At 73.1% G+C, this 115,343-nt stretch carries 93 protein-coding genes and 1 pseudogene (2 of these 94 only partly in view); 37 read left to right on the top strand and 57 right to left on the bottom strand.

Features of this window, described 5'->3' with window-relative positions:
- Positions 1–312, top strand: the end of a protein-coding gene (locus AB0O36_RS05355) for a sigma-70 family RNA polymerase sigma factor (protein WP_365104314.1). Its footprint begins 669 nt before the window's first position; the window shows 312 of its 981 coding nt (coding positions 670–981); the start codon falls outside the window, past its left edge; its stop codon occupies positions 310–312.
- A 309-nt stretch (positions 313–621) separates the two neighbouring features.
- Here the strand turns inward: AB0O36_RS05355 and AB0O36_RS05350 are convergent, their stop codons facing one another.
- The 12 genes and pseudogenes from AB0O36_RS05350 to AB0O36_RS05295 form a co-directional block, all read right to left on the bottom strand.
- Positions 622–1,215 (bottom strand): Uma2 family endonuclease, encoded by a 594-nt coding sequence (locus AB0O36_RS05350; protein WP_365104311.1) that lies wholly within the window; start codon positions 1,213–1,215, stop codon positions 622–624.
- A gap of 96 nt (positions 1,216–1,311) precedes the next feature.
- Positions 1,312–2,589 (bottom strand): thymidine phosphorylase, encoded by a 1,278-nt coding sequence (locus AB0O36_RS05345; protein WP_365104309.1) that lies wholly within the window; start codon positions 2,587–2,589, stop codon positions 1,312–1,314.
- A gap of 113 nt (positions 2,590–2,702) precedes the next feature.
- Positions 2,703–3,110: a cytidine deaminase gene (locus tag AB0O36_RS05340; protein ID WP_365104308.1), complete on the bottom strand. Its 408-nt coding sequence runs from the start codon at positions 3,108–3,110 to the stop codon at positions 2,703–2,705.
- Positions 3,107–4,366, bottom strand: a complete 1,260-nt coding sequence (locus AB0O36_RS05335; protein WP_365104305.1) for an ABC transporter permease — start codon at positions 4,364–4,366, stop codon at positions 3,107–3,109. The genes AB0O36_RS05340 and AB0O36_RS05335 overlap by 4 nt, the downstream gene beginning before the upstream one ends.
- Entirely contained in the window at positions 4,363–5,478 is a 1,116-nt protein-coding gene (locus AB0O36_RS05330) for an ABC transporter permease (RefSeq protein WP_365104302.1), read from the bottom strand. Before AB0O36_RS05330 ends, AB0O36_RS05335 begins: the two co-directional genes overlap by 4 nt.
- Positions 5,475–7,100 carry an ABC transporter ATP-binding protein gene (locus tag AB0O36_RS05325; RefSeq protein ID WP_365104683.1) on the bottom strand — a complete coding sequence of 542 codons (1,626 nt, stop codon included), beginning with the start codon at positions 7,098–7,100 and terminating at the stop codon, positions 5,475–5,477. Before AB0O36_RS05325 ends, AB0O36_RS05330 begins: the two co-directional genes overlap by 4 nt.
- 216 nt (positions 7,101–7,316) lie before the next feature.
- The gene (locus AB0O36_RS05320; RefSeq protein WP_365104300.1) at positions 7,317–8,369 is read right to left on the bottom strand and encodes a BMP family ABC transporter substrate-binding protein; all 1,053 of its coding nucleotides are present in this window, start codon (positions 8,367–8,369) and stop codon (positions 7,317–7,319) included.
- 243 nt (positions 8,370–8,612) lie between these two features.
- A complete protein-coding gene (locus tag AB0O36_RS05315; RefSeq protein WP_365104681.1) occupies positions 8,613–9,857 on the bottom strand; it encodes an amidohydrolase in 1,245 nt (414 codons plus the stop codon).
- 137 nt (positions 9,858–9,994) lie between these two features.
- Complete coding sequence (locus AB0O36_RS05310; protein ID WP_365104297.1) at positions 9,995–11,152, bottom strand: hypothetical protein; 1,158 nt, start codon at positions 11,150–11,152, stop codon at positions 9,995–9,997.
- A gap of 223 nt (positions 11,153–11,375) precedes the next feature.
- The gene (locus AB0O36_RS05305; RefSeq protein ID WP_365104294.1) at positions 11,376–12,284 is read right to left on the bottom strand and encodes an N-acetylneuraminate synthase family protein; all 909 of its coding nucleotides are present in this window, start codon (positions 12,282–12,284) and stop codon (positions 11,376–11,378) included.
- 50 nt (positions 12,285–12,334) lie between these two features.
- Positions 12,335–13,060 (bottom strand): annotated as a pseudogene (locus AB0O36_RS05300) (acylneuraminate cytidylyltransferase family protein); the annotation flags it as partial.
- Positions 13,057–14,346, bottom strand: a complete 1,290-nt coding sequence (locus tag AB0O36_RS05295) for a DUF6716 putative glycosyltransferase (protein WP_365104678.1) — start codon at positions 14,344–14,346, stop codon at positions 13,057–13,059. The gene AB0O36_RS05295 and the pseudogene AB0O36_RS05300, both read right to left, overlap by 4 nt.
- Before the next feature lie 233 nt (positions 14,347–14,579).
- Between AB0O36_RS05295 and AB0O36_RS05290 the strand changes: the two genes are divergently transcribed.
- The 3 genes from AB0O36_RS05290 to AB0O36_RS05280 all read left to right on the top strand — a co-directional run bounded on the left by AB0O36_RS05290 (position 14,580) and on the right by AB0O36_RS05280 (position 18,057).
- Positions 14,580–15,554, top strand: coding sequence for a glycosyltransferase family 2 protein (locus AB0O36_RS05290; protein WP_365104291.1), 975 nt, complete (start codon positions 14,580–14,582; stop codon positions 15,552–15,554).
- Positions 15,554–16,918: a polysialyltransferase family glycosyltransferase gene (locus AB0O36_RS05285; RefSeq protein ID WP_365104288.1), complete on the top strand. Its 1,365-nt coding sequence runs from the start codon at positions 15,554–15,556 to the stop codon at positions 16,916–16,918. Before AB0O36_RS05290 ends, AB0O36_RS05285 begins: the two co-directional genes overlap by 1 nt.
- Before the next feature lie 62 nt (positions 16,919–16,980).
- Positions 16,981–18,057, top strand: coding sequence for an acyltransferase (locus AB0O36_RS05280; RefSeq protein ID WP_365104674.1), 1,077 nt, complete (start codon positions 16,981–16,983; stop codon positions 18,055–18,057).
- Here AB0O36_RS05280 and leuE read toward each other — a convergent pair.
- The gene (leuE, locus tag AB0O36_RS05275) at positions 18,050–18,736 is read right to left on the bottom strand and encodes a leucine efflux protein LeuE (protein WP_365104286.1); all 687 of its coding nucleotides are present in this window, start codon (positions 18,734–18,736) and stop codon (positions 18,050–18,052) included. The genes AB0O36_RS05280 and leuE overlap by 8 nt on opposite strands.
- Before the next feature lie 45 nt (positions 18,737–18,781).
- The gene (locus AB0O36_RS05270) at positions 18,782–20,377 is read right to left on the bottom strand and encodes a methylmalonyl-CoA mutase family protein (RefSeq protein ID WP_365104283.1); all 1,596 of its coding nucleotides are present in this window, start codon (positions 20,375–20,377) and stop codon (positions 18,782–18,784) included.
- 169 nt (positions 20,378–20,546) lie between these two features.
- Here AB0O36_RS05270 and AB0O36_RS05265 point away from each other — a divergent pair, with 169 nt between their 5' ends.
- Positions 20,547–21,458 (top strand): L,D-transpeptidase family protein, encoded by a 912-nt coding sequence (locus tag AB0O36_RS05265; RefSeq protein ID WP_365104280.1) that lies wholly within the window; start codon positions 20,547–20,549, stop codon positions 21,456–21,458.
- 193 nt (positions 21,459–21,651) lie between these two features.
- On the opposite strand, the gene AB0O36_RS05260 is transcribed toward AB0O36_RS05265, so the two are convergent.
- Both AB0O36_RS05260 and AB0O36_RS05255 read right to left on the bottom strand, forming a co-directional pair.
- Positions 21,652–22,821: a hypothetical protein gene (locus tag AB0O36_RS05260; RefSeq protein ID WP_365104278.1), complete on the bottom strand. Its 1,170-nt coding sequence runs from the start codon at positions 22,819–22,821 to the stop codon at positions 21,652–21,654.
- A complete protein-coding gene (locus AB0O36_RS05255) occupies positions 22,821–23,549 on the bottom strand; it encodes an RNA polymerase sigma factor (RefSeq protein ID WP_365104672.1) in 729 nt (242 codons plus the stop codon). Before AB0O36_RS05255 ends, AB0O36_RS05260 begins: the two co-directional genes overlap by 1 nt.
- Positions 23,550–23,953: 404 nt before the next feature.
- Here AB0O36_RS05255 and AB0O36_RS05250 point away from each other — a divergent pair, with 404 nt between their 5' ends.
- The 12 genes from AB0O36_RS05250 (at position 23,954) to AB0O36_RS05195 (ending at position 33,112) form a co-directional block, all read left to right on the top strand.
- Positions 23,954–24,547: a 2-oxo-4-hydroxy-4-carboxy-5-ureidoimidazoline decarboxylase gene (locus tag AB0O36_RS05250; RefSeq protein WP_365104669.1), complete on the top strand. Its 594-nt coding sequence runs from the start codon at positions 23,954–23,956 to the stop codon at positions 24,545–24,547.
- 133 nt (positions 24,548–24,680) lie between these two features.
- Complete coding sequence (gene sdhC, locus AB0O36_RS05245; protein WP_365104275.1) at positions 24,681–25,061, top strand: succinate dehydrogenase, cytochrome b556 subunit; 381 nt, start codon at positions 24,681–24,683, stop codon at positions 25,059–25,061.
- Between the two features lie 5 nt (positions 25,062–25,066).
- A complete protein-coding gene (locus AB0O36_RS05240; protein WP_365104273.1) occupies positions 25,067–25,543 on the top strand; it encodes a succinate dehydrogenase hydrophobic membrane anchor subunit in 477 nt (158 codons plus the stop codon).
- A gap of 26 nt (positions 25,544–25,569) precedes the next feature.
- On the top strand, positions 25,570–27,324 hold the full coding sequence (gene sdhA, locus AB0O36_RS05235; RefSeq protein ID WP_365104270.1) for a succinate dehydrogenase flavoprotein subunit: 1,755 nt from the start codon (positions 25,570–25,572) through the stop codon (positions 27,322–27,324).
- Positions 27,324–28,082, top strand: a complete 759-nt coding sequence (locus AB0O36_RS05230) for a succinate dehydrogenase iron-sulfur subunit (protein WP_365104267.1) — start codon at positions 27,324–27,326, stop codon at positions 28,080–28,082. Before sdhA ends, AB0O36_RS05230 begins: the two co-directional genes overlap by 1 nt.
- A gap of 157 nt (positions 28,083–28,239) precedes the next feature.
- Positions 28,240–28,854 carry a Uma2 family endonuclease gene (locus AB0O36_RS05225; protein WP_365104265.1) on the top strand — a complete coding sequence of 205 codons (615 nt, stop codon included), beginning with the start codon at positions 28,240–28,242 and terminating at the stop codon, positions 28,852–28,854.
- A gap of 95 nt (positions 28,855–28,949) precedes the next feature.
- Positions 28,950–30,059: a serine hydrolase domain-containing protein gene (locus AB0O36_RS05220; RefSeq protein ID WP_365104262.1), complete on the top strand. Its 1,110-nt coding sequence runs from the start codon at positions 28,950–28,952 to the stop codon at positions 30,057–30,059.
- Positions 30,060–30,080: 21 nt separating this feature from the next.
- Positions 30,081–30,647, top strand: coding sequence for a hypothetical protein (locus AB0O36_RS05215; RefSeq protein WP_365104259.1), 567 nt, complete (start codon positions 30,081–30,083; stop codon positions 30,645–30,647).
- A gap of 62 nt (positions 30,648–30,709) precedes the next feature.
- Positions 30,710–31,462, top strand: a complete 753-nt coding sequence (locus tag AB0O36_RS05210; protein ID WP_365104257.1) for an alpha/beta hydrolase — start codon at positions 30,710–30,712, stop codon at positions 31,460–31,462.
- A gap of 124 nt (positions 31,463–31,586) precedes the next feature.
- A complete protein-coding gene (locus AB0O36_RS05205) occupies positions 31,587–31,991 on the top strand; it encodes a hypothetical protein (protein ID WP_365104254.1) in 405 nt (134 codons plus the stop codon).
- A gap of 3 nt (positions 31,992–31,994) precedes the next feature.
- A complete protein-coding gene (locus tag AB0O36_RS05200; protein ID WP_365104251.1) occupies positions 31,995–32,399 on the top strand; it encodes a DCC1-like thiol-disulfide oxidoreductase family protein in 405 nt (134 codons plus the stop codon).
- A gap of 11 nt (positions 32,400–32,410) precedes the next feature.
- Positions 32,411–33,112, top strand: a complete 702-nt coding sequence (locus AB0O36_RS05195; protein WP_365104249.1) for a TetR family transcriptional regulator — start codon at positions 32,411–32,413, stop codon at positions 33,110–33,112.
- A gap of 30 nt (positions 33,113–33,142) precedes the next feature.
- Here the strand turns inward: AB0O36_RS05195 and AB0O36_RS05190 are convergent, their stop codons facing one another.
- On the bottom strand, positions 33,143–34,471 hold the full coding sequence (locus tag AB0O36_RS05190; RefSeq protein ID WP_365104247.1) for a metallophosphoesterase: 1,329 nt from the start codon (positions 34,469–34,471) through the stop codon (positions 33,143–33,145).
- Positions 34,471–34,764, bottom strand: a complete 294-nt coding sequence (locus AB0O36_RS05185) for a hypothetical protein (RefSeq protein ID WP_365104244.1) — start codon at positions 34,762–34,764, stop codon at positions 34,471–34,473. The genes AB0O36_RS05190 and AB0O36_RS05185 overlap by 1 nt, the downstream gene beginning before the upstream one ends.
- Before the next feature lie 130 nt (positions 34,765–34,894).
- Between AB0O36_RS05185 and AB0O36_RS05180 the strand changes: the two genes are divergently transcribed.
- Complete coding sequence (locus AB0O36_RS05180; protein WP_365104667.1) at positions 34,895–36,145, top strand: D-alanyl-D-alanine carboxypeptidase; 1,251 nt, start codon at positions 34,895–34,897, stop codon at positions 36,143–36,145.
- On the opposite strand, the gene AB0O36_RS05175 is transcribed toward AB0O36_RS05180, so the two are convergent.
- The 4 genes from AB0O36_RS05175 to glyA form a co-directional block, all read right to left on the bottom strand.
- A complete protein-coding gene (locus AB0O36_RS05175) occupies positions 36,096–37,025 on the bottom strand; it encodes a YihY/virulence factor BrkB family protein (protein ID WP_365104241.1) in 930 nt (309 codons plus the stop codon). The two genes, AB0O36_RS05180 and AB0O36_RS05175, sit on opposite strands and share 50 nt — an antisense overlap.
- Before the next feature lie 154 nt (positions 37,026–37,179).
- A complete protein-coding gene (locus tag AB0O36_RS05170) occupies positions 37,180–37,767 on the bottom strand; it encodes a 2'-5' RNA ligase family protein (protein ID WP_365104239.1) in 588 nt (195 codons plus the stop codon).
- 179 nt (positions 37,768–37,946) lie between these two features.
- Positions 37,947–38,960, bottom strand: a complete 1,014-nt coding sequence (gene trpS, locus AB0O36_RS05165) for a tryptophan--tRNA ligase (protein ID WP_365104236.1) — start codon at positions 38,958–38,960, stop codon at positions 37,947–37,949.
- A 137-nt stretch (positions 38,961–39,097) separates the two neighbouring features.
- The gene (gene glyA / locus AB0O36_RS05160) at positions 39,098–40,375 is read right to left on the bottom strand and encodes a serine hydroxymethyltransferase (protein ID WP_365104233.1); all 1,278 of its coding nucleotides are present in this window, start codon (positions 40,373–40,375) and stop codon (positions 39,098–39,100) included.
- A 246-nt stretch (positions 40,376–40,621) separates the two neighbouring features.
- Between glyA and rocD the strand changes: the two genes are divergently transcribed.
- Positions 40,622–41,827 (top strand): ornithine--oxo-acid transaminase, encoded by a 1,206-nt coding sequence (gene rocD, locus AB0O36_RS05155; protein WP_365104230.1) that lies wholly within the window; start codon positions 40,622–40,624, stop codon positions 41,825–41,827.
- A 106-nt stretch (positions 41,828–41,933) separates the two neighbouring features.
- Here rocD and AB0O36_RS05150 read toward each other — a convergent pair whose 3' ends face one another.
- Positions 41,934–43,130 carry a glutathionylspermidine synthase family protein gene (locus AB0O36_RS05150; protein ID WP_365104227.1) on the bottom strand — a complete coding sequence of 399 codons (1,197 nt, stop codon included), beginning with the start codon at positions 43,128–43,130 and terminating at the stop codon, positions 41,934–41,936.
- A gap of 49 nt (positions 43,131–43,179) precedes the next feature.
- Entirely contained in the window at positions 43,180–43,503 is a 324-nt protein-coding gene (locus AB0O36_RS05145) for a hypothetical protein (RefSeq protein WP_365104224.1), read from the bottom strand.
- 126 nt (positions 43,504–43,629) lie between these two features.
- Here AB0O36_RS05145 and AB0O36_RS05140 point away from each other — a divergent pair, with 126 nt between their 5' ends.
- Positions 43,630–44,499 carry a hypothetical protein gene (locus AB0O36_RS05140; RefSeq protein WP_365104665.1) on the top strand — a complete coding sequence of 290 codons (870 nt, stop codon included), beginning with the start codon at positions 43,630–43,632 and terminating at the stop codon, positions 44,497–44,499.
- Positions 44,500–44,560: 61 nt separating this feature from the next.
- Here AB0O36_RS05140 and AB0O36_RS05135 read toward each other — a convergent pair whose 3' ends face one another.
- On the bottom strand, positions 44,561–46,015 hold the full coding sequence (locus AB0O36_RS05135; protein ID WP_365104222.1) for a PLP-dependent aminotransferase family protein: 1,455 nt from the start codon (positions 46,013–46,015) through the stop codon (positions 44,561–44,563).
- Positions 46,016–46,061: 46 nt separating this feature from the next.
- Between AB0O36_RS05135 and AB0O36_RS05130 the strand changes: the two genes are divergently transcribed.
- Positions 46,062–46,586: a carboxymuconolactone decarboxylase family protein gene (locus AB0O36_RS05130; protein WP_365104220.1), complete on the top strand. Its 525-nt coding sequence runs from the start codon at positions 46,062–46,064 to the stop codon at positions 46,584–46,586.
- Positions 46,587–46,627: 41 nt separating this feature from the next.
- Here AB0O36_RS05130 and AB0O36_RS05125 read toward each other — a convergent pair whose 3' ends face one another.
- The 6 genes from AB0O36_RS05125 to AB0O36_RS05100 all read right to left on the bottom strand — a co-directional run bounded on the left by AB0O36_RS05125 (position 46,628) and on the right by AB0O36_RS05100 (position 52,663).
- Positions 46,628–47,791 (bottom strand): hypothetical protein, encoded by a 1,164-nt coding sequence (locus AB0O36_RS05125; protein WP_365104217.1) that lies wholly within the window; start codon positions 47,789–47,791, stop codon positions 46,628–46,630.
- A 3-nt stretch (positions 47,792–47,794) separates the two neighbouring features.
- A complete protein-coding gene (locus AB0O36_RS05120) occupies positions 47,795–48,202 on the bottom strand; it encodes a hypothetical protein (protein ID WP_365104214.1) in 408 nt (135 codons plus the stop codon).
- Between the two features lie 28 nt (positions 48,203–48,230).
- Complete coding sequence (locus AB0O36_RS05115; protein WP_365104211.1) at positions 48,231–50,039, bottom strand: hypothetical protein; 1,809 nt, start codon at positions 50,037–50,039, stop codon at positions 48,231–48,233.
- A 142-nt stretch (positions 50,040–50,181) separates the two neighbouring features.
- A complete protein-coding gene (locus AB0O36_RS05110; protein WP_365104209.1) occupies positions 50,182–51,171 on the bottom strand; it encodes a malate dehydrogenase in 990 nt (329 codons plus the stop codon).
- 210 nt (positions 51,172–51,381) lie between these two features.
- Entirely contained in the window at positions 51,382–51,786 is a 405-nt protein-coding gene (locus AB0O36_RS05105) for a DUF3017 domain-containing protein (RefSeq protein WP_365104207.1), read from the bottom strand.
- A 16-nt stretch (positions 51,787–51,802) separates the two neighbouring features.
- Complete coding sequence (locus AB0O36_RS05100; protein WP_365104204.1) at positions 51,803–52,663, bottom strand: bifunctional methylenetetrahydrofolate dehydrogenase/methenyltetrahydrofolate cyclohydrolase; 861 nt, start codon at positions 52,661–52,663, stop codon at positions 51,803–51,805.
- A 272-nt stretch (positions 52,664–52,935) separates the two neighbouring features.
- Between AB0O36_RS05100 and AB0O36_RS05095 the strand changes: the two genes are divergently transcribed.
- The gene (locus tag AB0O36_RS05095; protein ID WP_365104202.1) at positions 52,936–53,583 is read left to right on the top strand and encodes a hypothetical protein; all 648 of its coding nucleotides are present in this window, start codon (positions 52,936–52,938) and stop codon (positions 53,581–53,583) included.
- An 83-nt stretch (positions 53,584–53,666) separates the two neighbouring features.
- Here AB0O36_RS05095 and purH read toward each other — a convergent pair whose 3' ends face one another.
- Both purH and purN read right to left on the bottom strand, forming a co-directional pair.
- The gene (purH, locus tag AB0O36_RS05090; RefSeq protein ID WP_365104200.1) at positions 53,667–55,232 is read right to left on the bottom strand and encodes a bifunctional phosphoribosylaminoimidazolecarboxamide formyltransferase/IMP cyclohydrolase; all 1,566 of its coding nucleotides are present in this window, start codon (positions 55,230–55,232) and stop codon (positions 53,667–53,669) included.
- Positions 55,229–55,852, bottom strand: a complete 624-nt coding sequence (purN, locus tag AB0O36_RS05085; protein ID WP_365104198.1) for a phosphoribosylglycinamide formyltransferase — start codon at positions 55,850–55,852, stop codon at positions 55,229–55,231. Before purN ends, purH begins: the two co-directional genes overlap by 4 nt.
- Before the next feature lie 268 nt (positions 55,853–56,120).
- On the opposite strand from purN, the gene AB0O36_RS05080 reads away from it, so the two are divergent.
- Positions 56,121–56,759: a hypothetical protein gene (locus AB0O36_RS05080; protein WP_365104197.1), complete on the top strand. Its 639-nt coding sequence runs from the start codon at positions 56,121–56,123 to the stop codon at positions 56,757–56,759.
- Positions 56,760–57,432: 673 nt separating this feature from the next.
- Here the strand turns inward: AB0O36_RS05080 and AB0O36_RS05075 are convergent.
- Entirely contained in the window at positions 57,433–59,634 is a 2,202-nt protein-coding gene (locus tag AB0O36_RS05075; protein ID WP_365104194.1) for a DUF6350 family protein, read from the bottom strand.
- 110 nt (positions 59,635–59,744) lie between these two features.
- Here AB0O36_RS05075 and AB0O36_RS05070 point away from each other — a divergent pair, with 110 nt between their 5' ends.
- The gene (locus tag AB0O36_RS05070) at positions 59,745–61,361 is read left to right on the top strand and encodes a helix-turn-helix domain-containing protein (RefSeq protein ID WP_365104191.1); all 1,617 of its coding nucleotides are present in this window, start codon (positions 59,745–59,747) and stop codon (positions 61,359–61,361) included.
- Positions 61,362–61,485: 124 nt separating this feature from the next.
- Here the strand turns inward: AB0O36_RS05070 and sucD are convergent, their stop codons facing one another.
- The 5 genes from sucD to AB0O36_RS05045 all read right to left on the bottom strand — a co-directional run bounded on the left by sucD (position 61,486) and on the right by AB0O36_RS05045 (position 68,864).
- Positions 61,486–62,370: a succinate--CoA ligase subunit alpha gene (gene sucD, locus AB0O36_RS05065; RefSeq protein WP_030031032.1), complete on the bottom strand. Its 885-nt coding sequence runs from the start codon at positions 62,368–62,370 to the stop codon at positions 61,486–61,488.
- 23 nt (positions 62,371–62,393) lie between these two features.
- On the bottom strand, positions 62,394–63,575 hold the full coding sequence (gene sucC, locus AB0O36_RS05060; RefSeq protein ID WP_365104189.1) for an ADP-forming succinate--CoA ligase subunit beta: 1,182 nt from the start codon (positions 63,573–63,575) through the stop codon (positions 62,394–62,396).
- Between the two features lie 212 nt (positions 63,576–63,787).
- Positions 63,788–64,933: a VWA domain-containing protein gene (locus AB0O36_RS05055; protein WP_365104663.1), complete on the bottom strand. Its 1,146-nt coding sequence runs from the start codon at positions 64,931–64,933 to the stop codon at positions 63,788–63,790.
- A 362-nt stretch (positions 64,934–65,295) separates the two neighbouring features.
- Complete coding sequence (locus AB0O36_RS05050; RefSeq protein ID WP_365104187.1) at positions 65,296–67,761, bottom strand: DUF5682 family protein; 2,466 nt, start codon at positions 67,759–67,761, stop codon at positions 65,296–65,298.
- Positions 67,758–68,864 carry an AAA family ATPase gene (locus tag AB0O36_RS05045; RefSeq protein WP_365104184.1) on the bottom strand — a complete coding sequence of 369 codons (1,107 nt, stop codon included), beginning with the start codon at positions 68,862–68,864 and terminating at the stop codon, positions 67,758–67,760. The genes AB0O36_RS05050 and AB0O36_RS05045 overlap by 4 nt, the downstream gene beginning before the upstream one ends.
- Before the next feature lie 134 nt (positions 68,865–68,998).
- Between AB0O36_RS05045 and AB0O36_RS05040 the strand changes: the two genes are divergently transcribed.
- Both AB0O36_RS05040 and AB0O36_RS05035 read left to right on the top strand, forming a co-directional pair.
- The gene (locus tag AB0O36_RS05040) at positions 68,999–70,342 is read left to right on the top strand and encodes an SWIM zinc finger family protein (RefSeq protein WP_365104182.1); all 1,344 of its coding nucleotides are present in this window, start codon (positions 68,999–69,001) and stop codon (positions 70,340–70,342) included.
- A 61-nt stretch (positions 70,343–70,403) separates the two neighbouring features.
- Positions 70,404–71,969 carry a DUF5691 domain-containing protein gene (locus AB0O36_RS05035; RefSeq protein ID WP_365104179.1) on the top strand — a complete coding sequence of 522 codons (1,566 nt, stop codon included), beginning with the start codon at positions 70,404–70,406 and terminating at the stop codon, positions 71,967–71,969.
- A 242-nt stretch (positions 71,970–72,211) separates the two neighbouring features.
- Here AB0O36_RS05035 and AB0O36_RS05030 read toward each other — a convergent pair whose 3' ends face one another.
- Both AB0O36_RS05030 and AB0O36_RS05025 read right to left on the bottom strand, forming a co-directional pair.
- The gene (locus AB0O36_RS05030; protein ID WP_365104177.1) at positions 72,212–76,153 is read right to left on the bottom strand and encodes an amino acid adenylation domain-containing protein; all 3,942 of its coding nucleotides are present in this window, start codon (positions 76,151–76,153) and stop codon (positions 72,212–72,214) included.
- A 206-nt stretch (positions 76,154–76,359) separates the two neighbouring features.
- Positions 76,360–76,761, bottom strand: coding sequence for a cobalamin B12-binding domain-containing protein (locus AB0O36_RS05025; protein WP_365104174.1), 402 nt, complete (start codon positions 76,759–76,761; stop codon positions 76,360–76,362).
- Between the two features lie 197 nt (positions 76,762–76,958).
- Between AB0O36_RS05025 and AB0O36_RS05020 the strand changes: the two genes are divergently transcribed.
- Positions 76,959–77,759 (top strand): alpha/beta fold hydrolase, encoded by an 801-nt coding sequence (locus tag AB0O36_RS05020; protein ID WP_365104171.1) that lies wholly within the window; start codon positions 76,959–76,961, stop codon positions 77,757–77,759.
- Positions 77,760–77,980: 221 nt separating this feature from the next.
- Positions 77,981–79,669 (top strand): peptidoglycan DD-metalloendopeptidase family protein, encoded by a 1,689-nt coding sequence (locus AB0O36_RS05015; protein WP_365104169.1) that lies wholly within the window; start codon positions 77,981–77,983, stop codon positions 79,667–79,669.
- 160 nt (positions 79,670–79,829) lie between these two features.
- Here AB0O36_RS05015 and pcrA read toward each other — a convergent pair whose 3' ends face one another.
- Both pcrA and AB0O36_RS05005 read right to left on the bottom strand, forming a co-directional pair.
- Entirely contained in the window at positions 79,830–82,397 is a 2,568-nt protein-coding gene (gene pcrA / locus AB0O36_RS05010) for a DNA helicase PcrA (RefSeq protein ID WP_365104166.1), read from the bottom strand.
- Between the two features lie 12 nt (positions 82,398–82,409).
- Complete coding sequence (locus tag AB0O36_RS05005; RefSeq protein WP_365104164.1) at positions 82,410–82,757, bottom strand: helix-turn-helix domain-containing protein; 348 nt, start codon at positions 82,755–82,757, stop codon at positions 82,410–82,412.
- A 145-nt stretch (positions 82,758–82,902) separates the two neighbouring features.
- Here AB0O36_RS05005 and AB0O36_RS05000 point away from each other — a divergent pair, with 145 nt between their 5' ends.
- From AB0O36_RS05000 to AB0O36_RS04990, 3 genes are all read left to right on the top strand, one after another.
- Positions 82,903–83,823: an alpha/beta hydrolase gene (locus AB0O36_RS05000; protein ID WP_365104163.1), complete on the top strand. Its 921-nt coding sequence runs from the start codon at positions 82,903–82,905 to the stop codon at positions 83,821–83,823.
- A 23-nt stretch (positions 83,824–83,846) separates the two neighbouring features.
- The gene (locus tag AB0O36_RS04995) at positions 83,847–84,200 is read left to right on the top strand and encodes a hypothetical protein (RefSeq protein ID WP_365104160.1); all 354 of its coding nucleotides are present in this window, start codon (positions 83,847–83,849) and stop codon (positions 84,198–84,200) included.
- Positions 84,201–84,320: 120 nt separating this feature from the next.
- Positions 84,321–85,397, top strand: a complete 1,077-nt coding sequence (locus AB0O36_RS04990) for an NlpC/P60 family protein (protein ID WP_365104158.1) — start codon at positions 84,321–84,323, stop codon at positions 85,395–85,397.
- Between the two features lie 43 nt (positions 85,398–85,440).
- Here the strand turns inward: AB0O36_RS04990 and AB0O36_RS04985 are convergent, their stop codons facing one another.
- Positions 85,441–86,124, bottom strand: a complete 684-nt coding sequence (locus tag AB0O36_RS04985) for a response regulator transcription factor (protein WP_365104155.1) — start codon at positions 86,122–86,124, stop codon at positions 85,441–85,443.
- A 13-nt stretch (positions 86,125–86,137) separates the two neighbouring features.
- Positions 86,138–87,436, bottom strand: coding sequence for a PspC domain-containing protein (locus tag AB0O36_RS04980; RefSeq protein WP_365104153.1), 1,299 nt, complete (start codon positions 87,434–87,436; stop codon positions 86,138–86,140).
- Positions 87,437–87,579: 143 nt separating this feature from the next.
- On the opposite strand from AB0O36_RS04980, the gene AB0O36_RS04975 reads away from it, so the two are divergent.
- Positions 87,580–88,896 carry a PspC domain-containing protein gene (locus tag AB0O36_RS04975; RefSeq protein ID WP_365104150.1) on the top strand — a complete coding sequence of 439 codons (1,317 nt, stop codon included), beginning with the start codon at positions 87,580–87,582 and terminating at the stop codon, positions 88,894–88,896.
- Positions 88,883–89,107, top strand: coding sequence for a hypothetical protein (locus AB0O36_RS04970; protein WP_365104147.1), 225 nt, complete (start codon positions 88,883–88,885; stop codon positions 89,105–89,107). The genes AB0O36_RS04975 and AB0O36_RS04970 overlap by 14 nt, the downstream gene beginning before the upstream one ends.
- On the opposite strand, the gene AB0O36_RS04965 is transcribed toward AB0O36_RS04970, so the two are convergent.
- The 4 genes from AB0O36_RS04965 to guaA form a co-directional block, all read right to left on the bottom strand.
- Positions 89,053–89,532, bottom strand: coding sequence for a DoxX family protein (locus AB0O36_RS04965; protein ID WP_365104145.1), 480 nt, complete (start codon positions 89,530–89,532; stop codon positions 89,053–89,055). The genes AB0O36_RS04970 and AB0O36_RS04965 overlap by 55 nt on opposite strands.
- A 24-nt stretch (positions 89,533–89,556) precedes the next feature.
- Complete coding sequence (locus tag AB0O36_RS04960; protein ID WP_365104143.1) at positions 89,557–90,822, bottom strand: hypothetical protein; 1,266 nt, start codon at positions 90,820–90,822, stop codon at positions 89,557–89,559.
- Positions 90,823–90,924: 102 nt separating this feature from the next.
- Positions 90,925–91,833: a class II aldolase/adducin family protein gene (locus AB0O36_RS04955; RefSeq protein ID WP_365104660.1), complete on the bottom strand. Its 909-nt coding sequence runs from the start codon at positions 91,831–91,833 to the stop codon at positions 90,925–90,927.
- A 106-nt stretch (positions 91,834–91,939) separates the two neighbouring features.
- Positions 91,940–93,520, bottom strand: coding sequence for a glutamine-hydrolyzing GMP synthase (gene guaA, locus AB0O36_RS04950; protein ID WP_365104140.1), 1,581 nt, complete (start codon positions 93,518–93,520; stop codon positions 91,940–91,942).
- Positions 93,521–93,702: 182 nt separating this feature from the next.
- On the opposite strand from guaA, the gene AB0O36_RS04945 reads away from it, so the two are divergent.
- Positions 93,703–94,122, top strand: coding sequence for a chorismate mutase (locus tag AB0O36_RS04945; protein WP_365104658.1), 420 nt, complete (start codon positions 93,703–93,705; stop codon positions 94,120–94,122).
- A 443-nt stretch (positions 94,123–94,565) separates the two neighbouring features.
- Positions 94,566–96,230 carry a hypothetical protein gene (locus AB0O36_RS04940; protein WP_365104137.1) on the top strand — a complete coding sequence of 555 codons (1,665 nt, stop codon included), beginning with the start codon at positions 94,566–94,568 and terminating at the stop codon, positions 96,228–96,230.
- A gap of 60 nt (positions 96,231–96,290) precedes the next feature.
- Here the strand turns inward: AB0O36_RS04940 and AB0O36_RS04935 are convergent, their stop codons facing one another.
- The 6 genes from AB0O36_RS04935 to AB0O36_RS04910 all read right to left on the bottom strand — a co-directional run bounded on the left by AB0O36_RS04935 (position 96,291) and on the right by AB0O36_RS04910 (position 110,804).
- Positions 96,291–98,042 (bottom strand): GMC family oxidoreductase, encoded by a 1,752-nt coding sequence (locus AB0O36_RS04935; protein ID WP_365104655.1) that lies wholly within the window; start codon positions 98,040–98,042, stop codon positions 96,291–96,293.
- Positions 98,043–98,191: 149 nt separating this feature from the next.
- Entirely contained in the window at positions 98,192–99,823 is a 1,632-nt protein-coding gene (locus tag AB0O36_RS04930; protein WP_365104134.1) for a succinic semialdehyde dehydrogenase, read from the bottom strand.
- A 122-nt stretch (positions 99,824–99,945) separates the two neighbouring features.
- Complete coding sequence (locus tag AB0O36_RS04925; RefSeq protein ID WP_365104131.1) at positions 99,946–101,961, bottom strand: serine/threonine-protein kinase; 2,016 nt, start codon at positions 101,959–101,961, stop codon at positions 99,946–99,948.
- Between the two features lie 138 nt (positions 101,962–102,099).
- Complete coding sequence (locus AB0O36_RS04920; protein WP_365104128.1) at positions 102,100–105,792, bottom strand: hypothetical protein; 3,693 nt, start codon at positions 105,790–105,792, stop codon at positions 102,100–102,102.
- Positions 105,793–105,971: 179 nt separating this feature from the next.
- Entirely contained in the window at positions 105,972–108,896 is a 2,925-nt protein-coding gene (locus tag AB0O36_RS04915; RefSeq protein ID WP_365104125.1) for a serine/threonine-protein kinase, read from the bottom strand.
- A 201-nt stretch (positions 108,897–109,097) separates the two neighbouring features.
- Entirely contained in the window at positions 109,098–110,804 is a 1,707-nt protein-coding gene (locus tag AB0O36_RS04910; RefSeq protein ID WP_365104122.1) for a glycerol-3-phosphate dehydrogenase/oxidase, read from the bottom strand.
- A gap of 230 nt (positions 110,805–111,034) precedes the next feature.
- Between AB0O36_RS04910 and AB0O36_RS04905 the strand changes: the two genes are divergently transcribed.
- Together AB0O36_RS04905 and AB0O36_RS04900 are read left to right on the top strand one after the other, a co-directional pair.
- Positions 111,035–112,264, top strand: coding sequence for a nucleotide sugar dehydrogenase (locus tag AB0O36_RS04905; protein WP_365104119.1), 1,230 nt, complete (start codon positions 111,035–111,037; stop codon positions 112,262–112,264).
- 159 nt (positions 112,265–112,423) lie between these two features.
- The gene (locus AB0O36_RS04900) at positions 112,424–112,888 is read left to right on the top strand and encodes a hypothetical protein (RefSeq protein ID WP_365104116.1); all 465 of its coding nucleotides are present in this window, start codon (positions 112,424–112,426) and stop codon (positions 112,886–112,888) included.
- 85 nt (positions 112,889–112,973) lie between these two features.
- On the opposite strand, the gene AB0O36_RS04895 is transcribed toward AB0O36_RS04900, so the two are convergent.
- Both AB0O36_RS04895 and guaB read right to left on the bottom strand, forming a co-directional pair.
- Positions 112,974–114,098, bottom strand: a complete 1,125-nt coding sequence (locus tag AB0O36_RS04895; protein ID WP_365104113.1) for a GuaB3 family IMP dehydrogenase-related protein — start codon at positions 114,096–114,098, stop codon at positions 112,974–112,976.
- A 159-nt stretch (positions 114,099–114,257) separates the two neighbouring features.
- Positions 114,258–115,343 carry the 3' portion of an IMP dehydrogenase gene (gene guaB, locus AB0O36_RS04890; protein ID WP_365104110.1) on the bottom strand. The gene runs 426 nt beyond the window's last position, so the window shows 1,086 of its 1,512 coding nt (coding positions 427–1,512); its start codon lies beyond the right edge, outside the window — the gene reads right to left on this strand; its stop codon occupies positions 114,258–114,260.

Below are 115,343 nucleotides of genomic sequence, written 5' to 3'. Positions count from 1 at the left end.
CTGACCGCGCTGCTGCACGAGGACGCGGTGCTGTCCATGCCGCCCTTCGACCTGTGGCTCCGGGGCATTCCCGACATCGCGGCCTGGCACCTCAACCAGGGCATCGGCTGCAAGGGTTCGCGGCTCATCCCCACTACCGCGAACGGCATGCCGGCCTTCGGGCAGTACCGGATCGCGGAGGACGGCAACGGGCACACGCCGTGGGCGCTGCAGGTGCTGGAGATCTCAGACGGGCGGATCGTCGGGCTCAACGCCTTCCTGGACACGGCGCGGTGGTTCCCGCTGTTCGGCCTCCCGGAGCGGCTGGCCTAGCGGCTCCCCGAGCCCTACGAGGTCCAGCAGGCCGTGCAGGGCGGGCGAGGCCCGCACCCGGAACGACACGCCCAGGCCGCGCGCGGTCAGCGCGGCCCGGGCGAGTGCGTTCACCGTCCGGAGCGTGGGCGTGGTGAGGGCGGTGGCATCGCACACCACCTCACCCGGCCCGTCCCGGCAGATCGCCCTCACACGCGCGCACAGCTCGACGGGGTCGGCTTCGGGCCCCTCCAGGGGCAGGGTTTTGATCTCCACACGGGTGATGACCCTGGGGAGGGCCGAAATTCATCGGTTGACGCCCCTCGGCCGTCACGTCGGGAAATCGGACGTGCTCAGATCGAGATCGAAGGGCGCGGGCAGGTGGAACGTCTCGCCGAACTTCCCTGACTGCAAGACCCTGTAGACGTCCTCTTTCGGCTCGCCATAGAGCGTGATCGTGGGCCCACCAGGGGCGAAGCCGTCGACAAGCAGGTACAACGGTACGCCGGCACGGGCGTAGCCGGCAGGCTTGACCAGGCGGTCGTGCCGGAGGCTGGAATGCGAGGTGATCTCGACGACGAGCTCCGCCGCTGCCGCCGGAACGAAGTTCTCTCCCTTCGCATCGAGCACGACGGCACGGGGAATGACCACCACGTCGGGGATGTACATGCCGCTTCTGGACGGAATGGCCATCGCCAGCGTCTGGAAGACGGCCCACTCGTCCGGCACCTCGGCGGCCAAGGCACGGTTGAGATCGGCAGCGATGAGGTTGTGCCTGTTCGCGGGTGCCGGCGTCACGGTGATAAGCCCCTGGATGATCTCCACCCGGCAGCCCTCCGGCCAGTCCATCTCCTCCCAGAGACTGACCAGCCGATCCCAGTCGTCCCCGCCCGCGGGCAGGTGCTCGACTGCGAGTGCGCTCATGGTGTGCTCCTCAATCGGTTCGGCACCGATCCCAGCATGCCGAACGGGACCGGCGGGGGTCCACCGGTCCCGTTCACCCGAATGGGAAACCGCAGGTCAGGCGATGCGGTCCAGCACGATCGGCGCAGCCGAGAAGTCGGTGCCCGCCGCGGCGACGTCGTACGTGCCCTCCAGGGAGGCCAGGGCGTACTCGAACTTCTCCGGGGTGTCCGTGTGCAGCGTCATCAGCGGCTGGCCGGCCGTGACGGAGTCGCCCGGCTTGGCGTGCAGCTCGATGCCCGCGCCCGCCTGCACCGGGTCCTCCTTGCGCGCGCGGCCCGCGCCCAGGCGCCAGGCGGCGACGCCGACCCCGTACGCGTCCAGCCGGGTCAGCACGCCCGAGGCCGGAGCGGTGACCACGTGCTGCTCGCGCGCGACCGGGAGCTTCGCGTCCGGGTCGCCGCCCTGGGCCGCGATCATCCGGCGCCAGACGTCCATCGCGGAGCCGTCCGCCAGCGCCTTGGCCGGGTCGGCGTCCTTGATGCCGGCCGCGTCGAGCATCTCGCGGGCCAGCGCCAGGGTGAGCTCGACGACGTCCGCCGGGCCGCCGCCCGCCAGGACCTCGACCGACTCGCGGACTTCGAGGGCGTTGCCGGCCGTCAGGCCGAGCGGTGTGGACATGTCCGTCAGCAGGGCGACGGTCTTGACGCCGCTGTCCGTGCCGAGGCCGACCATGGTGCGGGCCAGCTCGCGGGCGTCCTCGATGTTCTTCATGAAGGCGCCGGAGCCGACCTTCACGTCCAGGACCAGGGAGCCGGTGCCCTCGGCGATCTTCTTGGACATGATCGAGGAGGCGATCAGCGGAATGGCCTCCACCGTGCCCGTCACGTCACGCAGCGCGTAGAGCTTCTTGTCGGCCGGGGCCAGGCCGTCGCCGGCGGCGCAGATCACCGCGCCGGTGGTGTCCAGGACGTTCAGCATCTCCTCGTTGGAGAGCAGCGCGCGCCAGCCCGGGATGGACTCCAGCTTGTCCAGCGTGCCGCCGGTGTGGCCCAGGCCCCGGCCGGACAGCTGCGGCACCGCCGCGCCGCAGGCGGCGACCAGCGGGGCCAGGGGCAGGGTGATCTTGTCGCCGACGCCGCCGGTGGAGTGCTTGTCCGCGGTCGGGCGGGAGAGGGAGGAGAAGTCCATGCGCTCGCCGGACGCGATCATCGCGGCGGTCCAGCGGGCGATCTCGGTGCGGTTCATGCCGTTCAGCAGGATGGCCATCGCCAGGGCGGACATCTGCTCGTCGGCCACGACACCGCGGGTGTACGCGTCGATGACCCAGTCGATCTGCTCGGGGCTCAGCTCACCGCGGTCACGCTTGGTGCGGATGACGGAAATGACGTCCATGGCAGTTCCAGTTCCTTCCGGACATGTTCGTACGAGCGCGACTCTACGCGCGTTGAGGGGGAGACGGGTACGGCCCCCGCACCGGACGGGGTGCGGGGGCCGTGGCAGAGGCCCTAACGGAGATGGTCCGGGCCGAACGCCTGGGGCAGCATCGCGGAGAGCGGCAGGACGCCCTCCGGAGTGTCCACCTGGAGCTCGGCGCCGCCGAACTCGAACAGCAGCTGGCGGCAGCGCCCGCACGGGACCAGGAGCTCGCCCTTGCCGTCGACGCAGGTGAAGTGCGTCAGCCGGCCGCCGCCGGACGCCTGCAGGGCCGAGACCAGGCCGCACTCGGCGCACAGGCCGAGGCCGTAGCTGGCGTTCTCGACGTTGCATCCGGTGACCACCCGGCCGTCGTCGACCAGGGCGGCGACTCCGACCGGGAAGCCCGAGTACGGGGCGTAGGCCCGGGACATGGCGTCCCGGGCGGACGCCCGCAGGGCCTCCCAGTCGGGGGTGTGCGCGTCCGTCACCGGCGTCACTTGCCCTGGCCCTTGCGGTACGGCATGCCGTCCGCCTTGGGCATCCGCAGGCGCTGCGCCGACAGGGCGAGCACCAGCAGGGTGGTGACGTACGGGGCGGCGTCCACGAACTGGCTCGGGATCTCGTCGGTGACCGCGTACAGCAGGAACAGCAGGGCCGCGAAGACGCCGGTGACGATCGCCTTGGTGGTCTGCTTCTTGTACAGCTGCCAGGCGGCGACCAGGACCAGCAGGATCGCGATCAGCAGCACCACGGCGAGCACGTTCTCGGCGCCGCCGCGCAGCTTGAGGCTGTCGGTGAAGCCGAACAGGCCGGCGCCGAGCGCCATGCCGCCGGGCATCCAGTTGCCGAAGATCATCGCGGCGAGACCGATGTAGCCGCGGCCGCCGGTCTGGCCCTCCTGGTAGATGCCGGTGGAGACGATCGCCAGGAAGGCGCCGCCGAGGCCGGCCAGGCCGCCGGAGACGACCACGGCGATGTACTTGTACTTGTAGACGTTGACGCCGAGGCTCTCGGCGGCGATCGGGTTCTCACCGCAGGAGCGCAGGCGCAGACCGAAGGAGGTCCGCCACAGCACCCACCAGGTGGCGGGGATCAGCAGCAGCGCGACCACGGTCAGCAGCGACAGGTCGGTCAGCACACCGCCGACGATCCCGGCGATGTCCGAGACCAGGAACCAGTGCTTGTCCTGGAGGTCGGCCAGCGAATCGGCGCCGGGCACGGTGAAGCTGGTGATCGGCTCGATGCGCGGGGACTGCTTGGAGGAGCCGCCCGGGGCGTCGGCGAAGGTGAACTCCGACAGGTACTGGGTGAAGCCCAGCGCCAGGATGTTCACGGCCACACCGGAGACGATGTGGTTGACGTTGAAGGTCACGGTCATGACCGCGTGCAGCAGGCCGCCGAGCGCGCCGCCGACGATGCCGAGCACGACACCGGTCCACGGACCCCACTGGTAGCCGGCCCAGGCACCGAACCAGGTGCCGAGGATCATCATGCCTTCGAGACCGATGTTGACCACGCCCGCGCGCTCGGCCCAGAGGCCGCCGAGGCCGGCCAGGCCGATCGGGACGGCGAGCTGGAGCGTGCCGGAGATCTGTCCGACCGAGGTGAGGTCGTCGGCGCCGGAGATCGTGCGGACCAGCGAGACCAGCAGGAGGCCGCCGGCGATGATCAGCAGGATCCAGGGCAGGGTCAGCTTGCGGCGGCCGCCCGGGGCGGGTGCCGCTTTCTTCGCGGAAACGGTTCCGGCGCTCACGCCGCGACCTCCTTGTCGGTCTTGATGGCGTGGCCGGCGGCCAGCTCCTCGCCGACCTTCTGCTGCTGCCGGCGGGTGCCGTAGCGGCCGACGAGCTCGTAGGAGACGACCACCGCGATCACGATCAGGCCCTTCATGATCGTGCCGATCTCCTTGGCGTAGCCGGCCGTGTCCAGGCCGGCCGACGCCTTGTCGATGAACGCGATCAGCAGGGCGGCGAAGAACATGCCGACGGGGCTGTTGCGGCCCAGCAGGGCGATGGTGATGCCGGTGAAGCCGACACCGACCGGGAAGTTCAGGCTGTACGTGTGGCTCTCGCCGAGCAGGACCGGCATGCCGACCAGACCCGCGATCGCGCCGGAGATCAGCATCGCGGTGATGATCATCCGCTTGGAGTCCACGCCCGAGGCGGTGGCGGCGGACTCGCTGGCGCCGCTGGCGCGCAGGTCGAAGCCGAACCGGGTGCGGTTGAGCACGAACCAGTAGACGATGCCGAGGGCGAAGGCCACGAAGGTGAAGCCGTAGATCTCGCCCGAGTCGCCCATGTTGAGGGCCGGGAACCAGCCGGACTCGGCGATCTCACCGGTGTTCAGGTCGTTGGAGCCGGGCGGCTGCACGCCGAGGTTCTTCGGCAGGATCAGCCAGGCGATGATGCTGGTCGCGATGGCGTTCAGCATGATCGTGGAGACGACCTCGCTGACGCCGCGCTTGGCCTTGAGGACACCGGCGATGCCGGACCAGGCGGCACCCACCAGCATGGCCACGACCATGATCAGCAGGATGTGCAGCGGGCCGGGCAGGGTCACCGCGGCACCGACGACGGCGGAGACCATCGCGGCGAACCGGTACTGGCCGTCGACGCCGATGTTGAAGAGGTTCATGCGGAAGCCGATCGCCACCGCGAGGGCCGCCAGGTAGTACGTGCCGGCCTGGTTCACGATGAGGATCTGGATGTCCTCGTACGTGCCGTTCTCGATCATCAGGCGCAGCGGCTCGACCGGGTCCACGCCCGTCGCGGCCAGCACGACCATCGTCAGCAGGAACGCGCTGACCAGTGCCAGCGCCGGCCCGGCGATGCCGAGGATCAGCCGGTCCTTGTCGAATTTCTTCATCGGGCCTCGTCCTCCGTCGTGTCACCGTCGGCAGCGGCGGAGTTGGTGTCGTCGGCTTCCAGGTGTCCCGAGGCGGCGCCGGTCATGGCGGTGCCCAGCTCCTCCGGGGTGATGGTCGCCGGGTCGGCGTCCGCGACCAGGCGGCCGCGGTAGATGACGCGCAGGGTGTCGGACAGGCCGATCAGCTCGTCCAGGTCGGCGGAGATCAGCAGCACGGCCAGGCCCTCGCGGCGGGCCTCGCGGATCGCGTCCCAGATCTGCGCCTGCGCGCCGACGTCCACACCGCGGGTGGGGTGGGCGGCGATCAGGAACTTGGGGTTGTGGCTCATCTCGCGGCCGACGATCAGCTTCTGCTGGTTGCCGCCGGAGAGCGAGGCCGCGGTGACCTCGATGCCGGGGGTGCGGACGTCGTACTCGCGCACGATCCGCTCGGTGTCCTTGCGGGCGGCCTTCGGGTCGAGGATGCCGCGCTTGGAGTTGGGGGCCTCGGTGACGTGGCCGAGGATGCGGTTCTCCCACAGCGGGGACTCCAGCAGCAGGCCGTGCCGGTGCCGGTCCTCGGGGATGTAGCCGATGCCGCCCTCACGGCGCTTGCGCACCGGGGTCTTGGTGATGTCCAGGCCGTCGAGCGTGATCACACCCGTGTCGGGGGCGTTCATGCCCATCAGGGCCTCGATGAGCTCGGTCTGGCCGTTGCCCTCGACGCCGGCGATGCCCAGGACCTCGCCCTTGTGGATGGTGAAGCTGACGTTGTCGAGCAGGAGCCGGCCGGCGGGCACGTGCTCGTGCACCTCTTCCGAGTCGAGCTCGGTGTTCGGCGCCATCGCCTCGGGCATCGTGATGGGCGCCTTGTCGGCCAGCGTGAGGTGCTTGACCTGGAGCATCGGCGTGGTGGTGACCGTGGACTCGCGGGTCTCCGGGGAGGGCAGCTCCGCGCCGACCATCAGCTCGGCGAGCTGCTTGGTGGTGGCGGTCTTCGGGTCGGCGGTGCCGACCGTGGTGCCGCGGCGGATGACGGTGATGTCGTCGGCGACCTTGAGGATCTCGCCCAGCTTGTGCGAGATGAAGATGACGGTCAGGCCCTCGGCCTTGAGCTCGCGGAGGTTGTCGAAGAGCGCGTCGACCTCCTGCGGCACGAGCACGGCGGTCGGCTCGTCGAGGATGAGGATCTGCGCGCCGCGGTAGAGGACCTTGAGGATCTCCACGCGCTGCCGGTCGGCGACACCGAGGTCCTCGACCAGCGCGTCCGGGCGCACGCCGAGGCCGTACGCGTCCGAGATCTCCATGATCTTCTTGCGGGCCTTGGCACCGATGCCGTACAGCTTCTCGCCGCCGAGGACGACGTTCTCCAGGACGGTGAGGTTGTCGGCCAGCATGAAGTGCTGGTGGACCATGCCGATCCCGCGGGCGATCGCCTCGCCGGGGCTGTTGAAGGAGACCTGCTCCCCGTTGATCGCGATGGTGCCCTCGTCCGGCTTCTGCATGCCGTAGAGGATCTTCATCAGGGTCGACTTGCCGGCACCGTTCTCGCCGATCAGGGCATGCACGGTGCCCTTGCGGACGGTGATGGCGATGTCCTTGTTGGCGACGACGCCGGGGAAGCGCTTGGTGATGCCGTGCAGTTCTACGGCGAGGGGCGGGCTGGACGCGTTGATGACGCACTCTCCTTGGCCGGAAGGAGTCGAGGGCAGGGGACAGGGCGGTGGGTGACGCTATCGCGTCCCTGTGCGCTCTACGCGCGTAGCACTGTCAGAAATGAAAAGTCGGCGGCAAAAGCCGTTCGGGGCCCGGAGGGCTGCTGCGAGGGCAGCCCTCCGGACCCCTGTCGAGACGCTTCCTTACGGAGCGGTCTTGACGGTGATCTTCTTGGCGATGATGTCGGCCTTCGCCTTCTCGACGGCGGCGACCAGGTCCGTCATCTTCTTGTACTCCGGGTTGGAGTCGGCCAGGCCGACGCCGTCCTTGTCCAGGCCGTAGCGGATCTCACCGGTCTGCGGCTTGCCGTCCTTGACGGACTTGATCAGGTTGTAGACCGAGTCCGAGACGTCCTTGGTGACCGAGGTCAGGATCTTGTCCTTGAACTTGGCCAGACCCGCCTGGTTGTACTGGTCGGAGTCGACACCGATGGCCCACGCGCCCTTGTTGGCGGCGGCCTCGATGGCGCCCGAGCCGGCCAGACCGGCGGCCGCGTAGATCACGTCCGCGCCGGCGTCCAGCTGGCCCTGCGCGGCGGCCTTGCCCAGGTCGGGCTTGGCGAAACCGGAGAAGTCCGGCGGCTGGCTCAGGTACTTGGTGAGTACCTTGGCGCTGGGGTTGGTGTCCTTGACGCCCTGGACGAAGCCCGCCTCGAACTTCTTGATCAGCGGAACCTCGACACCGCCGATGAAGCCGACCGTGCCGGTCTTGGACGCCTTGGCGGCGGCGACGCCGGCCAGGTAGGAGCCCTGCTCCTCGTTGAAGACCAGGTTCGCGATGTTCTTGTCGGTCACCGAGGTGTCGTCGATGAGGCCGAACGTGGTGTTCGGGAACTTCGGCGCGACCTTCTTTATCGCGGGGGCGTACGAGAAGCCGACGCCGATGACCGGGTTCGAGCCGTTGCGGGCGAGCTCGGTGAGGCGCTGGACCTTGTCGGCCTCGGACTCACCCTCGGTCGGCTCCGCCTCCTTGCCCTTGACCTGCAGGTCCTTCTCGGCCTTCTGCAGACCGGCATAGGCGGCGTCGTTGAACGACTGGTCGCCGCGGCCACCGATGTCGTAGGCGATGGCGGTGGTGGCTTCCTTGGAGTCGGAGGACGAGGTGTCCCCGGACTTCTTGCCACCACACGCGGTGGCGGAGAGCGCGAGAGCCGCGGACGCGATGCCCACGGTTGCGATGCGGGTGATCCGGCGCAAGGGGAGGCTCCTTCAAAACCTGACCTGAAAGCGCCTGAGAACCGGCGCTGGTTTCGCCGCGATCGTAACGCGCGTAGATGTCAGTTAAAGGCCCGTTCATGAGTCGTTATCGGATCGTCGCGAACCGGACAGTGACCGACTGGTAACCGGTCAGGCGCCCAGCCCTTGTGTACCAAGGGCTGGACGGGTCCGACGCGCGGCGCGCCGATGTTGTAACGGGTCTTGCCCGGATCGGCCGCGGGCCTACCGGACCGACCCTGCCCGGTGGCCGTCGATCAGTGCGGCGGCGGTGAAGAACTCCACTCCGACGGCGATCGCGGACTCGTCCACGTCGAAGTCGCCTCGGTGCAGATCGCGCTTGACGGGGTCGCCGGGGACCCGGACGCCGAGCCGGGCCATGGCGCCCGGGACGTGCTCCAGGTACCAGGAGAAGTCCTCGCCGCCCAGGCTCTGCTCGGTGTCCTCGACCGACTCGGCGCCGCGCCGGGCGGTCATCGCCTCCCGGAGCAGTTCGGTGACCACCGGGTCGTTGACCACCGGGGGCACCCCGCGGACGTGGTTGATCTCGAACTTGGCCCCGTGCATGGTCGCGACCTCGTCGATGGCCGCGTGGATCTGGTCCGGCGCCTCGTGCCAGGCGTTCAGGTCCAGGCAGCGCACGGTGCCGGACAGCTCGGCGTGCATCGGGATCACATTGCAGGCGTGCCCGGCCTCGATCCGGCCCCAGGTGACGGACATGCCCGAGCGGGCGTCCATCCGGCGGGCCAGCAGCGCGGGCACGTCGACGGCCACCCGGGCGGCCGCGGTGACCAGGTCGGTGGTCAGGTGCGGTCGGGCGGTGTGGCCGCCGGCCCCGTCGAGGCTGACCTCCAGCCGGTCGCAGGCCGAGGTGATCGGGCCGGTCCGCAGGCCGATCCTCCCGGCGTCCACCCGGGGATCGCAGTGCACCGCGATGATCTTGCCTACGCCGTCCAGGACGCCGGACTCGATCGCCTCGGTGGCACCGCCCGGCAGCACCTCCTCGGCGGGCTGGAAGACCAGCCGCACCGGCCGCGGCAGCAGTCCCTGCCGGGCCAGCTCGGCCAGGACCAGGCCGGCGCCGAGCACCGTGGCGGTGTGCACGTCGTGTCCGCAGGCGTGCGCCCGGTCGGGGACGGTCGACCGGTAGGGGGCGTGGGTCTTGGCGTCGGGGATGGGCAGGGCGTCGATGTCCGCACGGAGGGCCAGCATGGGGCGTTCCCCGTCCCAGGTGCCCACGTCACAGAGCAGGCCGGTGCCGGAGCGCAGTACGCGCGGCCGGAGGCCGGCTTTCTCCAGTCGGGCCTTGATCGCGGCGGTGGTCCGGAACTCCTGGTGGCCGAGCTCGGGGTGCATGTGCAAGTCCCGGCGGAATGCGATCAGTTCGGCACGCAGGCGATCCGGTACCTTGCCGGGCAGCTCGGGCTGGGCGGGCTTTCCTGGCAGGGCGGTCTGGGACTCGCGGGACATCAACTGGTTCACCTGTTGAAGAGTAGGCGTACATCACCGCCAACTGGGTGGAGATCAGGAAAAGTTCAACCCGTTCGGGGAAGAAATCCCGTCCTCCGGACGCATGACCGCCTGCACCCGGGGGTAAACTCCGCCGCTCATCCGGCCGCGGGGGCGGTTTCCGCGGGGAGTCGGTGCACGTCCCTGGCGGTGTCGGTGACCCCGGCGAGGAAGGTCCGGGCCCGGGGCGAGGCCGCGGCGGTCAGCCAGGCCGGGTCGATGTCGCAGACGGCCACGCGGACGCCCGTACCGGCCAGGGCGTAGGGCAGCGTGTGGACGACCGTGGACGGGAAGCTGAGGACCGTCCTGCCCACCGGGCCGCGCCGGGCGATCAGCTCCAGCGGCAGGTCGGGGCGCACGATCTCCAGCCCGGTCGCCTCGCTCAGTGCGCGGAGCTTCTCCGGGGACTCGCGGCGGTGCGCGAAGTAGCGGGTCGCGCCGTGCTCCCGGGTGAGCCGGGAGACCGCCTCCAGGTAGCGGCCGGCGTCGACCACGCCGGTCTCCACCAGGGAGGTCCCAACCAGGTCGGTGCCCTTGGTGAGCCGGGGCGGGCCGAACCGGGAGCGGGTCCAGCCGAAGTCGTTGACCCGCAGTTCCATGCCGGGCAGCGGGGTGACCGGCATGGAGCTGAAGACCTCCACCCGGCGTCCGGCGGCCGGGGTGAGCCGGCGCCGGGCGTTGCCGGAGACCGGCGCGTACGCCAGCTCCTTGAGCCGGCCGAGGGCTCCGCCACCGGTGCGGTGCCAGCGGCGGAGCCGTTCGCCGCGGCCGGCCTGGGCGAGGAACTCCATGGTGGCGGTGCCGTCGTCGACGACCACCAGTTCCCTGGCGCGGGCCGGGACGAGCAGCAGCTGGACGAAGCGGGAGAAGGGGTCGCCGACGACGATCCGCTCGGCCCTGCGGACCCGGCCGGCGAGTGCGGCCAGCGCCTTGAAGGGCGCGCCTGCGCCGCCGCGGGCCTCCTGCCAGTGCACGGTGTGGCCTTCGTCCCGGGCGATGCCGGTGACCCGGCGGAGCTGGCCGCGGGACATGGGGTCGGTGGGGGGCAGCACGATGATGTGGAGGCCGGCGGGGGTGCCGGGCGGGGCGGGGGCGGCTCCGCCGCGGGTCGGCTGGGGCGGGATGCTGTCCAGCAGCGGCTTGGGCCCGGACTGCTGCCCCGACTGCTGTCCGGCCTGCTGGTGGGCCCACTCCAGGACGTTGAGGAGCTGGACCGGGCTCTCGACGAAGGCGAGGGTGGTGGCGGGGGTGTTCACGACGACTCCTCTTCGGGGGTGCGGAGCCGCTGCGCGGGCCGGTCCCCTCCCCGCCCCTTCCCGAAACCGGGGCCTCGCCCCGGACCCCTCCGCCCTGTGCGGGGCGGGCCCGTTGCTACCGGGCTGCGGGCCGGTGGGGGCTGGTCGCGCAGTTCCCCGCGCCCCTGACGGGGGCGCGGGTCCTGCGGCGAGGTGGGAGCGGCCCGCGCGGCGGACCGGCGGGTCAGACCGCCGCGGCGGTGCCCTGGACGCGGCGCAGCTTCTTCATGGGGCCGAGCTCGGACTCGTAGACCTTCTTGACGCCGTCTCCGAGGGCGGTCTCGATGGTGCGGATGTCGCGGACCAGGCGCTGCAGCCCGCCCGGCTCGACGGAGGCGGCCTGGTCCGAGCCCCACATGGCGCGGTCGAGGGTGATGTGGCGCTCGACGAACACGGCGCCGAGGGCGACGGCGGCCAGGGTGGTCTGCAGGCCGGTCTCGTGGCCGCTGTAGCCGATGGGGACGTTGGGGTACTCCGCCTGGAGGGTGTTGATCACCCGCAGGTTGAGCTCCTCGGCCTTGGCCGGGTACGTGGAGGTGGCGTGGCAGAGCAGGATGTTCGGGCTGCCGAGCACCTCGACGGCGTGCCGGATCTGGGCCGGGGTGGACATGCCGGTGGAGAGGATCACGGTGCGGCCGGTGGCGCGCAGGGCGCGCAGCAGCTCGTCGTCCGTCAGGGAGGCGGAGGCGACCTTGTGGCAGGGGACGTCGAACTTCTCCAGGAAGGCGACGGCCTCGGTGTCCCACGGGGAGGCGAACCAGTCGATGCCGCGCTCCTTGCAGTGCTCGTCGATGGCGCGGTACTCGTCCTCGCCGAACTCCACGCGGTGGCGGTAGTCGATGTAGGTCATCCGGCCCCAGGGGGTGTCGCGCTCGATGTCCCACTGGTCGCGCGGGGTGCAGATCTCCGGGGTGCGCTTCTGGAACTTGACCGCGTCGCAGCCCGCCTCGGCGGCCGCGTCGATCAGGGCGATGGCGTTGGCCAGGTCGCCGTTGTGGTTGATGCCGATCTCACCGACGACGTAGACCGGGTGGCCGGGTCCGGCGGTGCGGGAGCCGAGCGGGCGCAGGCGGGAGTTCTGGGTGTCGTTCATGCGGGATCGGGTCCTTCGGTCGGTACGGGTGCGTGTACGGGTGCGCTCGGGTCGAGCAGCGGGGCCAGCGCCCTGGCGCGGGCCAGGTCGTGGGGGTCGTCGATCTCCAGCACACGGGCGGGATCGGTGGGGACGGGCAGGGTGTGCCCGAAGAAGCGGTGCCGGGCGCGGCGGAATCCGGCCGCGTCCATGGCGTAGGCGGCGCCGGTCTCCAGGAGGTCCTGGGGGCGGTCCTGGCGGCGGGGGCGGACGGCCTTGTCGTGGTTGACCCCGTGGCCGCCGTCGCCGGCGGCGGCCCGCCAGAGGAAGCCGTGGAAGGGGGCGACGGTCAGGGCCGAGTCGGCCGGGCCGGTGGCGACGGCGGCCGCGACCGACTCGACGTCGTCAGGGTGCAGGAACGGGCTGGTGCACTGGACCAGCAGGACCACGCGGACCTCGGTGGAGTGCAGTTCCTCGAACCGGTCCAGGGCGTGCAGCAGCGCCGATTCGCTGGTCGCGGTGTCGCCGGAGAGGGCCGCGGGGCGGCGGACGACCTCGGCGCCGGCGGCCCGGGCGGCTTCGGCGATCTCGTGGGAGTCGGTGGAGACCAGCACGTCGGTGACGGTGGGCGCGGCCAGGCAGGCGCGGACGGCGCGGGTGACCAGCGGGACGCCGGCGACCTCGGCGAGGTTCTTGCCGGGGACGCCCTTGGAGCCGCCGCGGGCCGGGACGACGGCCAGCACGCGCGGGGCGGCCGGGCCGGCGGGGGCCGCGCCGGCGGGGGCCGGGGCGGTCACAGCTCCCCCAGCCTGCGGATGACGGGGGCGACGCGCTGGACCCCGTGCCGGTAGGTGCCGCGGGCCGCGTCGCGGAGGTGGGAGCGCAGGTAGCGGCGCAGCCGGGACTTCCCCCGGAGCGGTTTGGCGGCGCCCGGCAGGACGGTGCCGTCGGGGGCCAGGTGGTGGCGGGCGAGGATGCCGGGCAGGTAGCCGGGCGCGGTGACGGCCGTGTAGTAAGGGGCCGGTGGCGGGAGCTCGGGGCGGGCGAGCAGCTCGGTGATGCGGGCGCGGGCGGCCTCGTGGGGGGCGTCGGAGGTGACGCCCTGGGCGGCGAGCCAGTCGGGGTCGCCGGCCGGGCGGAGTCCGGCGTCGAGCTGGTCCCAGGAGGCCAGGCAGCCGGAGCCGAGGAAGTGGTGGTTGCCGAGGGTCTCGCGGACGCCGAGGTCGGTGAGGACTGCGGTGGGGATGCCCCGGGCGAGGGATTCCAGCGCGGCCGTGGAGGAGACGGTGACCAGCAGGTCGGTGCGGTCCAGGACCTCGCCCATGTTCCCGTAGACCAGGCGGAGGTTGGGCGGCAGCGGGTCCGGCATCCGGTCGGCGAGCCGCTGGTAGGGGACCTCCTCCAGGTGAGTGGTGTGCTCCCCGGGCTTGCTGCGCAGCTTGACGAGCACCTCGCGGTCGGGGTGCAGGCGGGCGTGCCCGGCGGCGCGGCGCAGCAGGTAGCCGCGGTCGGCGGCGCTCTCGGGCACCGAGGGCTGGGCGGCGAAGACCACGGTGTGCGCGTGGCCGGCGGGTTCCTCGTACGGCGCCCCGTCGAGGAAGGGCAGGGCGGTCTCGGTGACGGCGGAGGCGTCGGCTCCCGCTCCCTCGTACACGGCGCGGAACCGGGCGGCGTCGTGGCGGGAGTTGGCGAGGACGAGGTCGGCGCCGTGGCGCAGCAGCAGGCCGTCGGCGAGCTTCTCGTAGACGACTCCGACGTAGCCGGTGACGAGGACGGGGCGGCGGGCCGGCCGGGGCCACAGGGCGCGGATGCCGTGCAGGGCGGCCTGGACGGCGCCGCCGACCAGGGCGAGCACCACCATGTCGTAGGACCCGCGGCGGAGTTCGGCGAGGAACTCGGGCAGGGTCACCTCGTCCAGCCGGTCGGCCCGAACGCCCACCTCGCCGAGCTGGCGCGCGGTGGGCGTGGCCCGGCCGCGCAGCAGGAAACCGGTCAGGTTTCCGTCCTCGGCCGCGCATTCGGGAGCGATGCGGTGCGCGGTGAGTGCGCCCCATTTCCATCGCGTATCGGAATCGGCGAGCACTGCGACCCGCTTGCTTACTGGCACGGGCCAGAAGCTATGCCGGAATTCCGGTGATCGGCCCAACGAGCGCACAACAGAGGGTTAACAACCCGTCGACGAAATGAGAATCCGCCGGTTGGTGAGACGGAAGGCGGCCGTGGTGGTGGCGGGTTAACGGCGGAGCCACACGGCGTTCACGTAAAATCTTCGCATGGGCCACGGTGAATGCCGCCCCAAGGCCTAATGTCTGCCGAGTGGTCAAGCTCTCTGTTGTCGTGCCGTTCTACAACGTGCAGACATACGCACCGGATGCCCTGAAAAGCCTCGAACTGAACGCGCGGGACGACTTCGAGTTCCTCCTCGTCGACGACTGCTCGACGGACGGGACGCCCGGGCTGCTGGAGCGCGCCGCGCGCGAGCTCCCGGGCGCGGTGCACCTCAGACACGAGCAGAACGGCGGCCTGGCCACCGCGCGGAACACCGGGCTGGACGCGGCGCGCGGCGAGTACCTCGCCTTCATGGACGGCGACGACTGGCTGGCACCGGGCCACCTGGCCCGGACACTGGCCGCCATCGAGGCCCTGAACTGCGATTTCGTCCGCAATGACCATGTGCAGGTGGCCGGGAAGGCGCGCACCGTGCAGCGCATCCCGTACGGCCCGCAGGGCGTCCCGGCCGATCCCCGGACGGGCATCCTGCCGGCCGAGCGGCCCACCTCGGTGGACTATCCCTACGCCTGGGCCGGGATGTACCACCGGCGGCTGCTGGACCGGGGGCTGCTGCACTTCACCGACGGGCTGCGGACCGCCGAGGACCGGCCGTGGATCTGGCGGCTGCACCGGGGGGCGGAGTCCTTCGCGGCGGTCGGGCTGCCCGGCATCTTCTACCGGCGCGGAGTTTCGACCTCGCTCACGCAGATCGGCGACGTGCGGCAGCTCGATTTCATCCGCGCATTCGATCAGGTGATCACCGACACGGCGGCGGACCGGGATGCGGCAAAGCTGCTCCCGAAAGCCGTTCGCACATATTGCGCAATCATTGCGCACCACATCGGATCCATTGAAAGGTTCGAGCCCGACGTGGCCAAAAAGCTCCGTTCGATGAGTGCGGCCGCGCTCGGAAGAATGCCGCAGGACGTACTCGACACCGCCCTGGACTCCATGGACGCGGAGCGGTCGGTGGTGCTGCGGCGGCTCCGCCGCCGGTCCGGCGAGGGAGCGGCCGCCTGATGGAACTCCGCACCACGCAGATCTTCCTGGCCTCCACCCTGTACGGGATGGCCACGCTCGCCGCCGGGATCGACGCCGGCAGCTTCGGCCCGGCCGACCGCCGGATCCTGCTGACCAGCAACAACGCGGTCATCCCGGAGATCACCCCGGGGCTGGAGGCGATGCCCGGCTTCGCCGCGCTGCGCACCCGCTTCGACGACCACCTCGACTGGAACGCCACCGTCGAGCCGTACCACCCGAGCACCTGGACCCCGCGCCCCGAGGACGTCCCGCTGTGGGAACGACAGTTGCGCGCGCTGTGGGGGCTGGGCGAGGACCGGATCGAGCTGGTCGTGGAGTCCATCCAGGTCTCCCCCGCGCAGGCGGTCTGCCAGCTGTTCCCCGGGGCCTCGGTCGAGGTGTACGCGGACGGCCTGATGAGCTACGGACCCACCCGGCACAAGCTGGACGCGCAGCTGGGCATGCGGATCCGCCGGGTGCTGCACCTGGACCTGGCCCCCGGTCTGAAGCCGCTGCTGCTCACCGAGTTCGGGGTGCCGGCGGAGCTGGTGCCCGCCGCCGCCTTCCTGAAGGTGCTCGCCGAACTCGGCACGGAGGGCCCCGCGCAGACCGGGGTCCCGGAGGGCCCGGCGCTGCTGCTCGGCCAGTACCTCTCCGCCCTCGAACTCCTCACCCCCGAGGAGGAGGAAGAGCTGCACGTCACCATGGTGCGCGGCGCCCACGCGCTGGGCCACACCGAGATCGTCTTCAAGCCGCACCCGAGCGCTCCCGCCCGCCACTCCCGGTCCGTCGAGGAAGAAGCCGAACGGCTCGGCGCCCGGCTGACCGTGCTGACCGAGCCGGTTCTCGCGGAGGTCGTCTACCAGCGGCTGCGCCCGGCGCTGGTGGTCGGCTGCTTCTCCACCGGGCTGCTCACGGCCGCCACCCTGTACGGGATCCCGGTGGCCCGTACCGGCACCGGCCGGCTGCTGGACCGGGTCGCCCCGTACCAGAACAGCAACCGGGTGCCGCTGACGGTGGTGGACGCGCTGCTGCCGGACCTGGAGGACGCCGGGGCCGTGCGCTCCCAGGCCGCGCCCGGCCCGGAGCGGGTGCACGAGGCGCTCGACGGGCTGCTGGTCGCCGTCGGGTACGCCATGCAGTCCCAGGTGCTCTCCGCCCGCCGGGCGGAGGCCGAGCAGTACCTCGCCACCCGCCTCGACGAGCACACCTGGCGGTACTTCAAGCGGCGCCGGCTGACCACCCTCGGCCTGCCCGGAGGGATCCCCGCACAGCTCTCCTTCCTCCCCAGGAGCCCGGCCCTGCGCCGGGCCGTACGCCGGATCCGCCGGCTGCAGAAGTCCACGATGGGCCGGTCCAGGTGAGCGTCACCGCGCCGGTGCCCGGGCCCCGCACCGGCGCCGCCCCCGCCACGGCGGAGGAACGGGTGTCCGCGGGGGCCGGCCGGCACCGGCGCCTCCACGCACTGGACGGACTGCGGCTGCTGGCCGCGCTGATGGTCGCCCTCTACCACTTCGGCGGGCGCGACGGGGACGTCGCGAAGGCGTGGGGGGACTCGCCGCGCGACCTGTTCCCCGATGCCGCGCCCTGGTTCGCGTACGGCCCGCTCGGGGTCCAGTTCTTCTTCGTCATCAGCGGCTTCGTCATCTCGATGAGCGCCTGGGGCCGGCCGCTGCGGTCTTTCCTGGCCTCCCGGGTGGCCCGGCTCTACCCCGCGTACTGGGTGGCCCTGGTCCTGGTCACCGCCGTGTTCGCGCTGCCGGGGGTGGCGTGGAGGACGGTCTCGCCGACCGACTTCCTCACCAACCTGACCATGCTCCAGCAGCCGGTGGGCGCCGAGCGGGTGCTCGGGGTGTGCTGGACGCTGTGGGCCGAGATGCGCTTCTACGTGCTCTTCGCGCTCTTCGTGATCCTGCCGGGCGGGGGCCGCCGGCGGACCCTGGTGTTCTGCGCGGTCTGGACGGTGGCGGCGGTGATCGCCGACGCCTCGGGGTCCGAGCTGCTCGACCTCGTCCTGATGCCGCAGTACGCGCCGTTCTTCATCGGCGGCATGGGCCTCTACCTGGTGTACCGCGACCGCCGGGACGTGCTCGGCTGGGGCGTCGCCGTGCTCGGCTGGGCCCTGGGCCAGCACTACGCGGTGGCCGGCCTGTGGCACGCCCCGAACCCGAAGTTCTTCTCGTACCGCGAACCCACGGTGATCATCGCGGTGGTCACCCTGGGGTTCCTGCTGGTCGCGCTGGTGGCGGCCGGCCTGTTCGACCGGCTGGACCTGCCCTGGCTGACCGTGGCCGGAGCCCTGACCTACCCCTTCTACCTGGTCCACGAGCACCTGGGCTGGGTGGTCATCCACACCCTGCACCGCCGGCTGGACCTCCCGCCCCCGGTCGCGTTCACGGCGGCCCTGGTCCTCATGCTGGTCCTGGCCTGGCTGGTCCACCGCCTGGTGGAGCGCCCGCTGACGCCATGGCTGCGCCGGGCCCTGGAGCGGAAGGTCAGCTGACCGCCAGCTTCGCGGCGAAGCCGAGGAAGAGGACCCCGGCGGCGGAGGTGGCTCCCGCGGAGAGCCGCTTGCGCCGCCGGAAGGCGGCCGACAGGCGGGTGCCGCCGAATATCAGCGTGCTCAGGTAGAGGAAGCTGCTCAGCTGCAGCAGGGAGCCGAGCAGCAGGAACGACAGAGCGGGGTACCGGTACCCCGGGTCGACGAACTGCACGAAGAAGGACAGCAGGAACAGGATGGCCTTCGGGTTCAGCAGGCTGACCACCAGGGCCCGCCGGTAGTAGCGCTCGGTCGCGGGGGCCGGGGCCGCGCCGGCGCCCGGGGCCGCGGTCGCCACCTGCTCCATGAGCGCCGACTCGGCCGTGTGCCGGGCCTTGCGGTCCCGCCACATCGTCCACGCGGCCCGCATCATGCCGACGGCCATCCAGGCCAGGTATCCGGCACCCAGGTACTTCACGATGCCGAACAGCACCGGACTGGCCTGGAGCAGCGCCCCCGCGCCGACGGCCGCCAGCACCATCAGCACGGTGTCGCCGGTGAACACCCCGGCCGCCGCCGTGTAACCGGCGCGCACGCCGCGGCGGGCCGCGACGGAGAGGACGTACAGCGAGTTCGGGCCCGGCAACAGGATGATCAGCGCCAGGGCGGCGAGATAGGTCGGAAGGTCGGTGACACCCAGCATGTGCAGGAGTGTCGCATGAGTTTGCACCTGACACCATGGCCGGTTTCACCATGCGGAATCGGCCGGTACGTAACTGCCCCAGACCTGTCGCAGTGCGTTGCACACCTCGCCCACGGTGGCGCGGGCGCGGAGCGCCTCCCGCATCGGGTAGAGCACGTTGCCGGTCCCCTCGGCGGCGGCCCGCAGCTCCGCCAGGGCCGCGTCCACGGCCGCCCCGTCGCGGTCGGCCCGCAGCCGGGCCAGGCGTTCCCGCTGGCGGAGTTCGATCGCCGGGTCCACGCGCAGCGGCGCGTACGGCTCCTCCTCGTCCAGGGTGAAGCGGTTCACGCCGACCACCACCCGCTCGGCGCTGTCCGTCTCCCGGGCGATCCGGTAGGCGTTCCGTTCGATCTCCGCCTTCTGGAAGCCGCGCTCGATCGCCGCGACCGCCCCGCCCATCGCCTCGATCCGGTCCATGAGCTCCACCGCGGCCCGCTCCAGGTCGTCCGTCATCGACTCCACGACGTAGGACCCGGCGAAGGGGTCCACGGTGTGCGTGACGTCCGTTTCGTACGCCAGCACCTGCTGGGTCCGCAGGGCCAGCCGGGCCGACTTCTCCGTCGGCAGGGCGATGGCCTCGTCGAAGGAGTTGGTGTGCAGCGACTGGGTGCCGCCGAACACCGCCGCCAGGCCCTGCACGGCCACCCGGACCAGGTTCACCTCCGGCTGCTGGGCGGTCAGCTGGACCCCGGCGGTCTGCGTGTGGAAGCGCAGCATCAGCGACCTGGGGTCCTGCGCGCCGAACTCCTCGCGCATGACCCGGGCCCAGATCCGGCGGGCGGCCCGGAACTTGGCGACCTCCTCCAGCAGGGTGGTGCGGGCGACGAAGAAGAAGGACAGCCGGGGCGCGAAGGCGTCGACGTCCATCCCCGCGCCGATCGCGGTGCGGACGTACGCGATCCCGTCGGCCAGGGTGAAGGCGACCTCCTGCACGGGCGAGGCCCCCGCCTCGGCCATGTGGTAGCCGGAGATGGAGATGGTGTTCCAGCGCGGGATCTCGGCCCGGCAGTACCGGAAGGTGTCGGCGACCAGCCGCAGGGAGGGCGCGGGCGGGAAGATGTACGTCCCCCGCGCGATGTACTCCTTCAGTACGTCGTTCTGCACGGTCCCGGTCAGCCGGTCGCCGGGTACGCCCTGCTCCTCCGCGACGAGCTGGTAGAGCAGCAGCAGGAGGGCGGCGGGGGCGTTGATGGTCATCGAGGTGGACACCCGGTCCAGCGGGATGCCCTCGAACAGCACCCGCATGTCCTCCACCGAGTCCACCGCCACGCCGACCTTGCCGACCTCGCCGTGCGCGAGCGGCGCGTCCGAGTCGTGGCCCATCTGGGTGGGCAGGTCGAAGGCCACCGAAAGGCCGGTGGTGCCGGCCTCGATGAGCTGCCGGTAGCGGGCGTTGGACTCGGCGGCCGTGCCGAAACCGGCGTACTGGCGCATCGTCCACGGGCGGCCCGTGTACATGCTCGGATACACGCCCCGGGTGAAGGGGTATTGCCCCGGTTCGCCCAGACTGACCGCCGGGTCCCAGTGCGTCAGGGCCTCGGGCCCGTACACCGGTTGCAGGGGCAGTCCGCTCTCGGTGTGTCCACTCCTGGGATGTGACATCTGGCAGAAACCTCCATGACGCCGACCGGTCAGGTCCTGGTAGAACGTCTCCGCGCCGTCCCGGGACGCCCTCTTGTCACAATGGCGCAACATCCCGGAACTGTGCGCAACCAACCACGCCCGCCGCGGCATCGAACCGTGTGAAGCCACTGACCTCCGGGGGACCAAGATGTATCGCCAGAACCGCAAGAGAGTGATGATCCGTGCGCTCGGCACGGTCGGCGCCGTTGTGCTCGCCGCGACCGCGACCGCCTGCGGACCGCAGGAGCAGAAGCCCGGCGCGCCCGCCGCGCTGGCCCCCTCCTCCTCCGCGGACGGCACTTCCCCGGCGGCTTCGCCGAGCACCTCCTCGGACGGCAAGCCGGGCGACGCCTCTCCCTCGGCGTCCTCGTCCGGAACCTCCTCCCCCTCGGCCTCCGCCCCGGGCTCCGCGTCGGCCTCGCCCTCGGTGAAGTACGTGATGGCCAACGGCGACGAGAGCGAGCAGGTCCGCGAGCTGCAGGCCCGGCTGCGGCAGCTCGGGCACCTGAAGACGGCGCCCACCGCCTTCTACGGCTCGAAGACCACGGCCGCGGTCCGCGCGTTCCAGGGCAAGCACGGGCTGACCGCGTCGGGTTCGGTGGACCAGGCCACCTGGACCAAGGTCCAGAGCAGCAGCCACAAGCCCACCGCCGACGAGCTGCGCCCGCCGACCACCAACGAGCTCGACACGCCGGACCCGCGCTGCATGACCGGCCGCGTGATGTGCATCAGCAAGGAGAGCCGCACCCTGGCCTGGATGATCGACGGCAAGGTCGTCTCGTCCATGGACGTCCGCTTCGGCTCGGAGAACACCCCGACCCGCGAGGGCGTGTTCAAGGTGGACCGCAAGGAGCGGAAGTGGACCTCCACGCTCTACCACACGTCCATGCCGTACGCGATGTTCTTCAGCGGCGGCCAGGCCGTGCACTACTCGGCGGACTTCGCCGCGCGCGGCTACGCCGGGGCCTCGCACGGCTGCGTGAACGTGCGTGACATGGGGAAGGTTTCCGCGCTGTTCGACCAGGTGACGGTCGGCGACAAGGTCGTCGTCTACTGGTGATCCGTCGCGGTGATCCGTCGCCGTCCACCGGTGGTCCGGTGACGGCGGGAGAGTGAGGGCGCGGGCAGGGCCGGGGGAACGTGCCCCGCCCGCGCCGGTTGCGCAGAGCCCAGGGGTACGGGGGGAACCCCGGCTCATGCGCGGCCGATGACCAGTCGGCTCAATATGTACTGCGCCGGGGGGTCGAGAAGTGTTACAGCCGGATGTCCGCACCGCTCGCGGCCGGGAGCGGCAGCCCCGGCAGGAGCTGTCGGGGCGCCGGTACCCGCAGGATCCCGCCCGAGGTGCTCGCGGTTCCGCTGCGGTCCCCGGAGCCCTCCGAGCCGTCGCCGGAGCCGCCGTCCGCGTCCCCGCCGGAGCCGGAGTCCGAGCCCGATTCCGAGCCGGAGTCGCCGGAGCGCTGCCCGCCGCCGGAGCCCTTCCTGTTCTTGCCCCCGGTGCCCGAGCCGGCCGAGCCGCCCGAGGGATCGGGGTCCCCGTTGAGCAGGCGGTCGCAGAACCGGTCGATGCCCAGGATGCCCTTGGCCGCGCGGGCCAGCTTGTCCCGGCCGTCCACGCTGATCCGGCCCGCCCGGTGCGCCCGGCACAGGTCGGCCACCCGGATCATCCGGGTCCCGGGGTCCCTGGCTCCGCCGTCGGTGCCGGTGCCGGTGTCCGTGTCGCGGTCCGGGACGGCGGTCTCGCCGTCCTCGCCGAAGCCGTCCTCGCCGAAGCCGTGCCCGCCGGACCCGTCGGTGCCGTTGCCGGGCTGTCCGGAGCCGGCGCCGGGTCCCGTCGGCGTACCGCCGGTGCCCTGCGTGCCGGAGCGGTCGTTGTCGCGGAGCCGGCTGTGGCCGCCCTCCGGGGTGACGGGCGCGGTGGCGCCGCCGTCGGCCCGCTCGCCGGCGGAGCTGCTGGGGCCGGTGGTGACCGAGACGGCCGGGCGGGGGTCCGCGGTGTTGTAGAGGGTGCCGTTGAACAGGCCGGAGCCGGCCGCGGCGGCGACCCCGCCGAGGGCCACGCTGGCCGCGGCGGCCGCCAGACCCAGCCGGAGCGAGTGGTTCCGTACAGGGCGGTGGACGGCCGGCCGGCCCAGCGCCACCAGCGGGCCGCGGGCCGCGCCGCGTCCGTCGACGGACTCCGCTTCGTGTTCCGGTTCGGCGCCGGCCGGGCCGTGGACGGTGCGGAAGGCGGCCAGTGCGGCGGCCTCGCCGGGGAGTTCGGAGTCGGCGGGTGCGCCGGCGGCGGCGAGTTCGTCGAGCACCGCGCGTAGACGTGCGGCCCCGCCGTCCGAGAGGTGATCCGCGACAGGCCCGGCCGGCTCGCCCCGCAGCAGTCTCTCCGCCGCGGCCGAGTCCAGCCACCTGTTGCGATCGTCGGCCATCACATGTCCTTCTGCGTCCGCCAACGTGAATGCGTCACACCGGTTCGCTGTACGAGGTCCCCACCGGGGCCGCGCTGCGCCGGAACGGCGTCGAGATCGCGCGGGCCTCCCGCGGCCGCGGCGTCCGCGGCACGGCCCGATGCATTATGGCCGACTTCCGGGCCGGGCTCCGCTCCGTGTTCGGACCCCAGCATCTCGGCCAGCTTCTTCAGGCCGCGGTGGGCCGCCGTCCGGACCGCTCCGGGCCGCTTGCCCAGGGTCTCGGCGGCGCTCTTGGCGTCGAGCCCGACGACCACGCGCAGGACGACGGCCTCGGCCTGGTCCTGCGGGAGCCGGGCGATCAGGGCCATGGTGCGGCCGGTGGAGAGGGACTCCATGGCCTCGCCGTAGGTGTCGGAGTCGGCGGCCCGGCCGGTCAGCTCCGTCTCGTCACCGCCGACGGCGGGGCGGCGGCCTCGCATGCGTATGTGGTCGAGGGCCCGGTTGCGGGCGATCCGGGCGGACCAGCCGCGGAACCGGTCGGCGTCACCGGCGAACGAGGGCAGGTCGCGGGCTATCTGGAGCCATGCCTCGGAGGTGACGTCCTCGGCCTCCGCGTCCCCCACCAGCGTGCGTACGTACCCCAGCAGGCGCGGGTGCACGGCGCGGTACACAGTACGGAACGCGCCTTCGTCGCCGTGCTGTGCCGCGAGCACCGCGGCGGTCAGCTCCGCGTCGTCCCCCAGCAAAGTCCCCAACCCGTCCACTGTCCTGTACGTCCTGCGCAAATCAGCACGTTACGGCCTTCGGGCACCGACGTCCACGAGTTGTACAACGAGCAACCATCCCTGCGCGGAGCGAGGTGTGACACAAAACGCACTCAGGACGCTGACAGAGGTACGGGCTTGTCGCACGAGCCCGTGCCGGAACGGCGGCCGGGGCCTCTCCTGTGGGGGGTGGCGGCCTCGGTCGCCTTCTTCCGTCCGTGCGTTCCGCGTGTCCGCCTTCCGCTCGGTCCGCGTTCCGTCTTCCGCCCAGTCTCACACCTCCGGCGCTCTTCTCGTCCGGGTGAAATCAGCCGCTGCGTGCGGTGTGCACGCGTCCCCCGTCGATAGCGTTGCGGCACACCCGACACGTCCCGAGGAGCCCCACGCTGTCCAGCCCCCTCCCGGCCCAGGTCCGCGGAAGCGCCCTCGCACGGTTCAACGCGGCCCCGGCCGAGGCCGCCGAGCGGGTGCTCCTGCGGTGCTGCGGCAGCCGCCGCTGGGCGCACCGGGTGGCGGCGCACCGCCCTTACCCGGATCTGGGCGCACTGCTGGCCGCCGCCGACGAGGCCTCGTACGACCTGCGCCAGGCGGACCTGACGGAGGCGCTGAGCGCCGAGCTCCCCTCGGAGCTGCACGAGGGGGCGCCGTACGCGGCCCACCTGGCACTGGACGCGGCACACGCGGAGTACGAACGGAAGTTCGGGCATGCCTTCGTGATCTGCCTGGACGGGCACCCGGCCGAGGAGCACCCGGACGCGGTGCTGGCGGGCATCCGGCAGCGGATGGGGCACGAGGAGGAAGAGGAGCGGGCCGTCGCCGCGGACGAACTGCGCCGGCTGGCCCGGGCCCGGCTGGCCGCCCTCACCGTACTGGCCGAACTGACCGACGAGGAAATGTCTTGTTCGTCCGTATCGCCGGATATCGGATGCCCGAAATCGCCCGGTTCGCCCTTGTGGGATAGCCCGTCCGTGCCTGTTTGATCACACCACTGGCCCCCGCGCAAGGGAACCGACAAGTCGTCGCTACGATGTCGGGGGCCGGTGGACCGTACCCGGCCGGGCCCGACCGACAACGAAGCCGGCTGGCCCCCGCCCCGCTTCCGGAGGGTTTTCCGTGCCGGCTGGAACGTTGTACCGCGGCCGGGAAGGAATGTGGTCCTGGGTGGCTCATCGAGTCACCGGCGTCCTCATCTTCTTCTTCCTGTTCGTACACGTCCTCGACACCGCTCTCGTCCGCGTCTCCCCCGAGGCGTACGACGATGTCGTGGCTACCTACAAGACTCCGATCGTCGCGCTGCTGGAGTACGGCCTCGTGGCCGCCATCCTCTTCCACGCGCTCAACGGTCTCCGTGTCATCGCCGTGGACTTCTGGTCCAAGGGCCCGCGCTACCAGAAGCAGATGCTCTGGACCGTCGTGGGCATCTGGATCGTGCTGATGGCCGGGGCCCTTTACCCCGTGCTCGGCCACGCAGCTGCTGAACTGTTCGGGAAGTGACGCCGATGTCCTCTGACACTTCTTCCGCCATCGGCGACGTCCAGGGCGCGAGCCTCTACGACGTCGACAACCCGGCCCCGTACATCGAGGCGCCGCGCAAGCGCACCTCCAAGACGCCCCGCTCGACCCGCGGCAACTTCGAGATGGCCGCGTGGCTCTTCATGCGCCTCTCGGGCATCGTCCTGGTCGTCCTGGTCATCGGCCACCTGGTGATCCAGCTGGTCCTGGACGGCGGCGTGAGCAAGATCGGCTTCGCCTTCGTGGCCGGCCGCTGGGCCTCGCCGTTCTGGCAGGGCTGGGACCTGCTGATGCTGTGGCTGGCCATGCTGCACGGCGCCAACGGCCTCCGCACCGTCATCAACGACTACGCGGAGCGCGCCAACACGCGGCTGTGGCTGAAGGGCCTGCTCTACACCGCCACGGTGTTCACCATCCTTCTGGGCACGCTGGTGATCTTCACCTTCGACCCGAACATCCGCTAGGCAACGGGGCTGAGGCGACAAATCTCATGAAGATCCACAAGTACGACACCGTCATCGTCGGCGCCGGCGGCGCCGGCATGCGCGCCGCCATCGAGGCGACGAAGCGCAGCCGCACCGCCGTGCTGACGAAGCTGTACCCCACCCGCTCCCACACGGGCGCCGCGCAGGGCGGCATGGCCGCCGCGCTGGCCAACGTGGAGGAGGACAACTGGGAGTGGCACACCTTCGACACGGTCAAGGGCGGTGACTACCTGGTCGACCAGGACGCCGCCGAGATCCTGGCGAAGGAGGCCATCGACGCCGTCCTCGACCTGGAGAAGATGGGCCTGCCGTTCAACCGCACCCCGGACGGCACCATCGACCAGCGCCGCTTCGGCGGCCACTCGCGCGCCCACGGCGAGGCCCCGGTCCGCCGGTCCTGCTACGCCGCGGACCGCACCGGCCACATGATCCTCCAGACGCTGTACCAGAACTGCGTCAAGGAGGGCGTGGAGTTCTTCAACGAGTTCTACGTCCTGGACCAGCTGATCGTCGAGGAAGACGGCGTCAAGAAGTCGGCCGGTGTGGTGGCGTACGAGCTCGCCACCGGCGAGATCCACATCTTCCAGGCCAAGGCCGTCATCTACGCCTCCGGCGGCACCGGCAAGTTCTTCAAGGTGACCTCCAACGCGCACACCCTGACCGGTGACGGCCAGGCCGCCTGCTACCGCCGCGGCCTGCCGCTGGAGGACATGGAGTTCTTCCAGTTCCACCCGACGGGCATCTGGCGCATGGGCATCCTGCTGACGGAGGGCGCCCGCGGTGAGGGCGGCATCCTCCGCAACAAGGACGGCGAGCGCTTCATGGAGAAGTACGCGCCGGTCATGAAGGACCTCGCGTCCCGTGACGTCGTGTCCCGCTCCATCTACACGGAGATCCGTGAGGGCCGCGGCTGCGGTCCCGAGGGCGACCACGTCTACCTGGACCTCACGCACCTCCCGCCGGAGCAGCTGGACGCCAAGCTCCCGGACATCACCGAGTTCGCGCGCACCTACCTGGGCATCGAGCCGTACACGGACCCGATCCCGATCCAGCCCACCGCGCACTACGCCATGGGCGGCATCCCGACCAACGTCGAGGGTGAGGTCCTGGCGGACAACACCACCGTCGTGCCCGGCCTGTACGCGGCCGGCGAGGTCGCCTGCGTCTCGGTGCACGGCGCCAACCGCCTGGGCACCAACTCGCTGCTGGACATCAACGTCTTCGGCAAGCGCTCCGGCATCGCGGCGGCCGCGTACGCGGCCGGGAACGACTACGTCGAGCTGCCGGAGAACCCGGCCGAGCTCGTCGTCGACCTGGTCGAACGGCTGCGCAACTCCACGGGCAAGGAGCGGGTCGCCGACCTGCGCCTGGAGCTCCAGGAGACGATGGACGCCAACGTGATGGTGTTCCGTACGGAGCAGACCATCAAGACGGCGGTCGAGAAGATCGCGGAGCTGCGCGAGCGCTACAAGAACGTCTCGGTGCAGGACAAGGGCAAGCGGTTCAACACGGACCTGCTGGAGGCCATCGAGCTGGGCAACCTGCTCGACCTGGCCGAGGTCATGGCCGTCTCGGCCCTGGCCCGCAAGGAGTCCCGCGGCGGCCACTACCGCGAGGACTACCCGAACCGCGACGACGTCAACTTCATGCGCCACACCATGGCGTACCGCGAGGTCGCGGCCGACGGCACGGACTCCGTCCGTCTCGACTACAAGCCCGTCGTCCAGACCCGCTACCAGCCGATGGAGCGTAAGTACTGATGGCCACCCCGACGCTTGAGAAGGTGGAGGCGGAGTCCGCCGCCTCCCCGTACATCACGGTCACCTTCCGGATCCGCCGCTTCAACCCCGAGGTCTCCGACCAGGCGGAGTGGCAGGACTTCCAGATCGAGATCGACCCGAAGGAGCGCGTGCTCGACGGTCTCCACAAGATCAAGTGGGACCTGGACGGCACGCTGACCTTCCGCCGCTCGTGCGCGCACGGCATCTGCGGCTCCGACGCGATGCGGATCAACGGCAAGAACAGGCTCGCCTGCAAGACGCTGATCAAGGACATCAACCCGGAGAAGCCGATCACCGTCGAGGCCATCAAGGGCCTGACGGTGATGAAGGACCTCGTGGTCGACATGGAGCCCTTCTTCCAGGCGTACCGCGACGTCATGCCGTTCCTGGTCACCACCGGCAACGAGCCGACGCGCGAGCGCCTGCAGTCCGCCGAGGACCGCGAGCGCTTCGACGACACCACCAAGTGCATCCTGTGCGCCGCGTGCACCTCCTCGTGCCCGGTGTTCTGGAACGACGGCCAGTACTTCGGCCCGGCGGCGATCGTCAACGCGCACCGCTTCATCTTCGACTCGCGTGACGAGGCCGGCGAGCAGCGCCTGGAGATCCTGAACGACAAGGACGGCGTGTGGCGCTGCCGCACGACCTTCAACTGCACCGACGCGTGCCCGCGCGGCATCGAGGTCACGAAGGCGATCCAGGAAGTCAAGCGCGCGCTGATCACGCGCCGCTTCTGACCTCCGCAGGTCGGCGTTCCGTACGAGGGCCCCGCCCCCGGTCTCCACGACCGGGGGCGGGGCCCTCGCCCGTTCGGGTGAGCACGCCACCTCCGGCCGCGCGGGCCCTTCCCGTCCTACGATGATGCTCTCGACAGCAGCCCACGGGAGGCACGTGATGTCCGCAGCACCCGCTGAGCAGCCCCTTGGTGACCGGTCTCTCCTTGACGAGGCCAACCGGCTCATGGAGCGGAATCCCGGCTACCGAGTCGAGATCATCGGAGGCGTCATCGTCGTGACCCCACCGGCGGACGTCGCCCATTCCAGGGGCCTGACCAAGCTCATGCGCCCCTTCCTGGCCGCAGGCCTGGACGACGGCGAGACCGAACTCCATCAAGGCATCGGCCTGTGGCTGCCCGCCGGCCCCTCGGACTACGCCATCCCTGATCTCTGCGTCGTCGATGCGGACATCGACGAGTACCTCGTCGAGAACAACTGCTACGAGCCCTCGGCCTTTCGGCTCGTCCTCGAAGTGACGTCGAGCAACTACCAGAACGACCTGCGCGCCAAGGTGACCGCCTACGCCAACGCCAAGGTCCCCGTCTACGTGATCGTCGACCGCAAGCACAACCGTCTGCACGTCCTCACCGAGCCGGCGCAGGACGAGTACGCCACCCACCGCGTCCACGCGCCTGGCGAGCTCGTCACGCTCCCGGAGTCGATCGGCGCCAAGGTCACCCTGGACGTGGAGGAGGTCCTCGCGGCCGCGCGGCGCAAGCCCGAGGCCGAGTAGCGCAGCCCGCCCCCGGGCTCGTAGGGGTGGCCTCAGGGTCGGCTCGGGGGGCTCCCCGATGGGCCGGGGATCTTCGCGGCGGAAGACTGAACGGCATGACGAAGACCGTGAACTCCACATCCCGCAAAGCCCGTTGGATCACCCTGGCAGCCGGGGCCGCGCTGGTGGCGACCGCCGTCGGGACGCTGCCCGCCGGGGCGGCCGAGCGCACCCCCGCCTACTCGGCCACCGTCGACGTCCACGAGCGGATCGCCCCCGCCGCCCTGCAGGAGTCCCTGGGCACGCTGCCGGACGGGGTCGCCTCCGGTGCCATGGCCCGGGTCGGCGGCCGGGACGGCAAGTGGACCGGGACCGCGGGGAACGTGTCCGGTGACCCCGCCGCCTCCTTCCGGATCGGCAGCATCACCAAGCTCTTCACCTCCACGATCACCCTCCAGCTGATCGCCGAGGGCCGGCTGGCGATGGACACCCCGGTCCAGGAGGTGCTCCCCGGCACCCTGCCGGCGCACTGGGCGCCCATCACGGTGGAGCAGCTGCTCAGCCACACCAGCGGGCTGCCCGCACCCGCCTGCTACGAGCAGGGCCGGTCGTACACCCCGGCAGACTTCGTCAAGACCATGACCGAGTGCCCGGAGGCCGGGGAACCCGCCACCGGGGACCAGATCCGGCAGGTCTACATGGGATCCAACTACTTCCTGCTCGGCATGGCCATCGAGAAGGTCACCGGGCGCACGTACACCGAGGAGCTGAACCGCCGGATCATCCGTCCGCTGGGCCTGCGCCACACCTACCTGCCGGCCGCCGGCGACACCTCCATGCCCGCCCGCACGCTGGCCGACCTGCCCCCGGCCGACCCCTGGGCCTGGGCGGAGGGCGGGATGGTCTCCAACGCCCCCGATCTGGAGCGGTTCCTGACCGCCCTGCTGCGCGGCCGCCTGCTGCCGCCCGCCCAGCAGCAGCTGCTCTTCGCCAAGCCCGCGAACGCGGACGCGAAGCGCCCGTTCAGCCGGGCCGGCGTCCAGTGGTTCACCATCGACGGCACCGAGGTCTGGGGCAAGACCGGCAGCCTCGGCGGCTACACCAACGGGCTGTTCGCCACCCGCGACCAGCGACGCGTCCTGACCTACTCCCTCGCCACGCGGCCCGGCGCCACCCCGGAGCAGCTCACCGACCGGCAGCTGAAGATTGCCGGGGCGGCGTTCTGAGTTGGCCCTACCATCGGCGGTATGAGCGAGCAGCAGCCGAATCCGTACGCGAGCGACCCGGGCAGCGGCGAGTACAAGTGGGGTCCGGGCAACCCCAGTTACGGCTATCCGCAGCCCTACCCGGCGAGCCCGGCGCCGTACCCCGGCAGCACGCCGCCCTACCCGGGAAGCACGCCGCCGTACCCGACGGCCATGCCCCCGGTCCCCGCCACGCTTCCCATGGCGTTCCCCGGGCCGGCCGCGGGCGGTGCGCCCTTCTCCCTCGGTGACATCACCATCGCCGGGGACCAGATCATCACCCCGTCCGGCCCGATGCCGCTCAAGGGCGCGATCTGGAACGCGGTGGACTTCTCGCGCACCGAGGAGAAGATCCCGGGCCACGCCATCGCCCTGGCGGTGATCTTCGCGTTCTTCTGCCTGATCGGGCTGCTGTTCCTGTTGATGAAGGAGCGGGTCACCACGGGCTTCGTCCAGGTGACGGTGTCCAGTGGCGGCCGCCAGCACTCCACGGTGATCCCGGTGACCAACCCGATGGTCTTCCCCTGGGTGATGAGCCAGCTCAACCACGCCCGCTCGCTCAGCATCTGACCGTCCGGACGGCCGCGTATTGGCGGTGCGCGGGCGGGGCTGCGGATGGCAGCATGCGCGCCATGATCCTTTCTCATGATGTGGACGGACCCGCCGACGGGCCCGCCGTGGTGCTGCTGCATTCCTCCGTGTGTGACCGCCGGATGTGGGACGGGCAGTGGAACGCGCTGGCCGACGCCGGGTACCGGGTGGTCCGGCCGGACTTCCGGACCTGCGGGCAGTCGCCCGCGGCCACCGAGCCGTACAGCGACGAGGGCGACGTGCTGGCGCTGCTCGACTCCCTCGGCATCGAGCGGGCCGCCGTGGTCGGCTCCTCCTACGGCGGCCGGATCGCGCTGCGGCTGGCCGCCGCGCACCCCGGCCGGGTGGAGCGGCTGGTGCTGCTCTGCTCCGCCGTGCCGGGCTTCGTCCCCACCCCGGACGTCCGGGAGTTCGGCGCGGCCGAGGACGTACTGCTGGACGCCGGCGACCTGCGCGGTGCGGCCGAGCTGAACGCCCGCACCTGGCTGGGGCCGGAGGCGGACGAGGCGGCCCGGGCGCTGGTCCGGGACATGCAGCTGGGCAACTTCGAGGGGGCCGAGGACGCCGACGGGGAACTCGAACACGCCGAGCCGGAGGTGGACCTGAGCGCCCTGCGGGTGCCGGCCGCCGTGTTCGGCGGGGCGCACGACCTGCCGGGGTTCCTGGCGCTCGCCCGGGACCTCGCCGACCGCCTGCCGGACGCCACGTACACCGAACTCCCCTGGGCGGGACACCTGCCCGCCCTCGAACGGCGCGACGAGACCGCGAAGCTGATCCTGGAACAGCTGCGCTGACCGGAGGCCCGCCGCCTCCCCTCCTCCGCGTTCCTCCCGTCTCCCCCTTCGCTTGAACTTGTTCAAAAATGGCCCTACAGTCGTTCATGCCAAGCGTTTGAACACGTTCAAGGAGGCGGGGGGCATGAACCTCACCGTGATCGCGTACGTCATCTACCTGCTCGTCAGCATCGGCCTGACCGTCTGGGTGGCGCGCACCCTGAGCCGCAACGGACGCATCTTCATCGCCGATGTGCTGCGCGGCGACGAGAAACTCGCCGACGCCGTCAACCACCTGCTGGTCGTCGGCTTCTACCTGGTCAACCTCGGCTTCGTGGCCCTCTACCTGAAGGCCGCCGACGCCGTGGACGACACCCGGTCGCTCTTCGAGGCGCTGTCGGTCAAGCTCGGCGTCGTCCTGCTGGTCCTCGGCGTGATGCACCTCGGCAACGTCTGGGTGCTCAACAAGATCCGCCGCCGCGGCCTGATGGACCACCGGCAGACCCCGCCGGTCGCCCCGCAGGGCTGGACCACCCCGGCCGGTGCGTGAACCGTGCGCCCCGGCACGCCGGTCCGCCGGCTGACCGTGCTCTACGACGCCCACTGCCCGCTCTGCGTGCACGTCCGGCACTGGCTGCTCGGGCAGCGGTGGCTGGTGCCGCTCCGGCTGGTGCCCGCCGCGTCCGACGAGGCGCGGCGGCTCCACCCGGGCCTGGACCACGCGGCCACGCTGCGCGAGATCACCGTGATCGGTGACGGCGGGCAGATCTGGACCGGGACCGACGCCTTCATCGTCTGCCTGTGGGCGCTGGCGGAACACCGGCCGAAGGCCGAGTGGCTCGCCACCCCGGCGGGCCGGCCCTTCGCCCGGGCCGCCATGACGGCCGCCGCCGCCTGGCGCGGGGCGACCCGTGACGGAGCGGCATCCTGTGACGAGCGGTGCGAGATCCCCGGATAGGCTCGGACACCGTGACAGAGCAGAAGGCCCCCAAGAGCGAACAGACCCGCACGCTCATCCTCGAGACCGCGCTCCGGCTGTTCCAGGAGCGCGGCTACGACAAGACGACCATGCGGGCCATCGCCAAGGAGGCGGGGGTATCGGTCGGCAACGCCTACTACTACTTCGAGTCCAAGGAGCACCTGGTCCAGGGCTTCTACGACCGGATCAGCGCGGCCCACCAGGAGGCCGTCCGGCCGATCCTGGACCGGGAGACCGACCTCCAGACCAGGCTGTCCGGGGTGCTGACGGCCTGGCTGGAGATCGCGGCGCCGTACCACGAGTTCGCGTCGCAGTTCTTCAAGAACGCGGCGGACCCGGAAAGCCCGCTGAGCCCCTTCTCCCCCGAGTCCGAGCCCGCCCGCAACGAGGCCATCGCCATCCACCGGGAGGTGCTGGCCGGGGCGAAGACCAAGGTCCCCGAGGAACTGGCGGACCTGCTGCCCGAGCTGATGTGGCTCTCGCAGATGGGGCTGGTCCTGTACTGGGTCTTCGACCGTTCGGAGAACAGCGAGAAGACCCGCCGACTGGCCGAGCGCGGGGCGCAGTTGACCACCCGCGGCATCGTCCTGGCCCGCTTCCGGGTGCTGCGTCCGCTGGTCCGCGAGGTCCACGAGCTGTTCACGGACTTCCTGCCCGGCATGGCCGGGGCGGCGGCGAACCGCAGGAAGTGAACCGGCCCGGCCCGGACCGGGCATGCCCCGTCAGGCGTGGTACGAGGCCAGTTCGACCACGGTGATGTCGGAGGGGGCGCCGACCCGTACCGGAGGCCCCCAGGCGCCGGCTCCGCGGGAGACGTAGAGCTGGGTGTCCCCGTACCGCTCCAGGCCGGCGACGGTGGGGTTGGCGAGTTCGGCGATGTAGTTCCCGGGCCAGAGCTGGCCGCCGTGGGTGTGGCCGGAGAGCTGCAGGTCGACGCCGTGGGCGACGGCGTCGTGGATCACCACGGGCTGGTGGGCCAGCAGCACGGCGGCGCGGCGCTGCCGGTCGCGGCCGCCGAGGGCCTTCTCGAAGTCCGGGCCCTGGCCCTCGCTCTCGCCGGCGATGTCGTTGACCCCGGCCAGGTCGAAGAACGGGAGCTCCTCGCGGGCGTTCTCCAGGGGGTGCAGGCCCAGCTCGCGGACGTGGTCGACCCACTGGGCGGCACCGGAGAAGTACTCGTGGTTGCCGGTCACGAAGTAGGCGCCGTGTCGCGACTTCAGCCGGGCGAGGGGTTCGGCGGCGTGCCCGAGGTCGGCGACCGAGCCGTCGACGAGGTCGCCGACGACGGCGATCAGGTCGGGCTGGGTGGCGTTGACCGTGTCGACGATGCGGAGGGTGTGGGCACGGCCGAGGACCGGACCGAGGTGGACGTCGCTGACCACGGCGATCCGGAAGCCGTGGGCCGCGCGCGGCAGTTTGGCGAGGGGGACGGTGACGCGCTTGACGCGGGGGCCGCGCAGTACGCCGTAGGTGCCGTAGCCGACGGTGCCGGCCGCGGCGGCGGCCGCGGCGCCGGCCAGGGCCCGGGCCACGAAGACCCTGCGGGTCAGCGGGTTCTCCCCGTCCCCTCCCGCCCCGGTGCCGGGGCTCTGCGCCGGACCCCGGTCTTCGGGCACCGGGCGGGCTGCCGCGGAGGGCTCCGGTGCCGGACCGGCCGGTCCGGCCGGCTCCGGTACCGGCAGGGCCGACACGGCGGGCTCCGTCCCGGCGGGGTCGGCAGCGCCGGCCGGAGCGGGGGTCCGGCGCAGGAGCGCGTAACGGATCGGTTCGGCGACCAGCAGGGCCAGGGTCACGTAGAGCAGCACCGGCAGCCACAGGTAGCCGGGCCAGGCGACGGCCTGCTGGAACCAGAACGGCGCGCCGGCCCGGCCGGAGACCAGGGCGGCGAGCGAGAGCAGCGGCAGCACCCACAGCGCGGCGGTCAGCGCGCGGCGCGGACGGGAGCCGGCGGTGGTGGTGTCCCGGACCAGGCGGACCCACAGCCAGCGGTGGACGAGGCCGATCAGGGCGAGGACCACCAGGGCGACCAGGGCGAACACCACCACGGCCATCAGACGGCCCCGTCCCGGCCGCCGTCGCCCGCACCCGGGGTGTCCGCCGGGTGTGACGCGCGACGCAGGGCGAGCACCCCGCGCAACCCGATCACGCCCACGGCCGTCCCCAGAAGGAAGGAAGTGATCGCGAGCGTCAGGTGCACCCAGAAGTAGGCCGTGGGGTCACCCGCGTCGGTGAAGGCCAGACCGCTGGCGTCCTTCCACAGGTTGCGGACGAAGGTCACCCAGATGAACCAGCTCCACACCCCGAAGGCGAGCAGGAACCAGGAGGCGGCACGGCCAAGTTTCATAGGGCCAGTATCCGGCCCGTCACCGGGACGGACGCGTGGGGGTGGGCTGTCCCGGGCGGCCGTGCGGCAGGTTGGCCGAACCGATGTGGTGAAACGACAAAATGAAGGTACGTTCACGTTCGTGTCTGCCATGAAGGTGCTGAAGACCACGGGCGTCCTGCTCGCGAGCGCTCTGGCGCTGCCCGCGATGCTCGCCGCGCCCGCGCATGCCGACGACCCGAAGCCGGGCGGCAAGCCCCCCTCCCAGGGGCCCGCGAAGGCCCCTGCGAAGCCGGTGGCCGTACCGCCCCCGCAGATGTCCACCGTCGGCGGTGCCCGGCTGGGCCAGCCCGGCACCCAGGTGAACCTGCTGCCGGGCGCACCTGCACTGCCGGCCGACCTCAGCGGACGGTCCTGGATCGTCGCCGACGCCGAGTCGGGCGAGGTGCTGGCCGCCAACAACGCGCACTGGCGGCTGCCCCCGGCCTCCACGCTGAAGATGCTCTTCGCGGACACCGTGCTGCCCACGCTCCCCAAGGACAAGGTCCACAAGGTGGAGCCGGAGGAGCTGGAGGACGTGGGCCCGGGCAGCAGCGTGGTCGGCCTGAAGGAGTACTACGACTACTCCGTCCACGACCTCTGGCTCGGGGTGTTCCTGGCGTCGGGGAACGACGCGGTGCACGTGCTGTCGGCCATGAACGGCGGCGTCGACAAGACCGTCAAGGACATGCAGGCGCACGCCGAGGAGCTCCAGGCGCTGGACACGCACGTGGTGTCCCCGGACGGGTACGACTCCCCGGAACAGGTCTCCAGCGCCTACGACCTCACCCTGTTCGCGCGTTCGGGCATGCAGAAGAAGGACTTCCGGGAGTACGCGGGCACCGCCTCGGCGGAGTTCCCCGGCAAGCAGGAGCCGGGCAAGGCGCGCGAGACCTTCCAGATCCAGAACACCAACCGCCTGCTGGCGGGCACACACGGCATGTCCCAGTACCCGGGCATCGCCGGCGTGAAGAACGGCACCACCACCATGGCCGGCTCCACGTTCACCGGCATCGCGCAGCGCGGCAGCAAGAAGCTGCTGGTGACCGTGATGAACCCGGCCGCGGGCGGCGGGAACGTCGTCTACGAGGAGACCCGGGCGCTGTTCGACTGGGGCTTCGCGGCGGCCGGGAAGGTCAAGCCGGTCGGCGAGCTGGTGCCGCCCAAGAGCGCCGACACCCGCCCGCTGGGCTCGCCCGCCCAGTCGCACGAGAACACCCCGGCGGCCGCCGGAGGGGAGTCCGGCGGGCTCACCACGGCCGTGGCCGTCACCGGCGGCGTGCTCGTGGTGCTGGCCGGCGGGGTGTTCCTGGTCAACCGCCGCTGGCCGCGTTCGCAGCGGGGCCGTCGCCCTCAGGAGTGAATTCCGGCGCGGATTCCTCCCCGGGGTCCGCCGGGGCGTCGGTGGCGGTCCAGGCGGCGCAGAACAGCAGCAGCTTGGCGGTGAAGTTGATCCACACCAGCAGGGCGATCGGCACGCCGAAGGCCCCGTACATGCTCTTCGCGGCGACCTCCCGCATATAGCCGCTGAGCAGCAGCTTCAGCAGTTCGAAGCCGATCGCGCCGATCAGCGCCGCCTGCAGCAGCAGGCGGCGTGACGGCCGGACCCCGGGCAGCAGCGTCAGCAGGTACAGCAGGAGCAGGAAGGCGGCGACCACGCCGACCCCGAAGGCGCCGCCGCGCAGCACGGCGCCGCCGGCGCCCCGCTCGGGAAGGCCCAGCCACTCCCCGAACCGGCCCACCGCGGTCGACCCCAGGACGGAGGCCAGGGCCGAGACCAGGACGGCCCCGCCGAGACCGAGCAGGACCAGGGCGTCCTTGCCCTTGCGGACGACCGGGTTGCCCTCGTCCTCGTCGTCCTTCTCCCAGACGGCGCGCAGGCAGTCGCGCATGGCGCCGAGCCAGCTGATGCCGGTGAGGAACAGGACGGCGGCCGCGACCAGACCGACGGTGCCGGCGTTGTCGACCAGGCCGGTGATGTCCAGCTGGTCGGAGATCCCGGGCACCTGCTCGGCGAGGCCGTCCTCCAGCTTCTTCAGCTGCTCCTCGCTGAGCGTGGCGGCGCCGATGGCCGCGGCGACGGTGAGGAGCGGGAAGAGCGCGAAGAAGCTGATGAAGGTGATGGCGGCGGCGAGTCTGGTCCAGTGCACCCGGTCGAGGCGCTCGTAGGAGTGCCAGAGCCGGGTCCGCATGAAACGGACGACCCAGGGGCCGATCACGGGCAGGTTCTTCAGCCAGTCCATGCCGTCACCGTAATTGAGCGCATGCAAATAGTCAGGATTGCCGCTTATGGGCGCTACGGTCGTCCACTGTGACTTTTCGCCCGACGCGCTCCGTGCGCCCGATGCATGTCCTGGTTCTGCGCAGGCTCAGGTACCTGGCCGTCCGCGTGCTGCCTCAGGAGCGGCGCGCCGCCGGCTCGTCCACGGGTGAGCCCAGCTGTGCCGGGACCCCGGCCGGGCCGGCACCGAAGGGGTACTCGCACAGTTTGCGCCAGACCCCGTCGGAACCCTGCTCGTAGAGCGCGAAGCCGTCGCACACCCAGTCGGCCGCATAGTCCGCGAGCTCGGCGAAGGCGAGGTCCATCGCCTCCTCGGAGATCCCGTGGGCGACGGTGACGTGCGGGTGGTACGGGAAGGCCAGCTCACGGCTGACCGGACCGCCGGGGTCGCGGAGCCGGCTCTGCAGCCGGGTGCAGCCGGCCGCGCCCTCGACGACCTTGACGAAGACCACCGGGGAGAGCGGGCGGAAGCTTCCCGTGCCCGCCAGCCGCATCGGGAACGGGCGGAAGGCGGCGGCGACCTCCGCGAGGTGGGCCCGGATCTCCGGGAGCCGTTCCGCCTCCGCCTCGGTGGGCGGGACGAGGGTGACGTGCGTGGGGATGCCGTGCGCGGCGGCGTCCCCGAAGCCGGCGCGCAGCTGCTGGAGCTGGCTGCCGTACGGCTCCGGGACCGCGATCGAAACGCCGAGCGTAACGGTCCCCACGTATGTCTCCTCGCGTCTGGTGTGTGACTGGGCGGCGGCGGCCGGGTGGCCGGGTGGCGGTGCGCCCGTGTGCGGGCCGTGGTGGTGGTGTGCTGGCCCCAGTGTGCGGCCAGCACCCCCCTCACGGCCAGGGCAGCCGGTCCCCGAGTGGTCGATCAAGGCCCGGCCGGCCCGCCGGATCAGTGCTGCGCCGGGAGGAACCCGATGCGGTCGTAGGCGAGGGCGAGGGTCTCGGCGGCCACCGCGCGGGCCTTCTCCGCGCCCCTGGCCAGCACCGCGTCCAGCTCGGCCGGGTCGTCCAGGTACTCCTGGGTGCGCTGCTTGAAGGGTGTGACGAAATCGACCATCACGGCGGCGAGGTCGGTCTTGAGCGCACCGTAGCCCTTGCCCTCGTACTTCTCCTCCAGGACCGGGACGGCGGTGCCGGTCAGGGTGGAGTAGATGGTCAGCAGGTTGCTGACGCCGGGCTTGTTCTCGGCGTCGAAGCGGATCTCGGTGCCGGTGTCGGTGACCGCGCTCTTGATCTTCTTCTCGGTGACCTTGGGCTCGTCGAGCAGGTTGACCAGGCCCTTGGGGCTGGACGCCGACTTCGACATCTTGATCGCCGGGTCCTGGAGGTCGTAGATCTTCGCGGTCTCCTTGACGATGTGCGCCTTGGGGAGCGTGAAGGTCTGGCCGAAGCGCTGGTTGAAGCGCTCGGCGAGGTCACGGGTCAGCTCGACGTGCTGGCGCTGGTCCTCGCCGACCGGGACGGAGTCCGCCTGGTAGAGCAGGATGTCGGCGACCTGCAGGATCGGGTACGTGAACAGGCCGACGCTGGCGCTGTTGACCCCGCCCTTGGCGGACTTGTCCTTGAACTGGGTCATCCGGCTGGCCTCGCCGAAGCCCGTGATGCAGTTCATCACCCAGGCGAGCTGCGCGTGCTCGGTGACGTGGCTCTGGACGAAGAGCGTGCAGCGCTCGGGGTCCAGGCCGGCCGCGAGGAGCTGCGCGGCGGACAGCCGGGTGTTGGCGCGGAGATCCTTCGGATCCTGCGGCATGGTGATGGCGTGCAGGTCGACCACCATGTAGAAGGCGTCGTGGGACTCCTGCAGGGCAACGTACTGGCGGATGGCGCCCAGGTAGTTCCCGAGGTGGAACGAGCCCGAGGTGGGCTGGATACCGGAGAGCGCGCGAGGACGGTCAGAGGCCATGGGCCCATTCTCGCAGGTGCGGTGACGCCCCCTGTCCGCGATGTGCCGGAACCGGCGCTTCCGCCGAGCTCCGGGCCCTGCTCCGCCGAGGTGCGGGCAGGCGTTCCGCAGGGCGGCACGCCTGCCCGCACGGCGGGTCACGCCACGGGCAGGCCCGGGGCCGGGAAGGCGCCGAGGAGGGCGGTGACCTCGGAGCGGATCGCGGCCAGGGCCGGCTCGTCGCCGGAGGCGGCCGCGGCGACCGCGCGGGAGATCCAGTCGGCCACGGCCGGCATGTGCCCGGCCGTCAGGCCCCGGGAGGTCAGGGAGGGCGTGCCGATGCGGATGCCGGAGGGGTCGAACGGCTTGCGCGGGTCGAACGGCACCGTGTTGTAGTTGACCACGATCCCCGCCCGGTCCAGCGCCTGCGCCGCCACCTTGCCCGGCACCGACTGGCGCGTGAGGTCGATCAGGATCAGGTGGTTGTCGGTGCCGCCCGAGACCAGGTCGAAGCCCCGGTCGAGGAGCTCCGCCGCCAGCGCCTTCGCGTTGGCCACGACCTGGTGCGCGTACGCCGTGAACGAGGGCTGCGCCGCCTCGTGCAGGGCCACCGCGATGCCCGCCGTGGTCTGGTTGTGCGGGCCGCCCTGGAGGCCCGGGAAGACCGCCTTGTCGATCGCCTTGGCGTGCTCGGCCCGGCACATCAGCATGGCGCCGCGCGGCCCGCGCAGGGTCTTGTGGGTGGTGGTGGAGACGACGTCGGCGTACGGCACCGGCGAGGGGTGCGCCCCGCCCGCGATCAGGCCGGCGATGTGCGCGACGTCCGCGACCAGGACCGCGCCGGCCTCCTTGGCGATCGAGGCGAAGGACTCGAAGTCGATCGTGCGCGGGAGGGCGGTGCCGCCACAGAAGATGATCTTCGGGCGTTCGGCGAGGGCGAGGTCCCGCACCGCGTCGTAGTCGATCCGGCCGGTGTCGGCGCGTACGCCGTACTGCACGCCGCGGAACCAGGAGCCGGTCGCCGAGACGCCCCAGCCGTGCGTGAGGTGGCCGCCCATCGGCAGGGCCATGCCCATCACGGTGTCACCGGGCTCGGCGAAGGCCAGGTAGACGGCCAGGTTGGCCGGCGAGCCCGAGTAGGGCTGCACATTGGCGTGGTCCACGCCGAACAGGCCCTTGGCCCGCTCGATGGCGAGGGCCTCGATCCGGTCGATGTTCTGCTGGCCCTCGTAGTAGCGGCGGCCCGGGTAGCCCTCGCTGTACTTGTTCTGCAGGACGGTGCCGGACGCCTCCAGCACGGCCGCGGAGACGTAGTTCTCGCTGGGGATCAGCCGCAGGGTGTCCGCCTGGAGCCGCTCCTCGGCGGCGACCAGCGCGGCGAGTTCGGGATCGGCGGACAACAGGGCGGGATGCGGGACGGACTGGCGCGCGGTCACGGCGGCTCCTCCGGGGTCGATGTCGGTTCGTACCCCGCGGGGCCCAGGCGGGCGGCCCTGACAGCGGACATGCGCGCGCGGCTCCCCCGGAGTTGGTTCCCCGTGCGCCAGTCGCCGCGCGTGCCCCCACCATAACCGGCCACGACACCGGCACGCTTTCGCAGTCCGCGCCGGGCGGCGAGGATAGAACGGACGCCACACGCTGTCACAGCCCTACCGGGCGCAGGACGGACGAACGGAGACCCCGTGTCGACTACCGCAGATGCCATCCGCTCCGCCGACGCACACAGCGCGCACACCTACCATCCCCTTCCCGTCGTCGTCGCCTCCGCGGAGGGGGCCTGGATGACGGACGTCGAGGGCAAGCGCTACCTCGACATGCTGGCCGGCTACTCGGCGCTCAATTTCGGCCACGGCAACCGGCGCCTGATCGACGCCGCCAGAGCACAGCTGGAGCGGGTCACCCTGACCTCCCGCGCCTTCCACCACGACCGCTTCGGCGAGTTCTGCGCGCAGCTGGCGGACCTGTGCGGCAAGGAGATGGTGCTGCCCATGAACACGGGCGCCGAGGCGGTCGAGACGGCCGTCAAGACGGCCCGCAAGTGGGGCTACGAGGTCAAGGGCGTGCCGGACGGCCAGGCCAAGATCGTGGTGGCCGCGAACAACTTCCACGGCCGGACGACGACCATCGTGTCCTTCTCCACCGACCACGAGGCCCGCGACCACTTCGGCCCCTACACCCCCGGCTTCGAGATCGTGCCCTACGGCGACCTCACGGCGCTGGCGGACGCGGTCACCGCCAACACCGTCGCCGTGCTGCTGGAGCCGGTCCAGGGCGAGGCGGGCGTGCTGGTGCCGCCGGACGGGTACCTGCGCGGCGTACGGGAGTTGACCCGGCAGCGGAACGTGCTGTTCATGGCCGACGAGATCCAGTCGGGCCTCGGCCGGACCGGCCGCACCTTCGCCTGCGACCACGAGGACGTGGTCCCGGACGTCTACGTGCTGGGCAAGGCGCTGGGCGGCGGCGTGGTGCCGGTGTCGGCCGTCGTCGCCGACCGGGACGTGCTCGGGGTGTTCCGCCCCGGCGAGCACGGCTCCACCTTCGGCGGGAACCCGCTCGCCTGCGCGGTGGCCCTGGAGGTGGTGGCGATGCTGCGCACCGGCGAGTACCAGCAGCGGGCCGCCGAGCTCGGCGAGCACCTCCACCAGGAGCTGGGCCTGCTGGTGGGCGGCGGCACGGTGACCGCCGTACGCGGGCGGGGCCTGTGGGCGGGCGTCGACATCGCGCCCGGGCACGGCTCCGGGCGCGAGGTGTCCGAGCGGCTGATGGAGCGCGGGGTGCTGGTGAAGGACACCCACGGGGCGACGGTCCGGATCGCTCCGCCGCTGGTGATCAGCAAGGAGGACCTGGACTGGGGGCTGGACCAGCTGCGGGCCGCGCTCTCCGCGTAGCCGCGGGCCGGTCCGGCCGGCCCCGGGGCCCGGGTCCTCGGGGCCGGGTCCTCGGGGCCGGATCCTCGGGGCCGGGTCCTCGGGGCCCGGGGCCCGGATCCCGGCGCTAGAGGATCACGTGGGGCAGGAAGCGGGCGTACTCGTCCGTGATCAGCCCCGCGGACTCGCGGATGCCGAGCCCCGCCGCCTCGTCCTCGACGACCCACGCACCGAGCACCACCCGGTTGCCGTCGAAGTCGGGCAGCGGGGCGAGGGCCTGGAAGCACACCGGCTCCCCCGCCTGCGCCGGCACGAACGGCGCGCCGCCGGTCGGGTGCACGGTGACCCCGGCGCCCTCCCGGCCCAGCAGCGGCTTGGCCACGTACCCGGGGCCGCCCTCCTCGGCGAGCTCGCGCGGGCCGTCGAGGTAGGCGGGCAGCAGGTTGGGGTGCTCCGGGAAGAGCTCCCAGAGGACCGCCAGCAGTGCCTTGTTGGACAGCAGCATCTTCCACACGGGCTCGATCCAGCAGGTGCTGCCGGTGCCGCCGCCGGTGTCCAGGGTGTCGAGGACCTGCGGGCCGAATTCGTCGGCGGCCAGCCACTCCCACGGGTAGAGCTTGAAGCAGCTGCGGATGAACTTCAGCTTCTCGTCCACGAACCGGCCGGACAGCCGGTCCCAGCCGATGTTCTCGACGGACAGCGCGACGGTCTCCAGGCCGGCCTGCTCGGCGGTCTCCTGGAGGTAGGCGACCGTCATCAGGTCCTCGCCGAGCTCGTCGGCCTCGGAGTGCGCGAAGTGCACCGGGCCGGGCGGGAGCAGTTCGGCCTGCCGGCGCCAGGCGTCGACCAGGCGCTCGTGCAGGGAGTTCCACTGGTCGGCGCCGGGGAAGCGCTCCTCCATCCAGAACCACTGCGGACTGGCCGCCTCCACCAGCGAGGTGGGGGTGTCGGCGTTGTACTCCAGCATCTTCGCCGGGCCCGTGCCGTCGTAGCGCAGGTCGAACCGGCCGTAGAGCGAGGGCTGTTCGGCGCGGCGGCGCCAGGACTCGGCGATCAGCCGCTGCAGCACGGGGTCGGTGATCCCCAGGTCGGCGTAGCGCTCCTGCTCCACGATGTGGCCGGCCGCGGCCAGGCACATGGCGTGCAGGTCCTCGACGACGTCCTCCAGCGCCTCCACCTCGGGGAGGCTGAAGGAGTAGTACGCGCTCTCGTCCCAGTAGGGGTGCAGGGAGTCGTCGGGGTAGCGGGTGAGCGGGTAGATGAGCCCCTGCTCCTCGACGGTCTTCTGCCAGTCGGGGCGGGGCTCGATGGTGTGCCGCTTCACGTCCGGTCGTCCTTAGTCGTTCTGGGTACGGTGCCGCGCCGGGTGGCGGTCAGCCGCCGCTGGAGCTGTGGCCGCCGCCGATGCCGCCGCGCTTGACCGCGCTCTTGTCGAAGCTGCCGCCGGTGACCTTGTTGCCCGTGGGGACGTAGCCGCCGTAGTAGTACGAGCCACGGCCGCCCTTCTTGCACTCCTCCATGTTGAGCTGGGTGAGCGTGACGCGGTCGGCGCAGCGGCGGTCCGGCTCGGAGTCGCTGCCGCAGGCGACCAGGGTGGCCGCGAGCAGGCCCATGCCGCCCAGGGCGACCCCGCCCGAGCGCATGCGCCGCCGGGTGACGGCTCCGGCGCTGCCGGGCTCGATGCTGCTGCTTTCCATATCTGATGCTCCCCCTACCGGTGGCGTGCTGCCGACAGACTAGGGGTGGCCGCACGGGGGATGGAATCCGGCCGCCGGAGAGAGGCCCGCCGGGCGCTGCACTACATTCTGTTTGTGCTGATCGGTATGGTTTGCGCGCTCGGTGCGGCGGTCTGCTTCGGTACGGCCTCGGTGCTGCAGGCGGTGGCGGCGCGTGCGGCGGCGACGGCCGGGACGGCGCCGGACGGCGCGGCGGGCAGGGCGGACGGCGCGGCGGCGGGGGTGGACGCGGCCCTCTTCCTCCGGGCGGTACGGCAGTGGCGGTATCTGCTCGGTCTGACCCTCGACGGGGCCGGTTTCGTCCTCCAGATCATCGCGCTACGGAACATCCCGATCTACGCGGTGAGCGCCGCACTGGCGGCGAGCCTGGCGGTCACGGCGGTGGTGGCGGCACGCCTGCTGCGGATCCGGCTGAGCCGGGCCGAGTGGGCCGCGGTCGGGACCGTGTGCGCCGGGCTGGCGATGCTCGGGCTGGCCTCGGGCCCGGAGGGGACGGACCAGGGCCCGGCGGCCCTGCCCTACGTCATGCTCGGCGTGGCGGTGGGCATCCTGCTGCTCGGCGCGGCACTGGGCCCGCGGCTGCCGGAGGGGTCCCGGGCCCTGGTGCTGGGCCTGGCCGCGGGCACGGGCTTCGGGGTCGTGGAGGTCTCGGTCCGGCTGATCGACGACCCGGCCCCGGCCGCGCTCCTGACGGACCCGGCGTTCTACGCCCTCGTGGTCGGCGGCGGGGCGGCCTTCCTGCTGCTCACCTCGGCCCTGGCCCGCGGCTCGGTGACCGCCGCCACGGCCGGCATGGTCCTGGGCGAAACCGTGGGGCCGGCGCTGGTGGGCGTCCTCTGGCTGGGCGACCGCACCCGCGAGGGCCTGGCCTGGCTGGCCCTCCTCGGCTTCGCCATCGCCCTGGCCGGCGCCCTCGCCCTCTCCCGCTTCGGCGAACCGACCCCGACGGAGCCGTGACCCCGACGGAGCCGTGCCCCCGGCGCCAGGGCCCGTCCGACCCTGATCCGCCGGACAGGCCCTAAGGGAGCGCGGCGCAGAGCGCGGCCAGCGTCGGGGACCAGGCGCTGTCGGAGGGGGTGCCGTAGCCGACGACGAGCGCGTCGCGCGCCGGGAGCTCCGCGTCCGGGTGGCGGAAGCCGTGCAGGCCGTCCAGGGCCAGGTCGTGCCGGGCGGCGGACTGGAGGACCGCCCGCTCCGTGCCCGGCGGCAGGTCCAGCACCGCGTGCAGCCCCGCCGCGATCCCCGACACCGCCACCCGCCCGCCGAGCGCGTCGACCAACTGGTCCCGGCGCCGCCGGTAGCGCAGCCGCATGCTGCGCACGTGGCGGTCGTACGCCCCCGAGGTGATGAACTGCGCCAGGGTCAGCTGCTCCAGCGCACTGCACGTCCAGTCGATCTGCCCGCGGACCGCGAGGACCTCGTCCAGCAGGGCCGGCGGCACCACCATCCAGCCCATCCGCAGCCCCGGGGCGAGGGACTTGCTCGCCGTGCCCAGATAGAGCACCCGGTCCGGGTCCAGGCCCTGCAGCGCGCCCACGGGCTGCCGGTCGTAGCGGAACTCACCGTCGTAGTCGTCCTCCAGGACCAGCCCGCCCGAGGACCGCGCCCAGTCCACCGCCGCCGCCCGCCGGGCGGGGCTCAGCGCCACCCCGGTCGGGAACTGGTGCGCCGGGGTCATCAGCACCGCGCCCACTCCCGGCCCCGCCAGCCGGGGGGTGTCCGCCCCCTCCGCGTCCACGGGCAGCGGCCGGGTCCGCAGCCCCGCCTCCGTGAGCAGGTCCCGGTGGACGTCGAGGCCGTACGCCTCCACCGCGACCTCCCTCACCCGCCGGGCCCGCAGCACCCTCGCCAGCAGCATCAGCGCGTGGACGAAGCCCGCGCAGAGCACGATCCGCTCCGGGTCGGCGTACACCCCGCGGGCCCGGGCCAGATAGCCGGCCAGGGCCTCCCGGAGTTCCACCCGGCCGCGCGGATCCCCGTACCCGAACGCCTCGTTCGGCGCCTCGGCCAGGGCCTTGCGGGCGGCACCGGCCCAGGCCGCGCGCGGGAACCCGCCCAGGTCCGGGGAGCCCGGCAGCAGGCTGTACGCGGCTCCGCCCTGCCGGACCGGGCGGCGTGCCGGGACGGTCGCGGACCGGCGCGGCTCGGCGCGCTGCGCGACCCGGGTGCCGGAGCCCTGCCGGGCCGTCAGCCAGCCCTCCGCCACCAGTTCGGCGTAAGCCTCGGCGACCGTGTTCCGGGCGATGCCGAGATCGGTCGCGAGCGTCCGGGAGGACGGCAGCCGGGTGCCCGGCGCGAGCCTGCCGCTGCGGGCGGCTTCCCGCAGGGCCCCGGCGAGACCGGCCTTCAGGCCGCCGCGTCCGGCCGTCAGGTCGATGTGCAGGTCGGCACCGAAACCGGCCGGTTCGACGGCCGGCCCGGTCGCCGGACCTCCCGTCGGACCGGTTGCCGGATTGGCCCAGGATTCCGTCATGGACATGGACCATATCCGTGGGTCGTTCCGCTCGTACGGTGAACACATGACGATCAACGCAGAAGACAGCGCCCGGACCGCCGACACCACCCACTACGCCCCCGAGGAGCCGGCCCGGATGGCCTGGCACAGCCTCGCACCCGAGGTGTACAAGGCGATGTTCCAGCTGGAGCTGGCCTCCCGGAAGGATCTGGACCCGGTCCTCGTCGAGCTGGTCAAGACGCGCGCCTCGCAGATCAACCAGTGCGCGTACTGCCTCGACATGCACACCAAGGACGCCCTCGCCGCGGGCGAGACCACCGAGCGGCTGCTCCAGCTGAGCGCCTGGCGGGAGTCCCGGCACTTCTACACCGAGAAGGAGCTGGCCGCGCTGGAGCTGACCGAGGCGGTCACCGTCCTCACGGACGGCTTCGTCCCCGACGAGGTCTACGCGCGGGCGGCCGAGCAGTTCGAGGAGACCGAACTGGTCAAGCTGATCGCCGTGATCACGACGATCAACGCCTGGAACCGCTTCGGCGTCGCCACGCGCGCGGTGCCCGGCCACTACAAGCCGGGCATGTTCAAGCACTGACGCGCCGGTTCACGCACTGACCCGCGCGTGCGCGCGCCGGCTCACGGAGCGGGTCTGAACGCGGCCAGGGCCGCCGCCAGGTTCTGCCGGACGGTGTCCGGAGCGGTGGCCGGACCGGCCGCCAGCACCGCCCACTTGGAGCCGTCGGCGGCGTGGAAGACCCGTTCGATGCCGTGCCGGCGGCCCCTGGACTCCGCGCTGTCGTACTCGTAGACCAGTTCGGCGGCGCCCGACGAGCCGCCGACCGTGCCGACGCTGATCTCCGTGTAGTCCGGGGTGTTGGGCTGGCTGCGCAGGTTCTCCGAGGCGGCCCGGACGGCGTCGAGCGGGCTGAGGTCCGCCTCGCTGACCCGGAAGACCTGGAGCAGTGCGGTCCGGTCGGGCGCGCGGTAGAACACGCCGCTGCCCGTCTTCTCCCTGTTCCAGCCCTGGGGGACGGCGATGGTGAAGCCGTCGGAGTCCTGCACCGTGCGGTGCGCACCGGCCGGGTCGGACGGAGCCGGCGACGGGAAGCCGGACGCGCCGGAGGTGGGTGCTCCCGTGCCCGAGGGGGCCCCGGAGGGCGGTCCCGACGGAATCCCGGTCGCCGTGCCGGAGGGTGCCCCGGACGGGTCCGCCGAGGGCGCGTCCGCCGACGGTGCGGGCGTCTCCTGCTGCGGGGACCCGGAGCGGGGGCCGCCGGACGGCACCACCGGGCCGTGCACCTCCGGCTTCGGCGCCGGGTCGTCCCGCTGTACGAACCACACGGCGGCCGCGCCCAGCGCCACCGCGGCGACGGCGACGCCCGCCGTCACCGGGACCAGCCTGCTGCGCGCACGGGTGTCGTGCGGCGCCGGCGGCAGGGGCTGCGGTGCTCCCGGGTAGCCGGGCGGGCCGGGCGGGTAGCCGGGGGGCAGGGGCGGCATCGGCGGCAGCGGCAGGCCCGCGGCCGGGACCGCCGCCGGGGCTGCCTGACCGGCGTGGCCGGCGTGGCCGCCCTGACCCGCGTGGCCGGCGACGGGCCATCCCGTGTCCGCGGTCGTCGCGTCCCCGGACGCGGCCGGGCCGTTCCACCACGCACCCTGGTCGGCGGCGGGCGGGGCGTGCTCCGGGCCGGGTGGCGGTTCGGCCGGGGCCGGAGCGGGCGCGGGCGCCGGGGGCGCGGGGTCGCCGGGCTCTGTCCAGCGCTGGGTCACCGGATCCCAGCGGGGTGCGGAGGGGCCCATGGCTCAGCCCCCCAGCGCGCTCAGCAGGCCGGCCAGTGCGGCCGCCGCGCTGACCGACTCCACCAGCGGGGCCCAGCGGTCCAGCGCGCCGCGCAGCCGGGCCAGGACGCCGGGGCGGATCTCCTCCGCCTCCTCCAGCTCCCCGGCCGCCCCGTCGAGTTCACCGTCCAGGGCCGTACGGTCGGCACCGCGCGGCAGCCGCACCAGGGCGGCCCGCAGGTCGAGCACCGCCTCCAGCAGTTCCGCCCGCCCGGGGCCGGTGTCCCCGCCGCCGTGATGGTGCGTCACGCTGATCGTGTGGTTGCTGCCGCCGATGCTGAAGGCGCTGCCGCTGATGTCGCCCAGCACCACCGCCGGCCGGCCGGCGTCACCCGCGCCCTGCGCACCGCCCGCACGGGGCCCGCCGTGCACGGCATCCCCGTTCCTGTTCCCGTCCCCGTTACCTGCCACTGCCGCTGCCACTCCCGCTCCCCCTGCCGCCGTGTCCGGCGCTGATGGTGTGTCCGGAGCCCCCCAGCGCGAACGCGCTGTGCTCCACCCGCTGGATGTACGTACCGCCCGAGTTGACGATGACCGCGGCCCGCTGCGCGAACTCCTCCGTGTGCCAGCCGGCTTCGTGCAGCGCCTCGGTCACCCCGGCCACCACCCGGTCCTCGATCGTCTTCCGGTACCGGTCCAGGTCCATCAGGTGGAAGATCGTCCCGTTGTCCTGGGAGGCCAGTTCGCGGACCGACGCCCACGCCCCGTCCGGCCGCGCCCCGCCGTGGCCGCCGGTGACGATCCGCCACCAGCTCGCCACGCCCCGGGCCAGGGTGACGACCGAGGCCGTGAAGGACCCCGGGGTGCGCACCAGTGCCCAGGCCGCCTTGCCGATCCAGTTGTTCCGCAGGTGGCGCCGGGCGTCCGCGTCCGCGTTGAGGTAGGCGACCGGCAGCGGGAGCAGCACGTGCGGCGCGAACTCCAGCATCAGCATGCCGCCCTGGGTGTGCACCCGTACGAACACGGTGACCACCAGGTTCTCGTCCCAGCCGCCGACCCGGATCCGCAGGAAGTGGCGGCGGCGCTCGCCGCCCTCCTCGATGGACGCGGCCCGGTGCTCGGCGAACGCCTCCGGCTGGACCGGGGCGTTGTCGCGGTGCGCCAGCCCGTCGGCCGGCAGGTGCACGACCTCCTCGATGACCAGCTCGCGCAGGCGGTCCCGGACCAGCTCCTGCACCTGGCGGGAGCCGTGCGGGGACGGCACCCGCAGCTGCTGCAGCCGGGGCACGATCGCGCCGAGCAGGTCGGCGTTGGTGGGCGGGACGGGCTTGCGGTCCGGGCCGAGTCCGTCGCGCGGGCGGAGCTCCACGGAGAGCTGCCAGGGCCGGAAGGGTGCGCCGGAGCCGCACAGCGGGTCGTTGACGTCGTAGACGACCAGGGGTGACCACTGCTCGTTGCGGATGCGTCGGCGGATCCGCTCGTGGCGGGCGCCGGGCGATGCCTCGGCGGGGTCGCCGGCGTGGTCGGCGTACCGCGCCGGGTCGAGGTCGTTGACGATGGTCCGCGCGACGTGTGCGCGCTGGAGGCCGACGAGGGTGACCAGGCCGGCGAAGACCGCGATCACCCCCCAGAGCGGGAGGGAGCTGGCCAGGTCGAAGCCGGAGTCCTCCCAGGGCTCGTGCGAGGAGCCGTACGACGGGTCGGGTTCGTACGACCCGTAGCCGGAGCCGAGGCCGGAGCCGGAACCGGACGACGAGCCGTCCCCGCCGAACGCCTTCGCGAGGAGGTCGGTGAGGTCACCGCTCAGGCCGACCACCAGGAGCAGGACCGTGACCAGGAAGAGGACGGCGTAGATCCGCAGCCCCACCGCGAGGACCTTGAGCAGGACCGAGCCCCGGGAGCCCAGCCAGCGGGCCAGGGCGAAGGCCATGAAGGGCACGAAGAGCAGGAGCAGCAGCCAGTCGGTGAGCAGGAAGCCCACCAGCCAGGTGAGGAGTACGGCGGCGGCCCAGCCGAGCTCGGCGCGGCGGGCGCGCAGCGCGTGGGCGAGCACCCGGGTGGCGTCGTAGCCGTGCGAGGGGGCGGCGAGCCGCTCCTCGTGGACGTACAGCTCGTGGATGACCCGGTCGCGGAAGGCGCTGTCGATGTAGGTCCCCGCACACAGCAGCCGGCCTGCTTCGCTGAGCGAGGGATGGACGGGCGGTCGGCCGTTGCGGGGATCGTCCCAGCCGTCGCCCGCGGGCTGCGTAGGGATCGGGGTGTCGGTCACCGGCCGACCTTATTTTTGCCATACACGGATCAACAGGCGGTTTCACGCCAAAGGGCCCCCGCCTGGTTTGGCAGGGGCCCTTTCGGGTCTGAAGTTCAGAGGATCAGATCTCCTGTCCGGAGTCCGATCGCGAGTCCGAGGATCAGATCAGGCCGAGCTCGCGGACCGCGTCGCGCTCCTCGGCGAGCTCGGCGACCGAGGCGTCGATGCGGGTGCGGGAGAACTCGTTGATGTCCAGGCCCTGGACGATCTCGTACTTGCCGTCCTTGCAGGTGACCGGGAAGGAGGAGATCAGGCCCTCCGGGACGCCGTAGGAACCGTCCGACGGGATGCCCATGGAGGTCCAGTCGCCCGCGGCGGTGCCGTTGACCCAGGTGTGGACGTGGTCGATGGCGGCGTTGGCGGCCGAGGCGGCCGAGGAGGCGCCACGGGCCTCGATGATCGCGGCGCCGCGCTTGGCGACGGTCGGGATGAAGGTGTCGGCCAGCCACGCCTGGTCGTTCACGACCTCGGCGGCGTTCTTGCCGGCGATCTCCGCGTGGAAGATGTCGGGGTACTGGGTCGCCGAGTGGTTGCCCCAGATGGTGAGGCGCTTGATGTCGGTGACGTCGGAGCCGGTCTTCTGGGCCAGCTGCGTGATCGCGCGGTTGTGGTCCAGGCGGGTCATCGCGGTGAAGCGCTCGGCCGGTACGTCCGGGGCGGCGGCCTGCGCGATGAGCGCGTTGGTGTTGGCCGGGTTGCCCACGACCAGGACCTTGATGTCGTCCGCGGCGTTCGCGTTGATCGCGGCGCCCTGCGGCTTGAAGATGCCGCCGTTGGCGGAGAGCAGGTCACCGCGCTCCATGCCCTTGGTGCGCGGGCGGGCGCCCACGAGCAGCGCGACGTTGGCGCCGGCGAAGCCCTGGTTCGGGTCGTCGAAGATGTCGATGCCCTTGAGGAGCGGGAAGGCGCAGTCGTCGAGCTCCATCGCGGTGCCCTCGGCGGCCTTCATGCCCTGGGGGATCTCCAGGAGGCGGAGCTTGACCGGCACGTCCGCGCCGAGCAGGTGGCCGGAGGCGATGCGGAAGAGCAGCGCGTAGCCGATCTGGCCGGCGGCGCCGGTGACGGTGACATTCACGGGAGTGCGGGTCATGGCCTTCTCCGTTAGACAGCTGGCGGTGGGGCGTGTCCCTGCCCCATGTGCGCAGGCTATCCGACCGCGGGAGGGCCCGATCCCCGGGTCCCTGTGGTACGTGGCACACGGGGCCGGGGGTTTGAAGGCGTGGAGGGCGTTCGGCCTTGGTCGATGCGGCGGAAGCGGTTGTTCCGCCACCGTCGGCCCGTTCCCGCCGGCCTCACCCTGTCAGCGGACGATGAACCGGACGGTGTCCTCCAGGAAGGGCAGCTTCACCACCGGGTCGGGCTCCATCACCAGCGCGAGCATGGTGATCGCCGCGCCGAGCAGCCCGTACATCACCACGTCGGTGAAACGGGACCGGACCGCGAGCATGCCCACCGACGGCAGTATCTGGCGCAGCACGGCGGCCGCGAGCAGCACCGCCCCGATGATCAGGCAGCCGATCCGGGGATGCCCGAAGGCGGTGAACAGCAGTCCGGCCGCGGTCGCCGCCAGCACGCTGAGCATCGGCCACTGGCGGGCCGGGGCCGGCGCGTCGCCCGGCGCGGCGCGGCCACCGCCCTCGGGGCGGGCGGTGTCCTGGGTCACGGAGGGGAAGCGGCGGGACTTCCGCTCGCCTGGTTCGATCACCGGCCCTGCTCCCTGCTCAGCCCTCACCGGCCGTCCGTTCCGCCGCCTCGACCACGTTCACCAGCAGCTGGGCGCGGGTCATCGGGCCCACACCGCCCGGGTTGGGGGAGATCCAGGCGGCCACTTCCGCCACTCCGGGGTGCACGTCGCCGACGATCTTGCCGGCCTCGTCGCGGCTGACACCGACGTCCAGCACCGCGGCACCCGGCTTCACGTCCTCCGGCTTCACCAGGTGCGGCACGCCGGCCGCGGCCACGATGATGTCCGCCTGGCGCAGCAGCCCCGACAGGTCGCGGGTGCCGGTGTGGCAGAGGGTGACGGTCGCGTTCTCCGACTTGCGGGTGAGCAGCAGCCCGATGGAGCGGCCCACGGTGATCCCGCGCCCGAGCACCACCACGTGCGCGCCGTTGATCTCCACACCGTGGTGGCGCAGCAGCTGCACGATGCCGTACGGGGTGCAGGGCAGCGGGCCGGGCTCGCCCAGGACGAGCCGCCCGAGCGAGGTCGGGTGCAGGCCGTCGGCGTCCTTGGCCGGATCCATCAGCTGCAGGACGGCGTTGGTGTCGATGCCCTTGGGGAGCGGCAGTTGCACGATGTAGCCGGTGCAGGCCGGGTCCTCGTTGAGCTCGCGGACGACCGCCTCGATCTCCTCCTGGGTGGCGGTCGCGGGCAGTTCGCGCCGGATGGACTCGATGCCCACCTCGGCGCAGTCCTTGTGCTTGCCGTTGACGTACCAGCGGCTGCCCGGGTCGTCGCCGACCAGCAGGGTGCCGAGGCCGGGGACCACGCCGCGGTCCCTGAGCGCCGCGACGCGGGTGCTGAGTTCGGACTTGATCGCGGCTGCGGTGGCCTTGCCGTCGAGAATCTGGGCGGTCATGCACCCATCCTTCCGGATGGACCCGCCCCTCTTCCAGTCGGCCGACCGTGGCGGCACGGCGGAGGTCCGCCCCGGTTGTCCCGAAGCTGTGCGCAACTGGTTGCACTTGCACAACAACTCGCCGTACAAGCGCCCGGTCAGCTGGACAACTCACCGGGCCTGCGACCACGATGGCCGGGAAATATCGCGGAAGTGCCGGGGGGCGGACCGCTCAGTCTTCGTGTTTCCTCCGCGCGGGCCCGCGCGTCCCCACCCACGGAGGAACACCCCACATGAGCTTCGGCGACCCGAACAACCCGTACGGGGCCCCACAGGGTCAGCCCCAGTACGGCTACCCGCAGCAGGCCCCGCAGGGCATTCCGCCGCAGGCCGCGTACGGCTACCCGCAGCAGGCGGGCTACGGCTACCCGGCGGGACCGGGTGCGGTCGGCTACCCCGGCGCGCCGGTACCGATGCCCGGCGGCGCCTCGTCCGCGCGCGTCATCCTGTTCATCGTGGGCTCACTGCTGGCCCTCGCCGGCGTGCTCGTGATGATCGGCGGTCTGGTGTTCGCCAGCGAGTTCTCCGACAGCTCGGATTCCACCACGAGTGACGCGGGAACCGTCTTCGGCGGTGCGTTCGTCTTCCTCGGCATCCTCTTCGCCGGCGTGTCCCTGTGGCCGATCCTCACCGCCGCGAAGCTGAGCAAGGGCCGCACGGGCATCAGGGTCTCCGGCATCGTCTTCGCCTCCCTCCAGGGTCTGTTCGCCGCGCTCAGCACGCTGACCAACGCGATCGCCGTGTCGGCGGCCGGCCCCCATGACAACGTGGGCGTGATCTGGATCTCCCTGATCTTCGCCGTGATCCTCCTGGTACTGGACATCTGGGTGATCGCGGGGCTGTCCAGTGCGGAGTCGGGCGCGTACTTCCGGCGACCGTAAGGGCCCACCCGGCCCACCCCGCACGGCGAAGGCCGCGCCCCGCTGCATCGCGGGGCGCGGCCTTCGCCGTCGTACTGCGGGACTCAGTGGAAGAAGTGCCGGGTCCCGGTGAAGTACATGGTGACCCCGGCCGCCTTCGCGGCCTCGATCACCTGCTCGTCACGGACCGACCCGCCCGGCTGCACGACCGCCTTCACGCCCGCGGCGGTGAGGATCTCCAGGCCGTCCGGGAACGGGAAGAAGGCGTCGGACGCGGCGTAGGAGCCCTGCGCGCGCTCCGCGCCGGCCCGCTCCACCGCGAGCTTGGCCGAGTCGACCCGGTTGACCTGGCCCATGCCGACGCCGACCGAGGCGCCGCCCTTCGCCAGCAGGATCGCGTTGGACTTGACCGCGCGGCACGCCTTCCAGGCGAAGGCGAGCTCGGCCAGGTCGGCGGGGGAAAGGGCTTCGCCCGTCGCCAGGGTCCAGTTCGCCGGGTCGTCGCCCTCGGCCTGGAGCACGTCGGACTGCTGGAGCAGCACGCCGCCACTGATCGGCTTGAGGTCGCCCGGCTGGTGCGGGGTGCCGTCCACCTTCAGCACGCGGATGTTCTTCTTCCGGGCGAGGACCTCGACGGCCCCGTCCTCGTACGCCGGGGCCGCGATGACCTCGGTGAAGATGTCCGCCACCTGCTCGGCCATCGCCACGGTGACCGGGCGGTTGACGGCGATCACGCCGCCGAAGGCGGACAGCGGGTCGCAGGCGTGGGCCTTGCGGTGGGCCTCGGCGACGTCGGCGCCGACCGCGATGCCGCACGGGTTGGCGTGCTTGATGATCGCGACGCAGGGCTCGTCGTGGTCGTAGGCGGCGCGGCGGGCGGCCTCGGTGTCCACGTAGTTGTTGAAGGACATCTCCTTGCCGTGCAGCTGCTCGGCGTTGGCGAGCCCGCCCGGCTGACCGTCGGTGTAGAGGGCGGCCGCCTGGTGCGGGTTCTCGCCGTACCGCAGGCCGGCCTTGCGCTCCCAGGCCCCGGCGAGGAACTCGGGCAGGTCGCCCTCCTGCTCGCTCTCGGGCGCGTACGCATTCGTGAACCAGGAGGCCACGGCCACGTCGTAGGCGGCGGTGTGCTGGAAGGCCTCGGCGGCCAGCCGCTTGCGGGCGGTCAGCTCGAAGCCGCCCGCCTGGACGGCCGCGAGGACGTCGGCGTAGCGGGCCGGGCTGGTGACCACGGCGACGGACGGGTGGTTCTTGGCCGCGGCGCGGACCATCGACGGGCCGCCGATGTCGATCTGCTCCACGCACTCGTCGGGGGTGGCGCCCGAGGCGACGGTCTCCCGGAACGGGTAGAGGTTGACGACGACCAGGTCGAAGGGCTCGACACCGAGCTCGGCGAGCTGCTCGCGGTGGCTGTCCAGGCGCAGGTCGGCGAGGATGCCGGCGTGCACGCGCGGGTGCAGGGTCTTGACCCGGCCGTCCAGGCACTCGGGGAAGCCGGTGAGCTCCTCGACCTTGGTGACCGGGACCCCGGCGGCGGCGATCTTCGAGGCGGTCGACCCGGTGGAGACCAGCGCGACACCCGCCTCGTGCAGCCCGCGGGCGAGCTCCTCCAGCCCGGTCTTGTCGTACACGCTGATCAGCGCCCGGCGGATCGCCCGCTGCGTGGTGCTCACTGGATCGTTACCTTTCGTCCCTCAATGCGGTAGCCGTGCCGGGCCAGTCGCCCCACGACCTCGACGAGCAGCCTGCGCTCGACTTCCTTGATCCGCTCGTGGAGAGCGGCTTCGTCGTCCTCGTCCCGGACCTCGACCACACCCTGGGCGATGATCGGACCGGTGTCCACGCCGTCGTCCACGAAGTGGACGGTGCAGCCGGTGACCTTCGCGCCGTAGGCGAGGGCGTCGCGTACGCCGTGGGCGCCGGGGAAGGCCGGCAGCAGTGCGGGATGGGTGTTGACGAACCGCCCCCCGAACCGCTCCAGGAACTCCTTGCCCACGATCTTCATGAACCCGGCGGACACGACGAGGGCGGGTTCGTGGGCGGCGGTGGCCTCGGTGAGCGCCCGGTCCCACTCCTCGCGGCTGCCGTAGTCCTTGACCGGGCACACGAAGGTGGGGATGCCGGCCTTCTCGGCCCGCTCCAGCCCGGCGATGCCGTGCCGGTCGGCGCCCACGGCGACGACGCGCGCGCCGAAACCCTCGGGGCCGCCCGGGTGGGAGTCGATGGCATCGAGCAGGGCCTGGAGGTTGGTGCCGGAACCGGAGACCAGCACGACCAGGCGGGAGGCGGCCATGGGGGCCCTTTCTCGCGACTACTTCTTGTGGGATCGCACGAAAATCGGGGTCGCCGCCATACGGGGGACCCTACGAAGCGACCGACCGCCTGCAACGATACCGGCAGAGCGGACGGCCCCCGAGGGACGGCCCCCGCCCCGGGCGGTAGCGTCTGGGTGGGACAACGCAACACGCCTGCCCAGCACGCCCGACGCTCTCGTCCACCGCCGTCTGCACCCTGCTCTCCACCCGCCCTCACCACACTCCACAGGGGAAGAAACGCACCCGATGCCGGACCGCCCTCAGTCCTCCGCCCCGACCCCCACGCCCCAGGGCGACGACAACCGCGACGACAACCCCTTCGCCGCGCCCCCGGAGGGGCGGCCCGACCAGCCGTGGCAGCCCCGCCACGGCGCGGACGGGCACCAGCGCCGCGAGGAGGGGCCCGGCGGGGGCCCCGGTACCGGCATGGGCGGCGGCCCGGCCCGCTGGGACCCCACCGACCCGGTCCAGCGGCGCGCCCGGTACGCGCTGCTGGCCGGCATGTGGGGCTTCTTCTTCGGCCTCTTCGGGATCCCGTCCATGGGACTCCTGCTGGGTGCGCTGGCCGTGTACTGGGGGGTGAGCGCCCTCCGCGGCAAGCCGAAGGCCCCGGACGCGGCCGGCACCGCCCCCGGCGGCGCCCACCCGGGCGCCACGCCGGGCAGCCTGCCCGCGGCCTACGCCCGGCCCCAGCGCACCGCCGCGGTCGGCGGGCTGATCGCGGCGTCCCTGGCCCTGCTGCTGGCGGTGTCCTCGTACACCCTCCAGCTCGTCTACAAGGACTTCTACGTCTGCCGCGACGACGCCCTGACCCACTCGGCAGAGCTCAAGTGCAACTCCGAACTCCCCAAGCCCCTGCGCAACCTCATCGGCGTCAGCCCCTGACTCCGTGACCTCCTGCCCCTCGCCGCGGGGGGCGGGGGGCCTCTCCGTCTCCGGCGGGGGCGCGAACACACCGGTCCGGTCGGGCGGGCGCCTCGCCGCGGGGGCGGGGGCGGGCGCACGAGCGCACCGGTCCGGTCGGGCGGGCCGCGCGCGGTCGAGCGGGCGGAGCTGCGCTCCACGAGGCCGGCCGCACCGCACCACCCGGCTCCGTCCCTACCGGCCGGCAGGGCGACGCAGCCGGGCGGCCCCGGCCCCGCCCGACTTCCCACGACCGCCGCGAGGCGGCGAGTCGTCCGCACCGTCCAGACCCCTCCCCCGCCGAGGCCGAGGCTGAGGCTGAGGCCACGTCAATCCTTGGCCGCCGCCGGCGGGGACGGGCCGTCGGCGCCGGGAGCGCCACGGAGGGAGTGCTGCGCCCTCCCCCGGCGGGGACGGGCCAAGCCTGCCCTCCCGCGCCGGAGGCGCGCCGGACACCGCACCCGCCGGGGTGCCACCAGGCAGGCCCGTGGGGCGTACGGGGAGATGCGCGCCAGGGGCCGTTCCGGAAGTGCCCCGCCGGGGCCGGGCCCTGCGGCCGTTCCCCGCTGTCGGGCAGCGAGTCGTCCGAGGTGTTCTCCGATGGCCCCCCGGACGGAATCCGGGGGCGGGGTGGGACCTTGCCCGTCGGCCGCTGCTACGCCGGGCTGTCCCGGCGGGGCAGCACCCGGGCGCCCGCAACGCCCGGTACCAGTCTCGGTGTCCCCGGTGGGGCGCCCTCGGGCCGGGCAGCATCTCCGGCCGCCGGGCCCACATGGGGCGACCCGGCCGGATCCGCGAGTCCGGCACGGACCCGGGCCGACGTCGAGGGCCGGGAGGAGTCCGGGGAGCCTGTGGAGTCCGCGTCCCCGGCCGGGGACGCCGCCACCGAGGGCTCGGCCGGGCCCGGCGCCGGGCCGCGGACGGCGCCGGGATCCGGGGCCTCGTCATGGTGAGCGGGACCCGCTCCGGGCAGGACCCGACCCGCGGCGGGATGGGCGGGGCCCACACCCGGCAGAACCCCACCCGCACCCGGGCGCGCGGAACCCGCACCCGGGTGAGCCGAGCCCGCACCAGGCAGAACCCGGCCCCCGGCGGAGTGGGCGGGACCCACATCAGGCACAGCCTGACCCGCACCGGGTGGAACCCGGCCCTCGGCGGAGTGGGCGGGCCCCGGGAGGGGAGCTCCGGGAGCGGGTGGCTCCGCGGACGCCGAGGAGGCGCGAGAGGCTGCGCGCTCCGGAGACGCCGGGGACGCCCAGGTCTCGGCGGACGCCGGAGAAGCCGTGGGCGTCGCCGGGGCCGACGAGCCGGCCGATTCGGCGAACGCCGGGAAGGCAGCGGACCCGGCCGACGGCGGGAAGGCGGGAGCCACGGCCGACGCCGGAGAGACGGTTGGCTCCGGGGAGGCCGAAGAGGCTGCGGACTCGGCCGACGCGGGGAAGACGGTTGGCTCCGGGGAGGCCGAAGAGGCTGCGGGCCCGGCGGCCGCCGGGGAAGCGGCGGACTCTGCGGAGGCCAGGGAGACTGCGGACTCGGCGGAAGCCGGGGAAGCTGCGTCGCGGAGGGCCGCCCAGCGGAGTTCGCGGACGCCGGCCACGTGCCACTCCTCGCCGCCCTCCGGTTCGACCCCGCTGAACCGCCCGCGCCAGCCGCGTACCGCGACGGCGACCGGTACGCCCACCCCCGCCGTCCACGCCGCACCCGCCGCGCCCGTCTCCCACCACACCGGCCCGAACTCCGCCAGCGCCCCCGTCCCCAGCGGCCCGCCGGCCGCCACCGCCAGCACGGCCATGACCGCCCCGCACACCACCCCGCCCAGCGCCGCGGTCAACGCCGCCTCGCCGTACGGCACCTCGCGCCCCCGCCGTACCGCGAACCACCCCACCACCGCCCCGGCCACCACCGGCACCACCAGCACCGCCCCGGTCAGCACCGTCCCCGCCCCCGCCGACGGCAGCGCCGCCAGCAGCGGGAAGCGCGGCAGCGCCGGGGACCCCGCGAAGGCCAGGGGCGTCGCCGTGGCCCCCGCGCCCAGCGCGAACCCCGGCCCCAGCCCGTACGCCGCACCCCACACCACCGCGTTCGGCACCAGCGCCAGCGCCAGCAGCAGGACCGCGAACCGCCCCGACCACACCCCCGTCAGCTGGAGGAAGGACTGCTGCACCGCCGCGCCGTGCCACACCAGCGACGCGCCGAGCACCAGCGCCCCGCCGCCCAGCAAGGCGAACGCCCCCGCGCCCCCCGCGCGCAGAGCCAGCGCGTAACGGGAGCGCGCGAGCTCCCTCCGCACGCCCCCGGGCAGCCATCCCGGCAACCGCGAGGGCAGCGCCGCCCACACCCCCCAGGCCGCCGCGGCCGCCGCCACCAGCGGCACGTGCCAGGCCGCGCTCAGCGGATCGGCCGGCAGCGGCCCGCCCGCCGCGTACGCCGTCGCACCCGCCCCCACCACCAGGTAGCCGCAGGTCACCGCCGAGAAGACGGCACTGCCGGGCAGCCCGCCCTCCTCGACGGCGAGCCGGGCCGCCCGCCGGATCAACAGCACGGGCAGGGAGACCAGCAGAAGGGGCGTCAGCCCCACCGGCGCCGGCACCCCGGACAGCGTGTCGTACCTGATCAGCTCGGTCCCGTGGGCGAGCAGCCACAGTCCCGCCGCCACGTGCAGCGCGCCGCCCGGCCCGCTGTCGGGATACGGCGAGCTGATCCACAACACCATGACGAGGACGGCCACCGAGCCGAGCCCCAGCCCGGCGGCCATCACACCGCCCAGTACGCAGGCCGCGGCCGCCGGAGAACGGCGGCGCAGGCCCGCCCACGGCGGCGTCGGCAACGACGTCCCGCGTTCGGTCACTTGGGTCACCCCGCCATGGTCCCAACGACACGCGCCGAGGTCGCGTAACAGGCGAATGACCGTGGTGTCGCCCAATATACGGTTATGTACTTTTTCGCCCAGACCTGTCGGGGTGTGGCATGACCCAGAGCGTGGACACGGCCGCCGAGTCGGCGGCCCTCCCGTCGCCCAAGGAGCGCCGCAGACTGCGCGAGGCCGGTGAACTGACGCACGATGAGATCGCGACGGCGCTCGGCGTCACCGCCAGTACGGTCCGCGCGTGGGAGACCGGCCGTGCCGAACCCCGCGGCCGCAAGCGCCAGGCCTACGCCAAGCTGCTGGGCGAACTCGGCAAGCAGACCGGGGAGGGTGACGACCGGCCAGGTGACGGTGACGGTGACGCGGACCGGGATCAGGACCGGGATCAGGACCGGGAGGGCCGGGGCCAGGACGGCGACAAGGGTGCGGTCAAGCGGCGCGTAGGGCCCGCCACGCGGGTCGCGGGCGCCGTCCGGGCCTTCGCCAAGGGCACCGGCGGTCCCGCCGACAACCGGCCCGGGTCCGCCGCCAAGGCCGCCGTCAAGGCCTCCGCCAGGGCCGCCCCCGAGACCCCGGCCACCGACCCGGCCCCGGCCGAGCGGGGCACGAAGCCTCCCGGGGACGGGACACCGGACGTGGCCGGCGTGGGTACGACCCGCGGGCTGGGCACCGGCACCTTCCCCGGGCGGGCCCGGAAGGCGGCGCCGGAGGACACCCACGAGGCCGGGGCCGCTGCCGAGGCCGCTGCCGGGGCGCGGCCGGCCCAGGGAGACCCGACGGAAGCCTCCGGGGTCCCCCAGGCGGCCCCCCAGGCGGCTCCCCAGGCGGCCTCCACGGCGTCCGGCGCGGCGAGCCCGCTCACCCCGCCCCCCGTCCCCGCCCCGGCCCCCGGGCCCGAGGTCGGGCACACGCCCGACACCGCCTTCGAGGCGCTGTACGACTACACCGCCCCCGCCCTGCTCCGGCAGGTCTATCTGCTCACCGGCCGCCGCACCCTCGCCCTGGAGGCCGTCGAGCGCGCCTTCCAGCTCGCCTGGGACCGCTGGCCGCAGGTCGCCACCGACCCCGATCCGGTCGGCTGGGTGCGGTCGGCGGCGTACGAGCACGCGCTCTCCCCCTGGCACCGGTTCCGCCGCGCCCACCGGCACCCCGACCGGGCTCCGGCCGACCTCGCCGACCGCGCCCTGCTCGACGCGATGCTCGCGCTGCCGCCCTCGTACCGGCGGACCGTGCTCCTCTACGACGGCGTCGGGCTCGACCTGCCCGACACCGCCGCCGAAACCGAGGCCAGCACGCCGTCCGCCGGGAGCCGGCTGCTGCACGCGCACTCCGGCCTCGCCGCCCGGCTCCCCGACCTGGTCGGCGTACCGTCGGACCGGCAGTCCGCGCTGCTGCGCGAGCGGCTCGGCGCCCTGGTGCCCGCCGTGCGTCTGGAGCCGCGCCCGGCCCGGGTCGTCCGGGTGGCCGGCGAGCACCGGATGCGGTTCTGGACCCGCGCGGCGATCTGCCTGACGGCCGCCATCGCGGTCGCCACCGCCTACACGGTCGTCACCGCGCCCAGTCGCTACGTCCCTCCGGTCACGCCCGGCACGTCCGTGTCCGGGGTACCGCCGCGCCACGGCCCGCAGCAGCTCAGCGAGCAGTCCAGGCAGCTCCGGGAGATGCTCCGGTCCGAGCCGGCCGCCGGCCCCGCCCGGCTGGCCCCCCGCCACGAGTGAGCCGGACGGGCGGACGGGCCCTCAAAACAGCAGAACGGCAGAACGGGCGTGGCCCGCACCCGGCAAGGGGTGCGGGCCACGCCCGTCGCTGCAGAGCAGCCGGAAGAACCGGAAGGGCCGGAGATCAGCCGTTCAGGATCTCGCGGGCCAGCTTCGCGGTCTCGGTCGGCGTCTTGCCGACCTTGACGCCGGCGGCCTCCAGGGCCTCCTTCTTGGCCTGTGCGGTGCCAGAAGAGCCGGACACGATCGCGCCCGCGTGACCCATGGTCTTGCCCTCGGGGGCGGTGAAGCCCGCGACGTAGCCGACGACCGGCTTGGTGACGTTCTTCGCGATGAAGTCCGCCGCACGCTCCTCGGCGTCGCCGCCGATCTCGCCGATCATGACGATGAGCTCGGTCTCCGGGTCGGCCTCGAAGGCCTCCAGGGCGTCGATGTGCGTGGTGCCGATGACCGGGTCGCCACCGATGCCGACGGCGGAGGTGAAGCCGATGTCGCGCAGCTCGTACATCATCTGGTAGGTCAGCGTGCCGGACTTGGACACGAGACCGATCTTGCCGGGCTTGGTGATGTCGCCCGGGATGATGCCGGCGTTGGACTGGCCGGGGGTGATCAGGCCGGGGCAGTTCGGGCCGATGATCCGGGTCTTGTTGCCCTTGGCGGTCGCGTACGCCCAGAAGGCGGCGGAGTCGTGGACCGCGATGCCCTCGGTGATGACGACGGCCAGCGGGATCTCGGCGTCGATGGCCTCGACGACGGCGGCCTTGGCGAACGCCGGCGGGACGAAGAGGACGGAGACGTTGGCGCCCGTCTTCTCCATCGCCTCGGCGACGGAGCCGAAGACCGGGACCTCGGTGCCGTCGAAGTCGACGGTGGTGCCGGCCTTGCGCGGGTTGACGCCGCCGACGATGTTCGTGCCGTCAGCCAGCATCAGCTTGGTGTGCTTCATGCCCGTGGCACCGGTCATGCCCTGGACGATGACCTTGCTGTCCTTGTTGAGGAAGATAGCCATGGTGAGTCTGTGACCTCGTCCCTTTACTTCGCAGCCGCAGCGAGCTCGGCGGCCTTGTCGGCCGCGCCGTCCATGGTGTCCACGCGCTGCACCAGCGGGTGGTTGGCGTCCGAGAGGATCTTGCGACCCAGCTCGGCGTTGTTGCCGTCGAGGCGGACGACGAGCGGCTTGGTGACCTCTTCGCCCTTGTCCTTGAGCAGCTGGAGGGCCTGGACGATGCCGTTGGCGACCTCGTCGCACGCGGTGATGCCACCGAAGACGTTGACGAAGACCGACTTGACGTCCGGGTCGCCGAGGATGATCTCGAGACCGTTGGCCATGACGGCGGCGGAGGCGCCACCGCCGATGTCGAGGAAGTTGGCGGGCTTGACGCCGCCGTGGTTCTCACCGGCGTAGGCGACGACGTCGAGGGTGCTCATGACGAGACCCGCGCCGTTGCCGATGATGCCGACCTCACCGTCGAGCTTGACATAGTTGAGGTTCTTCTCCTTGGCCGCGGCCTCGAGCGGGTTCGCGGCCGCGTGGTCCACGAACTCCTCGTGGCCCGGCTGGCGGAACTCGGCGTTCTCGTCGAGCGAGACCTTGCCGTCGAGGGCGATGACGTCGCCGGAGGCGACCTTCGCGAGGGGGTTGACCTCGACGAGGAGCGCGTCCTCGGCGATGAAGGTCTGCCACAGGGTCACGAGGACCTCGGCGACCTTCTCGGCGACCTCGGCCGGGAACTGCGCCAGCTCGACGATCTCGCGGGCCTTCTCGATGGTCACGCCCTCGTTGGCGTTCACCGGGACCTTGGCGAGCTTCTCGGGGGTCTCCTCGGCGACCTGCTCGATGTCCATGCCACCCGCGACCGAGGCCATGGCCAGGAAGGTGCGGTTGGTGCGGTCCAGCAGGTACGAGACGTAGTACTCCTCGAGGATCTCGGGAGCGGTCTCGGCGATCATCACCTTGTGGACCGTGTGGCCCTTGATGTCCATGCCCAGGATGTCCGTCGCGCGGGCGACGGCCTCGTCCGGGGTGGCGGCCAGCTTGACGCCGCCGGCCTTGCCGCGGCCGCCGACCTTCACCTGCGCCTTGACGACCGACTTGCCGCCCAGCCGCTCGGTGGCCTCGCGAGCCGCCTCAGGCGTGTCGATGACTTCACCGGCCAGCACCGGTACACCGTGCTTGGCGAAGAGGTCCCTCGCCTGGTACTCGAACAGGTCCACGCGCGTCCGTCCCTTGTATTGAAAGATTCGCTTCGCAGTGTCGCGGTTGTCTGCGTGGGCGTGCCGCGGAGGGCAACGTGACGGCGCTGTCACTGGGGAAGCGCACACGGTGACCGTGGACGCGGCATGTCCGTCTCGCAGGTTATCCCCGTGGGACACGGGTCCCTAAATCGCAGGTCACACCTGAGCGGTGATACCTGTCACAGAACACCTCACACCGGAACCCCGATTTCGTGCGATCCGACGATTTCCCTCTTCTCGAGCGCGGCGGCCATCACCTCGGGGAACAGGTCGGGCGTACAGGCGAAAGCGGGCGCCCCGAGGGCGGCCAGCGCGGCCGCGTGCTCCCGGTCGTAGGAGGGGGCTCCCTCGTCGGAGAGCGCGAGCAGCGCCACGAACTGCACGCCGGCGGCCTTCATCGCGGCGACCCGGCCCAGCATCTCGTTGCGGATGCCGCCCTCGTACAGATCACTGATCAGGACGACGACGGTGTCGGCGGGACGGGTGATCCTGGACTGGCAGTAGGCCAGGGCGCGGTTGATGTCGGTGCCGCCGCCGAGCCGGGTGCCGAACAGGACGTCGACCGGGTCGTCGAGCCGGTCCGTCAGATCCACCACGGAGGTGTCGAACACGACCAGCCGGGTGGCGAGGGACCGCATGGAGGCCAGGACGGCGCCGAAGACGGACGCGTAGACGACGGAGGCGGCCATCGATCCGGACTGGTCGATGCAGAGGACGACCTCCTTCCGGACCGACCGGCTCGCCCGGCCGTGGCCGATCAGCCGTTCGGGGACGACCGTGCGGTGCTCGGGGAGGTAGTTCCCCAGGTTCGCCCGGATGGTGCGGTCCCAGTCGATGTCCCGGTGCCGGGGCCGGCTGGTCCGCGCCGAACGGTCGAGGGCGCCGGTGAGGGTGGAACGGGTACGGCCGGCGAGCTTCTGCTCCAGCTGCTCCACGACCTTCCGGACCACCGCCCGCGCGGTGGTCCGGGTCGTCTCCGGCATCGCCTTGCTCAGCGAGAGCAGCGTGCCGACGAGGTGTACGTCCGGTTCCACGGCCTCCAGCATCTCCGGCTCCAGCAGCATGGCGGACAGCCCGAGCCGGTCGATGGCGTCGCGCTGCATCACCTGCACCACGGAGGCGGGGAAGTAGGACCGGATGTCCCCGAGCCAGCGCGCCACGGAGGGCGCCGACCCGCCGAGCCCGGCTGAGCGCTCCCCGCCCCGGCGGGCCTTCCCGCCGGTCCCGCCGCTCCCGCCCGTGTCCCCGTACAGCGCGCCGAGCGCGGCGTCCATCGCCGCGTCCCGCCCGCTCAGCCCGCAGCCGGTCCCCTCGCCCTCTCCCCCGCCGAGCACCATCCGCCACCGCCGCAGCCTTTCGCCCGCGGCGTCCGTGGCGTTCACGGCATTCACGGCGTCCGTGGCGTCCGTACGGGTGCCGGAGGTCCCCTCCGCTCCGTCGTCAGGCTGCACGCCACCGCTCCCCGCCGTTTCCGCAGCCCCCGCCGTTTCCGCCGTTTGCTCCGAACCGGCTGCCGCCGGAGAGCCCGTCGTCCCGCCGGTGTGAGGCTGCGTCATCCGTCCGTCCCCCATGTCGTCCGTCTCCTCCACTCGATACGTCTGCCGGCCGCACCCCTCACAGCGCCCCGGCACGGTGCCTGCGTACAGCCGTGCGGCCGTACGGCCGTTCTGCCCGCCGGACCCGGGCCGGGCGGCCGGGGTCAGCCCGCCCCGGGCCGGTCGCGGGCTGCGGTGCCGGCGCCGGCATCGGCATCGGCATCGGCGCCGGCGCCGGCGCCGAGGAGGAGCAGGGCCAGGGGGACCATCGCGTCCGCGCGGGCCGGGTCCAGGTCCGGGGCGAAGCCCTCCGGGGCCCGGGCGGCGGCGGTGCGGGAGCGCGCGGCGGCCGGGCCGCGGCGGACCAGTTCGCCCAGGGACCGCCGCACCCCCGGCTCGTACGCCCCGAACGTCCGCCGCAGCAAGGGCAGTACGCCGGTGAAGGCGCCGGCCGGTATGCCGGTGAGCCAGCCGTCGATCAGGCCCAGCAGCCGCTCGTCGTGGACGAGCAGGGTGCCGCCGCCCGCGCCGCCCCCCGCGAAGCCCTCGATCCAGCCGGCCGCGTCGGCGGGGGCGGCCGCCGGGGACAGGGCCGGCCCCATCAGCCGGGCCGCCTCCTCCGCCGTGATCCGCCCGTCGTCCAGCAGCAGCCGCGCGGCCCGGCCTCGGATCAGGCCGGGCACCGCGTCCCGCCCGGCCAGCGTCCGCAGCACGGCCGCCCAGCGGTCCCGCAGTCCGGCCTCCGCCGGGTCCACGGGCGCGGGGTCGCCGGAGGCGGCGCAGAGCAGCCCGACCGCGCCGTGCACGGCGTCCAGATGGCCGCGCAGCTCCGCAGCGGCCTCCGCGTTCAGGCCGGCCGCGCAGGCGGGCGGGAAGGCCACGCAGATCCGCTCGGCGAGTCCGGCCGCGACCGTGCCGAGCTCGGCGGCTCCGGTCCCCCGGACGTCCCCGTAGCGCAGCGAGCGGGCCAGTGCGGGCAGCGCTTCGGCCAGGCGTGCCACGTCGGTGTCCAGGGCGGCCCGGTCGGCGAGCGCCCGGAGCACGGCGGGCAGGGCCCCGGACAGTCCGGCGAGCAGGCACCGCTCGGCGAGCGAGGTGATCTCGCCGAGCTCCCCGGCGGCGGCCGCGTCGGCCTCGGCCCTGGCGGTGGCCGCGGCCTCCACCGTGGTCCCCCAGGCGCCCGCCTCGGCCACCCGCACCGACAGCTCCGGCTCCCAGCACAGCCGCCAGGTCTCGCGGAAGGTCCCGGTGCCGCCCCGGGAGGCGGCGGGCGCACCCCAGCCGATGCCCAGCAGGCGCAGCCGGTGCAGCAGCCGGCTCCGGGCCGCGTCGGTGTCCTTGCGCAGGTCCAGTTCGAGCTCGCGCTCCTGCGCCTCCGGCTTGAGCCGCAGCGAGCGCTGCCGCCGGGTCAGGTCCCGCTGGAGCGGCACCGCGGGCGCGGTGTCGGGCACTTCGCCGAGGGTGTCCCCGACGACCAGCCGGTCCTCGATCAGGGCGAAGGGCACGTCCGACCCGTCGCACATGACCGCCCGGACCGCGTCCAGGGTTTCCGAGAGGCCGGGCAGCGGGCGGCCGCGGACCGCGGCCAGGGTCCCGGCCAGTCGCACCGCCTCGATCACATGGGACGGGGACACCGGCCGGTCCTCCGCGCGCAGCAGGCCGGCGGCTCTGGTCAGCCAGCGTTCGACCGGCCGGTCCGGGGCGGCGAACAGGTGCGCGTACCAGCCGGGGGAGCCGATGCCCGCCCCGTATCCGCCGGCCCGGGCGAGCCTGCGGTGGGTCCAGGGCACCCAGGCCGTCTCCACCTTGACCTTGGGCAGCCCGGCCAGCAGGGCCCGGTCCGCGGCCACGGTGGTCCGGGCGCGCAGCGCGGGCACGTGCCAGGCTCCGCAGACCACGGCGAAGCCGGTGCCGAACTCCCGCCGGGCGGCCCGCATCCGCTGCCGCATGTACGCCTCGCGCACCAGGTCCCGGCGGTCCCGGCCCGCCTCTCCCGCGGATTCGCGCAGGGCGGTCATGGCCTCGGCGATGGCCTCGAACGGGGCGAGGGCGTCCGCGGCGGTGTCGTCCGGCTCAGCGCCGCGGTGCTCGACCACGTCCTCCCACCAGCGCTCCGGGTCGTCGTACCCGGCCGCTGCGGCCAGTGCGGCCAGGGGGTCCAGGCGTACGGACGCCCCCGGTGCGGACTCCGCGCCCGCCGGAGGCTCTTCGTCCGCCGGGGCCCCCTCGACCACCGGGGGGCCACCGCCCACCCGGGGGCCATCGCCCTCCGCGGGGCCGGCGGCAGTGGCGGGTCCGGGGGCCAGCGAATGCGCGGCGGGCAGGTCGGCGAACCGGACGGGCACCCCGGCGTCCAGGGCCCAGCGGATGGCGACCCACTCCGGGGAGAACGCGGCCAGCGGCCAGAACGCGGCCCGGCCCGGGTCGTCGGCGGCGTGCGCGAGCAGGGCGACCGGCGGCCGCATGCCGGGGTCGGCCGCCAGCGGCAGCAGGGCGTCGGCCTCGGGCGGTCCCTCGATCAGCACGGCGGCCGGACGGGCCGCGTCCAGTGCGGCCCGCACCGCGCGGGCGGAGCCGGGCCCGTGGTGCCGCACCCCCAGGAGCAGCGGTCCGGCTCCCGCGGTGCTCATGCGGTCACCTCGCGGCAGGCGCGGTAGAAGTCCTTCCAGCCGTCCCGCTCGCGGACGACCGTCTCCAGGTACTCCTGCCAGACGGTCCGGTCGGCCACCGGGTCGCGGACCACGGCGCCGAGGATGCCGGCGGCCGTGTCGGAGGGCCGCAGCACCCCGTCGCCGAAGTGGGCGGCGAGGGCGAGGCCGCCGGTGACCACCGAGATGGCCTCGGCGGTGGACAGGGTGCCGCTGGGGGATTTGACCTTCGTCCGGCCGTCCCCGGTGACGCCCTCGCGCAGCTCGCGGAAGACGGTGACCACCCGGCGGATCTCGTCGAGGCCCTCGGCGGCCCGCGGCAGGTCCAGTGCACGGCCCATCTGCTCGACCCGGCGGGCCACGATGTCGACCTCGTCCTCGGCACTGGCGGGCAGCGGCAGGACCACCGTGTTGAACCGGCGGCGCAGGGCACTGGAGAGCTCGTTGACGCCCCGGTCGCGGTCGTTGGCGGTGGCGATGAGGTTGAAGCCGCGGACCGCCTGCACCTCCTCGCCCAGCTCCGGTACGGGCAGGGTCTTCTCGGAGAGGACGGTGATCAGGGTGTCCTGTACGTCGGCCGGTATGCGGGTGAGTTCCTCGACCCGGGCGGTCATGCCCTCGGCCATGGCGCGCATGACCGGGCTGGGGACGAGTGCCTCGCGGCTGGGCCCGTGGGCGAGCAGCCGGGCGTAGTTCCAGCCGTACCGGATGGCTTCCTCGGGGGTGCCGGCGGTGCCCTGGACGAGCAGGGTGGAGTCCCCGCTGACGGCCGCCGCGAGGTGCTCCGACACCCAGGTCTTGGCGGTGCCGGGGACGCCCAGCAGGAGCAGGGCGCGGTCGGTGACCAGCGTGCTGACGGCCACCTCGACGATCCGGCGGGGGCCGGTGTACTTGGGGGTGATCACCGTGCCGTCGGCGAGCGTGCCGCCGAGCAGGTAGGTGGAGACCGCCCACGGGGAGAGCTTCCAGCGGGGCGGCCGGGGCCGGTCGTCCTGGGCCGCGAGGGCTTTCAGTTCGTGCGCGAAGGCGTCTTCGGCGTGCGGTCGCAGTGTCTGTGCACCGGTGCCGTTCCCGTGCGTGCTCATGGATCCCCCTCCAGGCTCGGCAGCCGCAACCGACTGCTGCAACCACCGTGCACCACCCCACTGACAACACCCCTGGTTCATACCGTCGTTGCAGGTCAGGGCGATTGTCAGTGGGGTTCCCTACGGTGGTTTCCATGAATGGGCACAGGGTCCGCCGGACGGCGGAAGAGGTACTGGCTCTGGCTCCTGACGAGGCATCGAGGAAGGCGGGGGAAAAGCTGGGCGGGGCGGGCCCGTGGTCACAGACCGGAGGTTCCGCTTCCGGTGCGGTGTGGGGGATGTGCAAGGGCAGTGGCAGGACGCCGTACCGGACGGTGGTGGACCTGACCGGGCCGGCGTACTCGTGCTCCTGCCCGAGCCGGAAGTTCCCGTGCAAGCACGCGCTGGGACTGCTGCTGCTGTGGGCGGCGGACGGGCTGGACGGGGCCGCCGAGGCACCGGACTGGGCCGCGAAGTGGCTGGCGGCACGGGCCGCGAAGGCGTCCGCCTCCGCGGCCGCCGCAGCCGCCGGACCGGCGGACCCGGAAGCGGCGCGGAAGCGGGCCGAGCGGCGGGCGGCCCGGATCGGCGCGGGCGTCACGGAACTGGAGCAGCGGCTCGCCGACCTGCTGCGCGGCGGCCTCGCCGGGCAGGAACAGGCCGGATACGCGGGGTGGGAGGAGACCGCGGCCCGGATGGTCGACGCGCAGGCGCCCGGACTGGCCTCCCGGGTAAGGGAGTTGGGGACGATACCGAGCTCCGGCGCGGGCTGGCCGGGCCGGATGCTGGAGGAGTGCGCGCTGCTGCACCTGCTGGACCGGGCCTGGCTGGGGGTGTCCGGGCTGCCGGCGCCACTGGCCGCCACGGTCCGCACCAGGGTGGGCCTGACCGCGGCCGCGGAGGGGGCGGCCGCGGTCAGGGACCACTGGCTGGTGCTGGCGCAGTACGACTCGGTGTCGGCGGACGGCCGGCTGACCACGCGGCGGATATGGCTGCGCGGTCTGCGGAGCGGCCGCACGGCCCTGGTGATGGACTACGGGCCGCCCGGCCGGCCGCCGCAACTGACCCTGCCGGTGGGGCTGGTGCTGGACGCGGAAGCCCGCTTCCGGCCCGGCTCGGCCGGGCTGCGGGCGGACCTGGGCGAGCGGTTCGCCGCCCCGGTGCCGCCGCCCCGGCCTCCCGCCGGGGTGGGCGCGGCGGAGGCACTGGAGGGGTACGGGGCGGCACTGCGGGAGGACCCCTGGCTGGAGGCCTGGCCGGTGGTGCTCGGCCCGGTGGTGCCGGTGCCGGGCGAGCTCGGCTGGCAGCTCGCGGACGCGGACGGCAAGGACGCGCTGCCGGTACGGGCCGCCGGGGGGCGGCTGCGTGCGGGGCTGTGGCAGCTGGCCGCGCTGTCCGGCGGCGGGCCGGTGACGGTGTTCGGGGAGTGCGGCCACCGGGGGTTCACCCCGTTGACCGCCTGGGACGAGAGGACGGGTGGGCCGGTATCGCTGTCTTAGGGCACGACGACAACCACGCCACGTGACGGCCGAGGGACGGGAACACGAGGGAGGGGAACCCATGAGGGCGATCACCGGGCCCGCGGACGGGGACGGCGGGCCGGACGGCATGGACTGGGAGGAGCTGGTCGGCACCGCGCTGCTGGGCACCGACCGCAGGCGGGCCGGTTCGCCGGAGGCCCTGCTGGACGCGGCCGCGGTGCAGGCGCTGCGCCGCCGGGCCGGGCTGCGGCCGGCCGGGGCCGGCGCGCGCCCGGAGCCCGCGGCGGAGGATCCGCGGCCCGAACCGCCCGAGCCCGCGCGGCAGCGGCTGGCGCAGCTGCTCGCGGGCCGGGCGAGCGCGGGCGCCGGCCGCAGGGGGGCGGCGCCGGATCTGGCCGAACTGCTCCCGCAGTGGCTGGCGGCGGCCTCCCGGCAGGGCTACCGGGCACCGGCGGCGCAGCTTCCGGCACTGCTGGACGCGGCCCGGGCACGGACGGACCTGCGCCCGCAGGCACTGGCCCTGGCCGGCGCGCGGGGACGCTGGCTGGCCCGGCTCAACCCGGACTGGCGGTTCGCGCTGCGCACCGGGGCGGGCGGGGGGCACCTGCCGGACGCCGGGGACACCGCCGGGGTGGAACAGCTCTGGCAGGAAGGGCTGTTCGCGGAACGGGTGGCCCTGCTGGGTTCCGTACGGGCGCAGGACCCGGCGGCCGCAAGGGAGTTGCTGGCGTCCGGCTGGGCCGCGGAACGGGCCGAGGACCGGCTGATGTTCCTGGACTCGCTGCGGCAGGGCCTGTCCGGGGCGGACGAACCCTTCCTGGAAGCGGCGCTGGGCGACCGCAGCCGGAACGTACGGGTGCTGGCGGCGGAGCTGCTGTCGGCACTGCCGGGCTCGGCGCTGGCCGGGCGGATGGCCGGGCGGGCCCTGGCCTGCGTGGGCCCGGAGGGGGTGACACCGCCCGCCGGGTGCGACGCCGGCATGGAACGGGACGGGGTGGTCAGGCGGCCGCCGGCGGGGCGCGGCGAGCGCGCCTGGTGGCTGGGCCAGCTGGTGGAGGCGGCTCCGCTGTCGTGCTGGCGGGAGCGGTTCGGGGGCCTGGACCCGGCCGGGATCGTGGCCGCTCCGGTGGACGGGGGCTGGGCCGAGGAACTGCACGCGGCCTGGTGCCGGGCGGCCGTGCGGCAGCGGGACCCGGAATGGTCGCGGGCCCTGCTGGGCTCGGCGGCCGCACCACCGGCCGCCGGGCCGGGCACGGCCTCGCTCGCCGAGCGGGCCAGACTACTGGAGAGCCTTGCCCCGGAGGAACGGGCCGCATGGGTCGCGGAGTTCATCCGGGCGCACGGCCTGTCCGAGGCGTTCCAGCTGCTCGGGGTGTGCGAGGTGCCGTGGGCGGGGGAACTGGGACGGGCCGTGGTCGACGCACTGCGGGCGGCGCGGGACGCGGGCAGCTACCCGTGGAGCTTCAGCGGGGTGATGGGGCTCGCCGAGCGCTGCCTCGACCCCGCGGAGGCCGGCCGCCTGGAAGTGGCGGACGCCCCCGACGCGGAAGGCGGCGCCGCGTACTGGGCGGAGGCGTTCCAGCGGCTCACCGCCACGCTCCGGCTCCGCGCGGCGATGCTGGCCGAACTCGCCCCCGCGCCCTGACCCGCCACGCCCTGGCCCGCCGCCCCCGACCCACCCCGATCCGCCGCCCGGCACCGCCAGGGCGGTACCGGACCGCAGACGGACTGCGGACGACGGACGACGGACCGGCAGCGGACGGCGGGCAGCGGACGGCGGCCCGCGGACGGCGGCAGCGGACCTGACCGGCCCGACCGGAGGACGCCCGAGGGCGCCTCCGGTCACCGGGTCGCCGGTCACCGTTCGCCGGACGGGCCGGCCGGGGCTCAGCCGGTGGGAGCCGTCGTCTCCAGGTGGCCGGCGATCACCTTCGCCAGCGCGTCCGGCCGGTCGTTGAGGAAGTAGTGGCCCCCTCCGGGGATCACCTCCAGCTCGACCCGGGTCGCGTGCCGCTCCCACCGGAGGTGGTCCAGCTCGTACCCCTCGGTGACGGGGTCCGCGTCGCCGATCACCACCACGAGCGGAACGCCCAGCGGCTTCTCCTCGCCGCGCTGCGCCTCGATCTGGAAGTGCAGCCCCTGGACCATGTCGTGCCGGATCACGTTCAGGACGGTCTGCAGATCGGAGTCGTCCAGCGCGCCCTCGAAACCTCCGATCGAGGACATGAAGGCGTGCAGGGCCTCCGCGGGCCAGGTCGTGGCGCGCTCCAGCTGGGCCTCGGGGTCGGCCTCGGGCACCGCGGCCCCGATGAACAGGGCCTCCGGCAACAGGCCCATCCGGTCCAGCCGTTGCGCCACCGCCACCGCGAGGGACGAACCTGCGCAGTGCCCGTACAGCGCGAAGGGTCCGTCGACGGAACCGCCGATCTCCGCGGCGATCAGGTCGGCGGTGTCGTCCAGGGACCACAGCGGGTCCTCGGACCGCGTCGGGTCATGGCCGGGGAGCTCGGCCGCCCGGACGTCCACGTCGGGGCCCAGCTCCGCGGCCAGGCCGCGGAAGGCGGCGGCCGTACCGCCTCCGTAGGGGATGCAGACGAGCGTGCGGCCCGCACCCTGCCCGCCGAGCGGCCGCAGGACGGGCCGCCCGCTGCCGTCGGACTCGGCCAGTTCCAGGATGCGGCGGGCGAGCAGGACCGGAGTGGGGTGCTGGAACACGTCCAGCACGGTCAGCCCGCGCCCCGCCCGGCGGGCCAGGCGCACCGCCTTGAAGGAGTCGCCGCCCAGGTCGAAGAAGTCGTCCCCGGCCGATACGTCCGGGATCCCCAGGGCGTGCACGAACGCCTCGACGACGTCCCGCTCCAGGGCCGACCCTCCTCCGCCGGAGCCCTGCGGGGAGCGGGTGTACACCGGCTCGGGCAGGGCCCGGCGGTCGAGTTTGCCGTTGGCCGTCAGCGGGATCGCGTCGATCCGCACGACGGCGGAGGGCACCATGTGGGGCGGCAGCCGGCGGGCGAGCAGGCCGCGCAGGGCGGCCGGATCCGTGTCGGCGGCGTCCGCGTCGTCGCGGGCCACCGCGTACGCCACGAGCGCGTCGTCCCCGACCGCGTCCTTCCGTGCCACCACGCAGGCGTGGGAGACGCCCGGGCAGGCGCGCAGCGCGGCCTCGATCTCGCCCAATTCGATCCGGAAGCCCCTGATCTTGACCTGGTCGTCCGCGCGGCCCCGGTAGTGGAGCCGTCCGTCGGCCTGCCGGAGGGCGAGGTCGCCGGACCGGTACATCCTCGATCCGGGGGCGCCGAAGGGGTCGGCGACGAACCGGGAGGCGGTGAGGCCGGGCCGGTCCTGGTAGCCGCGGGCCAGCTGGTCGCCGGCGACGTAGATCTCTCCGGTGACGCCGGGCGGAACGGGCTGGAGGTTCGCGTCGAGCAGGTGGAGCCCCAGTCCCGGCAGGCTCCGGCCGATGGGGCTGCCGGGGCCGCCGGCCTGGGACGGTACCGCCGAGCGGTCGAGCGGCAGGTGGCTGGCGTGGACGGTGGTCTCCGTGATCCCGTACATGTTGACCAGGACGGGGGCGTCCTCGGCGTGCCGCGCGTACCAGTCCGCCAGGCGCGCCGGATCCAGTGCCTCGCCGCCGAACACCACGTAGCGCAGGGCCAGGCGCGCCCCGGTGTCCGGTTCGTCCTCGTCGGCCCGGAGCAGCTGCTGGAACGCCGAGGGCGTCTGGCTGAGGACGGTCACGCCCTCGTCGGCGAGCAGCCGGAGCAGTTCGTCCGGTGCGCGCCTGGTCGTGGTGGGGACCACGACCAGGCGTCCGCCGGTCAGCAGCGGTCCCCACAGCTCCCAGACGGAGAAGTCGAACGAGTACGAGTGGGTCATCGTCCACACGTCGGTGTCGCGGAAGTCGAAGAGCTCCCGGGTGGCCGCGAACAGGGCCAGGACGTTCCGGTGCGAGACGACCACGCCCTTGGGGCGTCCCGTGGAGCCGGAGGTGTAGATGACGTAGGCCGCGTTGTCCGGTGCGGAGGGACAGCGGGGTCCGGCGGGCGGTGCGACCTGACCTGCACGGTCGTCCGGGTGCTCCGGTGCGGCCGGGGCGTCGACTTCGAGTACGGGCAGGTCGGGGCGGGCGTCCCGGGCCTGCACGCCGGAGGCCGACAGGAGCAGCAGCGGATCGGCGTCCCGCAGGAGGAAGGCGATCCGGTCCTGCGGGTAGGCGGGGTCGACCGGCAGGTACGCGGCTCCCGAGGTGAGGACCGCCAGCAGGGCGACCACCAGGTCGACGCCCTGCGGCAGGGCGACGGCCACGAGCCGTTCGAGTCCGGCACCGTGCCGCTCCAGCCGGTGTGCCAGCCGGTCGGCCCGGGAGGCCAGTTCCGCGTAGGTCAGGGAGTCCGTTCCGCAGGTCACGGCCGTCGCGTCCGGGGTCCTCTCGGCCTGGGCCCGGAAGGCTTCCACGAGGGTGCGGGGCGCGCCGGCCGGTTCCTCCCGTCGGGGGCGGATCTCCAGGAAACGGCGGCGTTCGTCCGCGTGGAGCAGGCCGACGTCCCCGATGCGCTGCCCGGGATCGGCGAGCACCCGGCGCAGGAAGGACCCGAACCTGGCGCGGTGGTCCTTCAGTTCGCCGGCGGTGTAGAGGCCGGCGTTGGCGTGGAAGGAGAACGCCAGTCCGCGCGGCGTGTCGTAGGCGGCGAACATGAAGTCCTCGATCGGGCCGGGGGAGAAATTCTCGTACCGGGCCGGGATCCCGCCGAACGTCACCTCGGTGGACAGCGACAGCATGTTGGCGATGGGCCCGAAGATACGGCCGTCCCCGTGCTCCCGCCGGAATTCACGGCGCATTTCCTCGAAGCGGAACCGTCCGTGGCCGCGGGTCTCCTCGATCTTCCCGGCGACCTGGTCCACGAGTTCGGCGAAGGTCAGGGAACGGTCGGCGTGCAGCCGCAGCGGAATGACGTTGGACAACATGCCCGGAGTGGTCGCCGATACGCCCCGCCTGCGGTTCGCCACGGGTAGTCCGATCACGGTTTCGGCCGATCCGGTCAGCAGGCCGGTATAGGCGGCGAACGCCGCGATCAGCACGCGCGGCCAGCTCGTCCGCCGGTCGCGGGCGCACGCCTGCACGAGGTCCCGCAGTCCGGCGGGCGCCCGCCAGATCTCCTTGAGCGGTATCCCCGCCGGGAGCATCGACGCGTCGGTCAGGCAGGCCACCCGCCCGATGGCGGCCAGCTCGCCCTGCCAGTAGCGGCGGTCCTCGGCGTACCGGGCGGACGAGCGGTACTGCTGCTCCTCCTCGACCAGGGACCGGAGGGACCCGAAGCGCGCCGCGGGCACGTCCTGCCCGGCGGCCAGCGCATCGTGGACCTCGGCGACGCGGTGGGCCAGCAGCTGGCTGCTGTACCCGTCGGTCACCAGGTGGTGCAGCCGGTAGAACCAGAGGTGCCGGCGCGGAGACACCCGCAGGACCGCCGACCGGTGGACCTCTCCCCTGCGCAGGTCGAGGGGGATGCCGGCCTGCGCCTCCATCCACCGGCGGGCCGCCTCCCACGGCTCGTCCTCACCGGTGAAGTCGAGGAGGGGCACGTCGGCCCCGCCTGGTTCCACCCGCTGCCAGGGGCCGTCGGCATCCTCGCCGCAGGTTATTCGCAGGGCTTCGGCGTCTTCCGATGTGCGGCGGACCGCCGCCCGGAGTAATTCGGGCCTCACGGGCCCGCGCACGTCCCAGAATTCGGACACGGTGTGCGCGAGCCCGGAGCCGTCCAGCTGGAGTCCGTACCAGATTCCGGCCTGGCCCCCACTGAGGGGCAGCCGGGGGGACAACGAGTCGATCATGATGGGGGAATCCCGGTTCGGTAAGGGAATGGCGCACCCCCTGCCGTGCGGAGGCACGCCGATGACCGGATCCACACTTCGGGTCCGTTACCCGATGCTAATCAACTCGAATACCCATGCGGGCGGAATGCCGTCTTCGATGTTCAAGACATCGCGCATTCGCCGTTTCCGGAATTATGCATTCGTCACGCCGGGAGGAACACAATTCACGCGCGGACGTTTTCGCGGACCCAGTCCACGATCGCGGTGGTGGTCGCGCCCGGGGTGAAGATGGCGGCGACGCCCTTGGCCTTCAGCGGCGCGATGTCGTCCTCCGGGATGATCCCGCCGCCGAACACCTTGATGTCCTCGGCGTCCCGCTCCTTCAGCAGCTCCAGCACGCGCGCGAACAGCGTGTTGTGGGCGCCGGAGAGGATCGACAGGCCGATGGCGTCCGCGTCCTCCTGGATGGCGGTGTCGACGATCTGCTCCGGCGTCTGGTGCAGGCCCGTGTAGATGACCTCCATGCCGGCGTCGCGCAGGGCGCGCGCGATCACCTTGGCCCCGCGGTCATGGCCGTCGAGACCCGGCTTGGCCACCACCACACGGATCGGACCGGTCACACCCATCGCACTGCCTCCCGAGTGAACGAACGTTAAGCACAGCATCCCGCACGACACCGTTTCGCGGTCAACCACGAGGGGGAAATCACAGAGAGCAAGCACCGTACGGGGGCGCAGGCGCCACTGTGCCGCCAGCCGCACGGCACGGTGGCGCCGTCGGCACGCGCAGCGGGGACGGCGTCCGTCATCGGGGGAGGGCGTCGATGGGGCTGTCGCCCGCACGGGTCGTTCCCGCTTCCGCCCCCGCCTCCGGGGCCGCGCTCCGGGCCGCCGCGCTCGAACTGATCGTGCTCGCCGGCCACCTCCTCCTCTACCCCACCGGGGTGCGGCAGGAACCGCGGCCGGCGCCGTCGGCGGACCCCGGTGTGCGCCCGCCGGCCCTGCTGCTGCACGGGTTCGGGGACAACCGCTCGGTCTTCGTCCTGCTGCGGCGCGCCCTCGCGGCACACGGGCTGCGCCGGGTGGAGACGTACAACTACTCACCTCTCACCGCCGACCTGCGGACGGCCGCCCGCCGGCTGGGCCACCGCGTCGAGGAACTCTGCGCACGCACCGGGCACCAGCGCGTGGACCTGGTCGGGCACAGCCTCGGCGGGCTGGTCGCGCGGTACTACGTGCAGCGCCTCGGCGGGGACGCCCGGGTCCGCACACTGGTGACGCTGGGTACCCCGCACGCGGGCACCGCGGTCGCCCCTTTCATGGACGTGCACCCGGTGGTCCGCCAGATGCGCCCCGACTCGCCGGTGATGGCGGAGCTCCGCGCACCCGCGCCGGGCTGCCGCACCCGCTGCGTGGCGTTCTGGAGCGAGTTCGACGCCGTCATGGCGCCGACGGGCACGGCCCGCATCGAGCACCCCGATCTGCTCGTGGCGAACGTGCAGGTCACGGGCATAGGGCATCTCGCCCTGCCGGCCCACCCGGCGGTCATCTCCGCGGTCCGGCAGGTCCTCGACGGGCCCGTCCGGGGCCTCCCCGGCCTCCCCGGGACCGCTTCCGTCGCGTAGACGAGAGCCCCCCGGAAGTCGAACGAATTTCGAACTCAAGGCCAAGGCTCTCCCTCAGCGCGACCGAAAGACGGCCGAATGCCCGGTTCCTGAAGGGTGGAAACCCGCCGAAGATTGTCGTCGCCGCGAACCGCCGGGTACAGTCACGCCACTGCTTCCCCCCGGGGTCCCATCAGCCCCGGCCACCCAGGCCCCCCACTGCCGAGGCGAAAGAGAAGTTGGTGAACGACCGCCCATCGTCGGGCCACTACCCGGATAACGGGTACGACGGCCTTTCCACCACCACTTTCGCCGGCGATCCGGGCTACGGCACCTACGAAACGCAGGCCCAAGGCCTCGGTGCCACCGGTGGGTTCACGGGCGGATTCACCTCGTACGACCCCTACGGCACGGCCACCGGCGCCTACGACAGCAGCGCCTGGGCCTCCGCGATCCCGAACCAGGCCTCCGCCGGGGACACCACCGGCCAGTGGGGCTACGCGGCCCCCGTCGCGGCCGACCACCAGCAGACGGCCTTCGCCTACGACGCCTCCGGCCAGTGGGCGATGCCCGGCTTCGCCACGGAGACCGGCGCCTACGACGCGACCGCGTGGAACACCGCCGGACAGGCGGAGCAGCCCCAGCAGTTCGCGTACGGCACCGGCTACCAGACCGAGTACGACGCCGGCGGCGCCTACGGCACCGGGTTCAGCGACCCCTACACCGTCGCCAACACCGATGCCCACCAGGCCGATTACGGCACCGGCACCGGATACGGCACCGACCACACCGCCGGGCACACCGCCCCGCAGGCCGCGGAGTACGCCGGGTTCGAGGGGTACGCCGAGTACGCCGACCCGTCCGCGCAGTACGCCTCCGAGTACGGGCAGCAGCCGCAGCCCACCGCCGTGTTCGAGGTCATCACGCCCGAGCACGACGGCCACGACGGCCTTGAGGACCACGACGCACCGGCCGAGCCGCTGCAGTTCCGCGAGTCCGACGCGGCCGAAGACGAGTCCGGCGACGAGTCCTACGACGCCGACGCGGCCCTGCATGCCGCCGAGACGCGGGCCATGCCCCGGCAGGCGGCCGGACCCGACGCCGATCCCGGACCGCGCGCGGCCCGCCGCGCCGCCGGCAAGGGCGGCTCCCGGAACGTCGCCAAGACCGGCTCCAAGGCCGCCGGCGCGAACCGCCGCCGGACCCCGGCGAAGCGTTCCGCCCTGCTGACCGTGGCGGTTCCCTCCGTCTGCGTCATGGGGGTCGCGGGCGTCGCGGCCGCCTCCGTGGGTGGTCTGACCGGCGGCGAGAAGCCGGCCGAGGAAGTCACCTCGCTGGCCGCTTCGGACCCGTCCGCGGTCAAGCCGGTCGCCGTGAACAACAAGCTGGACACCCAGCTCACCGCGCTCAGCGCCGACGCCGGGGACTTCGCGGACCGCGCCAGCCGCACCCAGGAGCGCATCGACCTGAAGGTGGCCCAGGAGGAGGCGCGCAAGAAGGCGGCCGAGGAAGCGGCCCGCAAGGAGCTCCTGCGCCCCAAGTTCGCGCTCCCGGTCGCGCAGCACGGCCTCAGCGCCGGGTTCGGACAGGCCGGCGGCATGTGGATGTCCGTGCACACCGGCATCGACTTCCCGGTCTCCTACGGGACTCCGGTGATGTCCGCGACCGACGGCGTCGTGCGCACCCAGTGGAACAGCGCCTACGGCAACATGGCCATAGTGACCTCTCCCGACGGCACCGAGACCTGGTACTGCCACCTCAGCAGCACCAAGATCCGGTCCGGCAAGGTCAAGGCCGGCGACGTCATCGCGTACTCCGGCAACTCGGGCAACTCCACCGGTCCGCACCTCCACTTCGAGGTCCGGCCGGGCGGCGGCGGCCCGATCGACCCGTCCGCCTGGCTCCGCAAGCACGGCCTGAACCCCAACTAGCGGGCGCGGGCCCCCCGGACGCCACCTGCCCGGACCCGGATCGCCCGGACGCGGCACATCCCGACGCGGGCCGGACTCGCGAAGCCCAACCGGACGCGCCCCGCGCCGACCGACCCCGTGAAGCCCGCGCGGGCGCACCCCGCGCGGGCCTCCCGCTCCCCTAGAGCTTCTCCACCGGCGCGTAGCGCAGCAGCAGCCGCTTCGGCTTGGCGTCCCCGAAGTCCACGGTCGCCTGCGCGTCCGCGCCCGCTCCCCGGACCTCCATGACCGTGCCCAGGCCGAACTGGTCGTGGGTGACCCGGTCCCCCACCGCCAGCGCGATCACCGGCTTGTCGGCGCTCCGCCGTGTGGCGAAGCCGGACGGGCCGGACTTCGACCGCGAGGAGGACAGGAAGGCCTCCGGCGAGGTCCCGAAGGTGGCCGTGCCACCGGCCCGCCCGCCGGTCCGGCCGCCGACCGCGCCGCCGCGCAGCGGGCCGGCCGGCTTCTGCGCCGGTCCCGTCCGCTTCCACGACAGGTACTGGTCGGGGATCTCCTCCAGGAACCGGGAGGGCGGGTTGTACGAGGGGGTGCCCCAGGCGCTGCGCATGCTCGACCGGGTCAGGTACAGCCGCTCGCGGGCGCGCGTGATGCCGACGTAGGCGAGCCGCCGTTCCTCCTCCAGCTCCTTGGTCTGGCCCAGTGCCCGCATGTGCGGGAAGACCCCGTCCTCCATGCCGGTCAGGAAGACCACCGGGAACTCCAGGCCCTTGGCGGTGTGCAGGGTCATCAGCGTGATGACGCCCGTGCCCTCCTCGTCCTCGTCCGGGATCTGGTCGGAGTCGGCGACGAGCGCGACCTGCTCCAGGAACTCGGCCAGGGTGCCGGCCGCGGCACCGGGCGCCGCCGCCGCGCCGGCCTCCGCCCCGCCTGCCTCGACCGCTCCGGCTTCGGTCGCGTCGGCGCCTGCGCGCGCCTGCTCGAACTCCAGGGCCACGGCGGCCAGTTCCTGGAGGTTCTCGATACGGGTCTCGTCCTGCGGGTCCGTCGACGCCTGGAGCTCGGCCAGGTACCCGGTGCGCTCCAGGACGGCCTCCAGCACCACCGCGGGGCCGGCGCCGGACTCGACGACCGTGCGCAGCTCCTCCATCAGCGCGTTGAACCGCTTGACGGCGTTGGTGGACCGGGCGGCCATCCCGTACGCCTCGTCCACCCGCCGCAGCGCCTGCGGGAAGGTGATCCGCTCACGGGCCGCCAGCGCGTCGATCATCGCCTCGGCGCGCTCGCCGATGCCGCGCTTGGGCACGTTGAGGATGCGGCGCAGCGGGACGTTGTCCTCGGGGTTCGCCAGGACGCGCAGGTAGGCCAGGATGTCCCGGACCTCCTTGCGCTCGTAGAAGCGGACGCCGCCGACGACCTTGTAGGGCAGGCCGACCCGGATGAAGATCTCTTCGAAGACCCGGGACTGGGCGTTGGTGCGGTAGAAGACGGCGACGTCGCCCGCCTTGGCGTCGGCCGCGTCGGTGAGCCGGTCGATCTCGTCGGCGACGAACTGCGCCTCGTCGTGCTCGGTGTCGGCCACGTAGCCGGTGATGCCGACGCCGGTGCCGGCGTCGGTCCACAGGTTCTTGGCGCGGCGGTTCTCGTTGCGCTCGATGACGGCGTTGGCCGCGGACAGGATCGTCTGGGTGGAGCGGTAGTTCTGCTCCAGCAGGATCGTGGTCGCGTCCGCATAGTCCTCCTCGAACCGGAGGATGTTGCGGATGGTCGCGCCGCGGAAGGCGTAGATCGACTGGTCGGCGTCACCCACGACGCACAGCTCGGCCGGCGGGAGGTCCGGGTAGCCGGGTCCGACCAGCTCGCGCACCAGCGTGTACTGGGCGTGGTTGGTGTCCTGGTACTCGTCGACCAGCACGTGCCGGAAGCGGCGGCGGTAGTGCTCGGCGACGTCCGGGAACGCCTGGAGCAGATGCACCGTGGTCATGATGATGTCGTCGAAGTCGAGCGCGTTGGCCTCGCGCAGCCGCGACTGGTACATCCCGTACGCCTGGGCGAGTGTCTTCTCGAAGCCGTCGGCGGCCTGGTCGGCGAAGGCCTCGGCGTCGATCAGCTCGTTCTTCAGGTTGGAGATCTTGGCGCTGAAGGACTTCGGCGGGAACCGCTTCGGGTCCAGGTCCAGGTCGCGGCAGACCAGGGCCATCAGGCGCTTGGAGTCGGCCGCGTCGTAGATCGAGAAGGACGAGGTGAAGCCGAGCCTCTTGGACTCGCGGCGCAGGATGCGCACGCAGGCGCTGTGGAAGGTGGACACCCACATGGCGCCGGCGCGGGGGCCGACCAGGCCCTCGACGCGCTCCTTCATCTCGCCGGCGGCCTTGTTGGTGAAGGTGATCGCCAGGATCTGGCCGGGATGGACGTCGCGGGCGGCCAGCAGGTGCCCGATGCGGTGGGTGAGCACCCGGGTCTTGCCGGAGCCGGCACCGGCCACGATGAGCAGCGGGGACCCGGCGTGCACCACGGCGGCGCGCTGCTGCTCGTTGAGCCCGTCCAGCAGGGTGGCCGGGTCGATGACGGGCTTCGCCGAGCCGTCCCGGTAGTACCGGTCGCCGCTCATGGGCGCGTCGAAGTGGCCCTCGAAGAGGTCGTCCGCGCCGGGCTCCGGGGCGTACGCGTACTCCTCGGGCGGCGGGGGCGGCTCCTCGTCGGAGGGGGAGAGGTCCGCCAGGAAGCTGTCGTCAAAGAGGCTGCTCATCGCTTTACGAGTTTAGGGCTCGGCGCCGACAGCCGGTTCCCGCCCCGAAAAATCGAGTACGAGACCGAGCAGTCCGGGGAAGCGGGCCTCCAGGTCGTCCCGGCGCAGGGCGAGGAAGAGCTTGCGGCCGCGCGGGCGCTGGCAGAGCACCCCGCTCTCGCGGAGGGTCCGCAGGTGGTGGGTGACGGTGGAGCGGGCCAGGTCGGGGACGACCTCGCCGCAGAACGCCTCCTCGCCGTCGGCGAGCGAGGCCAGTTTGCGGACGATCTCCAGCCGTACGGGGTGCCCGAGGGCGGCGAGGACGCCGACCAGGTCGATCTCCCCGGCCCCGGGGTGGGTCAGCTCGTGAGCGGCAGGCATGACTCCACTGTACGCAGTTTTCGTACGGAAGCCGGCCGATCCGTTGACCAACCGTACGAGGATCTCGTACGGTTTTGATCGTTCGAGATCTTCGTATGGTCAATCCGCCGGTCCCGGCGGCCGCCCACCGACGTGAGGAACCGCCATGCCCGCCACGCCCGCCCTGCCCGCCATCCCCCCGAACCGTTCCGACGCCGCCCTCGCGGCCTCCCTCGACGGCGGCTTCACCAGCCGGCACGCCGAGGTCAACGGCACCCGCCTGCACTACGTGGACGGCGGCTCCGGCGAGCCCCTGGTCCTCCTCGGCGGCTGGCCCCAGACCTGGTGGCAGTGGCACCGGGTGATGCCCGCCCTCGCCCGCCGGCACCGGGTGATCGCCGTGGACCTGCGCGGCATGGGCGGCTCCGCCAAGCCCGCCGACGGGTACGACAAGAAGACGATGGCCGCCGACGTCCACGCCCTGCTGGGGCACCTGGGCATCGGCTCCGCCCACCTGGCCGGCCACGACATCGGCGCGATGGTCGCCTACGCGCACGCCGCCAACCACCCGGAGGCCACCCGCAGGATCGCCCTGCTCGACGTCCCGCACCCCGACGCCGGCTGGGCGGAGATGCCCCTGATCCCGCGCCCCGGCGGCGGGCACTTCCTGTGGTGGTTCGCCTTCAACCAGGTGGAGGGCCTGCCCGAGCAGCTCCTGGCCGGCCGCTTCCGGCTGCTCCTGGACCGGCTGATCGACGAGCTGGCCGCCGACCCCGACGGGAGCTTCCCCCCGCTCTCCCGGGAGGTCTACGCCCGCGCCTACGACACCCCGGACGCCATCCGGGCCGGCAACGCCTGGTACCGGGCCTTCGCACAGGACATCGCCGACTTCGCCGGCTACGCGCCGGTGCCGCACCCGCTGCTGGCCCTCGGCGGCGACCGCAGCAACCACGACAGCCTGGCCGCCGTGATCCCCTCGCACGGCACCGACACCCGGGTGGTGCGCGTCGACGACTGCGGCCACTACCTCCCGGAGGAGCAGCCGGAGGCGGTCACCGAGGAGCTGGTCCGCTTCTTCGGCCGCTGAGGGCCCCCCGTACGCTCGGGCGCATGGACGTACTCACCAACGCCTTCGTCGGCCTGCACATCATCGGCATCGCCGCGCTGCTCGGCGGCTTCCTGACCCAGATGAAGGCGATGGGCGCGGGAACCGCCCGCTTCTCGCCCGGGATGCTGCACGGTGCGCTGACCATGCTGGTGACCGGTGTGCTCCTGGTCGGCTTCCGCGAGATGGACGGCGACCCGGTCAACCACATCAAGATCGGTGTGAAGCTGGCGGTCCTGTTCGTGGTCCTCGCGCTGGTCTACGTCAAGCGGGACGAGGAGCGGGTGGAGAAAGGACCGTTCGCCGCGGTCGGCGGACTGACCCTCGCCAACATCTTCATCGCCGTTCTCTGGACCTGACACCGAACGACGCCGAACGACGCCGACCGGTCACGTCCGATCAGTTCGGATCATTTCGCCATCTGCCCGTTACCCACAGGTTTAGCGTCCTCCCTCAAGACGAACGGAAGGACGCACTCCGTGGCCAGTCATCGAAAGCCCAGGCAGCGCCCGCTCTCCGGCGGCACCATCCGGAAGGCCGCCACCCTCGCCCTGGCGGGCGCTGCCACCGCCACCGCGTTCGAAGGCTCCTCGCAGGCGGAACCCCGGCTCACCCCGGACCAGGTCAAGGAACGGGTGGACCGGCTCTACGAGGAGGCCGAGGCCGCTACCGAGCAGTACAACGGGGCGAAGGAGAAGGCCGACCGGGCCGAACGGTCCCTGGAGGAACTGCGCGACCGGACCGCCCGCACGACCGACCGCCTCAACACCGCCCGCAACGCCCTCGGCTCCCTGGCCGCCTCCCAGTACCGCAGCGGCGCCCTCGGCCCGGCCCTGCAGCTGGTCCTCTCCGACGACCCGCAGGAGTACCTGGACCGGGCGGCCCTCCTGGACCGGGCCGGGGACCGCAGCGCCGCCGACCTCGCCACCGTCCGCAGCAGGCTCGACGAGGTCGGCAGGCTGCGCGCGGAGGCCGCCGGACGGCTCGCCGAGCTCCGCGAGCGGCAGGCCGAACTCGCCCGCCACAAGCGCACCGCGGAGGGCAAGCTGGAGGACGCCCGGCGCCTGCTCAACCGGCTGACCGCCGAGGAGCGGGCCCGCTACGAGGCCATGGACCCCGACTCCGGCCCGGCGACCGCACCGCAGGGTGCCCCGGCCGCCGGGAACCGCACCCCGTCCGCCGCCCGCCCCGCGCCGCCCGCCGACGGATCCCGTGCGGCCCGCGCGGTCTCCTTCGCTTACGGGGCGATCGGCAAGCCCTACGTGTGGGGGGCGACCGGGCCCGGCTCCTTCGACTGCTCGGGGCTCGCCCAGGCCGCCTGGCGCTCGGCCGGAGTCTCGCTGCCCCGCACCACGTACACCCAGATCAACGCGGGCCGGCGGATCGCCAGGAGCCAACTCGCCCCCGGCGACCTCGTCTTCTTCTACTCCGGCATCACCCACGTCGGGCTCTACGTCGGCAACGGCCAGATGATCCACGCCCCCCGCCCGGGCTCCACTGTCCGCCTCGCCCCGGTCGACTCGATGCCGTGGGCGGGCGCCGCCCGCCCCGCGTGATCCGAAGACCCGGCCCGGGGCAGGACGGAACGCGACGGGACGGTCAGACCAGGCGCCGGGCCGTCGCCCACCGCGTCAGCTCGTGCCGGTTGGAGAGCTGGAGCTTGCGCAGCACCGCCGAGACGTGCGACTCGACCGTCTTCACCGAGATGAACAGCTGCTTGGCGATCTCCTTGTACGCGTACCCGCGCGCGATCAGCCGCAGCACCTCCCGCTCGCGCTGGGTCAGCCGGTCCAGGTCCTCGTCCACCGGCGGCGCGTCCGTCGACGCGAACGCGTCCAGCACGAAACCGGCCAGCCGGGGCGAGAACACCGCGTCCCCCTCCTGCACCCGGAAGATCGAATCCACCAGGTCCGTGCCGGTGATCGTCTTGGTGACATAACCGCGGGCCCCGCCACGGATGACCCCGATGACGTCCTCCGCGGCGTCCGAGACCGACAGCGCCAGGAACCGCACCGGGTTCTCGGCCGCCCCCATCAGCGGGGCGCAGCGCCGCAGCACCTCGACCCCGCCGCCGCCCGGCAGGTGCACGTCCAGCAGCACCACCTCGGGGCGGGTGGCCGTGATCACGGTGATCGCCTGGTCGACGTCTGCGGCCTCGCCGACCACCTCGACCCCGGTCCGGCCGGTCTCGCCGATCTCCGCCTGCACCCCCGTGCGGAACATGCGGTGGTCGTCGACCAGCACCACCCGCACGTGCCGATCCTGCGCGTTCTCCCCGGTCATCGCGTCTCCCCGTTCATTGCGCGCTCGCCGCCCTCTCCGTCTCCAGCTCGACTTCCGTACCGCCGCCCGCCGCGGACCGCAGCCGGGCGGTCCCGCCGTTGCGCTGCATCCGGCCGATGATCGATTCTCGTACGCCCATCCGGTCGCCGGGCACCGCGTCGATGTCGAAGCCCGGACCCCGGTCCCGTACGGACACGAACACCGTCCGCCCCTCCACCTCCGCGAACACCTGGACCGGGCCGCCCTCGCCACCGTACTTGGCCGCGTTCACCATCGCCTCGCGCGCGGCCTGCACCAGCGCGCCCAGCTTCTCGTCCAGCGGGCAGTCGCCGACGACCACGACCTCGATCGGGACACCGTGGTGGTCCTCGACCGCCGCGGCGGTCTTCTTCACCGCCTCCGCCAGCGTGGCCGGCTCCTCCTCCTCGTCCTTGCCGGTGCCCTCGGGCTTGTACAGCCAGTTCCGGAGCTCCCGCTCCTGGGCCCGGGCCAGCCGCCGCACCTCGCCGACGTCCTCCGCGTTGCGCTGGATCAGGGTGAGGGTGTGCAGCACGGAGTCGTGCACGTGCGCCGCCACCTCGGCACGCTCCTGGGCGCGGATGCGCATCAGGCGTTCCTCGGAGAGGTCCTGGGTCATCCGGATCAGCCACGGTCCGGCGAGCAGCGCGATGCCGACGAGCACCGCGAGGGCCGCCGTCAGTACGTTGCCCAGCTGGGCGGCGGAACCCCGCACGACGATGAAGACGGTCAGGCCCACGCCGACCAGTGCGACCCCGGCCAGCGCCCGGCCGGCCTGGAGCAGCCGGGCGTTGCGCCCGGCGGCGGCCGTCCAGTGGGCGCGGCGCGCGTTGTCGGCCTGCCGCCACACCAGCACCACGCCGGCCCCGACCAGCAGGGTGGGCCACAGGTAGCGGCCGTTGTCCCCGCCGGCCTGCACCTTGCCCGCGAAGGTCGCGATCCCCGCGGCGAGCACCACCAACGCGACGACCTGCCCCTTGTCGAGGGTGCGCAGGCGGCGCCGGCCGTCGGGCAGCTTCTCGAAGAAGGAGTGGCCCGCCGATTTGCCGCCGACGCCCAGCGGGACGAACACCCAGAACGCGGCGTAGAGGAGGACGCCCAGCCCGTCGCCGAAGATGAACAGGCCGAAGAAGGTCAGCCGCACCCAGACCACGGGCAGCCCCAGGTGTCCGGCGAGGCCGCGCGCGACCCCGCCGAGCATCCGCCCGTCGGCGCTGCGGTAGAGCTTGCGCGCGGGATGGTCCCCGTCCTCGGGGGCGTGCGGGGTTCCGGCGGGGGCGGCGACTGCTGGCATGTCACCGATGGTCACACGGGCGCGGCCGTCCGCACATCGGGTAAGCCCCCCGGTTTTCGGCGGGGCCGCCTCGGGGGTTTCTCAGGGTTCTGCCAGGGTAGGGCCCGATTCCGGCGGCCCGGCGGGCCCGTCACCATGGACGCATGAACCGAGCCCAGGACGCCCCGCCGACGGACCGGGACCCGGCCGCCGACCGCCCCCCGCTCCCCCCGCTGCGCCGCGCCAAGCGCGACAAGGTGCTGGCGGGCGTGTGCGGTGGCCTGGGCCGGCACTTCGACCTCGACCCGGTGGTCTTCCGGATCGTGCTCGGCGTGCTCGCCCTCACCGGCGGCCTGGGCCTGATCTTCTACGGCTTCGCCTGGCTGTTCGTACCCGCGGAGGGCGAGGAGGACAGCGAGGCCAGGAAGCTGCTCACCGGCCGGATCGAGGGCGGCACCCTGGCCGCCGTACTGGCCGCCCTGGTCGGCTGCGCCCTGTTCCTGACCCTCCTCGACAACGGGGGGATCGGGGGCTTCTCGGTCCTGGTCATCGCGGCCGTCGCGGGTGCCGCCTACTGGTCTCAGCGCCGCCGGCACGCGCCGGCCGCCGGCACCTCAGAGGCGGAGCCGGCCGGGGACCGTCCGCGGGTCGACGTCCCGCCGGAGGCCCAGGCACCGCCCGTCCCGGGCAGCCCCTCCTGGTGGCGGGACCCACTGGTGAAGACCGGGGCGCCGGGCACCGGCTACCTGTGGGGTCCCGACGACTCCGCCGGGACGCCGCCACCGGGCAGCGGCGGACCGCACGGGCGGCAGGGGAAGGAGCAGGGACCGTCGCGGGCGCCCCGCGCACCGCGGCACCGGATCGCCGGACAGGTGTTCACCGCGGCGCTGGTCACCGGGATCTCCGTCACCGCGGCGAACTGGCACGGCGAACCCCTCGGCCACGCCCTGCAGCTCGGCCTGGCCTGCGCGCTCACGGTGTTCGGCATCGGCCTGCTGGTGAGCTCGCTGTTCGGCCGCCTGGGGCTGGGCACCGTCGTGCTGGCCCTGGTGACCGCGGGGCTGCTCGGCGCGTCCGCCGCGCTCCCCCGGGACATCGGCACCGACTTCCGGCGGGTCGACTGGCGGCCCGCAGCCGTCGCCGAGGTGCAGCCGTCGTACACGGCGGGCACCGGGCTGGCCACCCTGGACCTGAGCCGGCTGGACGTGGCCAAGGGCACCACCCTCGGGGTGAACGCCTCCATCAAGGCGGGCCGGCTCAAGGTGATCCTGCCCCGCGAGGTCACCGCCGAGGCGGACGTGAAGGTCCGGGTCGGCGACGTCCGGATGCCCGGCGACCGCGCCGACCGCATCGAGGGCGTGCGCGACCAGCACCGGGCGGCGACCCTGCCGCCCGCCCCCGGCACCGAGGCCGGCGGAACGATCGAGCTGCACCTGACCGCGGGTGTGGGACAGGTGGAGGTGGCCCGTGCGACGTCATGAGTTCCAGCCGGGGCGGATGGTCGCGGGTCTGGCCCTGCTCACCGCCGGCGTGCTCTACCTGCTCGACGCCACCGGGGAGGCGGACCTGGCCTGGTGGGTGATCGTCCCGCTGACCATGGGCGGCCTGTCCCTGGCGGCCCTGCTCGGCCTGGTCACCTACGCCGTACGGCGGGACCGGCGCGACCGGATCAGCTCGTCCAGCGACGGGTAGCCCGCCCCGGCCAGGACCAGCGGCAGCCACGCCATCAGGTAGATCAGATCATTGCCGTAGTAGTACGGGGTGACCTGCCAGCTCACCGTGAGCCACAGGCTCAGCGAGATCAGTGCCCCGCCGAGGGCCGCGATCCGGGCCAGCAGCCCGGCCAGCGTGCCCAGCCCGACCAGGAGCTCCCCGATCGCCAGCACCACCGCGAAGCCGACCGGGGACTTCAGGGCGAGGTCCACCAGCCAGGGCACGGCCGAGGTGTCCCGGACCCCGCGCATCAGGTCGCCGATCGACCCGGTCCCCGAGTCGGACAGGAAGGCGGGGTCGGTCAGCTTGTCCAGACCGGCGTAGACGAAGGTCACGCCGAGGAAGAGGCGCAGCGGCAGCAGCGCGTGGCGGGCGGCCCGCTCTCTGAGCTCAGTGGGGATCACATCCCATGCATAGCGCAGGCACGGTCATTCGGCGACGTCGATGACGCAGCAGTTGGACTCCACCCCGGCCGCGGTCACCACCTGCACCGCGGTGCTGCCCGGTTCCACCTCGGCCGGCACCGGAACGATCAGCACGGTGTCGGACGGGTTGGTGAAGCCTCCCGCGACCGGCACCAGCGGCACGTGCACGTGCACGGCTCCGATCCGCACCACCAGCCGGGCCAGCATCTCCGGGGTCTGCGCGCCGGGCGGGACGAAGCCCACGCCTCGGATCTCGATGTCGTCCCCGGTGCGCACGGCCCCGTCGAGGTCCCCCGGCTCCCGGGTGCGTACGACCGACAGGACCAGGGGGCGGCTGCCCTCGGCGTACTTCGCGGCCAGGTACACCGTCGCGGACAGGGCCACCAGCAGCGCCAGCGCCCACGGCAGCCGGGGCAGCCGGTCGGGGAAGCGGGCCAGCGACACCGCCGCGTAGGCCAGCACCACGGTGGAGACCAGCACGTACTGCGCGTCCGGCAGGCTGCCGCGGCCCGCGTCGTCGGTCAGCAGGTCCACCCCGCGCGGCCGGTCGGCGGGCAGCTTCTGCAGCCGCTGCCGCATGATCCGTACGGCCACCACCCGGCGGACCAGGACGGCCACCCCGGAGGTCAGCGCGAGCACGGCCAGCAGCGGGACGGCCTGCCGCAGTCCGAGGCCCTCGGCCAGGGCGTCGCGTTCCGCGCCGGGCCCGGAGGCGGCGAGCCGGAGCGCCGGCAGCAGCGCGGCGAACGCGATGAGCAGCAGCCAGGCGCAGGGCACCGCCTTGGAGGTGGACAGCCGGTTGTCCTCGCCGACCAGCGGGGCGAGCAGCCCGCCGCGCAGGGTCTGCGCACGGGCGGCGACGGTGAGCAGCCCCGCCAGCGCCAGGGCGGCCAGCAGTCCGGCGGTCCGCGCGGTGGACCAGCCGGTCCCCAGCGCGGTGCCGACCTGCACCACCAGCAGCAGTCCGGCGGCGATCCACACGGCGAGCACGGCCCGCCGGGACAGCAGGTACAGCCAGGAGTGCCCGGCCTCGCGGCCCCGGTCGGCGACCGTACGGGCGGACAGCGTCAGCTCGTCGGAGACCCACTGGCGGGAGGCCCCGGCCGAGCGGGCCACGGCGGCGGGCAGGCCCTCGCCGGCGGCGAACCCGTCCCGTTTCTCCAGGAACGCCTCGACCGCGCGGCGGTGGCCCTCGCGCGCTCCGTGCGGGCAGTCGTCGCAGGTGCAGCCGCCGCCGTGGGTGGTTCGGTGGATCTCTTGGACAGCCACGAACGTGCCGCCTCTCTGAACTACGGTGCAGTGCCTGCGAATTGTGCACCACTGCGGCAGTGCTCCGGATTGCGCACGATGTCAGAGCAGGTGATTAACCGTTCATGATGTTGACGTCACCGGCGTGTCGCCCGCGGCTTCCGTTGCGTCCGCGGCTTCCGTTGCGTCCGGGCCGTCCGGGCCATCCGGGCCGTCGAGGTGCCGGAGCGGCTGGAAGCTCACCCAGGCCGCCAGGTCGGTGCCGAGCCGCTCGCGGCCGGCGACGGCGCTCCGGTGGTCCACGGGCACCGGCTTGCCCGCGGCCCGGACGAGCAGCTGCACCCGGGCGGCCCGGTCCATGGCGACCAGCCACCAGGCGGCCGCGTCCACCGAGGTGCCGACCGTGAGCAGCCCGCGGTTGCGGAGGATCAGCGCCTTGCGGGGGCCCAGCGCGAACGCGATCCGGCGGCACTCCTCGGGGTCGCCGGCCAGGGCCGTGTACTGGTCGAGCAGCGCGTGGTCCTCGTAGAAGGCGCAGGATTCCGGGCCGATGGGGGCGAGGAGCTCACCGAGCGCGGCGAGCGCCCGGCCGTGCGGGGTGGGGGTGTGGGCCACGGCCACCACCTCGGGCCGGGCCCGGTGCACGGCCGCGTGCGCGGCGAAGGCGGCCTGGTTGACCCGCCGGGCGCCCCGCAGCACCCGGCCGTCCCCGTCGACGAGCAGCAGGTCCCCGGCGGTCAGCGTGGCGAAGGGGCGCCCGAAGGGGTTGACCCAGTAGCAGTCGTCGAACTCGGGGTCGCGGGCGGTGATGTGCCCGGCGACCCCGTCCTCGTAGCCGAGCCGCCCGAACACGCGCAGCGCCCCGGCCAGCCGCCGCCTGCGGTGCCCCCGCTCCTCGGCGGCCGTGCGGAACACGGGCGGCAGGTCGAAGGCCAGCCGTTCCTCGGGCACCGGCTCGGGCTGGTCGGGCATGGTCCCCTCCTCGGTCGACGTGGCCCGCGCAAGGTACCGGCGGGGGCCGCAAGTGGCCAGAGGAACGGCGAAGCCGCCGGCCCGGAGGGGGACGGCGGCTTCGGCGGGTGCACGGGGCACCCCGGTGGTCCCGGAGGACCGGGTGGTCCCGGAGGACCGGGTGGGACTACTCCCACTCGATGGTGCCCGGGGGCTTGCTGGTGCAGTCCAGGACCACGCGGTTCACGTCCGGCACCTCGTTGGTGATCCGGGTGGAGATCCGCGCGAGGACCTCGTACGGCATGCGCGTCCAGTCCGCGGTCATGGCGTCCTCGGAGGACACCGGGCGCAGCACGATCGGGTGGCCGTAGGTGCGGCCGTCGCCCTGGACGCCAACGCTGCGGACGTCGGCGAGCAGCACGACCGGGCACTGCCAGATCTCGCGGTCCAGGCCGGCCGAGGTCAGCTCCTCGCGGGCGATGGCGTCGGCCTCGCGCAGCAGGTCCAGGCGGTCCCTGGTGACCTCGCCGACGATGCGGATGCCCAGGCCGGGGCCGGGGAACGGCTGGCGCTGGACGATCTCGTCGGGCAGGCCGAGCTCCTGGCCGACCATGCGGACCTCGTCCTTGAAGAGCTGGCGCAGCGGCTCGACGAGCTTGAACTCCAGGTCCTCGGGGAGACCGCCGACGTTGTGGTGCGACTTGATGTTGGCGGTGCCGGTGCCGCCGCCGGACTCGACGATGTCCGGGTACAGGGTGCCCTGGACCAGGAACTCCACCGGGGTGTCGTGCGGGGCCTCGGCGATGATCTCGGCCTGGGCCTGCTCGAAGACGCGGATGAACTCGCGGCCGATGATCTTGCGCTTCTCCTCGGGGTCGGAGACCCCGGCGAGCGCGCTGAGGAACCGCTCCTGCGCGTCGACGACCTTGAGCCGGACGCCGGTCGCGGCGACGAAGTCCTTCTCGACCTGCTCGGTCTCGCCCTTGCGCATCAGGCCGTGGTCGACGTACACGCAGGTCAGCTGGGAGCCGATGGCCTTCTGGACCAGGGCTGCGGCGACCGCGGAGTCCACGCCGCCGGACAGGCCGCAGATGGCGCGCTTGTCGCCGACCTGCTCGCGGATGGCCGCGATCTGCTCCTCGACGATGGAGCCGGTGGTCCAGCTGGGGGCGAGGCCGGCGCCGCGGTAGAGGAAGTGCTCCAGGATCTGCTGGCCGTGCGTGGAGTGCATGACCTCGGGGTGGTACTGGACCCCGTACAGCTTCTTCTCGTCGTTCTCGAAGGCGGCGACCGGCACGACGTTGGTCGAGGCGGTGACGGTGAAGCCCTCGGGGGCGGCGGAGCAGGCGTCGCCGTGGGACATCCACACCGACTGGTGCTCGGGGGTGCCCTCGAACAGGGTCGAGCCCTGCTTGCTGACGGACAGCGGGGTCCGGCCGTACTCACGGGCGCCGGTGTTGTCGACGGTCCCGCCGAGGGTGGTGGCCATCAGCTGGAAGCCGTAGCACATGCCGAAGACCGGGACCCCGGCCTCGAAGATGGCGCGGTCGAGCTGCGGGGCGCCCTCTTCGTACACGGAGGACGGGCCGCCGGAGAGGATGATCGCCTTGGGGTTCTTCGCCAGCATCTCGGCGACGGGCATCGTGCTGGGCACGATCTCGCTGTAGACCCGGGCCTCACGGACGCGGCGGGCGATGAGCTGGGCGTACTGCGCGCCGAAGTCGACGACGAGGACGACGTCCGGTGCGGCGGAGGATGCGACTGGCACGGGGCGGCCTTCCGGCGGAAAGAGGGTGTTGTGTGTTGTCGATTCTAACGGGGGACGGGTGGCCCGATTCGTCTCACCATCCGAACCTGCTTGGCCGGGCGGAGCCCCCGTTGTAATAATCCGTACCGTGCGCGAGCAGCTGAGCTTCCTCTTTACCTATGGCACCGGTCGGTCCGGTCGCCATGGGTCCGCGTGATGCTCGCCTGAGCCGCAGACTTCGCAGAGCGCCCCGGTCCGACAGGACCGGGGCGCTCTCGCGTTCCCGCACCTCCTGTCGGACACCCCCGAACACACCGACACCACGACCCGAGACACACCGGACACCGCAGGAGAGACCCATGAGCACCGTCACCACCACCCCCGAGCAGCTGATCGCCGACTCCCGTGCCCGCATCGACGCGATCGACGACCGGATCATCGGGCTGATCCAGGAGCGGATGGCCGTCTCCGCCGTGATCCAGGAGGCCCGGATCACCTCCGGCGGGCGCCGGGTGCACCTGTCCCGCGAGATGGAGGTCCTCGGCCACTGGAGCGAGGCCCTGGGCAAGCCGGGCACCTCGCTGGCGATGACCCTGCTGGAGCTGTGCCGCGGCCGGGTCTGAGCGCCTGTTCGTCACCCGTACGGACCGTGACCGGCCCCGGGCGCCTTCGTTGGTGAGGGTGTCACGCGTGGCTCCGCCGGAGCGATGAGACGTACGCCCCGTGGAGCGTGCGTCGTGGGACCTCGCTGCGGCGCGTGACCGGACGGCAGGGGACAGCAGCCCGGTCACCTCATGAAGGACGGCCGGCTCCGGGGACGCCCGGGGCCGGCCGTTCCGTCGCCTTCCGCGGACTCCCCCCGGGGTCCGCGTCGGACTCCCCCCGGGGTCCGCGGCACGGTCGGGGCGGGTACCGCGCTCCCCCTCCGAGCGCGGTCCCCACCGATCGCACCTGGATGACCCGCCACCGGTCCCGATGGTTGTACGGAAAAGCCTGCAGGCGGGTGTGTCCTCGATCACACGGCGGAACGTGCAGCTCCGACGCGGGGGTGCCGGTCTCGACGGACATGAGAAAGCGACTCTCCCTGCTGGCCGCCGCCGGCCTGATCGGCGCCGGGGCCGCGGTGCCGGCCGGGGCTGCCGGGGCCAACGGGGCCACGGGGTACGACTACCGTCTGTACACCCCTTACGAAGAGCTGTTCCTGAGCCCATACAAGGAGGCCGGGAACGCCACCCCGATGCGCGTCGACTTCGCGGTGTCCGGCGATTCCGCCCGACCTCCCGTCGACGCCGCGTACCGGGTGGACCTGAGCGGGATCAAGGGCATCGCGGACGTCGCGCTGCCCGACGTACCCGCCAACAAGGGCTGTCTCCTGGGCGGGGCCGCCGTGGTCTGCGTGAAGAAGGGGGCCTCGGACCAGGACGTGGTCTCCCTGGACGTCACGGCCGCCAAGGGCACGCGGGGCGACGAATCCGGCAAGATCACCGTCACCGGCCGGGCTGCCAACGGCACCTTCACTTCCGGCACGACCACCGTCACCGTGAACGGGACCGACCTCGCCCTGGAGAAGCTCCCCCTCAAGGCCGACCCTGCCGTCGGTGAGCGGCAGCGGCTCCGGCCCGTCATCCGGAACGCCGGCACGGTCCCGCTCAAGGCGATCGAGTTCGGCATCTACACCTCGCACGGCATGACCCTGGAGGGTGACTACGGCAACTGCCGCGACGAGAAGTGGCGGGTGGTCTGCCAGGTGGAGGGCGACTTCCTGCCCGGGACCACCTACGAGGTCTCGCCGACGACCCCGCTGGGTCTCACGGCCAACTCCGGCGCCTTCCGCGAGGACCTCTTCTACCAGGTCGGCCACAACCTGGAGTACAGGATCCCGCAGCGGCCGAAGCCGAAGCTGGAGCTGGTGCCGCGTCCGGCCCCGAACGCCCTGCGCACCCCCGACCTCACCCCCGGCGACAACCACCACCGCGAGCGGTTCACCGTCGCCAACTCGGCCGACCTCGCGGTCCGGGACACCGCCGTCACCGGGCGTCCCGGCCGGACGGTGAAGGTTCCGCTCGGCTTCCGGAACTACGGCCCGGGGTGGATGGAGAACCCGTACGACAGCAACGTCGACTCCCGGGCCTTCCCCGGAGCCTTCTTCGACGTACGGCTGCCGGAGGGCGTCTCGGCCGCCGAGGCCCCGGACGCCTGCCGGCCCGTCGACGAGAAGGGTGCCGAACTCCCCCGCACCTCCCCCGCCCGCCGGTACATCTGCGAGAGCGGCCAGCGGCTCTTCTGGGAACGGAAGATCGACTTCCCGTTCGAGCTGAAGATCGACGAGGTGGTCGAGGGCGCCAAGGGCTCGCTCACCGTCGGATGGAACACCTGGGGCGGCGGCGCACCCGCCACCGAGGTGAAGCCGGCGAACAACACCGCCGCACTCACCGTGGACGCCGTCACCACCTCGCCGTCGCCCACGACCAGCACCTCGCCGAGCGCGAGCACGGGCCCGACGCCGACCGCGACCCCGACCGGCAGCGGGACGCCGTCGCCGACCTCCTCCGCCTCCGGGTCCGCGACGCCCACCCCCGACGCCACCGGCGACACCGGCACGCCCGCGCCCGACGGGCAGCTGGGCAACACCGGCAGCTCGGCACTGCTGCTCGGGGGCGCGGCCGCCGCCGTCATCGCCGCCGGCGCGGCCCTGGTGCTCGCCGTACGCCGCCGCACCGGGCGGGCCTGAAGGTGAGCGCGTCGGCCGGTGCACGGGGGTCACGGGCCGGCGCGCTCCTCGCCTTCCTGGTCACGGCCGCCGTTTCGGCGGGACCTCCGGGACCGCCAGGAACGGCAGCCGGAGCGCGCCGAAGGCGTCCTTCGGCACCACCGGGCTCGCCGGTTCCACCGCCGAGAGGCGCTCGTACGCCGCACCCTGCGCGGGCCGCGGGTCGGCCTCACCCCTGTTCGGCCAGTACGACATGGCCCGCTCCGCCTGGGCGGTGATCGTCAGCGAGGGGTTCACGCCCAGGTTCGCGGAGACCGCCGAACCGTCCACCACCGAGATGCCCGGGTAGCCGTACAGCCGGTGGTAGGGGTCCACCACGCCCTCCTCCGGGGAGGCCCCGATCGGGCAGCCGCCGAGGAAGTGGGCGGTCATCGGGGTGCCCATCAGCTCGCCCACGTTGCTGCCGGGGAAGCCGTTGATCTCCTCGGCGAGCAGGGTGGCGGTGCGGGTGGCGTCCTCGATCTGCGTCGGATTGGGCTCGCCGTGGCCCTGGCGGGCGGTGAGCAGGCCCTTCCCGATGCCGCGCGGCTTGCGGTACGTGGTCAGCGAGTTGTCCACCGACTGCATGATCAGGCCGATGATGGTGCGTTCGGACCAGCGCCGGGTGGACAGCGAGCGCAGCAGCTGCACCGGGTGCGCGGCGGTCCGGCCGAACCAGGCGGCCACCCGGTGCTTGGTGTAAGGGACCTGAAGGACCGTCAGGAGCCCCATCGCGTTGGATCCCCTGCCGTAGCGGACCGGCTCGATGTGGGTGTCCTCGTCGGGGTGCACCGAGGACGTGATCGCCACGCCCCGGGTGAAGTCCGCCCGCCGGTCCCGGCCGTACTTGCGGCGGTAGCGCCGGTCATCGGTCTGGGCGCCCACCAGGCCCTCGGAGTTGGTCCGGGTCAGGTCGCCCAGCCGGCCGGAGAGGCGCGGGAGTTCCCCGCGGTCCTTCATGGTGTGCAGCAGGGTCTGGGTGCCGTACGTCCCGGCCGCGAGGACGACCTGCCGGGCGCGGAGCACCTTCGCCCGGCCGCGCCGCCGGTCGTCGGTGGGGACGGTGCGGACCCGGTAGCCGCCGCCGGGGTGCTCGGCCAGGGCGGTCACGGTGGTCATCGGGTGGATGACCGCGCCCGCGCGCTCCGCGAGGTGCAGGTAGTTCTCGTTGAGGGTGTTCTTCGCGCCGTGCCGGCAGCCGGTCATGCACTCGCCGCACTCGGTGCACGCCTTCCGAGAGGGTCCGGCCCCGCCGAAGTAGGGGTCGGGCGCCTCCTCGCCGGCCCGGGCGGTGGACCTGCCGTCGGCGTCCCGGCCGTCCCCGAAGAACACGGCGACCGGGGCCAGGTGGAAGGTGTCGCCGACGCCCATCTTCTCGGCGACCGACTTCAGGTGGACGTCGGAAGGGGTCATGGTCGGGTTGAGCCGCACCCCGAGCATCCGCTTGGCCTGGTCGTAGTAGGGGGCCAGTTCCTCCCGCCAGTCCGTGATGCCGGACCACTGCCGGTCCTCGAAGAAGGCCGCCGGGGGCACGTAGTGGGTGTTGGCATAGTTGAGCGAGCCGCCGCCGACCCCGGCGCCGGCCAGCACCATCACCTTGCCGAGCAGGTGGATCCGCTGGATCCCGTACAGGCCCAGGGCGGGCGCCCACAGGTAGTTCCGCAGGTCCCACGAGTTCCGCGGGAGGGCGTCGCGGGTGAAGCGGCGGCCCGCCTCCAGGACGCCGACGCGGTATCCCTTCTCGGTCAGCCGGAGGGCCGAGACGGCACCGCCGAATCCCGATCCGATGACGATGACGTCGTAGTCGTAGTCGTAGTCGGGGTCGTAGGCGGAGTCGTGGTCGGGGTCGTGACCGTGGTCTTGGCCGTGGTCTTGGCCGTGGGGGCCGTTGTGCTCGTCGTGCTTCCGGTCGTGCTCCTTGCCGAACGACACTGGCGCAACTCCTAGCGCATGCGAAGGGCCTTCATGACCTTGAGGCCGCGGGTCATCAGGGCGGCGTACTTCTCGTCGTCCATGCCGAGCGAGGGCGCCATCGGGAGGAGCCGCTGGTGGGCGACGGTCTGCGCCTCGGTGAACTTGAGGATCCCCTCGGAGCCGTGCCGGCGGCCCAGTCCGGACTCCTTCATGCCGCCCATCGGCGACTGCACGCTGCCGTAGGTGGGCGCGTAGCCCTCGTTGATGTTGACGGTGCCGGTGCGCAGCCGGGCGGCGACCGCGTGGCCGCGCCGGGCGTCCTTGGTCCACACGCTGGAGTTCAGGCCGTACGGGGTCGCATTGGCCAGCGCGATCGCCTCGTCCTCGTCGGTGAACCGGTAGACGGAGACGACCGGGCCGAAGGTCTCCTCGGCGCACACCGCCATGGGCGCCTCCACCCCGTCGAGGATGGTCGGCTCGTAGAACAGCGGGCCGATGTCGGGGCGGGCCGCACCGCCGGCCACCAGGGTGGCGCCCTTGGCGACGGCCTCGTCGACGTGCCTGGTCACGGTCTCCAGCTGGCGCTCGCCGACCAGCGAGCCCATGTCCGCGCCGTAGGCGAGGGAGGCGCCGAGGCGCATCGCCCGGGTGCGGGCGGCGAACCGCTCCAGGAAGGCGTCCGCGATCGAGGCGTGCACGTACAGCCGCTCGATGGAGATGCAGAGCTGGCCGGCGGAGGAGAAGCAGGCGCGGACGGCGCCCTGGGCGGCCTTCTCCACGTCGGCGTCGTGCAGGACGAGCATGGCGTTCTTGCCGCCGAGCTCCAGCGAGACGCCGACCAGGCGGGCGGCCGCGCCCTTGGCGACCTCGCGGCCGGTGCGGGTGGAGCCGGTGAAGGAGACGTAGTCGGCGTGCCGGACCACCTCGGGGCCGACCACCGGTCCCTCGCCGATCACCACCTGGAAGACCGCGGCGGGCAGCCCGGCCTCGATCAGCAGGTCCTTGGCCCACAGGGCGGTCAGGGCGGTCTCGGTGTCGGGCTTCATCACGACCGCGTTGCCGGAGACGAAGGCGGGCAGCGCGTCGCCGACCGACAGTTCCAGAGGGTAGTTCCAGGGCGCGATCTGGCCGATGACCCCGCGCGGCTGGCGCAGTTCGGTGACCTTGGTGAGCACGGGCACGGCGCCGGTGTGCCGCTTGGGCCGCAGGTAGGCGGGGGCCTTGCGGCCGTAGTGGCGGGCGGCCACGGCGACGGCCATCAGCTCTTCGTAGGCGTGCAGACGGGCCTTGCCGGTCTCCAGCTGGATCAGGTCGAGGATCTCGGCCTGGCGGGCGAGCAGGAGGTCGTGGAAGCGGAGCAGTACGCCGCACCGCGCGCGGACCGGCAGGGCCGCCCAGGCGGGCTGGGCGGCGCGGGCCCGCTCGAAGGCGGTGGCGACGTCCTCGGCCGTGGCCTCCGGGAGCGCGGCGAGCTCGGCCCCGGTGAAGGGGGTGTGGTTGGCGGTCCGCCCGGAGCCGGCCGCCCCGCGGGTGAGCCGGGCCACCAGCTCGGGGGTGACCACGTCGGCGGCCGTACGGGCGCCTGCCGGGGCGGCGGCGACCGGATTGGTGGGCTCCGGCGCGGTCCGGAGCGGGGCGGCGGGGGCCTGCAAGTCCGTCATGCGGGTGAGCGTATTGCGCCCGGATGACTTTGGGTACCCGGTGGTAACCGCATTTTCGGATTCATGCCAGCAATCGGTGGCACGGTCGGCCGGAACGCTTCGCTCTGGCCGGATCCGGCCGGTCAGCGGGAGGCGGGCTGCCAGCCGCTGAGCGCCGTGTCGAACTGCGACCGGGTGGTTGTCCAGTCCGCGGCCGGGCCCGCCATGAAGATCGCGTACTCCTTGCCGTCCGGGCCGATGTACATCTGGTCGATGGCCCGCCGCGGACCGGGGAAGTCCTTCTTCTCCTGCCAGCTGAACTCCCACAGGGCCGCCATGGTGGTGCCCTGGAAGGTGTTCGGGTGCAGGGTCTCCTTCCGGTAGGCGGACCGGGCGCTCACCTGCTTCTCCAGGTCGAGCAGGTGGGCGTAGGGGTCCTTGTAGTCGGGGGTCGGGTCGACGCTGATCCGGATGCGGTGCTTGCCGTTGTCCGGGGTGTAGTCGATCTGGTCCCCGTCCGTCTGGCGCTTCCAGCCGTTGGGGACGAAGAGGGTGAAGCCCGCCGGGTCCTTGGCCTTGTGCCAGCCGGACGGCGCGGTCTTGGCGGGCTGCCCCTTGGCGTCCCCGCCCGTCTTGCCCTTCGTACCGGCATCGGCTCCGCCGGTGTCCGCCCCGCCCGAGTCCGCGCCGCCGGTCACCGTGCCGCCGCGGCCGGAGTCCTTGCCGTCCTGCGCGTCGAGGTAGGTGATGACGCCGTAGGCCGCCCCGCCGCCGAGCAGGGCGGCGACCAGGGCGACGGCCGCGCCGCGGCGCAGTCGGCCGCTCCGGCGCTCGGGCGCGGCGGGGGCACCTGCGCCGGGGCCGGGGACGGTGTTGTACGGGCCCGGCTGGGCCGGGTGGCCCGCCTGGGCGGCGTGACCGGTGTGGCCGGCATGGCTTGCGTGGCTGCCGTGACTCGTGTGGTTGCCGCGGCCCGCGTCGGCGGAGCCGGTCAGCCGGGCCGTGGATCGTGCGCCGCTCCCGGACCCGCCTGCGGTCGCGGTGGTCGCGGCCCCGCCCCCGGTCCCGCTGCCCGGGCCGCCGGCCGCGCCGGAGGCACCGCCCATGCCGGATGCGGGCCCGGCACCGTGCGCGGAGACGTGCGCGGGGCCGGACCCCTGCGCGGGAACCCTTCCGGGGCGCGGCCCCGGGCGCCCGGGGCGGCCACCGGGGCCACCCGCCGGCCCGGACGCGGCGGCGGAGCCACCGCCGGGGGCATCCGCGGCGAGCCCGTCCCGGTCCTCGGCGGGCAGCGTCTGGGTCGGCACGAACGCCTGTGCCGCCTTCGGCTCGCGTCCCTCCATCGCCTCCAGCAGCATCCGCTCGGCCTCGGCCGCCGACGGCCGCTGCGCCGGGTTCTTGCGCAGCAGGGCCGTGATGACCGGCCCGAGGGCCTCCGCCTGCCGTGGCGGCGGGGGTTCGTCGTTGACCACGGCCGCCAGGCTGGAGATCGGCGAGGTCCGGCGGAACGGCGAGCGGGCCTCGACCGCCGTGTAGAGGGTGGCCCCGAGCGACCAGAGGTCGGAGGCCGGGTCGGGGGCTCCGCCGGTCACCCGCTCGGGCGCCAGGTAGTCGATGGAGCCGACGAGTTCGCCGGTGCGGGTGATCGTGGCGTCGCCCTCGATGGCGGCGATGCCGAAGTCGGTGAGGAGCACCCGGCCGTCCCGGGCCAGCAGCACGTTGCCCGGCTTCACGTCCCGGTGCAGCACGCCCACGGCGTGCGCGGCGCGCAGCGCGCCCAGGACGTGCAGGCCGATGCGCGCGGCCTCGCGGGGTTCGATCCGCCCGGCCGCCTTGGCGGCATCGGCCAGCGAAGGACCGTCGATGTACTCCATGACGATCCACGGCCGGTCGTCGTGCTCGAACACGTCGTGGACGGTGACCACCGCCGGGTGCGCGATGCGCGCGGCGGCCCGGGCCTCCTTCTGGGTCCGTGCGTGCAGGACCGCGCGGTCGGCCTCGGTGACGTACAGGCCGGCCGTCAGTTCCTTGACGGCGACGGTGCGGTGCAGCAGTTCGTCATGCGCCCGCCAGACCTTGCCCATGCCGCCGCGGCCGATGGGCTCCACGAGCCGGTACCGGTTCGCGAGGGTCTCGCCCTCGGCTGTGCTGTGTTCCACGAATTCCCGCCGCTCTCCGCACTTCGATCGTCAGGTTACGGAGCGCGCGGGTATGACCGAAGCCATGCGGGGCCGATAAGACAGCACTGTGACGCAATCGCCGTAGTGACAGGTGATCAGAATGGTATCGACGGTGCGTCAACCTCCCATCCGATAACTCCCCGTGGCCCTGCCGAACACCTCGGTGACCTTGTCCTGCTGGTCCTGCGGGCCCAGCACCATCACCACGTGGTAGCGGCCGCCGAGCGCCGCGACGTGGTTGCGGACGTAGAGGCTGCGCCCGGTCGCGTCGGTCCACGTGTACGTGCCCTCGGCGGTCAGCTTCTGTCCCACCCTGGTCTGCTTGGTGCCGGTGGAGGTGGCCCAGGTCGACATGCGGAACGGGTCCAGTTCGCGCTCCTTGTTCTTCTGGTAGGAGAGCGGGTCCGGGGTGCCGTCGATGGCGTCCCGGCCGGGGACCACGATGAGTTCGTAGGTGCCGTCGGAGTAACGGACCTGCCCGGCGTCGTTCTTGGCGCTCCGCTCCCAGCCGCTGGGGACGAGCATCCGGAACCCCTCGGGATCCTGGGCGACGGTGTAGCCGGCGGGGGCCGGGGCGGAGGGCTGCGGGGCAGGGGTGCCGCCGGGCCCGCCGGAGGCGGCGGGCGGCTGGGCGGACGCCTTGGGCGGGACGGGCGAAGAGGGCGACTGCGACGGGGTGTTCGGCTCGTCGGGCGCGGAACTCGCCTGCCCCGCCGGGCCGGAGTTCGCCGCGCCCTTCGTCTCGTCCGCCTCCGGCAGGAAGAGCATGGCGAAGGCCACCAGGGCGGCGAGCCCGAGCAGGATCCCGAGCAGCAGGTTCCGCCCGAGCGAGCGGGGGCCGCGGGGAGTCCGCGCAGCCTTCTCCTGCCGGTGGCGGCCGTGGTGGACCTCGGCGCGGCGCCGTACGATCGGCAGCCGCGCGGGGTCGGGGGCGGGCAGCGGGACCGTCCGGTCGCTGCCGTCGGGCTCGGGGGCGGAGCGTACGAGCGACCTCAGCCAGCCGCGCAGTTCCTCGAAGTCGGGGCGTTCGGTGGGGTCCTGGCGCAGCAGCGACTCGACGACGGGCCGCAGCGGCCCGCACTCCTCCGCGAAGGCGGGCGGCTCGGCGCACACCATCTCGACGAGCTCGGCGGCGCTGTCCTCGGGGTAGGGGGCGTGGCCCTGGACGCAGCGGTAGAGCAGGGCGCCGAGCGCCCACAGGTCGGTGGCCGGGCCGACGGGCGCGGCCAGTTGCCAGTTCCCCTGGACCGGGCGTGCCTGCTCGGGCGCCCACCGCTCGGTGACGGCCCCGACGACGGTGATCCGCGTCTGCCGGGCCCGCTCGGCGGCCAGCCCGGAACCGGGCCCGGGCCCGGAGCCCCACCGCGTCTGCGACACCCGGGCGGGATGGCCGACGGGGACCGGAGCAGGGGCCGCTACGCCCCTGTCGGGCCGGGCGGGCACGTCGGAGGACAGCGGGGCGCGGTCCCGGGCGGTGGCCTGCACGGGGGCTTGGCCCCTGGCCTGCGCCGGGGGTCGGCCCTCCGCCGCGGTCCGGTCCCCCGCCGGGAGTCGGCCCTGCCCCTGGGCGGGGACGGACGGACGCGGGTGTGCCGGGGACGGTGTCCGCTCGTCGGCTCGGACCGGCTGCGGCTGCGCGCCCGGAGCGGGAGCGCGCGACGGAGCGCCGGTTTCGTCGGCCTGCCGGTACCCCTGCGGGAGCGGGAACCGCTCGGGCAGACCGGGGCGGGCGTACGGCACCGGCGGCACCGCGATGGGGCCGTCGCCGCGCCCTCCCGGCCCGGCCTCCGGCCGGCCTTCGGCCCGCGCCGACGCCTGCGGTCGCGGCGTCGCACCGTGCCAGGGGGTGGCGTCCGCACCGTCCGCACCGCCCATGGGGTCCCGGCCGACCATGGTGTCCGGGACACCCGTGGGGTCCGGACGGCCGGGGCCGGCCGGGAGGGCAGCGGCCGCGGCGCGGCCCTGAGCGTCCGGGCCCGTCCGGGTTCCGCGGTCGGCCTGCCCATCGGTCTGCCCATTTGCCTGCCCACCGGGCCCGGCCCGGTACCCCGGTCCGTCGTCGGAGTCGGGCCATGGCCGAACGACCGGCCCCGCCTGGGTTCGCGGCCCCGCCGAGCCGTCCGGCACGCCGGCACCCGCCTGACGACCGGGCTCGGCCCGAGCGCCCCACCCGGCCTGACCGCCCGGTCCGGCCCCGGTGCCCACGGCGCCCCGGGTCCCGGGCCCGTCCGGGGAGCCCGGTCCGCCGAAAGATCCCGTCTCCGGACGGACATCCGCGCCTGCCCGCGCCTCCGACCCGGCCTGGGCATCCCAGCCGGACCGACCGTCCGGGTCGGCACCGGGGCCCGTGCCCGTCCGGGGGCCCGGACCTGCAGGTATGCCCGTCCCCACCTGGGCGCCCGGCCCTCCGTGGGGAGCCGGACCGGCGGAAGTGTCCAGGGGGGCGCCGATGGCAGGGGCGGCTTCGATGCCCGGCACGGCGTAGGGGCCGGGCTCGGCCGGGACGCCCGGGCCTTCCTGCTTCGCCGGGCCGCCGCCGTAGGGGTAGGAGTAGCCCTGCGGCAGGTTGGACCCGCGCGGGCGCGGCGGCTCCTGCCCTGCCGCGGCCCGCTTCTCCTCCATGACCCGTGCGGTGGCGGCCCGGGTCCCGGCCCGGTACGCCGCCACGGCTCCGGCCCGCGCTGCGGCCGTCAGGTCCGGCCGGTCCTCGGCCCGGCGTCCCGGGGTGATCCGGTCGGCGTAGGCGGGCCCCTGGGGGCCGGGCGCGGCCGTGGCGGCGCCCTGGGACGGAGCCGTACCGGCTCCCGCGGAGGCGGGCGTACCCGTCCCCGGAGCAGCCTGTCCCGCGGCCAGTGCCGCCAGCCCCGCACCGGAGGTCCCGCCGTAGCCGGCGTTCGCCCCGGAGGGGGCACCGGCGCCCGCCGGATCCGCTCCGGCCGGGCCGGGGGCGGCGGCGTCGGATGCCTGCCGGTCCGGGAGGGCTGCGCCGGCAACGGCGCTACCGGGCGGGGCCTGACCGGGCACGAGCGGCCCGTGGCCGGTGAGCCCGTGGCCGGTGCCGCCGGGCGGGAGGGCGTGGGTGGGGTCCGCCGGGGCCGAGGCCGCGCCCGGAGCGGCGGGCCGCGGGACGGCCGGCGGGATCGGGCCCGTGGGCCACGGCGGGGCGGAGGTCCCGGGGGCGCCGGGGGCGTCGGCCGAACCGGCGGGCGTCTCGTCGGGCGGAGGCACCGGGTCGTAGCCGCACAGCGCTTCCTCCGCCGCCCCCGCGGCCAGGCCGGTCAGGACGACCCGGCCGTCGTCGCATATCAGCACCGTGCGCATGGTGATGTTGCGGTGCGTCCAGCCGTGCGCGTGCAGCACCCGCAGCGCGGTCAGCACGTCGGACGCGACCTCCGCCGCGCGGTAGGGGCTCAGCGGCGCGTCCGCGATCAGTGCCGCCAGCGGCCGCGCCGGGACGAGTTCGCTGACGATCCACAGCGAGCCGCCCTCGGCGAACACGTCGAAGACCTGGTCCAGCCGGGGGTGGTCCGGGATCCGGGCCGCGGCCTGCGCCGCCTCGATCGCCCGCCGGACCGCCGGCAGTTCACCCGGCTGCTCCCCCGCCGCCGGGCCGCCCGGCACGGGCCGCTCCGGCCGGCCGCCGTCGATCAGCTCGGCGTCCACGACCTCGGGTAACGGCACCTGGCGGACCAGTACTTCCTGCCCGCTCCGCGTGTCAAAAGCACGGGTCTCGACCAGTTCGTACGCATCGGAAGGCGGCAACGGCAGACGATAACGGCCGGCCAGGATCCGCCCCGCGTAATCGTCCACTTCGCCTCCCCCCGAGTCTCCCGCGGCCCACTGACACGATACGTCGCACGGCCCGCCCGCGGGCCGGATCCGGCGAGGTCAGCCACCCCGGACCCGGCCGGACGGCCGTCGACGGCCGTCAGCGAACCTCCGCTGACGTCAGCGCACGTCCACCGCCCTCAACCGCCGTCGGCAGACGGTCAGTCCACCACCTTGAAGGTGTCGAAGGCCGTGTTGCGCAGCTGCGTGCACTCCGCGCCGTCCCACTGGTCGGCGGCGCAAGTGATCATGATGGCGTAGCCGTGGCTGTCGTCCACCTTGAAGCCCCGGTTGAGCACCCGGACCCGCACGCCGTTCTGCTCGCGCTCGAACACCCAGTCCGCCACGGTCGGGTAGCCGCGGTAGTCGACCGTGTCGAGCCCCTTCAGCGAGTAGCCCTTGCTGCTGGCCGCGACCGAGTACGCCAGTTCCGCCCACGCCTTCCTGGCGTCGCTGCCCGGGGACTTGTTGTAGTCGACCTGGATCCTCGGGAAGCTGCTGTCGTCCCGGGCGTACTTCATGCCCGAGTTCGCGCCGGCGGTGCCTATCTCCTTGAAGGAGTCCGGCATCGCTATGGAGAAGTGGTACTTGCCGTTGGTGACCGTCGTGTAGCCGGCGGGCAGGCTGCCCGGCCCGGACGGCACACCCGGGGTCTCGCCGATGCCGGGGATCGTGCCCGGCGTGCCGGAGGAGCCTCCGATCCCGGCTCCGGAACCGGAGGAGCCGGTGCTCTGGCCCGGATCGGGCGTGCTGCCGCCGGTGCCCTGGGTCCCGCCGCTGGCCTGGCCGGTGCCGCCGGTGCCGCCGGTCCCTCCATCGCCCTTGCTGTCGGAGCCCTTGCCGTCGGAGCCCTTGCTGCCGCCGGGAACGGGGCTGCCCGACACCTTGGTGTCCGGACCGCCGTTCTTCGCGTCCTTGCCGCCCTTCTCGTCATCGCCGCCGCTGATCATCCATGCCACCAGCGAACCGATCACGGCGAGCGCCACCACCACGGCGGCTATCGCCAGCGCGATGGTGCGACGCGGCATCACGTCCGTCAGGGACGCGGCGCCCGGCCGCCCGGAGGAGGGGCCGGCCGGAACCGAAGCGGCGGATCCCGCCGGGGACTTGGCACCGGAGGCCGCGCCGGCCCGGTCCGGGGCCTCGGCGCCGGTCGCCGCCGTGGTGGACACCGCCGCGGCGGCGGCCTTGCGGGCCGCCTTGAGGGCTTCCCGGGCCCGCTCGCGCTGCTCGCGGTCCCGCTTCGCGGCGGCCTTGGCGGCCGCCTTCTCCGCGGCCTTCGTGGCCGCGGCCTGCTCGGCGGCCTCCTTGGCGGCGGTCAGCGAGATCACCCGCGTCTCGTCCGCGGGCGGCGCGGGCTCCTCCTCCGGGGCGTTGATGACCTCGGTCAGCATCACCCGGGCGCGGGCGTCGTCGAGCCGGCGGGCCGGGTCCTTCACCAGCAGGCCGTAGATGACGTCCGCGAGCGGGCCCGCGTTCTTCGGCGGGTCGACCGGCTCGGTCATCACGGCGGTGAGGGTGGCGAGCGCGGAGCCCTTGTCGTACGGCGGGGTGCCTTCCACCGCCGCGTACAGCAGGCCGCCCAGCGACCACATGTCGGCCGGAGGGCCGGGCTTCTGGCCGCGGGCCCGCTCGGGCGAGATGTAGGAGGGCGCGCCGACTAGCATGCCGGTGGAGGTCACCGACGGGTCGCCCTCGACCTGTGCGATGCCGAAGTCGGTGAGGACCACGCGGCCGCTGTTGGAGATGAGGACGTTGGACGGCTTCACGTCCCGGTGCAGGATGCCCTCGCCGTGCGCCGCCTTGAGGACGTCGAGCACCGCGAGGCCGACCTCGGCCGCCCGGCGCGGGGTGAGCGTGCCCTTGTCCCGGATGAACTCGGCCAGCGAGGAGCCCTCGATGAGCTCCATGACGATCCAGGGGCGGCCGTCCTCGTCGACCACGTCGAAGACCGTGACGGCACCGCCGCTGCGGATCCGTGCGATCGCCTTGGCCTCGCGCAGCGTCCGGGTGATCAGACGGCGCTTCTCGTCCTCGTCGACGCCGGAGCTGAAACGGAGCTCCTTGACGGCGACGGTACGGCCGAGGGTCTCGTCGACGGCACGCCAGACGGTGCCCATGCCGCCCTTGCCCAGCACGCGCTCCAGCCGGTAGCGCCGGGCCAGCAGCCGCCCTTCGTCCTCGGCGGTGTCCCCGGTGACGCCCTTCGGCCCGGCCCCGGCCGACACGCCCTTGCCGACGGCCCCGCGCCCGCCACGACCGGCCTCGCCCTTGCCCGCATCGGCCTTGCCCGCACCGGCCTTGCCCGCATCAGCCTTGGCCGGCTCAGCCTTGGTCACATCGGCCTTGGCCGGCTCGGCCTTGACCGCATCAGCCTTTCCGGACACGGACTTGGCCGCATCGGCCTTCACCACATCGACCTTGGCCGACGCCGCCTTCACCGACGCCGCCTCGACCGCATCATCCTCGGCCCGGTCGGCATCGACCGACTCGGCGGCGGCCGATGTCGCTGCCTCCGCCGCCGGTTCCGCTTCGGCCGAAGCGTCCGCGCCGGACTTCGCGGCAGCAGACGTGCTTCCGGCATTCCGCGCCGAGCCGGCACGCTTCCCGGCATCCGCCTTCGCAGCGCCCGACTTGCCCGGCCCGGCCGGCTCAGCCGGCTCGGACTCCGGCACTGCCGACTCCGACGCGGCCGACTCCGACGCGACGGGTTTCGACGCGGCCGACTTCGACACGGCCGACTTCGACGCTGCGGGCTTCGCGAGGTCCGCCTTCGCGCCTCCGGCCTCCGCAGCCTCCGGTTCCGGTTCCGCTTCGGCGGACACCGCAGCACCCGACTCGGCGTCGTCGGGCGCCGGATCCGATCCGGCGCCACCCGGCAGCACCGGATCGCGGTCCGGCCCGGAACCGGCCGGCTTCCGCCCGGTGGCGATCCGTTCCGGTTCCGCCTCGCGGGCGCGGTCGGCGCCCGGCTGTCCGGCGTCCTTCTCCGTCGGCTCCGCCGACGTACGCTTCGTCAGGTCCGGGGTGCGTGTCTCGTCCTCGCTCCCCCGGGAACCAGAGGGCGTGTGCTCCGGCTTCGACATGCGTCCCCTCTGCGATCGTGCCGCCCGATCCGGCCGGCCCGGCGTCCACCGGGTCCCGGCGTAACCCGCCCCGGCCGAAACCTCATTGTTCCTCACTCCGGGACGGACGGGAGCCCGGGGTCCGCGGTTCCCCCGGAGTTCGGAACACTTGCTCGACCGGAGGAGGACGATCCGGAGCGGGACGATGCAGAGGGTGACGGTCTAGAGGGGGACGATGTCGGGAGCCCCCAGCCGTGCCGCGTCCGCCGTCTGGTCGTCGGGCTGGCGCTGCGACTCGCGTTCCGCCTGCACCCGCTTCTCGTAGTGCTCGACCTCCTTCTCGATCTGCTGCCGGTCCCAGCCCAGCACCGGCGCCATCAACTCCGCGCATTCCAGGGCCGACCGGGTGCCCCGGTCGAAGGTCTCGATGGAGATCCGGGTCCGCCGGGTCAGTACGTCGTCCAGGTGCCGCGCGCCCTCGTGCGAGGCCGCGTACACGATCTCGGCCCGCAGGTAGTCGTCCGCCCCGCCCAGCGGTTCGCCCAGTCCGGGGTCCTTCTCGACGAGGGCGAGCAATTCCTCGGTCATGGACCCGTAGCGGTTCAACAGATGTTCCACCCGGGCGACATGAAGGCCCGTCCGGGCCGCGATCCGCGCCCGCGCGTTCCACAGGGCCTTGTAGCCCTCGGCCCCGACCAGCGGGACGTCCTCCGTGACGCACGCGGCCACCCGCATGTCCAGGCCGTGCACGGCCTCGTCCACCGCGTCCTTGGCCATCACCCGGTACGTGGTGTACTTGCCGCCCGCCACGACCACCAGCCCCGGGACCGGGTGCGCCACCGTGTGCTCCCGGGACAGCTTGCTGGTGGCGTCCGACTCACCCGCCAGCAGCGGCCGCAGGCCCGCGTACACCCCCTGCACGTCGTCCCGGGTCAGGGGCACCGCCAGCACCGAGTTCACGTGCTCCAGCAGGTAGTCGATGTCCGCGCTGGACGCCGCCGGATGCGCCTTGTCCAGGTCCCAGTCGGTGTCGGTGGTCCCGACGATCCAGTGCCGGCCCCACGGGATGACGAACAGCACGGACTTCTCGGTGCGCAGGATCAGCCCGGTGCTGGAGTGGATGCGGTCCTTGGGCACCACCAGGTGGATGCCCTTGGACGCCCGGACGTGGAACTGGCCGCGCTCGCCGATCAGCGCCTGCGTGTCGTCCGTCCACACCCCCGTGGCGTTCACGACCTGCTTGGCGCGGATCTCGTACTCCCCGCCCGCCTCCACGTCCTGCACCCGGGCGCCGACGACCCGTTCGCCCTCCCTCAGGAAGCCGACCACTCTCGCCCGGTTGGCGCAGTGCGCGCCGTACGCGGCGGCCGTCCGCACCATCGTGGCGACGTACCTCGCGTCGTCCATCCGGGCGTCGTAGTACTGCAACGCGCCCACCAGGGCGTCCTTGCGGAGGCACGGGGCCACCCGCAGGGCCCGGCTGCGGGAGAGGTGCCGGTGGACCGGCAGGCCCCGCCCGTGCCCGCTGGACACCGACATGGCGTCGTACAGCGCGACGCCCGATCCGGCGTAGAAGCGCTCCCATCCCTTGTGCTGCAGCGGATACAGGAACGGCACCGGCTTGACCAGGTGCGGCGCCAGCCGCTCCAGCAGCAGGCCGCGTTCCTTCAGCGCCTCGCGGACCAGCCCGAAGTCGAGCATCTCCAGATAGCGCAGGCCGCCGTGGATGAGCTTGCTCGACCGGCTGGACGTCCCCGACGCCCAGTCCCTGGCTTCCACCAGGCCGGTCGAGAGTCCTCTGGTGACCGCGTCGAGCGCGGTGCCGGCACCCACCACGCCCCCGCCGACCACCAGCACGTCCACTTCCCGCTCGGCCATCCGGGCGAGCGCCTCGGCGCGCTGCTCCGGTCCCAGTGCCGCTGTCCTCACCGCTGCCTCCCGTCGGTGCGCGGGTCGTCCCGCTCACGTCCCCCGTGAACATCAGTCTGACCTCGCGCACCCTCACCGGCCACCGCCTGTGGACAACACAACGGCGACCACCACCCCACAATGCGACACATCGGTCATATATACGCCTAGTCTGACATAGCGCCAGCTTCCCTTGTCCACAGGACTTGCGCGTACAGCCACCTCATGCCAGGGAAGGGACGGCACCCCCCATGCCCGCAGATCTCGCCGTCATCGGACTGGGCCATCTCGGTCTCCCGCTCGCCCAGGCCGCCGTCTCCGCCGGTATCGGGACCGTCGGCTACGGCTGCGGCCCCACCACCGACACCCCCCTCACCGCCGCCGAGGTCCGCCGCATGTCGTCGGCCGGATTCCGGATCACCACCGACCCCGCCGAGCTCGGCCGGGTCCGCACGGCCGTCATCTGCGCCCCCACCCAGCTCGGCCCCGACCGCGCCCTGGACCTCTCCGCGATCGGCGAGGCCGCCCGCGCGCTCGCCCCCCGGATGCGCCCCAACACCACCGTCATCCTGGAGTCCGCCGTCCACCCCGGCTTCACCGAGGAGCACCTGCGCCCCCTGCTCGAACGGGGCTCCGGCCTCCGGGCCGGCCGGGACTTCCACCTGGCGTACTCCCCCAGCCGCTTCGACCCGGGCAACCGCACCCACACCTTCGCCAACACGCCCAAGGTGATCGGCGGCCTCACCCCGGCCTGCACGGAGTCCGCCGCGGCGTTCTACGCCCGCCTCACCGACAAGGTGGTCCGCGCCCGCGGACTCCGCGAGGCCGAGACCGTACAGGTACTCGAAACCAACTACCGGCACGTCAACATCGCCCTGATGAACGAGATGGCCGTGCTCTGCCACGACCTCGGCGTGGACCTCTGGGACGTGATCCGGTGCGCCGAGACCAAGCCCTACGGCTTCCAGGCCTTCCGCCCCGGCCCCGGCGTCGGCGGCCACGGCGTCCCCCTCGACCCCAACTACCTCCCGCACACCACCCGCACCCCCGGCCACCCGCTCCGCATGGTCGGACTGGCCCAGGAGATCAACGGCCGGATGCCGCAGTACGTCATCCAGCGCTGCGCCGCCCTGCTCAACGAACACGGCAAGTCCGCGCGCGGCGCCCGGGTCCTGCTCCTCGGCGTCACCTACAAGCCCGACCTCGCCGACCAGGAGGGCTCCCCGGCCCGCGAGATCGCCGGCCGGCTGCTCGACCTCGGCGCACTGATCAGCTACCACGACCCGTACGTCGCCGGCTGGCGGGTCCGCGACCAGCCCGTGCCCCGCGCCGACTCGCTCTACGAGGCGGCCGCCAACGCCGACCTCACGGTCCTCCTCCAGCACCACCGCACCTACGACCTCCAGGGCCTGGCGGTCAAGGCCCAGCTCCTCCTCGACACCCGCGGCGCCAGCCCGGCGGGCGCCGCCCACCGCCTCTGACCGTCCCGGAATTCCCCGCCCCGGAAACCCCCCTGGCCATGTCCCTGCCACCTGCTACCCTGCGGCATCGCTTATCTCGTGCTTATGTGCGGCGCACGGGTGTACGCACGCCCGTGCTCGTCCCGCGCGCACCACACCGATCCCTTGGGGGGATTTTCCATGGCCCAGTTCCAGCCGCCCGCGCCCGATTCCCTGACCCCCGTCGCGCCGGCCCCGGCCCGCTCCGGCAACGTCGGCCTGGGCATCGCGGCCGCCTTCGTCGCGGCCCTGGTCACCGCCGCCGCCTACGGCGGCATCATCGGGGCCACCGGCTACCAGATCGGCTACGCGGCCGTCGCCGTCGGTTTCGTCATCGGTCTCGCCGCGGGCAAGCTCGGCGGGTCCAACCCCGTCCTGCCCGTCCTCGCCGCGGTGCTGTCCCTCGCGGCCGTCTTCGGCGGGCAGATGTTCGGCATCGTCCTGATCGCCGCCGACGAGCTGCACGCCGACGTCGGCACGATCCTGGACCTGGGCTTCTCCGTGCTGTTCGACGGCTGGAAGGAGGCCGCCGGCCCGATGGAGTTCCTGTTCTTCGCCATCGGCGCGGTCGCGGCCTTCCAGGGCACCCGCAAGGCCGGCGCCTGACGCCGTACCGGACGTACGCCGGAGGGCCGGCACCCGGAATCACCCGGGTGCCGGCCCTCCGGCTTCTGCGTGGGACGGTGAGGCGTCAGCGGCGGTGCTGGGAGTCCGCGACGGTGACCTCGACCCGCTGGAACTCCTTGAGCTCGCTGTAGCCGGTGGTGGCCATCGAGCGGCGCAGCGCGCCGAAGAGGTTCATCGAGCCGTCCGGGGTGTGCGACGGGCCGGTCAGGATCTCCTCGGTGGTGCCCACCGTGCCGAGGTCGACCTTCTTGCCGCGCGGCACGTCCTCGTGGACGGCCTCCATGCCCCAGTGGTGGCCCTTGCCGGGCGCGTCGGTGGCGCGGGCCAGCGGGGAGCCCATCATCACGGCGTCCGCACCGCAGGCGATCGCCTTCGGCAGGTCGCCGGACCAGCCCACGCCGCCGTCGGCGATGACGTGCACGTAGCGGCCGCCGGACTCGTCCATGTAGTCGCGGCGGGCGGCGGCCACGTCGGCGACGGCGGTGGCCATCGGGACCTGGATGCCCAGCACGTTGCGGGTGGTGTGCGCGGCGCCGCCGCCGAAGCCGACCAGGACGCCGGCCGCGCCGGTGCGCATCAGGTGCAGGGCCGCGGTGTAGGTGGCGCAGCCGCCCACGATGACCGGGACGTCGAGCTCGTAGATGAACTGCTTCAGGTTCAGCGGCTCGGCGGCGCCGGAGACGTGCTCGGCGGAGACCGTGGTGCCGCGGATGACGAAGATGTCCACGCCCGCGTCGACCACGGCCTTGGAGAACTGGGCGGTGCGCTGCGGGGAGAGCGCGGCGGCGGTCACGACGCCGGAGTCGCGCACCTCCTTGATGCGCTGCCCGATCAGGTCGGCCTGGATCGGGGCGGAGTAGATCTCCTGCAGGCGGCGGGTGGCGGCCTCCTCCGGCAGCTCCGCGATCTCGTCGAGCAGCGGCTGCGGGTCCTCGTACCGGGTCCACAGACCTTCGAGGTTCAGCACGCCGAGGCCGCCGAGCTCGCCGATGCGGATGGCGGTCTGCGGGGAGACGACCGAGTCCATGGGGGCGGCCAGGAAGGGCAGCTCGAAGCGGTAGGCGTCGATCTGCCAGGCGATCGAGACCTCCTTCGGGTCCCGCGTGCGGCGGCTCGGGACGATGGCGATGTCGTCGAACGCGTACGCCCGGCGGCCGCGCTTGCCCCGCCCGATCTCGATCTCAGTCACGTGTGGTGGCCTTTCCCTTTTGGCTACTGCATCGTCCAGTATCCCCGAAGGCCGGACGGGCGCGTTCCCGTGCCCGCTGTACGGACGCACCCGGGGCGGGACGGGCGGGCACGCCGGAGGGGCGGACCCGCCGTGCGGACCCGCCCCCCGGTGCCTTGCTCAGCCCTTGCGCGAGTAGTTCGGCGCCTCGACCGTCATCTGGATGTCGTGCGGGTGGCTCTCCTTGAGGCCCGCCGAGGTGATCCGGACGAACCGGCCGTTCTCCTGCAGCTCCGGCACCGTCCGGCCGCCGACGTAGAACATCGACTGGCGCAGACCGCCGACCAGCTGGTGGACGACCGCGGAGAGCGGGCCGCGGTAGGGCACCTGGCCCTCGATGCCCTCGGGGATCAGCTTGTCGTCGCCGCCCACGCCCTCCTGGAAGTACCGGTCCTTGGAGAAGGACTTCCGGTCGCCACGGGACTGCATCGCGCCCAGCGAGCCCATGCCCCGGTAGGACTTGAACTGCTTGCCGTTGATGAAGAGCAGCTCGCCCGGGGACTCCTCGCAGCCGGCCAGCAGGGAGCCGAGCATGACCGTGTCGGCACCGGCCACCAGGGCCTTGGCGATGTCGCCGGAGTACTGCAGGCCGCCGTCGCCGATGACCGGGACGCCCGCGGCCTTGGCCGCGAGGGACGCCTCGTAGATGGCGGTGACCTGCGGGACGCCGATGCCGGCGACCACGCGGGTGGTGCAGATGGAACCGGGGCCGACACCGACCTTGATGCCGTCGCAGCCGGCGTCGATCAGCGACTGGGCGCCGTCGCGGGTGGCGACGTTGCCGCCGATGACGTCCACCGGGGCGTTCGACTTGATCTTGGCGACCATGTCGCCGACCAGCCGGGAGTGGCCGTGCGCGGTGTCGACGACGATGAAGTCCACGCCGGCCTCGATGAGCGCCTGGGCGCGCTCGAAGGCGTCACCGGCGACACCGACCGCGGCGCCGACCAGCAGGCGGCCTTCCTTGTCCTTGGCGGCGTTCGGGTACTTCTCGGCCTTGACGAAGTCCTTGACCGTGATCAGGCCCTTGAGGAGGCCCGCCTCGTCGACCAGCGGCAGCTTCTCGATCTTGTGGCGGCGCAGCAGCTCCATGGCGTCCACGCCGGAGATGCCGACCTTGCCGGTGACCAGCGGCATCGGGGTCATGACCTCGCGCACCTGGCGGCTGCGGTCGGACTCGAAGGCCATGTCGCGGTTGGTGACGAT

It is taken from the genome of Streptomyces sp. NPDC089799, from assembly GCF_040684755.1.
Classification (GTDB): domain Bacteria; phylum Actinomycetota; class Actinomycetes; order Streptomycetales; family Streptomycetaceae; genus Streptomyces.
Note: the sequence above shows the minus strand (reverse complement) of the source record. Positions and strands in the feature narration are given on the sequence as shown.

Bases quoted from the DNA above. Each gene is read 5' to 3' on its own strand.
- AB0O36_RS05330 (WP_365104302.1), bottom strand. From the start codon at position 5,478: ATGAAGAAATTCGACAAGGACCGGCTGATCCTCGGCATCGCCGGGCCG.
- AB0O36_RS05190 (WP_365104247.1), bottom strand. From the start codon at position 34,471: ATGGCCGTGGTGGTGTTCGCCCTGGTCGCCCTGGTGGTCCTCGCCCTG.
- AB0O36_RS05205 (WP_365104254.1), top strand. From the start codon at position 31,587: ATGAACCTCACCGTGATCGCGTACGTCATCTACCTGCTCGTCAGCATC.
- AB0O36_RS05265 (WP_365104280.1), top strand. From the start codon at position 20,547: ATGTATCGCCAGAACCGCAAGAGAGTGATGATCCGTGCGCTCGGCACG.
- AB0O36_RS04930 (WP_365104134.1), bottom strand. From the start codon at position 99,823: ATGACGGACTTGCAGGCCCCCGCCGCCCCGCTCCGGACCGCGCCGGAG.
- AB0O36_RS05055 (WP_365104663.1), bottom strand. From the start codon at position 64,933: ATGGTGCTCGGCGGGGGAGAGGGCGAGGGGACCGGCTGCGGGCTGAGC.
- AB0O36_RS04940 (WP_365104137.1), top strand. From the start codon at position 94,566: ATGAGAAAGCGACTCTCCCTGCTGGCCGCCGCCGGCCTGATCGGCGCC.
- AB0O36_RS05315 (WP_365104681.1), bottom strand. From the start codon at position 9,857: ATGTCCCGCGAGTCCCAGACCGCCCTGCCAGGAAAGCCCGCCCAGCCC.
- trpS (WP_365104236.1), bottom strand. From the start codon at position 38,960: ATGGCCTCTGACCGTCCTCGCGCGCTCTCCGGTATCCAGCCCACCTCG.
- AB0O36_RS05070 (WP_365104191.1), top strand. From the start codon at position 59,745: ATGACCCAGAGCGTGGACACGGCCGCCGAGTCGGCGGCCCTCCCGTCG.
- purN (WP_365104198.1), bottom strand. From the start codon at position 55,852: ATGGCCGCCTCCCGCCTGGTCGTGCTGGTCTCCGGTTCCGGCACCAAC.
- AB0O36_RS05100 (WP_365104204.1), bottom strand. From the start codon at position 52,663: ATGACCGCCCAGATTCTCGACGGCAAGGCCACCGCAGCCGCGATCAAG.
- AB0O36_RS05180 (WP_365104667.1), top strand. From the start codon at position 34,895: ATGAAGGTGCTGAAGACCACGGGCGTCCTGCTCGCGAGCGCTCTGGCG.
- AB0O36_RS05095 (WP_365104202.1), top strand. From the start codon at position 52,936: ATGAGCTTCGGCGACCCGAACAACCCGTACGGGGCCCCACAGGGTCAG.
- AB0O36_RS05005 (WP_365104164.1), bottom strand. From the start codon at position 82,757: ATGCCTGCCGCTCACGAGCTGACCCACCCCGGGGCCGGGGAGATCGAC.
- AB0O36_RS05210 (WP_365104257.1), top strand. From the start codon at position 30,710: ATGATCCTTTCTCATGATGTGGACGGACCCGCCGACGGGCCCGCCGTG.
- AB0O36_RS05130 (WP_365104220.1), top strand. From the start codon at position 46,062: ATGACGATCAACGCAGAAGACAGCGCCCGGACCGCCGACACCACCCAC.
- AB0O36_RS05345 (WP_365104309.1), bottom strand. From the start codon at position 2,589: ATGGACGTCATTTCCGTCATCCGCACCAAGCGTGACCGCGGTGAGCTG.
- AB0O36_RS05080 (WP_365104197.1), top strand. From the start codon at position 56,121: ATGCCGGACCGCCCTCAGTCCTCCGCCCCGACCCCCACGCCCCAGGGC.
- AB0O36_RS05350 (WP_365104311.1), bottom strand. From the start codon at position 1,215: ATGAGCGCACTCGCAGTCGAGCACCTGCCCGCGGGCGGGGACGACTGG.
- AB0O36_RS05215 (WP_365104259.1), top strand. From the start codon at position 30,081: ATGAGCGAGCAGCAGCCGAATCCGTACGCGAGCGACCCGGGCAGCGGC.
- sdhA (WP_365104270.1), top strand. From the start codon at position 25,570: ATGAAGATCCACAAGTACGACACCGTCATCGTCGGCGCCGGCGGCGCC.
- AB0O36_RS05140 (WP_365104665.1), top strand. From the start codon at position 43,630: ATGGTTTGCGCGCTCGGTGCGGCGGTCTGCTTCGGTACGGCCTCGGTG.
- AB0O36_RS05225 (WP_365104265.1), top strand. From the start codon at position 28,240: ATGTCCGCAGCACCCGCTGAGCAGCCCCTTGGTGACCGGTCTCTCCTT.
- AB0O36_RS05020 (WP_365104171.1), top strand. From the start codon at position 76,959: ATGGGGCTGTCGCCCGCACGGGTCGTTCCCGCTTCCGCCCCCGCCTCC.
- AB0O36_RS05230 (WP_365104267.1), top strand. From the start codon at position 27,324: ATGGCCACCCCGACGCTTGAGAAGGTGGAGGCGGAGTCCGCCGCCTCC.
- AB0O36_RS05175 (WP_365104241.1), bottom strand. From the start codon at position 37,025: ATGGACTGGCTGAAGAACCTGCCCGTGATCGGCCCCTGGGTCGTCCGT.
- AB0O36_RS04945 (WP_365104658.1), top strand. From the start codon at position 93,703: ATGGGTCCGCGTGATGCTCGCCTGAGCCGCAGACTTCGCAGAGCGCCC.
- AB0O36_RS04905 (WP_365104119.1), top strand. From the start codon at position 111,035: ATGCCCGCAGATCTCGCCGTCATCGGACTGGGCCATCTCGGTCTCCCG.
- AB0O36_RS04900 (WP_365104116.1), top strand. From the start codon at position 112,424: ATGGCCCAGTTCCAGCCGCCCGCGCCCGATTCCCTGACCCCCGTCGCG.
- sucD (WP_030031032.1), bottom strand. From the start codon at position 62,370: ATGGCTATCTTCCTCAACAAGGACAGCAAGGTCATCGTCCAGGGCATG.
- AB0O36_RS05000 (WP_365104163.1), top strand. From the start codon at position 82,903: ATGCCCGCCACGCCCGCCCTGCCCGCCATCCCCCCGAACCGTTCCGAC.
- AB0O36_RS05240 (WP_365104273.1), top strand. From the start codon at position 25,067: ATGTCCTCTGACACTTCTTCCGCCATCGGCGACGTCCAGGGCGCGAGC.
- AB0O36_RS05145 (WP_365104224.1), bottom strand. From the start codon at position 43,503: ATGGAAAGCAGCAGCATCGAGCCCGGCAGCGCCGGAGCCGTCACCCGG.
- AB0O36_RS05260 (WP_365104278.1), bottom strand. From the start codon at position 22,821: ATGGCCGACGATCGCAACAGGTGGCTGGACTCGGCCGCGGCGGAGAGA.
- pcrA (WP_365104166.1), bottom strand. From the start codon at position 82,397: ATGAGCAGCCTCTTTGACGACAGCTTCCTGGCGGACCTCTCCCCCTCC.
- AB0O36_RS04915 (WP_365104125.1), bottom strand. From the start codon at position 108,896: ATGTCGAAGCCGGAGCACACGCCCTCTGGTTCCCGGGGGAGCGAGGAC.
- AB0O36_RS05305 (WP_365104294.1), bottom strand. From the start codon at position 12,284: ATGAACGACACCCAGAACTCCCGCCTGCGCCCGCTCGGCTCCCGCACC.
- AB0O36_RS05035 (WP_365104179.1), top strand. From the start codon at position 70,404: ATGAGGGCGATCACCGGGCCCGCGGACGGGGACGGCGGGCCGGACGGC.
- AB0O36_RS05050 (WP_365104187.1), bottom strand. From the start codon at position 67,761: ATGAGCACCGCGGGAGCCGGACCGCTGCTCCTGGGGGTGCGGCACCAC.
- AB0O36_RS04985 (WP_365104155.1), bottom strand. From the start codon at position 86,124: ATGACCGGGGAGAACGCGCAGGATCGGCACGTGCGGGTGGTGCTGGTC.
- AB0O36_RS04980 (WP_365104153.1), bottom strand. From the start codon at position 87,436: ATGCCAGCAGTCGCCGCCCCCGCCGGAACCCCGCACGCCCCCGAGGAC.
- AB0O36_RS05025 (WP_365104174.1), bottom strand. From the start codon at position 76,761: ATGGGTGTGACCGGTCCGATCCGTGTGGTGGTGGCCAAGCCGGGTCTC.
- AB0O36_RS05185 (WP_365104244.1), bottom strand. From the start codon at position 34,764: ATGAAACTTGGCCGTGCCGCCTCCTGGTTCCTGCTCGCCTTCGGGGTG.
- AB0O36_RS05030 (WP_365104177.1), bottom strand. From the start codon at position 76,153: ATGATCGACTCGTTGTCCCCCCGGCTGCCCCTCAGTGGGGGCCAGGCC.
- AB0O36_RS05040 (WP_365104182.1), top strand. From the start codon at position 68,999: ATGAATGGGCACAGGGTCCGCCGGACGGCGGAAGAGGTACTGGCTCTG.
- AB0O36_RS05220 (WP_365104262.1), top strand. From the start codon at position 28,950: ATGACGAAGACCGTGAACTCCACATCCCGCAAAGCCCGTTGGATCACC.
- AB0O36_RS04975 (WP_365104150.1), top strand. From the start codon at position 87,580: ATGAACCGAGCCCAGGACGCCCCGCCGACGGACCGGGACCCGGCCGCC.
- leuE (WP_365104286.1), bottom strand. From the start codon at position 18,736: ATGCTGGGTGTCACCGACCTTCCGACCTATCTCGCCGCCCTGGCGCTG.
- AB0O36_RS05135 (WP_365104222.1), bottom strand. From the start codon at position 46,015: ATGACGGAATCCTGGGCCAATCCGGCAACCGGTCCGACGGGAGGTCCG.
- AB0O36_RS05270 (WP_365104283.1), bottom strand. From the start codon at position 20,377: ATGTCACATCCCAGGAGTGGACACACCGAGAGCGGACTGCCCCTGCAA.
- AB0O36_RS05125 (WP_365104217.1), bottom strand. From the start codon at position 47,791: ATGGGCCCCTCCGCACCCCGCTGGGATCCGGTGACCCAGCGCTGGACA.
- AB0O36_RS05285 (WP_365104288.1), top strand. From the start codon at position 15,554: ATGGAACTCCGCACCACGCAGATCTTCCTGGCCTCCACCCTGTACGGG.
- AB0O36_RS05110 (WP_365104209.1), bottom strand. From the start codon at position 51,171: ATGACCCGCACTCCCGTGAATGTCACCGTCACCGGCGCCGCCGGCCAG.
- AB0O36_RS05045 (WP_365104184.1), bottom strand. From the start codon at position 68,864: ATGAGCACGCACGGGAACGGCACCGGTGCACAGACACTGCGACCGCAC.
- AB0O36_RS04995 (WP_365104160.1), top strand. From the start codon at position 83,847: ATGGACGTACTCACCAACGCCTTCGTCGGCCTGCACATCATCGGCATC.